This window comes from Psychrobacillus sp. 05T411, from assembly GCF_056396485.1.
Map to the genome: position 1 here is coordinate 57,672 of NZ_JBFTLO010000001.1, position 115,343 is coordinate 173,014.

Annotated in this window: 113 protein-coding genes and 1 pseudogene (2 of these 114 cut by a window edge); 31 read left to right on the top strand and 83 right to left on the bottom strand. The window is 36.5% G+C overall.

All coding sequences use genetic code 11. The features are described 5' to 3' along the window. Positions 1 to 63, top strand: the 3' end of a protein-coding gene (locus AC1DFT_RS00290) for a DUF4097 family beta strand repeat-containing protein (protein WP_477916562.1). Its footprint begins 738 nt before the window's first position; the window shows 63 of its 801 coding nt (coding positions 739–801); its start codon lies beyond the left edge, outside the window; its stop codon occupies positions 61 to 63. 195 nt (positions 64 to 258) lie between these two features. Continuing rightward, positions 259 to 1,071, top strand: a complete 813-nt coding sequence (locus AC1DFT_RS00295) for a YitT family protein (protein ID WP_477916564.1) — start codon at positions 259 to 261, stop codon at positions 1,069 to 1,071. Between the two features lie 153 nt (positions 1,072 to 1,224). On the opposite strand, the gene AC1DFT_RS00300 is transcribed toward AC1DFT_RS00295, so the two are convergent. Continuing rightward, positions 1,225 to 2,688, bottom strand: coding sequence for a SulP family inorganic anion transporter (locus AC1DFT_RS00300; RefSeq protein WP_477916565.1), 1,464 nt, complete (start codon positions 2,686 to 2,688; stop codon positions 1,225 to 1,227). Positions 2,689 to 2,878: 190 nt separating this feature from the next. Between AC1DFT_RS00300 and AC1DFT_RS00305 the strand changes: the two genes are divergently transcribed. The 6 genes from AC1DFT_RS00305 to AC1DFT_RS00330 all read left to right on the top strand — a co-directional run bounded on the left by AC1DFT_RS00305 (position 2,879) and on the right by AC1DFT_RS00330 (position 9,377). Next, positions 2,879 to 4,447, top strand: coding sequence for a spore germination protein (locus AC1DFT_RS00305; protein WP_477916567.1), 1,569 nt, complete (start codon positions 2,879 to 2,881; stop codon positions 4,445 to 4,447). A 21-nt stretch (positions 4,448 to 4,468) separates the two neighbouring features. After that, the gene (locus AC1DFT_RS00310; protein ID WP_477916569.1) at positions 4,469 to 5,656 is read left to right on the top strand and encodes a Ger(x)C family spore germination protein; all 1,188 of its coding nucleotides are present in this window, start codon (positions 4,469 to 4,471) and stop codon (positions 5,654 to 5,656) included. Between the two features lies 1 nt (position 5,657). Next, the gene (locus tag AC1DFT_RS00315; protein WP_477916571.1) at positions 5,658 to 5,888 is read left to right on the top strand and encodes a hypothetical protein; all 231 of its coding nucleotides are present in this window, start codon (positions 5,658 to 5,660) and stop codon (positions 5,886 to 5,888) included. Positions 5,889 to 5,913: 25 nt separating this feature from the next. Beyond that, positions 5,914 to 7,026, top strand: coding sequence for a GerAB/ArcD/ProY family transporter (locus AC1DFT_RS00320; RefSeq protein WP_477916573.1), 1,113 nt, complete (start codon positions 5,914 to 5,916; stop codon positions 7,024 to 7,026). A gap of 209 nt (positions 7,027 to 7,235) precedes the next feature. Further along, positions 7,236 to 8,189, top strand: coding sequence for a tyrosine-type recombinase/integrase (locus tag AC1DFT_RS00325; RefSeq protein WP_477916575.1), 954 nt, complete (start codon positions 7,236 to 7,238; stop codon positions 8,187 to 8,189). Between the two features lie 639 nt (positions 8,190 to 8,828). Next, the gene (locus tag AC1DFT_RS00330) at positions 8,829 to 9,377 is read left to right on the top strand and encodes a GNAT family N-acetyltransferase (RefSeq protein ID WP_477916577.1); all 549 of its coding nucleotides are present in this window, start codon (positions 8,829 to 8,831) and stop codon (positions 9,375 to 9,377) included. Between the two features lie 77 nt (positions 9,378 to 9,454). Here the strand turns inward: AC1DFT_RS00330 and AC1DFT_RS00335 are convergent, their stop codons facing one another. Next, positions 9,455 to 10,273 carry a GNAT family N-acetyltransferase gene (locus AC1DFT_RS00335; RefSeq protein ID WP_477916579.1) on the bottom strand — a complete coding sequence of 273 codons (819 nt, stop codon included), beginning with the start codon at positions 10,271 to 10,273 and terminating at the stop codon, positions 9,455 to 9,457. A 300-nt stretch (positions 10,274 to 10,573) separates the two neighbouring features. Between AC1DFT_RS00335 and AC1DFT_RS00340 the strand changes: the two genes are divergently transcribed. After that, the gene (locus tag AC1DFT_RS00340; protein ID WP_477916947.1) at positions 10,574 to 11,527 is read left to right on the top strand and encodes a nucleoside hydrolase; all 954 of its coding nucleotides are present in this window, start codon (positions 10,574 to 10,576) and stop codon (positions 11,525 to 11,527) included. A 59-nt stretch (positions 11,528 to 11,586) separates the two neighbouring features. On the opposite strand, the gene AC1DFT_RS00345 is transcribed toward AC1DFT_RS00340, so the two are convergent. From AC1DFT_RS00345 to AC1DFT_RS00355, 3 genes are read right to left on the bottom strand one after another with little or no spacing between them, the layout of a single operon-like run. Continuing rightward, the gene (locus AC1DFT_RS00345) at positions 11,587 to 12,711 is read right to left on the bottom strand and encodes a Ger(x)C family spore germination protein (RefSeq protein ID WP_477916581.1); all 1,125 of its coding nucleotides are present in this window, start codon (positions 12,709 to 12,711) and stop codon (positions 11,587 to 11,589) included. After that, positions 12,698 to 13,819 (bottom strand): GerAB/ArcD/ProY family transporter, encoded by a 1,122-nt coding sequence (locus tag AC1DFT_RS00350; RefSeq protein WP_477916582.1) that lies wholly within the window; start codon positions 13,817 to 13,819, stop codon positions 12,698 to 12,700. The genes AC1DFT_RS00345 and AC1DFT_RS00350 overlap by 14 nt, the downstream gene beginning before the upstream one ends. Positions 13,820 to 13,835: 16 nt before the next feature. Then, a complete protein-coding gene (locus AC1DFT_RS00355; protein ID WP_477916583.1) occupies positions 13,836 to 15,386 on the bottom strand; it encodes a spore germination protein in 1,551 nt (516 codons plus the stop codon). Between the two features lie 236 nt (positions 15,387 to 15,622). Here AC1DFT_RS00355 and AC1DFT_RS00360 point away from each other — a divergent pair, with 236 nt between their 5' ends. Next, positions 15,623 to 16,924, top strand: a complete 1,302-nt coding sequence (locus AC1DFT_RS00360) for a CitMHS family transporter (protein ID WP_477916584.1) — start codon at positions 15,623 to 15,625, stop codon at positions 16,922 to 16,924. A 37-nt stretch (positions 16,925 to 16,961) separates the two neighbouring features. On the opposite strand, the gene AC1DFT_RS00365 is transcribed toward AC1DFT_RS00360, so the two are convergent. Together AC1DFT_RS00365 and AC1DFT_RS00370 are read right to left on the bottom strand one after the other, a co-directional pair. Next, positions 16,962 to 17,222, bottom strand: coding sequence for a (4Fe-4S)-binding protein (locus AC1DFT_RS00365; protein ID WP_477916585.1), 261 nt, complete (start codon positions 17,220 to 17,222; stop codon positions 16,962 to 16,964). Positions 17,223 to 17,227: 5 nt separating this feature from the next. Next, a complete protein-coding gene (locus tag AC1DFT_RS00370) occupies positions 17,228 to 18,919 on the bottom strand; it encodes a ribonuclease J (protein WP_477916948.1) in 1,692 nt (563 codons plus the stop codon). Positions 18,920 to 19,143: 224 nt separating this feature from the next. On the opposite strand from AC1DFT_RS00370, the gene AC1DFT_RS00375 reads away from it, so the two are divergent. From AC1DFT_RS00375 to AC1DFT_RS00400, 6 genes are all read left to right on the top strand, one after another. After that, complete coding sequence (locus tag AC1DFT_RS00375; protein ID WP_477916586.1) at positions 19,144 to 20,538, top strand: amino acid permease; 1,395 nt, start codon at positions 19,144 to 19,146, stop codon at positions 20,536 to 20,538. A gap of 208 nt (positions 20,539 to 20,746) precedes the next feature. Beyond that, complete coding sequence (locus AC1DFT_RS00380; protein ID WP_477916588.1) at positions 20,747 to 21,073, top strand: ArsR/SmtB family transcription factor; 327 nt, start codon at positions 20,747 to 20,749, stop codon at positions 21,071 to 21,073. Then, entirely contained in the window at positions 21,070 to 21,480 is a 411-nt protein-coding gene (locus tag AC1DFT_RS00385; RefSeq protein ID WP_477916590.1) for an SRPBCC family protein, read from the top strand. Before AC1DFT_RS00380 ends, AC1DFT_RS00385 begins: the two co-directional genes overlap by 4 nt. Before the next feature lie 134 nt (positions 21,481 to 21,614). After that, complete coding sequence (locus tag AC1DFT_RS00390; RefSeq protein WP_477916592.1) at positions 21,615 to 24,785, top strand: ATP-binding cassette domain-containing protein; 3,171 nt, start codon at positions 21,615 to 21,617, stop codon at positions 24,783 to 24,785. 212 nt (positions 24,786 to 24,997) lie between these two features. After that, positions 24,998 to 25,600 (top strand): LAGLIDADG family homing endonuclease, encoded by a 603-nt coding sequence (locus tag AC1DFT_RS00395; protein WP_477916594.1) that lies wholly within the window; start codon positions 24,998 to 25,000, stop codon positions 25,598 to 25,600. Between the two features lie 180 nt (positions 25,601 to 25,780). Further along, positions 25,781 to 26,158 carry an rRNA methyltransferase gene (locus AC1DFT_RS00400; protein WP_477916596.1) on the top strand — a complete coding sequence of 126 codons (378 nt, stop codon included), beginning with the start codon at positions 25,781 to 25,783 and terminating at the stop codon, positions 26,156 to 26,158. 418 nt (positions 26,159 to 26,576) lie between these two features. On the opposite strand, the gene AC1DFT_RS00405 is transcribed toward AC1DFT_RS00400, so the two are convergent. The 5 genes from AC1DFT_RS00405 to AC1DFT_RS00425 all read right to left on the bottom strand — a co-directional run bounded on the left by AC1DFT_RS00405 (position 26,577) and on the right by AC1DFT_RS00425 (position 31,708). Then, the gene (locus AC1DFT_RS00405; RefSeq protein ID WP_477916597.1) at positions 26,577 to 27,962 is read right to left on the bottom strand and encodes an MFS transporter; all 1,386 of its coding nucleotides are present in this window, start codon (positions 27,960 to 27,962) and stop codon (positions 26,577 to 26,579) included. A gap of 243 nt (positions 27,963 to 28,205) precedes the next feature. Further along, positions 28,206 to 29,192: an acrylyl-CoA reductase family protein gene (locus AC1DFT_RS00410; RefSeq protein ID WP_477916599.1), complete on the bottom strand. Its 987-nt coding sequence runs from the start codon at positions 29,190 to 29,192 to the stop codon at positions 28,206 to 28,208. 1 nt (position 29,193) lies between these two features. After that, a complete protein-coding gene (locus AC1DFT_RS00415) occupies positions 29,194 to 29,649 on the bottom strand; it encodes a PaaI family thioesterase (protein WP_477916601.1) in 456 nt (151 codons plus the stop codon). Between the two features lie 234 nt (positions 29,650 to 29,883). Further along, the gene (locus AC1DFT_RS00420) at positions 29,884 to 31,014 is read right to left on the bottom strand and encodes an NADH:flavin oxidoreductase (protein WP_477916603.1); all 1,131 of its coding nucleotides are present in this window, start codon (positions 31,012 to 31,014) and stop codon (positions 29,884 to 29,886) included. Positions 31,015 to 31,132: 118 nt separating this feature from the next. Continuing rightward, a complete protein-coding gene (locus AC1DFT_RS00425; protein ID WP_477916605.1) occupies positions 31,133 to 31,708 on the bottom strand; it encodes a TetR/AcrR family transcriptional regulator in 576 nt (191 codons plus the stop codon). 493 nt (positions 31,709 to 32,201) lie between these two features. Between AC1DFT_RS00425 and AC1DFT_RS00430 the strand changes: the two genes are divergently transcribed. After that, complete coding sequence (locus tag AC1DFT_RS00430; RefSeq protein WP_477916607.1) at positions 32,202 to 32,429, top strand: hypothetical protein; 228 nt, start codon at positions 32,202 to 32,204, stop codon at positions 32,427 to 32,429. On the opposite strand, the gene AC1DFT_RS00435 is transcribed toward AC1DFT_RS00430, so the two are convergent. The 5 genes from AC1DFT_RS00435 to parE all read right to left on the bottom strand — a co-directional run bounded on the left by AC1DFT_RS00435 (position 32,409) and on the right by parE (position 39,872). Further along, positions 32,409 to 33,515 (bottom strand): copper resistance D family protein, encoded by a 1,107-nt coding sequence (locus tag AC1DFT_RS00435; RefSeq protein ID WP_477916608.1) that lies wholly within the window; start codon positions 33,513 to 33,515, stop codon positions 32,409 to 32,411. The genes AC1DFT_RS00430 and AC1DFT_RS00435 overlap by 21 nt on opposite strands. Next, a complete protein-coding gene (locus AC1DFT_RS00440) occupies positions 33,512 to 34,081 on the bottom strand; it encodes a copper resistance CopC family protein (RefSeq protein WP_477916610.1) in 570 nt (189 codons plus the stop codon). The genes AC1DFT_RS00435 and AC1DFT_RS00440 overlap by 4 nt, the downstream gene beginning before the upstream one ends. A 161-nt stretch (positions 34,082 to 34,242) precedes the next feature. Further along, the gene (locus AC1DFT_RS00445) at positions 34,243 to 35,433 is read right to left on the bottom strand and encodes an MFS transporter (protein WP_477916611.1); all 1,191 of its coding nucleotides are present in this window, start codon (positions 35,431 to 35,433) and stop codon (positions 34,243 to 34,245) included. Positions 35,434 to 35,442: 9 nt separating this feature from the next. Further along, positions 35,443 to 37,875, bottom strand: coding sequence for a DNA topoisomerase IV subunit A (gene parC / locus AC1DFT_RS00450; protein ID WP_477916613.1), 2,433 nt, complete (start codon positions 37,873 to 37,875; stop codon positions 35,443 to 35,445). Then, entirely contained in the window at positions 37,872 to 39,872 is a 2,001-nt protein-coding gene (gene parE, locus AC1DFT_RS00455; RefSeq protein ID WP_477916615.1) for a DNA topoisomerase IV subunit B, read from the bottom strand. The genes parC and parE overlap by 4 nt, the downstream gene beginning before the upstream one ends. Before the next feature lie 441 nt (positions 39,873 to 40,313). Here parE and plsY point away from each other — a divergent pair, with 441 nt between their 5' ends. Together plsY and AC1DFT_RS00465 are read left to right on the top strand one after the other, a co-directional pair. Further along, entirely contained in the window at positions 40,314 to 40,919 is a 606-nt protein-coding gene (gene plsY / locus AC1DFT_RS00460) for a glycerol-3-phosphate 1-O-acyltransferase PlsY (protein WP_477916617.1), read from the top strand. A gap of 19 nt (positions 40,920 to 40,938) precedes the next feature. Then, positions 40,939 to 41,232 carry a HesB/YadR/YfhF family protein gene (locus tag AC1DFT_RS00465; RefSeq protein WP_477916950.1) on the top strand — a complete coding sequence of 98 codons (294 nt, stop codon included), beginning with the start codon at positions 40,939 to 40,941 and terminating at the stop codon, positions 41,230 to 41,232. A gap of 394 nt (positions 41,233 to 41,626) precedes the next feature. Here the strand turns inward: AC1DFT_RS00465 and AC1DFT_RS00470 are convergent, their stop codons facing one another. The 12 genes from AC1DFT_RS00470 to AC1DFT_RS00525 all read right to left on the bottom strand — a co-directional run bounded on the left by AC1DFT_RS00470 (position 41,627) and on the right by AC1DFT_RS00525 (position 54,628). Continuing rightward, positions 41,627 to 41,923, bottom strand: coding sequence for a hypothetical protein (locus AC1DFT_RS00470; RefSeq protein ID WP_477916619.1), 297 nt, complete (start codon positions 41,921 to 41,923; stop codon positions 41,627 to 41,629). Next, positions 41,923 to 42,348: an acyl-CoA thioesterase gene (locus tag AC1DFT_RS00475; protein ID WP_477916621.1), complete on the bottom strand. Its 426-nt coding sequence runs from the start codon at positions 42,346 to 42,348 to the stop codon at positions 41,923 to 41,925. The genes AC1DFT_RS00470 and AC1DFT_RS00475 overlap by 1 nt, the downstream gene beginning before the upstream one ends. A gap of 54 nt (positions 42,349 to 42,402) precedes the next feature. Continuing rightward, a complete protein-coding gene (locus AC1DFT_RS00480) occupies positions 42,403 to 43,884 on the bottom strand; it encodes a class I adenylate-forming enzyme family protein (RefSeq protein WP_477916622.1) in 1,482 nt (493 codons plus the stop codon). Between the two features lie 20 nt (positions 43,885 to 43,904). Then, the gene (gene fabG / locus AC1DFT_RS00485; RefSeq protein WP_477916623.1) at positions 43,905 to 44,645 is read right to left on the bottom strand and encodes a 3-oxoacyl-ACP reductase FabG; all 741 of its coding nucleotides are present in this window, start codon (positions 44,643 to 44,645) and stop codon (positions 43,905 to 43,907) included. Continuing rightward, positions 44,645 to 45,541: an intracellular short-chain-length polyhydroxyalkanoate depolymerase gene (gene phaZ, locus AC1DFT_RS00490; RefSeq protein WP_477916625.1), complete on the bottom strand. Its 897-nt coding sequence runs from the start codon at positions 45,539 to 45,541 to the stop codon at positions 44,645 to 44,647. The genes fabG and phaZ overlap by 1 nt, the downstream gene beginning before the upstream one ends. A gap of 15 nt (positions 45,542 to 45,556) precedes the next feature. Continuing rightward, complete coding sequence (locus tag AC1DFT_RS00495; RefSeq protein WP_477916626.1) at positions 45,557 to 46,564, bottom strand: 3-oxoacyl-ACP synthase; 1,008 nt, start codon at positions 46,562 to 46,564, stop codon at positions 45,557 to 45,559. Next, positions 46,561 to 47,571 (bottom strand): branched-chain amino acid ABC transporter permease, encoded by a 1,011-nt coding sequence (locus AC1DFT_RS00500; RefSeq protein WP_477916628.1) that lies wholly within the window; start codon positions 47,569 to 47,571, stop codon positions 46,561 to 46,563. The genes AC1DFT_RS00495 and AC1DFT_RS00500 overlap by 4 nt, the downstream gene beginning before the upstream one ends. Positions 47,572 to 47,577: 6 nt before the next feature. After that, positions 47,578 to 48,438, bottom strand: coding sequence for a branched-chain amino acid ABC transporter permease (locus tag AC1DFT_RS00505; RefSeq protein WP_477916629.1), 861 nt, complete (start codon positions 48,436 to 48,438; stop codon positions 47,578 to 47,580). An 11-nt stretch (positions 48,439 to 48,449) separates the two neighbouring features. Further along, entirely contained in the window at positions 48,450 to 49,157 is a 708-nt protein-coding gene (locus AC1DFT_RS00510; RefSeq protein WP_477916630.1) for an ABC transporter ATP-binding protein, read from the bottom strand. Continuing rightward, positions 49,141 to 49,908, bottom strand: a complete 768-nt coding sequence (locus AC1DFT_RS00515) for an ABC transporter ATP-binding protein (protein ID WP_477916632.1) — start codon at positions 49,906 to 49,908, stop codon at positions 49,141 to 49,143. The genes AC1DFT_RS00510 and AC1DFT_RS00515 overlap by 17 nt, the downstream gene beginning before the upstream one ends. A 98-nt stretch (positions 49,909 to 50,006) precedes the next feature. Continuing rightward, a complete protein-coding gene (locus AC1DFT_RS00520; protein ID WP_477916952.1) occupies positions 50,007 to 51,239 on the bottom strand; it encodes a substrate-binding domain-containing protein in 1,233 nt (410 codons plus the stop codon). Between the two features lie 179 nt (positions 51,240 to 51,418). Then, positions 51,419 to 54,628 (bottom strand): BTAD domain-containing putative transcriptional regulator, encoded by a 3,210-nt coding sequence (locus tag AC1DFT_RS00525; RefSeq protein WP_477916633.1) that lies wholly within the window; start codon positions 54,626 to 54,628, stop codon positions 51,419 to 51,421. Positions 54,629 to 54,915: 287 nt separating this feature from the next. On the opposite strand from AC1DFT_RS00525, the gene AC1DFT_RS00530 reads away from it, so the two are divergent. After that, a complete protein-coding gene (locus tag AC1DFT_RS00530; protein ID WP_477916634.1) occupies positions 54,916 to 55,464 on the top strand; it encodes a GNAT family N-acetyltransferase in 549 nt (182 codons plus the stop codon). Between the two features lie 31 nt (positions 55,465 to 55,495). Here AC1DFT_RS00530 and AC1DFT_RS00535 read toward each other — a convergent pair whose 3' ends face one another. From AC1DFT_RS00535 to AC1DFT_RS00545, 3 genes are all read right to left on the bottom strand, one after another. Further along, entirely contained in the window at positions 55,496 to 55,912 is a 417-nt protein-coding gene (locus AC1DFT_RS00535; protein WP_477916635.1) for a hypothetical protein, read from the bottom strand. A gap of 100 nt (positions 55,913 to 56,012) precedes the next feature. After that, a complete protein-coding gene (acnA, locus tag AC1DFT_RS00540) occupies positions 56,013 to 58,721 on the bottom strand; it encodes an aconitate hydratase AcnA (protein WP_477916636.1) in 2,709 nt (902 codons plus the stop codon). Positions 58,722 to 58,840: 119 nt separating this feature from the next. After that, complete coding sequence (locus AC1DFT_RS00545) at positions 58,841 to 59,341, bottom strand: DinB family protein (protein WP_477916637.1); 501 nt, start codon at positions 59,339 to 59,341, stop codon at positions 58,841 to 58,843. Positions 59,342 to 59,488: 147 nt separating this feature from the next. Here AC1DFT_RS00545 and yfkAB point away from each other — a divergent pair, with 147 nt between their 5' ends. From yfkAB to AC1DFT_RS00560, 3 genes are all read left to right on the top strand, one after another. After that, complete coding sequence (yfkAB, locus tag AC1DFT_RS00550) at positions 59,489 to 60,580, top strand: radical SAM/CxCxxxxC motif protein YfkAB (protein WP_477916954.1); 1,092 nt, start codon at positions 59,489 to 59,491, stop codon at positions 60,578 to 60,580. Positions 60,581 to 60,888: 308 nt separating this feature from the next. After that, a complete protein-coding gene (locus AC1DFT_RS00555) occupies positions 60,889 to 61,437 on the top strand; it encodes a cysteine hydrolase family protein (RefSeq protein WP_477916639.1) in 549 nt (182 codons plus the stop codon). Positions 61,438 to 61,520: 83 nt separating this feature from the next. Beyond that, on the top strand, positions 61,521 to 61,769 hold the full coding sequence (locus tag AC1DFT_RS00560) for a GlsB/YeaQ/YmgE family stress response membrane protein (RefSeq protein WP_477916640.1): 249 nt from the start codon (positions 61,521 to 61,523) through the stop codon (positions 61,767 to 61,769). Between the two features lie 16 nt (positions 61,770 to 61,785). On the opposite strand, the gene AC1DFT_RS00565 is transcribed toward AC1DFT_RS00560, so the two are convergent. After that, a complete protein-coding gene (locus AC1DFT_RS00565) occupies positions 61,786 to 62,484 on the bottom strand; it encodes a lytic transglycosylase domain-containing protein (protein ID WP_477916641.1) in 699 nt (232 codons plus the stop codon). A gap of 175 nt (positions 62,485 to 62,659) precedes the next feature. Between AC1DFT_RS00565 and mscL the strand changes: the two genes are divergently transcribed. Further along, complete coding sequence (mscL, locus tag AC1DFT_RS00570; protein ID WP_477916643.1) at positions 62,660 to 63,049, top strand: large conductance mechanosensitive channel protein MscL; 390 nt, start codon at positions 62,660 to 62,662, stop codon at positions 63,047 to 63,049. 28 nt (positions 63,050 to 63,077) lie between these two features. On the opposite strand, the gene AC1DFT_RS00575 is transcribed toward mscL, so the two are convergent. The 10 genes from AC1DFT_RS00575 to AC1DFT_RS00620 all read right to left on the bottom strand — a co-directional run bounded on the left by AC1DFT_RS00575 (position 63,078) and on the right by AC1DFT_RS00620 (position 69,917). Further along, positions 63,078 to 63,668, bottom strand: a complete 591-nt coding sequence (locus AC1DFT_RS00575) for an SCO family protein (RefSeq protein ID WP_477916645.1) — start codon at positions 63,666 to 63,668, stop codon at positions 63,078 to 63,080. Between the two features lie 105 nt (positions 63,669 to 63,773). Beyond that, positions 63,774 to 63,896 carry a YvrJ family protein gene (locus AC1DFT_RS00580; RefSeq protein WP_477916646.1) on the bottom strand — a complete coding sequence of 41 codons (123 nt, stop codon included), beginning with the start codon at positions 63,894 to 63,896 and terminating at the stop codon, positions 63,774 to 63,776. 58 nt (positions 63,897 to 63,954) lie between these two features. After that, positions 63,955 to 64,167: a DUF2922 domain-containing protein gene (locus AC1DFT_RS00585; RefSeq protein WP_477916647.1), complete on the bottom strand. Its 213-nt coding sequence runs from the start codon at positions 64,165 to 64,167 to the stop codon at positions 63,955 to 63,957. A 21-nt stretch (positions 64,168 to 64,188) separates the two neighbouring features. Then, on the bottom strand, positions 64,189 to 64,404 hold the full coding sequence (locus AC1DFT_RS00590; protein ID WP_477916648.1) for a DUF1659 domain-containing protein: 216 nt from the start codon (positions 64,402 to 64,404) through the stop codon (positions 64,189 to 64,191). A gap of 502 nt (positions 64,405 to 64,906) precedes the next feature. Then, complete coding sequence (locus tag AC1DFT_RS00595; RefSeq protein WP_477916650.1) at positions 64,907 to 65,596, bottom strand: amino acid ABC transporter permease; 690 nt, start codon at positions 65,594 to 65,596, stop codon at positions 64,907 to 64,909. A 32-nt stretch (positions 65,597 to 65,628) separates the two neighbouring features. Next, positions 65,629 to 66,306 (bottom strand): amino acid ABC transporter permease, encoded by a 678-nt coding sequence (locus AC1DFT_RS00600; RefSeq protein WP_477916652.1) that lies wholly within the window; start codon positions 66,304 to 66,306, stop codon positions 65,629 to 65,631. Between the two features lie 185 nt (positions 66,307 to 66,491). Next, entirely contained in the window at positions 66,492 to 67,325 is an 834-nt protein-coding gene (locus tag AC1DFT_RS00605; protein ID WP_477916653.1) for a transporter substrate-binding domain-containing protein, read from the bottom strand. Positions 67,326 to 67,330: 5 nt separating this feature from the next. Next, on the bottom strand, positions 67,331 to 68,101 hold the full coding sequence (locus tag AC1DFT_RS00610; RefSeq protein WP_477916956.1) for an amino acid ABC transporter ATP-binding protein: 771 nt from the start codon (positions 68,099 to 68,101) through the stop codon (positions 67,331 to 67,333). A gap of 43 nt (positions 68,102 to 68,144) precedes the next feature. Next, positions 68,145 to 69,182 (bottom strand): NAD/NADP octopine/nopaline dehydrogenase family protein, encoded by a 1,038-nt coding sequence (locus AC1DFT_RS00615; RefSeq protein WP_477916655.1) that lies wholly within the window; start codon positions 69,180 to 69,182, stop codon positions 68,145 to 68,147. Between the two features lie 36 nt (positions 69,183 to 69,218). Then, positions 69,219 to 69,917, bottom strand: coding sequence for a GntR family transcriptional regulator (locus AC1DFT_RS00620; protein WP_477916657.1), 699 nt, complete (start codon positions 69,915 to 69,917; stop codon positions 69,219 to 69,221). 997 nt (positions 69,918 to 70,914) lie between these two features. Between AC1DFT_RS00620 and AC1DFT_RS00625 the strand changes: the two genes are divergently transcribed. Next, positions 70,915 to 71,370, top strand: a complete 456-nt coding sequence (locus AC1DFT_RS00625; RefSeq protein ID WP_477916958.1) for a DUF2621 domain-containing protein — start codon at positions 70,915 to 70,917, stop codon at positions 71,368 to 71,370. A gap of 131 nt (positions 71,371 to 71,501) precedes the next feature. On the opposite strand, the gene AC1DFT_RS00630 is transcribed toward AC1DFT_RS00625, so the two are convergent. The 6 genes from AC1DFT_RS00630 to AC1DFT_RS00655 all read right to left on the bottom strand — a co-directional run bounded on the left by AC1DFT_RS00630 (position 71,502) and on the right by AC1DFT_RS00655 (position 78,450). After that, positions 71,502 to 71,963, bottom strand: coding sequence for a CcdC family protein (locus tag AC1DFT_RS00630; protein ID WP_477916960.1), 462 nt, complete (start codon positions 71,961 to 71,963; stop codon positions 71,502 to 71,504). A gap of 66 nt (positions 71,964 to 72,029) precedes the next feature. Beyond that, complete coding sequence (locus AC1DFT_RS00635) at positions 72,030 to 72,392, bottom strand: response regulator (RefSeq protein WP_477916659.1); 363 nt, start codon at positions 72,390 to 72,392, stop codon at positions 72,030 to 72,032. A 226-nt stretch (positions 72,393 to 72,618) separates the two neighbouring features. After that, complete coding sequence (locus AC1DFT_RS00640; protein WP_477916661.1) at positions 72,619 to 73,329, bottom strand: cytochrome c biogenesis CcdA family protein; 711 nt, start codon at positions 73,327 to 73,329, stop codon at positions 72,619 to 72,621. A gap of 222 nt (positions 73,330 to 73,551) precedes the next feature. After that, the gene (locus AC1DFT_RS00645) at positions 73,552 to 75,336 is read right to left on the bottom strand and encodes an ABC transporter ATP-binding protein (protein WP_477916663.1); all 1,785 of its coding nucleotides are present in this window, start codon (positions 75,334 to 75,336) and stop codon (positions 73,552 to 73,554) included. Then, positions 75,336 to 77,090, bottom strand: a complete 1,755-nt coding sequence (locus AC1DFT_RS00650) for an ABC transporter transmembrane domain-containing protein (protein ID WP_477916665.1) — start codon at positions 77,088 to 77,090, stop codon at positions 75,336 to 75,338. Before AC1DFT_RS00650 ends, AC1DFT_RS00645 begins: the two co-directional genes overlap by 1 nt. 283 nt (positions 77,091 to 77,373) lie before the next feature. Next, positions 77,374 to 78,450: a citrate/2-methylcitrate synthase gene (locus AC1DFT_RS00655; RefSeq protein WP_477916667.1), complete on the bottom strand. Its 1,077-nt coding sequence runs from the start codon at positions 78,448 to 78,450 to the stop codon at positions 77,374 to 77,376. A gap of 103 nt (positions 78,451 to 78,553) precedes the next feature. Between AC1DFT_RS00655 and AC1DFT_RS00660 the strand changes: the two genes are divergently transcribed. Beyond that, a complete protein-coding gene (locus AC1DFT_RS00660; protein WP_477916669.1) occupies positions 78,554 to 79,435 on the top strand; it encodes a LysR family transcriptional regulator in 882 nt (293 codons plus the stop codon). A 61-nt stretch (positions 79,436 to 79,496) separates the two neighbouring features. Here the strand turns inward: AC1DFT_RS00660 and AC1DFT_RS00665 are convergent, their stop codons facing one another. The 16 genes from AC1DFT_RS00665 to AC1DFT_RS00740 form a co-directional block, all read right to left on the bottom strand. Further along, positions 79,497 to 80,030, bottom strand: coding sequence for an alpha/beta fold hydrolase (locus AC1DFT_RS00665; protein ID WP_477916671.1), 534 nt, complete (start codon positions 80,028 to 80,030; stop codon positions 79,497 to 79,499). Between the two features lie 730 nt (positions 80,031 to 80,760). Beyond that, positions 80,761 to 81,183 (bottom strand): arsenate reductase (thioredoxin), encoded by a 423-nt coding sequence (arsC, locus tag AC1DFT_RS00670; RefSeq protein ID WP_477916962.1) that lies wholly within the window; start codon positions 81,181 to 81,183, stop codon positions 80,761 to 80,763. 14 nt (positions 81,184 to 81,197) lie between these two features. Further along, positions 81,198 to 82,493, bottom strand: a complete 1,296-nt coding sequence (locus tag AC1DFT_RS00675) for an arsenic transporter (RefSeq protein ID WP_477916673.1) — start codon at positions 82,491 to 82,493, stop codon at positions 81,198 to 81,200. 108 nt (positions 82,494 to 82,601) lie between these two features. Further along, the gene (locus tag AC1DFT_RS00680) at positions 82,602 to 83,048 is read right to left on the bottom strand and encodes a MarR family winged helix-turn-helix transcriptional regulator (RefSeq protein WP_477916674.1); all 447 of its coding nucleotides are present in this window, start codon (positions 83,046 to 83,048) and stop codon (positions 82,602 to 82,604) included. Positions 83,049 to 83,120: 72 nt separating this feature from the next. After that, on the bottom strand, positions 83,121 to 83,486 hold the full coding sequence (locus AC1DFT_RS00685; RefSeq protein ID WP_477916676.1) for a YybH family protein: 366 nt from the start codon (positions 83,484 to 83,486) through the stop codon (positions 83,121 to 83,123). A 25-nt stretch (positions 83,487 to 83,511) separates the two neighbouring features. Next, entirely contained in the window at positions 83,512 to 83,844 is a 333-nt protein-coding gene (locus tag AC1DFT_RS00690; RefSeq protein ID WP_477916678.1) for a GNAT family N-acetyltransferase, read from the bottom strand. 106 nt (positions 83,845 to 83,950) lie between these two features. Then, on the bottom strand, positions 83,951 to 84,445 hold the full coding sequence (locus AC1DFT_RS00695) for a hypothetical protein (RefSeq protein ID WP_477916679.1): 495 nt from the start codon (positions 84,443 to 84,445) through the stop codon (positions 83,951 to 83,953). A gap of 15 nt (positions 84,446 to 84,460) precedes the next feature. Beyond that, positions 84,461 to 84,943 (bottom strand): hypothetical protein, encoded by a 483-nt coding sequence (locus tag AC1DFT_RS00700; RefSeq protein WP_477916681.1) that lies wholly within the window; start codon positions 84,941 to 84,943, stop codon positions 84,461 to 84,463. Continuing rightward, entirely contained in the window at positions 84,940 to 85,146 is a 207-nt protein-coding gene (locus tag AC1DFT_RS00705; protein WP_477916683.1) for a helix-turn-helix transcriptional regulator, read from the bottom strand. The genes AC1DFT_RS00700 and AC1DFT_RS00705 overlap by 4 nt, the downstream gene beginning before the upstream one ends. A gap of 638 nt (positions 85,147 to 85,784) precedes the next feature. Continuing rightward, entirely contained in the window at positions 85,785 to 87,221 is a 1,437-nt protein-coding gene (locus tag AC1DFT_RS00710; protein WP_477916685.1) for a YfcC family protein, read from the bottom strand. Between the two features lie 34 nt (positions 87,222 to 87,255). Then, entirely contained in the window at positions 87,256 to 88,416 is a 1,161-nt protein-coding gene (locus AC1DFT_RS00715; protein WP_477916964.1) for a M20 metallopeptidase family protein, read from the bottom strand. Positions 88,417 to 88,616: 200 nt separating this feature from the next. After that, positions 88,617 to 89,762, bottom strand: coding sequence for an aminotransferase class I/II-fold pyridoxal phosphate-dependent enzyme (locus AC1DFT_RS00720; RefSeq protein ID WP_477916687.1), 1,146 nt, complete (start codon positions 89,760 to 89,762; stop codon positions 88,617 to 88,619). Positions 89,763 to 89,789: 27 nt separating this feature from the next. Then, positions 89,790 to 90,812, bottom strand: coding sequence for an ornithine cyclodeaminase family protein (locus AC1DFT_RS00725; RefSeq protein WP_477916688.1), 1,023 nt, complete (start codon positions 90,810 to 90,812; stop codon positions 89,790 to 89,792). A gap of 313 nt (positions 90,813 to 91,125) precedes the next feature. After that, the gene (locus AC1DFT_RS00730; RefSeq protein ID WP_477916690.1) at positions 91,126 to 91,848 is read right to left on the bottom strand and encodes an amino acid ABC transporter ATP-binding protein; all 723 of its coding nucleotides are present in this window, start codon (positions 91,846 to 91,848) and stop codon (positions 91,126 to 91,128) included. Next, positions 91,835 to 92,503, bottom strand: a complete 669-nt coding sequence (locus AC1DFT_RS00735) for an amino acid ABC transporter permease (RefSeq protein WP_477916692.1) — start codon at positions 92,501 to 92,503, stop codon at positions 91,835 to 91,837. Before AC1DFT_RS00735 ends, AC1DFT_RS00730 begins: the two co-directional genes overlap by 14 nt. 102 nt (positions 92,504 to 92,605) lie before the next feature. Beyond that, complete coding sequence (locus tag AC1DFT_RS00740) at positions 92,606 to 93,433, bottom strand: transporter substrate-binding domain-containing protein (protein ID WP_477916966.1); 828 nt, start codon at positions 93,431 to 93,433, stop codon at positions 92,606 to 92,608. Between the two features lie 458 nt (positions 93,434 to 93,891). On the opposite strand from AC1DFT_RS00740, the gene AC1DFT_RS00745 reads away from it, so the two are divergent. Continuing rightward, positions 93,892 to 95,085, top strand: coding sequence for a PucR family transcriptional regulator (locus tag AC1DFT_RS00745; protein ID WP_477916694.1), 1,194 nt, complete (start codon positions 93,892 to 93,894; stop codon positions 95,083 to 95,085). A 165-nt stretch (positions 95,086 to 95,250) separates the two neighbouring features. Beyond that, positions 95,251 to 95,484 (top strand): annotated as a pseudogene (locus tag AC1DFT_RS00750) (oxalate decarboxylase); the annotation flags it as partial. Positions 95,485 to 95,692: 208 nt separating this feature from the next. Here the strand turns inward: AC1DFT_RS00750 and AC1DFT_RS00755 are convergent. Beyond that, positions 95,693 to 96,748, bottom strand: coding sequence for a DUF1835 domain-containing protein (locus tag AC1DFT_RS00755; protein WP_477916696.1), 1,056 nt, complete (start codon positions 96,746 to 96,748; stop codon positions 95,693 to 95,695). Between the two features lie 496 nt (positions 96,749 to 97,244). Between AC1DFT_RS00755 and AC1DFT_RS00760 the strand changes: the two genes are divergently transcribed. Further along, entirely contained in the window at positions 97,245 to 97,700 is a 456-nt protein-coding gene (locus AC1DFT_RS00760; RefSeq protein ID WP_477916697.1) for a ribosomal maturation YjgA family protein, read from the top strand. Positions 97,701 to 97,865: 165 nt separating this feature from the next. On the opposite strand, the gene AC1DFT_RS00765 is transcribed toward AC1DFT_RS00760, so the two are convergent. From AC1DFT_RS00765 to AC1DFT_RS00785, 5 genes are all read right to left on the bottom strand, one after another. Further along, on the bottom strand, positions 97,866 to 99,170 hold the full coding sequence (locus AC1DFT_RS00765; protein ID WP_477916699.1) for a DUF4179 domain-containing protein: 1,305 nt from the start codon (positions 99,168 to 99,170) through the stop codon (positions 97,866 to 97,868). Then, a complete protein-coding gene (locus AC1DFT_RS00770) occupies positions 99,171 to 99,662 on the bottom strand; it encodes a sigma-70 family RNA polymerase sigma factor (RefSeq protein ID WP_477916701.1) in 492 nt (163 codons plus the stop codon). 330 nt (positions 99,663 to 99,992) lie between these two features. Further along, positions 99,993 to 101,126, bottom strand: coding sequence for an alanine dehydrogenase (ald, locus tag AC1DFT_RS00775; protein ID WP_477916702.1), 1,134 nt, complete (start codon positions 101,124 to 101,126; stop codon positions 99,993 to 99,995). Positions 101,127 to 101,168: 42 nt separating this feature from the next. Beyond that, a complete protein-coding gene (locus AC1DFT_RS00780) occupies positions 101,169 to 102,539 on the bottom strand; it encodes an aminotransferase (protein ID WP_477916703.1) in 1,371 nt (456 codons plus the stop codon). 20 nt (positions 102,540 to 102,559) lie between these two features. Further along, positions 102,560 to 104,023: a CoA-acylating methylmalonate-semialdehyde dehydrogenase gene (locus AC1DFT_RS00785; RefSeq protein ID WP_477916705.1), complete on the bottom strand. Its 1,464-nt coding sequence runs from the start codon at positions 104,021 to 104,023 to the stop codon at positions 102,560 to 102,562. Positions 104,024 to 104,174: 151 nt separating this feature from the next. Here AC1DFT_RS00785 and AC1DFT_RS00790 point away from each other — a divergent pair, with 151 nt between their 5' ends. Beyond that, complete coding sequence (locus AC1DFT_RS00790) at positions 104,175 to 105,830, top strand: PucR family transcriptional regulator (RefSeq protein ID WP_477916706.1); 1,656 nt, start codon at positions 104,175 to 104,177, stop codon at positions 105,828 to 105,830. Positions 105,831 to 106,202: 372 nt separating this feature from the next. Then, entirely contained in the window at positions 106,203 to 107,612 is a 1,410-nt protein-coding gene (locus AC1DFT_RS00795; RefSeq protein ID WP_477916708.1) for an amino acid permease, read from the top strand. Between the two features lie 51 nt (positions 107,613 to 107,663). Here the strand turns inward: AC1DFT_RS00795 and AC1DFT_RS00800 are convergent, their stop codons facing one another. The 12 genes from AC1DFT_RS00800 to AC1DFT_RS00855 all read right to left on the bottom strand — a co-directional run. Further along, entirely contained in the window at positions 107,664 to 108,200 is a 537-nt protein-coding gene (locus AC1DFT_RS00800; protein ID WP_477916710.1) for a DinB family protein, read from the bottom strand. A 67-nt stretch (positions 108,201 to 108,267) separates the two neighbouring features. Then, a complete protein-coding gene (locus tag AC1DFT_RS00805; RefSeq protein WP_477916711.1) occupies positions 108,268 to 108,819 on the bottom strand; it encodes a GNAT family N-acetyltransferase in 552 nt (183 codons plus the stop codon). A 320-nt stretch (positions 108,820 to 109,139) separates the two neighbouring features. Beyond that, complete coding sequence (locus AC1DFT_RS00810) at positions 109,140 to 109,235, bottom strand: putative holin-like toxin (protein ID WP_477916713.1); 96 nt, start codon at positions 109,233 to 109,235, stop codon at positions 109,140 to 109,142. Positions 109,236 to 109,432: 197 nt separating this feature from the next. After that, positions 109,433 to 110,305 carry an aminoglycoside 6-adenylyltransferase gene (locus AC1DFT_RS00815; RefSeq protein ID WP_477916715.1) on the bottom strand — a complete coding sequence of 291 codons (873 nt, stop codon included), beginning with the start codon at positions 110,303 to 110,305 and terminating at the stop codon, positions 109,433 to 109,435. 40 nt (positions 110,306 to 110,345) lie between these two features. Beyond that, positions 110,346 to 111,083 carry a hypothetical protein gene (locus AC1DFT_RS00820; RefSeq protein WP_477916717.1) on the bottom strand — a complete coding sequence of 246 codons (738 nt, stop codon included), beginning with the start codon at positions 111,081 to 111,083 and terminating at the stop codon, positions 110,346 to 110,348. A 56-nt stretch (positions 111,084 to 111,139) separates the two neighbouring features. Further along, a complete protein-coding gene (locus AC1DFT_RS00825; RefSeq protein ID WP_477916719.1) occupies positions 111,140 to 111,937 on the bottom strand; it encodes a class I SAM-dependent methyltransferase in 798 nt (265 codons plus the stop codon). 26 nt (positions 111,938 to 111,963) lie between these two features. Further along, a complete protein-coding gene (locus AC1DFT_RS00830; protein ID WP_477916721.1) occupies positions 111,964 to 112,848 on the bottom strand; it encodes an alpha/beta fold hydrolase in 885 nt (294 codons plus the stop codon). Positions 112,849 to 112,866: 18 nt separating this feature from the next. Beyond that, positions 112,867 to 113,325, bottom strand: coding sequence for a DMP19 family protein (locus AC1DFT_RS00835; protein WP_477916722.1), 459 nt, complete (start codon positions 113,323 to 113,325; stop codon positions 112,867 to 112,869). A gap of 38 nt (positions 113,326 to 113,363) precedes the next feature. Then, positions 113,364 to 113,798: a membrane lipoprotein lipid attachment site-containing protein gene (locus AC1DFT_RS00840; RefSeq protein ID WP_477916724.1), complete on the bottom strand. Its 435-nt coding sequence runs from the start codon at positions 113,796 to 113,798 to the stop codon at positions 113,364 to 113,366. Beyond that, entirely contained in the window at positions 113,795 to 114,805 is a 1,011-nt protein-coding gene (locus tag AC1DFT_RS00845) for a DUF1835 domain-containing protein (protein WP_477916726.1), read from the bottom strand. Before AC1DFT_RS00845 ends, AC1DFT_RS00840 begins: the two co-directional genes overlap by 4 nt. A 222-nt stretch (positions 114,806 to 115,027) precedes the next feature. Further along, the gene (locus AC1DFT_RS00850; protein WP_477916728.1) at positions 115,028 to 115,273 is read right to left on the bottom strand and encodes a hypothetical protein; all 246 of its coding nucleotides are present in this window, start codon (positions 115,271 to 115,273) and stop codon (positions 115,028 to 115,030) included. 10 nt (positions 115,274 to 115,283) lie between these two features. Next, positions 115,284 to 115,343, bottom strand: the 3' portion of a protein-coding gene (locus AC1DFT_RS00855) for a hypothetical protein (RefSeq protein ID WP_477916729.1). 378 nt of this gene lie beyond the right edge of the window; only the last 60 of its 438 coding nucleotides appear in the window; its start codon lies beyond the right edge, outside the window — the gene reads right to left on this strand; it ends in the stop codon at positions 115,284 to 115,286.

The window sequence follows — 115,343 nt, forward strand, 5'->3', positions numbered from 1 at the left end:
GATGGTGTTAACAAAATCAATCTAGAAAGCGATAATGGAAAAATAACAGTAAAAAAAAGATAAGTCTTTTAAAACCGATGGAGGGAATTACTCAATCGGTTTTCTTTTAAATTGACTAGCTAAGCTAATTCTGATAAATTAATTCTTATATGTGTTATAAGAAAAAGCAAATATTAACAAATTAATAATACAAGAATACACTCGTCCTAATTGCGGGACGAGTTTTTTTATGAATTTGTCAGAAAGGATATACATTTTATGAAAAATATAATCATCATTGTAGGATCGTTAATCATTGCTTTTGGCTTCAATTGTTTTTTAGTTCCTCACGGTATACTAAGTAGCGGGATAAGTGGAATTGCCATTTTACTTGGAATTATCACACCTTTTGATACTGGTCTATTAAACTTTGTATTAAACTTACCCTTACTTATACTAGGCTATTTTAAATTAGGAAAAAAGATTACGATCAATACGCTTATTTGCGTTATTTCACTCTCGCTTTTCTTATACTTTATACCAGCGGAATCAATTACTGATAATATACTTCTTTCTTCTATTTTTGGAGGGATTATCAGTGGGCTTGGGGTTGGACTTATTTTGAAATACTCCGGAACTTCTGGTGGGTTAGATATAATAGCCATTATTGTTTCCAGATCAAGCAATATTAGTGTCGGCTTACTTTTAACAGGTATGAATGGAATTATTGTGCTTATTTCTGGGGCTGTCTTTAATTGGGAGATTGCATTATACACATTACTAGCAATTTATTTATCCGGGAAAATGGTCGATACGATTTATACGAATCACGAAAAACTGACGATGCAAATTGTGACGACTCAAGGGGAACTTATACGACAAGATTTAATGCAATCGATTTATCGTGGTATTACGATAACTGATGGGTATGGTGGGTTTACACAAGAAAAAAAACAAATTTTAATGATGGTCGTTACACGATATGAAACGATGCAGATTAAACAAATTGTCCATAAACATGATGAAAGAGCATTTATCAATATATTTGAAACGGTTGAAGTCGTAGGTAGTTTTGCAAGAAACGAAAAATAAAGCTGATGCCCAAATAATAGGGCATCAGCTTTTTCTTGTTACTTAGTAAACTATAAAAACTTTGACGAGTGGATAACTTGCTTTAGCAGCTTCTCCGTCCAGACTCCCGCGCCTTGCCCCTCGGGGCAGAGACAGGCGCTTGCGCTTTTGTTCTTACTGCATCTCAGATCTTATATTTAGTTGATGGTAGATCGTTAATTTTTTTACAAGTTTTTCACTCTTCGAATTCAATCCATATAGCGTGACTTTTTTATTCTGTTCCTGATATTTTGTCACAATTTTATCAATTGCCCCGACAGCCGAATCATCCCAAATATGCGCATTTTCAAAATTAATGACAATATTTTTGTGTGCTACCTGAAAATCAAATGCATGTTCAAAATCTTGAACAGAAGCGAAAAATAATTGCCCTTCGATTTCAAAATGTAAGTCATCCGCTTTCGTACTTTTCGTAACATGGATCTTGGCAATTTTTGCAACAAAGAAAACAGCACTTAAAATCACTCCGGCAATGACCCCCTTGGACAAGTCATTGGTAGCCACAACAATCACTACGGTAACAACCATAACGATTGCATCCGTTCGAGGAGCTTTTCGAATATAAGTAAACGAACTCCAGTCGAAAGTGCCGATACATACCATAATCATAATACCTACAAGTACAGGCATTGGAATTTGCACAACTAAATCACCGAGTACAATGATTAAAAACATTAAAAAGACCCCTGCAACAAAAGTAGAAAGTCTTCCTCTACCGCCTGATTTCACATTAATAACAGATTGTCCAATCATGGCACAGCCTGCCATTCCACCAAAGAATCCATTAATCACATTGGCAATTCCTTGCCCCTTCGCTTCTTTGTTTTTATTACTTCCCGTTCTAGTCATGTCATCCACGATGGAAGCAGTTAATAAGGATTCCAACAAGCCTACGATCGCTAAGGCAATAGAGTACGGGAAAATGATCATTAAAGTATCCAAATTAAAGGGGATATTAGGAAGGAAGAATTCTGGTAATGACCTTGTAATCGTGCCTAAATCTCCAACTACTTTTAAATCTATACCTGCATAAAGTGTCGCTGCTGTTAAGGCCACTATTGCAATAAGTGGGGCGGGGATGGACTTCATAAATCGTGGAAGCATATACACGATAACTAGTGTCACCGCAACAAAAACATAAGTCATGAACGATTCCCCTAAAATATGAGGGACTTGTGCCATGAAAATAAGAATTGCTAAAGCATTAACAAACCCAATCATTACTGCCCTTGGTATAAACTTCATCAATCTCGCTATCTTAAAAACTCCAAACAGTATTTGAATAATACCGGTAAGAATGGTAGCTGCCAATAAATAATCCAGTCCATAATCCTTTACTAGTGGACCCATTAAAAGTGCCATCGCACCAGTCGCCGCGGAAATCATCGCAGGGCGTCCACCAACAAAGGAAATGGTGACGGCAATAACGAAGGAAGCATACAAGCCGACCATTGGATCTACGCCAGCAATAATCGAAAATGCAATTGCTTCTGGTATTAATGCGAGTGCAACGACCATTCCAGCAAGTATATCTGCACGAACATTGGAAAACCATTCTTTTTTTATTCTTTCTACCATTAATTTTACACCTCTTCTATACAATTACACATTTTTTTCGCATCTGTTCAGTTTATCATTTTATTGCATAAAACTAAATCTATTTTATTCAAGTTCTATAAAATTGTAGGTTTGATAATTTGAATAAACAAAACAGGAACTGGTTAAACTTATATAGATCTATCCAAGCTATATTTTGGTGCAGAGGGGGATGACGAGTATTACGAGTAAAGACAGTGCAAGCAATGATACTTCTTCATCAAATGAAAAAAAATCGCTTAAGGTAAATCTTCCAGACAATTTACAGTTCATAAAAGATACGCTTGGTAAAAGTACTGATATTGTCATTCGAGAAATACGCATTGGTCAGGGAGGAACGATCAAAGCAGGTATCATTTATACAGATGGCTTAAGTGATACACCTTCATTACAAAACTTCATATTGGAAACACTAATGTTAGATATCAAAGATACGGAACTTGAAGATAGTCTCACTACTGCCCCTAATCTAATAAATACACTAAAAGACATTGCGATGACAGTGGGAGAAATTAAAGACGTAACAAATTACGATGATTTACTAACATCGCTTTTATCGGGCGACGCTATTTTTTTAGTAGACGGTTATTCCAAGGGATTCATCATTGGAAATAAGCATTGGGCAGAACGCGGCGTAACTGAACCAACTGCCCAGACTGTCGTAAGAGGACCACGAGAAGGCTTCTCCGAAAATTTACGGATAAATACAGCATTAATTCGACGTATTATTAAAGATCCAAATCTATGGATGGAATCTAAGGTGATTGGAAAACGTTCGAAAACGAATGTCGCTATTATGTATATCAAAGATGTGGCTGATGACTCTGTGGTGGAAGAATTACGATCTAGATTAGATCGCATAGATATTGATGGAATATTAGAAAGCACATATATTGAGGAATTGATCCAAGATTCTAAGTACTCCCCTTTTCCAACTGTGGCCAATACAGAGCGTCCTGATAGTGCTGCTGCATCCCTATTGGAAGGCCAGATTATCATTTTAGTAGACGGCACACCTTTCGTACTTATTGTACCAGCACTTTTTACTCAATTCTTTCAATCTACGGAAGATTATTATCAGCGGAATGAAATGGCTAGTTTACTTCGTCTGCTCCGTTTTTTTTCATTTGGAATTTCTTTACTAGCTCCTGGTATATATGTTGCAATCATTACTTTTCATCAGGAAATGCTGCCGGCTCCACTACTCATCAGTCTTGCCGCACAACGCGAAAGTGTTCCATTTCCAGCCTTTATAGAAGTAATGATCATGGAAATTGTATTTGAAATTTTGCGGGAAGCAGGCCTAAGGATGCCCAGAGCTATTGGAGCAGCCATGTCTATAGTAGGTGGTTTTGTTGTTGGAACTGCGGCAGTTGAAGCTGGAATTATTTCAGCAGCAATGGTTATTGTGGTGTCCATTACTGCTATCGCAAGTTTTGTCGCTCCAACTTACGACATAGCAATTGCCGGTAGGATGTTACGTTTTGCTTTTATCGCATTAGCCGCTATGTTTGGTTTTTATGGAATGACAATAGGATTAATCGCATTGATACTCCATTTATGTAGTTTGAGTTCCTTTGGTGTTTCTTATATGGCTCCATTAGCCCCATTTAATGTAGCTGCTCTAAAAGATGTTTTCATACGTGCACCGTTATGGAAAATGATCACTCGACCTAGTTTCTTTTCGAAAAATAAAATTAAGCAACAATACGAAGATCCAAAGTCTGACAAGGATAAATAAGTATAAGGTAGTGGTCAAGCGATGAAAAAAAAAATCCTTCTATTATTAAGCCTTATTTGTTTACTTTCTGGTTGTTGGGATAAACGAGAACTAAATGAATTAGCTATTATGACGGCCATTGGAATTGATAAATCAGACGATGGATATAAAGTTTCTGCACAAATAGTTGTCCCTTCAGAACTATCTTCGAAAGGAGGGCCTGGGCATTCGCAAATAGTCCTTTTTCAAGCGGCTGATAAGACGATAGATGCGGCTTTACGGAAACTTACAAAAGAGACACCAAGGATCATCTACCCAGGTCATCTTCAAGTGCTTATTTTTGGTGAGGATTTAGCGAAAGAGGGAATTGGGAAAGCATTAGACTATATGTCAAGAAACTGGGAAATTCGAGCAGATTACTTTGTTGTTATAGCAAAAGATAATACGGCGGAAAATGTATTAAATATTCAAACACCTTTAGAAAATATACCTTCCAACAATATGTTTAACACATTGCAGAAAGCAGAAAAAAATAATTCCACTACAACTGGGAAAAAATTTACGGATTTAATTGGCGATTTAGAACGCCCAGGAATAGAACCAGTATTAACTGGAATTATTATTACTGGAGATGAGAAAAGCGGATCAAGTAAACAAAACCTAGATTCTATAACTCCTTCGGCACGACTCATGTACGACGGCTTAGCCATTTTCAAAGGAGATAAACTAATAGGTTGGTTAGATCAATATGACTCAAGGGGATACAATGGAATAACTAATAATGTAAAACGAGCAGTTTCTACTATTGCTTGCCCAAAAGAAGGGGAATTAAATTTGGAAATTCAAAATTTTCAATCGAAAGTTAAAAGTAAAACTGTAAATTCATCGCCTGAAATAGAGATAAAAATAGCCGTTCATGCAAATGTTGGTGCGATAGAATGTATCATTGATGTAAAAAAGGAAAATACCTTAAAAGAGCTAGAGAAAATATTTGAAAATCAAATAAAAGAAAATTTACAGCATACAATCAATACGGTTCAGAAAGATTTTAATTCAGATGTTTTCGGGTTCGGAGCCACTATTTATCAACATGATCCGAAAAAATGGAAAAAACTAAAAGATAATTGGGAAGAAGAATTCCCTAACTTACAAGCCAAAATTGATGTGAATGTTAAGATAGGGCATTTAGGTGCAATCGATAATTCCTTCTTACAGCATATGAAGGACTAAAATGATGTTAAAAACGATTGGTATTCTAATTATAGGAGCAGTTATAGTCATTTCAGAAGTACCCTCACTTATAGAAAAAAAGTTAATAAAAGAGTTTGTGCTTTTTTCCATTTTACTTGTTTTTGGTATTGTCGTAAGTATTTTATTAGCACTTGGCATTGCAGTGCCAAATCCATTGGATTTTTTAGGTTATGTGCTAAGCCCTTTTACCAAAATAATAAGCAAACAATAAAGTATAACTAGAAAGGAAGGGAATGATGCAACAAGAACAAATAAGTCCATTTCAATTTTTAGTATTAGTTATTTTTTTCACGATTGGTACAAGCATCTTAATTATTCCATCTGGACTAGCATCTTACGCTAATCAAGATGCTTGGATTGCTTCCATCATTGGAACTGTATTTGGTGTATTGATCATTTGGTTATTCACCTTTATTGGTCTTAGATTTCCCAATCTAACCTATGTTCAGTTGAATGAGAAAGTCTTTGGTAAATGGCTTGGAAAATTTTTTTCCATTTTATTTGTAGTTTTTAATATACTATATACCTCCAGTTTAATTGTTCATTCAGGTTCTTTTTTAAAAACGCAAATGTTGCCAAACACACCAATGGTAGCGATTCATAGCTTAATGGCGATTATTTTAGTAATGGCCATACGTCTTGGGTTGCCTACATTTGCTCGTGCTGCAGAAATCTTCATATTTGTTTTCTTTTTTTTATTTATTATATTAGTTATTTTTATTTTACCCCAAATCGATTTTGCTAATATTGAACCATTTTTTCAAGCAAGTGCAAAATCTTTTTTCCAATCATCGTTAATGCTAACAGTAGTGTCATCTGTTAATTCGTTTGTTCTGTTAATGATATTTCCCGCCTTTGTCACACAAGCTAAAAAAGCGAAAAAAAACTTTTTAATAGGAAATATAATTGGCGGAATTGTGATTATAATTATCACGTTTTTATGTATATTCGTGCTAGGTTCTCATACAACCATTAGACAAGTATATCCAAGTTATGCTTTAGCTAAAGTAATTAATGTGGGGAATTTTGTGAATCGTATAGAGGGGATTATGGCCGCACTTTGGATTTTAACTTTATACTTTAAAATGGTCCTTTACTTTTTTGCTTCCGTTATGGGAATAGCTCAAATATTAAATTTGAAAGATTATCGTTMGTTAATCTATCCATTGGGACTAATTGTCGTCGCATTTTCCGTTATTATTTTTCCGAACATTATTTATCAAGAAAACTTTGATGCCACAACAGGGATAGCTTTCTCTTTAGTTGTTGGGTTATTTATACCTCTTCTGTTATTAATCGTGTATGCTTTTCGTAAAAATCAATTGAAAAAAAGTAGCCAAAGTTCATAAATTTCAAATTCCCAAGGAGAGAGCTTTTAGCATATAACTATTCGTAATCGAAAAGTTAAAACGCTCTCAAGGCTAATTTGAAGCATTGCATTCTGGACGAAAATTCGTGGATACTCACTCTTTTTTAGCGGTAATCATTAAATTTTTCAATAAGGTTCCCAAATACATATTTGGGAATCTTATTTTGTGATAAACTAGGAGGAGAAGAGGTGGAGCAATTGCCGAAAATATTAAAGGATTTTTTAGTATATTTAACAACGATCAAAGGGAAATCTTTAAGAACAAGAAAAGAATATGAATATGATATTGTCTTGTTTCTTCGTTTTTTAAAAGCGATGGAAAATGATATAGATCCTTCTAAAATGGAGGATATAGATTTAAAAGATATAACGATCGACTTTATCCGTGAAATTTCGTTAGAAGACATATATTTGTTTTTGGAATTTTGCCAAGTACAACGGGGCAATAGTGCAGCAACGAGAGCACGAAAAGCCGCTACGATCAAATCTTTCTTCAAATATTTAAAAGGAAAAAGAAAATTAATAGAAGATAATGTAGCAGATGAGTTGGAAACACCTAAAATTGGAAAGAAAAAGCCGATTTATATGAATCAAGAAGATGCAGAAATTTTTATTAGAGGAATTAAAAGAAGTAATCACTACTATCGTAATTATGCGATGGTTATGCTCTTTTTAAACTTAGGGCTTCGTGTATCAGAGTTATGCAGCTTGAATTTAACCTCTATCCAGGACAATGTTTTACATGTAGTAGGTAAGGGGGATAAGGAACGAACAGTTTTCTTAAACAACATATGCATCCAATCTCTCCAGGGTTATATGCAAAAGGAACGTCAATACATACAAAGTGCAAGTACCAATGAAGCCCTGTTTTTATCGCAAAAGGGGACGAGACTAACCCGTCAAACTGTTGCAAAAATTATTAAACAAATAAATGCAGATTCTGGTCTAAACAAAGAAAAACTGACGCCACATAAGCTGAGACATACATCGGCAACAATCATGTATAAAAATGGAGCAGACATTAGAAGTTTGCAGCATATTCTTGGCCATACAAGCGTTTCTACAACACAAATATACACGCATGTGGAAGATAAAGAAATACAGTCGGTAATAGATAACAATCCATTCAACCATTTAGATTAGTATAATTATATTATGTAAACTAATGTCGTTTAATAGTTTTGATGAAATAGTTAAAATAAGGATAGAAATATATGATATTTAATAAAAATAGAACGTATGTATGGTATAATGAAAGAGTGATAGAATAGCTTGTTTATGGGCGGTTAGCATTTCCGATTTTCTATTCTTTTTTGGATAGAGAGAGGAGGTGTTGCATATGTCGACTTTCGAAGCCTTAATGTTCGCTACAGCGTTCGCAGGTTTGATCGTTTCCATTCTTACTTTTTCCAAAGAAAAAAAGTAAACCGCTCCTGAGCCTACAAGCAATAGGATGGTTTACTTCTTCGTTCTAGTTGCTGATCGCCTTTGAAGCGATACTGTTTTATTACAAATTTTAGACTGTTCGATGGTAGCACATCGGCAGTCTTTTTAATTGTATCCATTGTCAACAATTATTATAACATGTTTCTAGATATAATAGGTGAATATTCTTTTATTTGTTAGGTTAGACAGAAAAACTTACTTAAAAATGCTAGAATTGATGTTCTTTTATTTTTATGTTGTAATTAAATAGAATGAGTTTTAAGAAAGCTTATTCTATTTAATTAAATTTAAAATGTATACATAATAATATTATGTTAACTAAATGGAGGGATTTTATTGTTTACATATCAAGTGAACGAAAAAACATACTTAAAAATGCTCGATTTACGGGACTCCGAACTTTTGTTCGATTTAACAATCAGCTCGAAAGACAGCCTAAGAGAATGGCTACCATTCATCGATTACACCAAGTCTGTTGCTGATACACAAAACTTTATCCAGTCGACTATGAAACAATTTAGTGAAAACAATGGAGTACAAGCGGGAATTTGGTATGATGGTCAATTAGCTGGTGTTATTGGTTTTCATCAAATTAACTGGAATAACAAATCTACAAGTATTGGATATTGGCTAGGTAATGAGTATGTCGGGTTAGGGTTAATGACAAAGTCAGTTAAAGCTTTTGTTAATTATGCATTAAACGATTTAAAATTAAACAGAGTGGAAATACGTGCTGCTGTAGAAAATAAGAAAAGCAGAGCAATTCCAGAGAGACTTGGATTCACTGAAGAAGGGTGTATTCGTCAAGCGGAATGGTTATATGATCATTTTGTCGACCATGTAGTTTATGGAATGCTAAGCACTGATTGGGTTGAGAATGTATAAAACAACGTTTTGTCTTTTGTAAGCAACTATACCCTGATGTACAAATTATGTCATTGATATCAGGGTATAGAAATAATTCAAATATAAATATAGTAATCTTGCGCATGAATCCCTTTAAATCCAATTGATTCATAAAGTTTAAGGGCATTTTCATTTTTGGTTTCAACCTCTAGATGAACCGAGTGGCCAGCCTCTGATTGCTCTTTAACTACTTTTTGTAATACCTTTCTACCAATACCTCTCCCTTGATGTGTTGGCAAGATGGAAAAACCATAAATCCAGGCTTCTCCACTTTCTCTTTTCACTCGAATTTTTCCGACTGTTTCTTCATCCACATCAATCATAAACATTGCATTGTCTGTATCTCCGTCTATTCTGCTTTCCATTGCTTCTGCATCTTCCTTAGCTATTCCAAATGCTTCTATATCCAATCGAATACGCAAATCTAAGTCTGCGTCATTGGCAAGTCTTAATGTAAAACCATTTACTTCTTCTAAGTGCTTTTCTTCCCACCGCATTTGATGTTCTGAAAATCCGTAAGTAGCCCCTTGTTTCGTTAAAAATAATTTTGCTTCTTGAGAGCTTGCAGGTGCATTTAGCAAGATTTTCTTATAGCTCATTTGTTTAGCAGTTATCATTCCTTGTTGAAACAATTTCGAAAAATATCCTTTTCGACGTACTTTTGGGTGGACCATGCCACAAACTTCTACTGTTGAACCAAAAGGATATAATCCTAGAAAAGCTACTAGCTTGTCATTATGATAGTGAAAGAAATCTAATGTTTTGGATTGTCTATTTTTTAGTATTTCCCAATTTAATTTTAGTTGAATATGGTCATGGGTTTCGCATTCCTGTTGAAGCTGTTTAATATCTTCTAATTGCTTTTGAGTTAACATATTTTACCCCTTTATTTATGAGTGATGGATTGTGCAAGTCTTTATTATTTTACATTAGCTTAAAGGTAAAGCAAGTATTTTCGGAAAATTTCATTATCCCTATAAAGTTGGGAAAAGCAGTTACATAATCACATATAGTTGGTTTATATAATAATATTATGTTAACTTATATGCGAATAAATAAGATGTAGAATAAAGACAAACTGGAAAAGCATAGGATAATATTATAAACCTACAATAATTTTGAGTAGGATGTCATCTGATAAATAAACTGGAAACTAATCGAAGGGAGGGATTTAGATCGTAAAGAAGATATTATTATTCGGAGATATTGGTATTGACGATACAGTTGCATTAATATATGCAAGCTTAAGCAAAGATGTAGAGATTGTAGGGATAGTAGCGGATTACGGCAATGTATCAAGAGAGGATGYGGTATCCAATATCCGTTATTTGACCAATTTGTTTAACTACCCTACATTAATCCCGATAATCCGTGGAGCGGAGGTTCCCTTAACGGGAGAACAGCCAACCTTTTATCCGGAAATCCATGGAGAACATGGACTAGGACCCATCATTCCAAATGATGATCATGAATTAAAGATTGAAAACTTTTTAGAAATAGTGAAAATAATTGAGACGTATAAAAATGATTTGGTGATCGTCAATATTGGTCGTCTTACTTCTCTTGCAACAATGTTTATACTGTATAAAGAATTGATGAACAATATAGAGGAGTATTATATTATGGGTGGTGCATTTTGGGTTCCAGGAAATGTAACAACTGTGTCTGAAGCGAACTTTCACGGTGATCCTATTGCTGTGAATATCGTATTAACTTATGCAAATAACGTAACAATCATTCCGTTGAACGCGACACAACAAGCGATTGTTACACCCGATATGGTAAACTATATTGACCAATTTGGGAAGACAAAAATCCTTAAGTCATTAATGGAGTACTATACACGCTTTTATCAGGAGCGGGACCCATCTCTTCAAGGAGCACCCGTTCATGATGTCATTACCTTGATGGCTACAATTCATCCCGAAATGTTCCTATTTAGGTCATATCCTATTAGTATAGATCAAAACCTTAAAGGACCAGCTAGAGGTCAAAGCATCGTTGAAAATCTTCAAACCAATGAACGGGAAAAGATAAGAAAGAAAACCCACCGCATTGCCTTTGACCTACATTACGATATGTTCTTTCATGACTTTTTATCCGTTATGACAGGTCAACACAAAAAGTGAAACTTTCATCAGGGGAGTATTATAGTCTATAAACCGGGATAAATAGTAAATATAACATTTTACTCAAAAACCCCATCTCTAAGTATGTCAAACTCAATATTTATATTTACCTTCATATTTTTATACATTTCATGCCATTTTTCTTTAGTCAAATTAGAGTTTCTCACCGAACTTCTATACTTTTCGCCAAAGCCAAAAATGTCCGATTGTACATTTTTGGCATGATCAATAATCCTTAATGTATCTCTTGATAAGTTTTTACTAATAGCATTTTCAAGTCCCTCTACTACTTTTGGATCACCTAGTTTTACATCAGGATATACTTCTAATAATCTTGCTTTCAGTTTAAGCTGCAAATCAAACTCAGGAGTGGTCTCATTAACTAATTTCAATTCTCTTTCAGAGTTAATTGCATCAAATGCTATTGGTATTTCTTTAGTGTTGCCTTTTTTTAAAAAGTCAGGGATATCTTCTTCTTTAAGAATCGTTTCAAATATCCCTGACTTAAAACTGTCTCTTATAAGCTTCACATAAAAGCTATCTTCCACTGGAAGTGAGCTTACCATTTTGCCTCCATTAAATAAGGCTACACCTGTTAATTCGATTAATTCTCCCTCTTTTTTAATAATTGGTATCGTACTATCTTTGCCTTCCATATAAAAATCGTGTGCAATTTCATGTAAAGTAGAAGAAATCATGTATTCATGTTTAATATTTTGTTCCATTAATCTATATATATGTTGACCAATATCATCTATATTTTTATATTTATATTGGAGTAATGGGACAGTTTCTCCTTCTACTACTGCCAAATATAGACTATTACTTACACTGGGATTTTCTAAAAGTGAATCCATGTAAAAGTGAAGATCATCTTTTGCCAACTCTTCGCCGAACAAAACGACTCGCATCTGACCAACCGTAAGTTTTTTGGATAATTTTCGATTGGCTTTCAACCTATTTCCTTTGCTTGTTTCGTTTTCGGTTGTAACCACTTCTACATTGCTTTGAAATTCAGGGTTTACTTCTCTAACAACTGCAGTAGTGGCCATTTTTTCTTCCGTACCGACATCGTATCCGACTAAAGTAACTAACCCTACTCGGTCCAATATATTTGTCTCTGTACAACCGACTAAAATACTGAGCAGGAAAAGAAGAATGAAATAAAGTCTAACTTTTTTCATTGTTTTGCTCCTTCTTTGATGTATATTTCTTTTTTAGCATCGTTACGAACAATAAGAAAATAGGATAAACAAAAATAATATAAAAGGCTATATTTCCATATTGGGTGTTAATCGAATTTATTTGGGTTCTACTTTGAACGAATAATGTGCCTATAAATATAAGAATAGCGAAAATCCAAACGAATTTCGTTCCACTTATTTTAAATACTCTTTGTGCCCCCCGGTAAGCAGCCCATATATAAAGACATAGATTAGGTAAAATAACAAGCATCCAAAAACAGATCGCCACATATTCAAATCTTTCTATAAAAGGAAAACTAATAAAGCTGAACAGAGTTAAGGTCGCCCATATCGTTTTACCCAAGATTCCTTCACTGTAATAAGAAAGAGAGACAAATATAATGATCAGATAAACGAATGTAGTGAATAATAAGCCTAAATGCACATGTTTTTTGATGTTTTTTTTGTCTTTTACAAAAGGATAAATAATTTGAAGTATTTCAAAGCCTATAACCGTAAAGGCCATAGATTTTGTACCTTTTAAAATAGAGACAATATTTGCCTCTAAAATAGGGAAGAGGCTTTCTAGTGAACCATATTTTAAAGGAATGAAAAACAGAGGGATGATCCATAAAGCGAGTACAACACTAAAAAAAGAAACACCAACAATCACTCGAAGGCCACCTGTAAAGGCATACATAGTGATTAATAGTAGTGTAGCAGAAAGAAACCACGTACCTAATCCTGGAAAAAGCCAAGTCTGAATTACTTCGATATAATTTCGCAGGACGGAAAAAAATGCGACGGAACAATACAATATATAAACTGTATTCAAGACATTACCAAACCATTTTCCAAAAACATCTTGATGGATTCCGTAAAGATCATCGGTACCGTAAATTTCCAATGTTTTAATCATACAAAAGGCGATTATATGAGTGGCTATACCTGCCAGAAGAACAGAAATCCATGCATCTTGTTTTGCCAATTGATACACAATACGTTGAAATCCATGAATCCCAACCCCGATTTGAGCACTAGTAACCACATAAAAGAGCAAATAAGCATTAATCATGTCTTTTTGGCTAAGTTGCATAGAATTTTTCATTTATTTCACCTTCAGTTCAACTTTTCTCTGGTTTGACAGGTTGAGGCTCGAATTTATCTGGATCAGCTGGTCTATTAATATCCGCTCTTTTTGCTGTATAGGGGAATGGCATTCTTATAATACTATCTCGCATATCCCCAAATCTAGGAGGATAGAAAGGAGCCATATAGGGTGCCCCCAAGCTAGATTGACGTAATAAATGAATGAGTAGGAAACAAAAGGCGAGCATAATTCCATAAAATCCCCAAAAGCCAGCAAGTATAATGATTGGAAAACGAATAAGACGAATAACATTCCCCATAGCGTAACTTGGTGTCGTAAAAGACGCTAAGGCGCTTAAAGCAACAAAAATAAGCAATATATTGCTAGTAATCCCTGCTTGTACAGCTGCTGTTCCAATTACAATACCCCCAACAATACCAATTGTTTGTCCAATCTTTGTAGGTAATCTTGACCCTGCTTCTCTCAGTAGTTCAATGATGAATTCCAGAATTAAAGCTTCAAGTACAGGTGGGAAAGGGACTAGCGCCCTCGATTCACTTAGTGGAACTAGGAAGGCCTGTGGAATTACTTCATAATGAAATGTCAACGCACCTACATATATAGGTGTCAAAAAAACGGATATAAAAACCGCAGCAAATCTTAATAGGCGAATGAATGTAGCAACTTGCCATCGTAGATTTTGATCTTCTCTACTTTCAAAAAACTCAAGAAATGATTGAGGGCAAATAATTGCCATGGAACTACCGTCAACGATAATTCCCAATTTGCCATTTAATAGACCATCGCAAAACCTATCCGGTCTTTCCGTCAAAAGCATTTGAGGAAAAGGAGAAAGCGTATTGTCATCAATCATTTCAAGAAGAACGGCACTATCTAGTAAAGCATCCACATTCAGATCTTTTATTCTTTGGCGAAGTGTATTTACCATTTCATCAGAAGCTATACCACTCATATATATAAGGGAAAGGGACGTATTGGTGCGCGTCCCGACTTTAATTTCTTCATTACATAGATCAGGACTTATTATATAGCGGCGAACTAATGAAATATTAGTGGAAAGACTTTCATTGAATCCAACTTGTGCACCGATTACTTGTGATTCATTTTCAGGTGCTGATAAACTTCGCGATTCCCGTTTAGGAATATTCGCCACCACTATTTCTACGTATCCTTCGATATAGATAAGGACGCTCCCATTTACTAGCGAAGCTACTGTTTCTTCCAGTTGACTAGATATATCTACCTCTGGTATCGAAAGAGCAGACTTGATAGTTTCCGGCGAGTCATAATATTTATTTTGTAAATCGGTTATAATATGATCATTTAAAGTCTGATCATTTACTACGTTATTTATATAAATAAGGGTAAGATTTGGCGAAATATATTTAACGATTAAATCAGATGGATTATGGGTAGCATCTTTTATAGACTGAATAAAATCATTGTTCGATGGAGTAATTTTATCTGGATCTTCTTTTTCTATATCTTCTTTTCGTGGATCTTCCATAGTTACATCATCTGCTGCAGATGTTTGCTTCTTCTTGAAAGGCAGTTTAAATTTCATTTAGAATATTAGTCTCCTCTCATTTCTTTCTTGATATATAGAGTGGTCGAGTAAGGGTTTATCTATACTTATATCTGTAACTTTCGTTAATATCTAAAAAATAGGAAGCATTCTAAGGTTGTTAGCAATATTCTAAAAAATTCAACTTGACTTAATAGTTTATACTTTATAAAATATATTGCATATACTTAGAAAATTCGTGATTCAATACACGAACTAGAGGGGAATTATTATTCATGTTGGCTTTGTTAGGTTTTTTGATGATTGTTACTTTTTTATTTTTAGTAATCACGAAGCGACTCTCCGTAGTAGTAGCTTTTATAGGAGTAGCTGTGGTGTTTGCATTAATCGGTGGATTTTATGCTGATATGGGGCAGATGATGATGGACGGTATCATCAAAGTGACGCCTACTGCAGTTATGATTGTTTTTGCTATATTGTATTTTGGATTAATGATTGATGTAGGACTATTTGATCCGATGATTAACCGAATTTTAAAGCTAGTAAAAGGAGATCCTTTAAAAGTAGTTTTAGCTACTGCTGTTATTACCATATTAGTAGGCTTAGATGGAGATGGTTCTTCCACGTTCATGGTGTCGGTTACTGCAATGCTTCCTTTATACATACGACTTGGGATGAGTCGATTAGTTTTAGCCTGTGTAGTAGCTTTAGCAGCAGGTGTGATGAATATTATTCCATGGGGTGGACCGCTTGTACGAGCGGCAGCAAGTCTACAAGTAGAAGTGTCTGATCTGTTTATCCCCTTAATTCCAGTTATGATAGCGGGGTTATTATGGACACTATTTTCAGCTTATTTGTTAGGGAAGAAGGAAAGAGCAAGACTTGGGGTAATTGTATTAGAAGAGCCAACACCAACAGTTGCAGAACTAGCAGCTACAACAGTTGATAGAAAAGGCGTATCTAAAATTTATTGGTTTAACCTTTTCCTAACGATTGTTTTAATGGTTTTACTTGTAATGGATGTATTGCCGATTGCTATATTATTTGCTACAGCATTTGCTATTGCATTAGTAGTTAACTTCCCAAATGTACAAAAACAACAAGATCAAATTTTAAGACATGCGAATAATTTCGTCATGATTAGTACCATGGTTTTTGCTGCAGGAATTTTTACAGGCGTTTTCAGCGGCACAGGAATGATGGATGCGATGGCGGCCACTCTAGTTTCTGTTATACCTGCATCTTTAGGAAGTCATATGCCTGTTATAGTAGCACTTACTAGTATCCCAATGGGACTTGTATTTTCACCAGATGCCTATTATTTTGGTATTCTACCAATTTTGAGTGAAACAGCGGCTGGTTTTGGGATTGATCCTGTAGAAATTGGGAGAGCAGCTTTACTAGGACATTCAACTGCTGGGTTTCCCTTATCTCCTTTAGTTCCTGCTACCTTTATCTTAATCGGCTTAGTCGGGGTGAGCTTTGGAGAACATCAAAAATTCCTTTTTAAATGGGCTTTTGGAACTTGTGTTGTTATGACGATTGCAGCTGTATTGACAGGTGCCATTACATTATAGATAGACAAAATGCTACCACTTAAATTGCGGTAGCATTTTACCTTGTAGGAAGGTTAGTGACTTTCTTTTCGATAAACATCAATGCTTCACTGGGACATGTGGCAATCACTCTTTTCACATCTTCTCTAAGTGCTGCATCAGGTAAGATCCAAGGTTTTCTACTCATATTGAAGGTAGAAGGTAAATATTTTAGACAATTGGCTACATGTGTGCATTTTCCCGAGTGAAAATAGACATCGACTTCATGGCCAGTATATTTCTTATATCCTGTTTGTAGTAAAGCTTTTTCATCTTCCAAGGCAGTTACACATCGATCATAATAGGAAGAATCATTGGCTTCCGCTTTGTTCGAGAATATAAATGTTTTTCCACTGATTTTTTTATGTTTTGTTTTAATACGCGTTGATTTCGACTATTTTCTTTCATTTTATTAATAGTAGTTCTAACGATTTCATTCACTTCGTTTATAAGCTCCCCAGATTCTGGACCATATATAAAGCCTCTAGAAATGGTATCTGGACCAGTAATAATCTTTCCTTGTGATTTACTAATGGTCGTAACAATAACTAGCATGCCGTCCTCTGACAGTAATTTACGATCACGTAAGATGATTTCTCCAACATCTCCAATACCGATTCCATCTACGAAGACATTCCCGGCATCTACACTCCGCGTTTGAATGGCCTCCTGGTTCGTAATATCCACGACATCCCCATTGTTCACAATGAAAATATGTTCATTCTCTACTCCTACCGATTCTGCTAATAGCCGGTGCTGATGTAGCATTCGATATTCTCCATGAATAGGGATAAAGTATTTTGGCTTCATCAAAGTAAGCATTAGCTTCAGCTCTTCTTGACAAGCATGTCCCGAAACATGAAGTCCCGTAACACTACCGGAACCATATATAACGCGGGCTCCTAATTGAAATAAATTATCTACTATCTGGGAGATGCTTCGTTCGTTCCCCGGAATAGGACCTGCCGCTAAAATAACCGTGTCTTCAGGTAGAACTTCTACTTGTCTAAAGTTTGAGCTCGATAAACGAGATAGTGCGGCCATCGGTTCTCCTTGACTTCCTGTACATAGAATGACTACTTTTTCTGGGTCCATTGCGTTCACTTCATTTGCTTCGATGATCATCCCTTCAGGCACCTCTAAATAACCACGCTCGATGGAAACAGATACGACATTGACCATACTACGTCCTAGCAGAACTAGCTTTCGATTTGTCTTAATCGCTGCATCTACAATTTGCTGAATACGGTGTACATTAGAAGCAAATGTTGAGATGAAAACTTTCCGTGGTGCATGACGAAATGCTTCTTCAATATGATCTCCTACAAGCCGTTCTGATGGGGTAGAGCCTGGTCTTTCCGCATTAGTACTTTCAGATAGGAGTAGAAGTACACCGTTTTCACCTAGCGCAGCCATTTTGTGAATGTCGGGACCATGTTTATCGACGGGAGTCCAATCGAACTTAAAATCTCCAGTATGGACGATTGTACCTTGTGAAGTATGAAATGCTATTCCTAAACAGTCAGGAATGCTATGACTAGTTTTGAAAAATGTTGTCCTTATTGTCCCAAATGTCAGCTCTGATTCGCTGTCAATCATAAATAGTTTTGTCTGTCTTAGAAGGCCATGTTCTTTTAACTTTAACTCAATTAGCCCTAAGGTTAAATTAGTAGCGTATATTGGGACGTTTAGCTGCTTTAAGAAGTAGGGAATGCCTCCCGTATGATCTTCATGTCCATGTGTGACGATTAGCGCCTTGAGTTTTTCTTGGTTCTCTTGTAAGTACGAAATATCTTGGATGATCAAATCAATACCTAAGAGACTTTCATTTGGAAACTTGGAGCCACAGTCGATCACGATAATATCCTCTTCAGATTCCAACACATACATATTCTTACCAATTTCATTTACGCCTCCAAGGGCAAAAATGGATATTTTTTCATCCGTTGTATTCAATAGACTTTTCCTCCACTTCATATTCATGTTCAAAGTATTTCCTATTCTGCATCTTTTATAAGTATGGCTATAAGGAATTTTTTTGTTAAAAACATAAAATATCCTCAATGTATTTTCTAAAGTGTTAGATTTTAACCATTGTCGAATTAACTATTATTATGCTAGACTTTTATTTATATTTTAATTCCAAACTTTTTAACTATTCAAAAGTTTGAATGAGTTTTAGAGAGAGAGAGGGAAACTATATGCAAGAACAGCAGCTGGCGAGAGGGTTAAAAAACAGACATGTTCAGTTAATCGCTATTGGTGGAGCAATAGGAACCGGATTATTCCTTGGAGCAGGTAGATCTATCCACTTGGCAGGTCCCTCCATATTATTTGCGTATTTGATAACAGGTACCATTTGTTTTTTGATCATGCGTGCATTAGGAGAACTGCTTTTATCCAATCTAAATTATCATTCTTTTGTAGATTTTGTACAAGATTATTTAGGGAATATGGCAGCATTTATCACAGGATGGACCTATTGGTTTTGCTGGATTTCAATCGCGATGGCCGATCTAACTGCAGTCGGCCTTTATACACAATATTGGCTTCCAGAAGTGCCACAGTGGATGCCAGGATTAATTGCACTTGTCATTTTACTAATTATGAACCTTGCAACAGTAAAGCTTTTTGGTGAAATGGAATTCTGGTTCGCACTCATTAAGGTGATTGCGATTTTAGTATTGATTGTTGTCGGTATTTTCATGATTATTAAAGGTATTTCAACCGACGCAGGAACATCTAGTTTCACGAATTTATGGAGCCAAGGCGGCATGTTCCCAAATGGTATTAATGGATTTATTCTGTCCTTTCAAATGGTAGTGTTTGCCTTTGTAGGTATTGAACTAGTTGGACTGACAGCTGGAGAAACGGAAAATCCGGAAAAAGTAATTCCGAAAGCGATTAATAATATCCCTATTCGAATTTTAATATTCTATATTGGGGCGTTGATTGTCATTATGAGTATTTATCCATGGAATGCGATCAATCCAATGGAAAGTCCATTCGTACAAGTCTTTGTAGCGGTAGGTATTGCTGCAGCTGCTGGAATAGTGAACTTTGTTGTGCTCACATCTGCAGCTTCTGCATGTAATAGCGCTATATTCAGTACAAGCCGGATGGTTTATTCACTAGCGAAAGATAAAAATGCACCTGTACCATTTACAAAATTGACTTCTCATCAAGTGCCTTCGAATGCATTGTTCTTTTCGACAATCGTTATTTTAATTGCTGTTTTTTTGAATTATGTAATGCCACAAGGTGTATTCACGCTAATTACTAGTATATCTACTGTCTGTTTTATCTTTATATGGGGAATTACGGTCGTTTGTCATCTAAAATATCGAAAAACTAGACCTGATTTAGCAGAAGTAAACAAGTTTAAGATGCCGCTTTATCCATTTGCCAATTACATGATTCTTGCTTTCCTAGTATTTGTTCTTGTCATTTTAGCGTTTTCAGCGGATACTCGTGTTGCATTATTTGTAACACCTGTTTGGTTTATTCTATTGATTGTCATTTATTCCATTCGTAAAGTAAAGGTCAAACAAAGCTCACTATTAGAAAGCGCTACGATTAAGAACCATCAAGGTTAAGTAGAAATCCTCTGTCTTTTGTTTTGACAGGGGATTTTAATTATTCCTTACTTCAATAAAGGGCAACTTAATGAAATGATAACTAAACTTGACATGTCACCTTTTGGTGTCCTATAATTAATGGGACAACAAAAGGTGTCGTATTAAGCTATTAGGAAGTATAATAGGTGACATAACAGGGAATATTTATGAAAAGGCGGGGGGGATTTTGAACGAAAAAAATCAAGAACGGGATGTATATGACGCTGTTGCTGATCCAACAAGACGAAAAATACTTCAAATGCTGTCAGATGTTGAAGAATTACCTTTGCATGAGATAACGATTCATTTTCAAATGGGACGTACAGCCGTTTCTAAGCATTTAGCTATTCTCAAAGATGCCAATCTTGTAATTGCTCGTAAGGTTGGTAGAGAAACAAGGTATCGGTTAAATGCCACTCCGCTACGGGAAATTCAAGATTGGGTATCATATTACGAAGGATTTTGGAAAGAAAGAATTGTTAAACTAAATCTATTATTGGAGGAAGAAAAATGAAACCAGATGTATCTTTAGACTTTCAATTTACTAAATCAGTGGAGCAAGTGTGGAATGCTTTAATAGATTCCGATAAGCTCGCTAAATGGATATGGGATAATAATTTTAAACCGATTGTTGGCTATAAATTTCAGTTTAAGGCAGAGCCTTCCGAATGGTGGGACGGCATTGTAGATGGGGAAGTACTTGAAGTGGACGAGCCACATAAATTATCTTACACTTGGATTAGTGCTGGAGAAACGACTACCGTTACTTGGACTTTGACTGAAGGAGCAGACGGGACTACTCAACTACATCTCGATCAATCTGGATTTAGTGAAGAAACAAAAGCTCGTCCAGGAGCTATTGAAGGGGCAACATACGGTTGGACGAATATGGCAGATAAGCTTGAAAAACTGTTAGCATAACTGTAAAATTCATTTTTTCATCCATTTAAAATAGAGCGCAATTCCCTAATGAGAATTGCGCTCTTTCATTATGATAAGGCGTATTTTTTACAAACATCACAATACGGAATTTAGGAAATAGAAAGGATGTCACTATGAAAATAAATCAATTAATTGCAAACAATATTAATCACTTAGAAGTGGCATTACCAACGGATAAATCATTAGGAATTGCTGGTTTATCTGGTTCTGGTAAAACGACTTTTTGTCAAACAATTGGGGAAGAGTCTAAAAAGCGTCTCGTTTCTTTATTGCCAAAAGCTGAGTATCAGTATTTATTTCCCGATATTATGGAAACCAATTTCAGTGCAATCAAGATGGAAGAAATGCCTTTAGTGCTTTTCCTCGGAAAATCATCCATTTCTTCCAATCCTCGTTCAACAATCGGCACACATACTGGTGTGTTTACAGACATTCGCGTTTGTCTAGCTGAAAAATTTAATCTTTCTCCGGAAGTATTTTCATTTAATAATGAGTTAGGCTGGTGTCCGGGTTGTAAAGGTCGAGGGACTACGAAAAATGTCGAATGTAAAAAGTGTGAGGGTAGCCGTTATAATACAGAAACACTGCAATACAAAATCGAATTATTGGGTCAAGCCCATAGTATTTCCGATATTAACAACTTAAGTATAGAATCGATTCTTTCCCTAGCAGAAGAACTACATATTAGTGAAGAGAAACAACATATTCTCCAAAACATGATCAATATGAATATTGGTTACCTAACAATAAATCGCATTATGGGAACATTGTCAGGTGGAGAGCTAACACGACTTTACTTGGCAGAATTCATGGCGACAAGTGAAAACACGGTTATTATTATAGATGAAATATCCGTCGGTCTTGATCGCCAAACGTTGCTTAAAATTTTGGAGCAGATTAAACAATTAGGCTATAAAAATCAAATTTGGCTCATTGATCATTCAGACACAGTACTTGACACGTCGGATAAGCAATTGTTCTTTGGACCAGGTAGTGGTAAGTACGGCGGTAAAATTGTAGAAGAATCCCCACGTCCAAAACCAATCAATCGGGATCGAAATCAGGAAATGCCAACAGAATATTATCATTTTCATGATCTTTACAGTCGTAATATACAAATGGCTGAAATTCGAATTCCTAAAAACAGAATTGTCACTTTTACAGGAGAGTCTGGGTGTGGTAAATCCACACTTGTCAATGAGTGCATAGCGAAAGATTTTTTGAAGCGATACCCAAAAGATAAATTAGTAATAGTAGGGCAAAATCGAAACCAATCGATTACCAGTCGTTCAACCGTAGCGACCTTTCTTGATATAAAAAAGAAGCTTACCAAATATAGTGAAGATATTGATGATATTTTCGAGCGCTCGATTGAAGACATTATTGATGAATTGCCAAACGAAGACATTGCTCATAAGCGATTAAGCTTACTGATCAAACTTGGACTAGGTTATTTGACGTTGGAAAGAAAAACTCAATCCTTATCGAATGGCGAATTTCAATGTGTCCATTTAGTTTCTGAGCTATTTGCCAACTCTAAAAATCCACATACGCTTTTTATTTTTGACGAGCCTTCAAAAGGTTTATCACAAAATATATTAAATCAATTCATGGATAGTGTCAGGGTTATTCTAGAAGACGAATCGGTCTCGATGATTATGATTGAACATAATGCTTATATGCTTGAAAATGCTGATTTTATCGTTGATTTTGGGAAAAGACAACTTGGACCTGTAGAACATTTAGATGTTGTTAGTCATGATGATTATTATCGTCTTCAAAATCAAGTAGATATCATTACTCCGACATCTATCTCTTCCACACTCAAGCAGCAAACGGGTATTCATTACTTAGCAGAAAATCATATCAACTATTTTAAAAACGCAGAAAACATTTATAAGGGTGGCATTTTAAAAAGCTTATCCTCCATGGCACGTTTGATTTATGGAGAATACGAATCGCATAAAATTGCACCAGTGGTTGCCATTGATCTGGAAAGACATTTGTATAGCCAATACAGTTTTCTTTATGAAATTGGCGGTTTGATCAACCATATTGTGGCTGCTCACCCAACTAATAAAGATACAAGAAGTTTTGATTTCTTTACGCAGGATAATCATTGCCCATCATGCACAGGACGTTTAGAGATTGAAATATTTGATAAAGAACTTGTTATACAAGACAAAAATGTTCCATTCTGGGATGGTCTTTTGTATCAGGATGTGATGGAAGTATTAAAATATTATCAATATAACAAATTAGAATTTATCTTTGAAGAGATTAAAAATGAGCTCGGTCATGACCTGACAAAAAGCTATAATGACATGTCAGATGAAGAAAAACATACATTTTGGTACGGCTATTTTGAAAAGTCATTTTATGATAAGCAAGGTAAGGCGCGTAGAACATGGGTAGGTTTTAACACCATTCTGGGCATGTATATGGTCGTTTCAAAATCAATAATTAAGGAACAAATGAAAGAGTCCAAAGAAAAAGTTACTTGTCCGATTTGTCTAGGTACTGTATTAAACCATCATAAAAAACTCCAATTTGGCGACACGGATATTCGGGAGATCATTCATCAGCCACTAGATCAAGTGTTGAAAACGGTAGGGATGTTACCGGAACTGGTAAAAATGAAATCGATTGTCGGGGGAGAGATGACTTTAACGGAAGATGTATCTCTGCTACCTAGAGAAACACAAGTTGCACTGAAAATGTTCGAATTGGAAATGGCGAGCTTTGCTGGTTATGAAGTAGTATTACAAAATGTTTTGCCATTTTGGGAAAGAATTAAAGAAAATATCGAATCCATCAGTACAAACAACGAGGTTACCATCTGTGACTTTGACAATATCACGGAGACAAGAGAAAAAATCATTGATCAGTATTTCACTAATGGAAAATACAAAAAACTAACCTATGTTTATGAGGCATTTGGATATAAAAAAATTGTTACCCAAATAAATAAAGTTAAAAAAAGTCATCCATGTCCGTTCTGTAAAGGAAAGAAAGTAATTACGGAGGATAATCTTCATGACGGCGTATATAAATTAACGATACCGTGTGTTAGTTGTAATGAAAGTGGTATCAATGACGAAGGACTTGGGGAAGTTATTGAAGGCATAACAGTTGAAACATGGCACTCTGGGACAGTAAGTGATGTTGTGGATAAAAACTTATATTCTGAAACTGTCGCAGCTATTCCAATTTTCAATCGTATACGCGAGTTAAATAAACGAGATTTGATGGCGGTTTATGAATGCCTTGAGCAAAATAATTAAATTTCAATTATTAAAACATAGATAGATCTCAGCTAGTAATAAAAAACTCATTTGCAATAATAAATAGCAAATGAGTTTTTATGCTATTGTCTAGTAAATAGAATATGAAAAGTGCAAATTAAAGCAGATTTTATCATTTTCTCAGTTGTTTATTGACCAAAAGAACATTTGTTCCTATAATTAGTGTAAAGCTATTCAGGGGGGATAGAATTATGCCTAGAAAACGAGGAATAACCGATGAAATGATTATAGAGATGTATAAAAGCGGTATGACACATGAAGAGATGCAGACGGTAATTGGACTAACTTCAGGTGCAATACTGGATGTAGTACATAAACACAATGTACCTACTAATAGAAAACAATATTCAGGTAGGCCAAGAAAATATAAAGTAAATGAACATTTTTTCAAAGTTTGGTCGCATGATATGGCTTGGGTTTCAGGACTTTTAGTAACGGATGGCCATATAAATAAAGATACCCATACTATAAATTTCTCCCAAAAGGACGAGAGAATATTGCAGGTGATAGCAACCTATTTAGAAGCGGACTACGTGCTAGCACCATATGGAAAAACTAAAAAGACTCCAACATTAATTGTCAATTCGAAGATTATGAAAGAAGATCTTGCTATACTAGGAATCACTCCAAATAAATCATTAACAGATGTACCAGAAGAATATTTATCTTCCTTCGTACAAGGTATGATTGATGGGGATGGCTGGGTACAAGACAGAGGTTATGTAATGAATGTAACTACTGGTAGTGAAAATTTTGCAAAAGATCTTTTAAGTGTTTACAAATCTTGGGGTTAAGAACTGAAAACACAATTGAACATAGCCCAAAAGAAAGAAAAATATATCGTGTGTGGGTTAAAGGAAAAAATGACCTTCCAAAGCTAGCAAAAATCATTTATCAACATGCAACCGATAATTATAATTATCTAAAAAAAGAAAGATTATCCCAAAGGATAAAAGAGAAGGAGACGAATTATTATGTGGAAATTGGTTAATGGAAGATTAATACAAACAATTGATCAAACAAGAAGTGAATATAAAACACGAATTAGTTCAAAAATTATTCAACAACTAAAAAATATGGCAGAATTAAATAACACACATATTGGATATTTACTTGAAAACGGCTTTGAAAATATGATGAAAGTAGATGAAATTATATTTGATAAGAAAAATCGTCCTAAGGATCGTGTAGAGTTCAGAACTACTTGTGATAAGGATGTGATAACCAATCTAAGATTATTTGCAAAGAAAAATAATCTTAATTTAAATGACGTAATAGAGGCTAGTTTGGTTTATATAGATACAAATCACGTAAAAAGTGCAAACTGGAGATATAGAAAGGAAGTAGAATAAAAAAATGATAAATAGTTACTTTCAAATAGGGATGTGGTCATAATATATATTAGTTGGAGCTACGTTTCAATGAATAAGTATACTTGAAACAGTGAGATATTAGAGGAAAATTTGTATATGTACAATAACATCCATACACTTGTATGTACATTATTTTTTTCTTACGATAAAATTTATAATCACTTCGATTCCATGTATCCATCTTGTGTATTCAAAATTATTGTCTTCAATAGAATGTGCCCTCTCAATAATTAATTGAACTTCATGACAAAATCTGAACTTTTAGCAGCTCACCAATTTTTAAATAAAATTGGTGAGCACCTTATTTTTCAGTTCTTTTGGAGCTATTTAATGTGGTCGCACTTCCCTGGGCTTTTCAATTAAATTCTGGATGAATTACTTTATGATTGTATTATTTTCATTCCAATGATGATGAAGTTAACTTTGCTTGCTTTAACCTAGTACTTCGATAATATAAACCGTATATTAAAACAGCAATAACTATGACAAAGGAAAAGCAAATATAAATATTTCTATAAATAATTTCTAAAGATAAACTTTCTTGAAATGCTAATAATAATCCGGAAATTGTAACTCCGAGCCCCCCACCGAAAAATTGTATTAATTGGACGATTCCTATCCCTGAACCGATTTGATCCTTTGGCAGAATCCTTGTTATCTCGTTAGAAATACTCGTTGAAAGTGCTGTAAAGCCGACGCTCGCGAACATATATGTTGCAAGTATGAAATAAGGAGTTAAGGTAGATAAAAATGCAAACAGGATTGTGGCAATTAATAAAGATAATTGCCCAAAAGTAATTAATGGTGCATTGCCAAAGCGGTCAATTAATCTTCCTATAAATTGCCCAACAATCACTGCAATAATGGCTCCTGGAAAGATTATCATTCCTACCTCTACTGGTCCTTTTCCGAATACAGTCGTAAGTATAATTGGCATTAAAAATAGATTTGAAAAGTTTATGAAAAAGGCTGAGCAACCAATAAAAAGTAGTTTTGTATACTGCGTGTTTCTAAGGAGTATTGGCGGAATAAACGGTTCTTCTGTTCTATTAAGATATCTCCACCAAACCCAAAAAAGAACTAACGTTCCTGTCAAGATAACATATGAAAATGTGGATAGAAAAAGTAATAGACCTGTAACACTAAGTCCCGTTAGAATCGCACCATACAAATCGAAATGTCCTTTTTTAATAACTTCTTTCGGTAACAACTGTTGGAAGAAAGGAATAGATAGGATCGAAATGCCACTGACAGCGAAAAGATAATTCCATCCCAAGTATTGAGTAATGACACCTCCAATTACAGGCCCTAATCCAAATGCCAAAGCAGCAGTGGAAGCAATAATTGCCATCGCTCTTCCACGCCTTGAAAGAGGTATATACCGTCCAGCTATGATCATGCCCAACCCCATAACTCCTCCTCCACCGGCAGCCTGAATAATTCGAGCTCCTAATAAGATAATAAAATGATTTGAAAAGAAGCCAATGATGGACGCGATTCCTAACATGCAAATTCCAAAGAGCAGAAGTCTTGAGAGGGGAATAAAGTCAGATAGTCTGCTAAAGGTCAATGATGAAATGGCAAATATGATCGAATAACCGGAAACGAGCCACGACGCTGTTGATAAATTTAAGGATAAGTCCTTAAGTATAGAGGGCAATGCAACATTAAACATTGTCGTATTCATTACCACCAGCAAGATAGTAAAACTCAAAATTAAAATGATCTTATTCTCTTGAAAAGGCATCTTGCTATCATCTTTGGAAGAAGAAATTGAAGTCATTTGATCCCATCCTTATTTTAAAATTATTTGTATAGAGTACAAAATCGCTTTCACGACTTGTAACGTCCCAGATCAAGCTTAATCATTTGGAACGTTTCTCGCTCCTGTCATTGGCAGACTTAATATTGTTGTTTATAAAAAGGCGCTGAGAAAGGTTAAAGCCATTACCTTTTTTAGCGCCTCTTTACATGTGTCTTTTTATCAATACGTCAGTTCATATGATTTTGTTGTGATTGTATCCTTTTATAGTTTAACAAGCGTTCTACCGCGTACTTTTCCTTCTAATATAGATGTTAATACTTCTGGCAACTCTTTTAATGAGATTTCATTTACCATATCTTCATTTAACGTTGTTGGTTTCAAATCATCCCCTAAACGATTCCAAATTTCTAAACGCTTGTTCATTGGATATTCAACCGAATCAATGCCAAGCCAATTAACACCTCTTGAAATTGAAGGGAAAACGGTTGTGGAAACTTCCATTCCACCTGTAAAACCACATGTAGTTACAGATCCTCCATATTTCAATGTACTTAGAATGTATTGAAGCGTTTTACCACCTACAGGATCGACAGCACCAGCCCATTTTTCTTCGCGCATTGGCGCTTCGCCCTTATCTACAATTTCATCACGATGAATGATTTGTTTTGCGCCTAATCCTTTCAAGTATGCTGCTTGATCTGATTTACCCGTACTAGCTACAACATCATACTCTTTTTTAGCTAATATATTTACAGCAATACTGCCCACTCCTCCCGTTGCACCAGCTACTAAGACAGGTCCATGGCTTGGTTCTAATCCATTATCTTCAAGTCTTTGAACTGCTAATGCTGCTGTAAACCCAGCTGTCCCAAGAATCATGGATTCCTTTAAAGATAAACCATTTGGAAGCGGAACAACCCACTCTGCAGGGACACGTGCGATTTCACTAAATCCGCCAAAATGTCCTGTTCCTAATTTATAGCTAGTGACAATTACTTCATCACCCGTTGTAAAGCGTTCATCTTTTGAATCAATAACCGTACCTGCTAAATCGATTCCTGGTACTAAAGGATAAGAAGTTACAAACTTGTTTAGGATAGCTACTATACCGTCTTTATAGTTCACACTAGAATAGGCTACTCGAATGGTTACTTCCCCTTCTGGCAGATCTTCCATACTTAATTGTTTTATTTCTAACTTTGTTTGATCATTTACTTTATCTAATACCAATGCTTGAAAATTATTCATTTTATTTACCATTTCCTCTCTTTTCTCTTCTTTGTTCCGAATTTCCTTTCAAAATCATACACGTACTAGTTGAATGAGCAACAAGACTCCCTTTTTCATCATAGACATGACATTCCAGTAATCCAACTGAGGCACCTTTTTTTATTAATTTACCCTCAGCCAGAAGTTTCGATTTAAAAACGGGTTTAAGGAAATTCAATTTAATTTCCACCGTTGTAAAAAGTTCATCCCCAGCAAGTGTACTTGCAAAAGCTAATCCCATCGCAGCATCAGCTATATCACAAAGTATTCCACCATGTAGCGTGCCCATCGGATTATGCAATCTTTCAGATGCTTCTATTTCGACAACAACTCTACCTTCTTCAGCATCTACCACCTTAAAACCAAGTACTTGTGCAACTGGGGGTTGGGGTATTTCACCCGTCATCATTTTCTTTAAGTTTTCTAAGTGATTCATTATCCACGCCTCCTAAATAATAAATTTTAAKAGTATTTTTCAACGATGCAGGTGAAGATGTCCACCCAAGTTCCATTGTAATATTGGCTAAACTTATCTAAGATTACGCATCAAGAAAAAGCTTTTCATGTTCGGCAAACTGTTCTGGATATTGAAACAAATGTCTCCTTTTGAACAATTCGTTCGGATAGTTAGAATTTATTTTGTCATCCTTGATATTGTGATATCGATAACTTAAACAAGCGTTTGTAAAGCCACTCCAGTAAAGGGCACAAGCTCATCTGTCCGTCCATCGCGTATCTTGGTCACCCAAGCAGGATCAGCTAGTAATGCTCGCCCAACTGCTACTAAATCGAATTCATCTCTTTCAAGCATGTCAATTAACTTACTAATATCAGCGTTATTGGCCCGCTTCCCTTCAAATGAAGCTCTTGAAAACTCACTGTCTAACCCTATAGAACCAACAGTGATGGTAGGCTTGCCTGTCAGCTTTTTGGTCCAACCCGCTAGATTGAGGTTAGAACCTTCAAACTCAGGTTCCCAGAAACGACGGGTCGAGCAATGAAAAATATCGACTCCAGCATTAACTAACGGAGTTAGAAACTGTTCGAGCTGAGCTGGACTTTCCGCTAGTTTCGCTGTATAATCCTCACCCTTCCATTGGGAAAAGCGTAATATAATAGGAAAGTCTGATCCAACTGCCCTACGGCAAGCTTCGATTATTTCTACAGCAAAACGAGTACGTTTGACTAGGTCGCCACCATAATGGTCGGAGCGTTTATTGGTTTTCTCCCAAAAGAATTGGTCAATCAAATATCCGTGTGCACCGTGAAGTTCGATTCCGTCAAAACCCAGATGTTTAGCATCTGCAGCTGCTTGCGCATAAGCATCAATCACTGCAGTGATCTCCAGTTCGTTCATTGGATCAGTTACCTTGTCACCTGATGCGGTAAGACCTGATGGTCCAATCGGCAGCGCATCATGATTCGGTAGATCACCTTTCTTACGCCGCATACCAACATGCCAAAGTTGCGGAATAATTAGCCCACCAGCTTTATGTACAGCATCCACTACCTGCGACCATCCTTTTAGTGAATCTTCGCCATGGAAGTTCGGCCAGTTGGGATCGCTCGCCGCTGCCGGATGGTTAATTAAGGTACCTTCAGTTATGATTAAACCTACACCGTACTCAACCCGACGACGGTAATAAGATGCTACATCTGGCCCAGGTACCCCTTCTGGAGAAAAACCTCGAGTCATCGGAGACATTACGATGCGGTTAGGTAGCGTTAAATTTCCGATTGTAAAAGGTTCGAACAAAGATTGAACAGAAGAAGAATGGAAAATTTCTTCATTATTTTTCACAATATTACCTCCAGTTTGTTAAATTGATTTATCGATATAAATTAATCGTTCGTGTAATGGATACCTAATTTTCAAAAATTATTAGAATGAACGTTCTAGAATTAACAAAAAAAGAAAGCTAGTCTAACACTGAAAGCGTTAGGTCAATAATGCCTTCTAATTCTTTTTTGTTATAATTTGTCTTTATCAATACTCTTATTCCAACAAGATTGTTGTGCAAAAAACGAGAAACTGCATCTGGATCAATTTCCTTTGACAATTCACCATTTTTTTGTCCCTTTAATATAAGATTATTAAACATTTTCTCTGTACCGTTAAACATTTCAGTGGCTCTGCGTGCTATTTCTTTATCCAACAAAGATAATTCAACAGCTGCATTTACTGCCAAACAGCCCTTTGGATAATGTTCAACTGCGTTTAAGGCAAATTCAAATACTTCTCGTAACGCCTGCTTAATCGGTAAAGTGCCGTTTATTATCTTTTTCATTTTATTTGTAATGAGTTCTTCATAGTAAGTTAGAGAACTCAAAAACAAAGAACGTTTGTCACCAAAAGTGTCATAGATGCTTCTGCGATGAATCCCCATATGGTCTACCAATTCTTGCATAGAAGTTTTTTCGTATCCTTGTTCCCAAAAAAGTTCCATCGCTTTTTTCAATACTTCTTTTTCATCGAAAGCTTTATTTCTAGCCATTTTTTTCTCCTTAACAAAATATACCCATGAATTAATGGAATACTAATAAAAAATGTTGCATTACCGCTCTCCAACTTATTAGAACGATCATTCTAAAAAAGTTGAAATAAATTAAATCTAAACTATAAATAAATAATACTCTTTCTAGAATGATTAGTAAAGAATTAAAACTAAATAATAATTTCCAACGTATTCGCTACATATCCAGTTTTTTGCATTTTTATACAATGAAATTTCCATCTATTATTTCCGAATTTTTTCGAATCATTTTGTATTATAGGATTATACACAAACACCCACCTCCAGATTTCTTACAAACCACTTTTTCATCTTTATAAGTTAAATTGTTCACTGTAACATTTCCTAATCCGTGTGGTTATGATGCTTCCCTTTTAGTTGTCAGAAAATTACACCATCAACTTCTACTTGTTTTTTAGTTACATATAATATATTCTATCTTTTGAACCAACAAATTGGATGAGGAGTGATTCATATGGCAAAATCAGCTGCCAAACGAAAAAGAACACATCTACTACGTAATACAGGAAAAGATGTCACGAAATTACGTAATGATATCGATTTTAGTACGCATGTACGAATGACGAAAACCAAAAAGGAAAAACTACAACGACATGAAAACAAATATAAAAAGCATTTCCAACAAGGTCTATATCCCGATGGAAATGCTTTTTATATTTGTTTATACAACTTGCACACTTAATAATAAGGCTAAATATGCAGAAATAACGACCAAAATACTCATAATAAATGAAAATATGGGCGGCATCTTTTTGAAAAAAGATAAAATACTTACCGCAAGGAAGCAAATAGATACAATACCTAATAGTATACCATCTAATTTAGGCAAAAATTGAACGTTTAAGCTAGGTTGAATAGCCCCATCGTAGAATAATGTAAATAATGGTGAAAAGCCTTCAGAACTCAATATATGCGCTAAATTACTCGGCGGTGATTGTTGACTTAATGCACCTGTTGCTACGAAAATAAGCAAAATGATAAAGAATTCCACTTTTGTCCAAGGTCTTGGATCAAAATGTACCTCATTTTGTAGTTTTCGTTTCATCACAATCCCATTAATGAATGCATATCCGATTAAAGGAATAATGAGTAAATGTTTGATTAGCAAACTTTGACCGTAAGAAAGCATCCAGGAATCAGCATATGCACTCCACTCCATCGATAGGTTCATAAGGGAAAGTCCTGTAATGATCACAATTGCAAAACAATACAGGGCCAGAACATGAAACCATTTCAAAAACTTAGCCCAATTGTCCGTATTGCGTGAAAACCAACTAATGGTTAGTAAAATGCCAACCCAAATTGTGACGGATGCAAAATGAGTAAAATGGGTAATAAAACCTTTCACTGGCGAAATAGAGCTAGCATGTCCTGACCAACCCACCCCCGCAATTAAGACAAAAATTATCAGAATGCCAATGACAGAATAAATAGCTGTTGTTTTCTTATCAAAGAAGAAAATGTACAATCCTAAAATAATCGAAAAAATAGCTAAAAATAACCATGACTTCCCTACCTCAAACGTGAAAATAATGGATCTAAGCGTTTGCCATAAACCATAATCTTCATATAAAAAAGTAACTAGATTTAGTAATGGGGCAAATGAAAAAATTGCGATCCCAGCAACTGCAATAAGTTTTACTTTTCGTGATACGACTATTTCAGGTTTTAAATCAGCTGGAAATAACAAAAAAATATAACTTCCCATTAACAAGGCGAAGCACGTATACACAAGTGCTTCGCTAATTGTTGTTAAAAGAAAAATCATTTATTTTTTCTCCGTGTCATAAACCAGATTGCTGCAGCTAGTACAACTATAATTGCAATAATAAGTCCTGTGTTACTGTTTTTCTCTTCCTCTACATCCGACGTTGCAGTTTCTTCAACAGCTGTTTCTTCTTCCGTTACTTCTGGTTCGGTAACCTCTGACTCTTCTGTTGTTTCAGTAACTGTTTCCGTATCTTTAACTGATTCTTCAACTATTGGGGCATTTAATACGAAGTCTACTTCCCCTTCGATTGGATGTCCGTCAATGCCGACAATTTTCCAAATTATTTTATATGGGCCGTTTTCTAAATTACCTGCTACATTTCCTGTCATCACATTTTCCGTTACAGCTATATTAGTGATTTCCATTGATTCGTTTGCAGCGTTCATTAATTTAAAAGAGCTAGTGTCTTCGATTTTAGTTGCATAAGTTAGTGTGATTTCATCCAAGTTTTCCGTCACTGTAGTATCTTGAGCCGGATTTGAACTTTCTAATCCTGTGTGTGCAAAAGCTTGTGTACTGAATAGGAATAAACAAGCAATTGTCATGACAATAATTTTCTTCATGTTGTTCCTCCAAAATGTATATGTATTAGCTTACCGCCTATATACTTATACCATAAAGTTATGAAGAAAGAGTGAAATGGTCTATTTTTGCAAAATTCGATTTACACTATATTAAAAAAGCATCCCACAAAAGGTATTGTACCTGATGGAAATGCTTTTTATTATTGTATTTGGATCGTTACTCCCCGCTTTTTCATCTGAAAAAAGAATAAGCCTGATAGCGTTATACTGATCATCCCAAACACTATAACCATATATGGAAGACCAATAACGTCTAAAAGTGCTCCAGTAGATAATAGCACTACTTGAAACGAAATACGGTCCATCATGTTACGGAAAGAAAAGAACCTTCCGTGGTATTCTTTTGGCACTTGTTTTTGGAAAATCGTCATAGCTGTTGGGAAGAAACAACCAATTGCAAATCCAAAAACCGCAAATACAAACAAGGTAATCGTACGGCTTTCTGCAAAGAATAACAAAAGCTCAGCGAAGCCAATAACAAAAACAAAGAAATATAAAATACTAGCAATATTCCATTTCGAACCTATATATTTTATAAAAATGGAACCTAGCATAAAGGCAACACCTTCTACTGCATAAATAATTCCTTTGATAGAAGAAGAATCTTGTATTTCACTTATATTAATGACAATTAAGTTAAAGGAACCTAAAAACAAAACTGGTATAAAAGTTAACATCAAAGTAGTTAATACAGTAGGATTATCTTTCAGCATTGGAAAAACTTCTTTGAACCCATTCTTCCCTTTTACTAATTTCTGATCTACCTTCTCTATTTCCTCTATTTTCAGCATGCATGTGAATACCAGTAAACCAATATAAGCAACCATCGACATCATATAAAGCGATTGTATTGGCCAATAGACTAGAACTAGTCCTGCAAGTGCTGTTCCGGCTACTCGAGCAATTGTAGCTATATTCATATGCCATCCGTTTAACTGCAATAATTCTTTTTCTTTAACGATTAATGGTAACGTCGCTTGTAATGCGGGAAAATAAAAAGAAGCAGATATTTGTAAACTTATTAGAAATAATACCATCCACCAAATCGACCCAGTTGAGATTGCAACGAACATAAACAAAACGCTAAAAACCCTACCAATACTCGATATGATTAAAACCGTTTTCTTCCTCGATTGATCGATTATTTTTCCTGCAAGAGGACCTGTTAACACACCGGCCAACAGTCCACTTGCTAGGATAAGCGATTTATGAAAGTCAGAAGGTACTTTTTCTTGCATAAATTCGAGATTGCCAATAATTCCACTCCATAAACCTAGTCCTGCAATCATTTCCCCTATTAATACAATCCAAACATTCGCATTTCTCCACATATTGTTTCCTTACTCTTTCTGATCGATCACTTGTTTCCAAACTCGTACAAGTTGACCTTCTTTTTCAGTATCCACGATAAAGGAACCGTTTGAATAGCGGTCAGTTGGTCGCATCGTATTCATCGGAATAGTTTCTTGTACTCCTTTTTCGGTTTCTAAAACAAGTACATCTTCTTTGTTTGTTAACAGTACACTAAATACTCTATGTGGGTTTGATTTTAGTTCTCGAAGCGTAACAACTCCACGTTTTGCACGTGCTCCAGCCTCAATCTCTTTCAATGCCATTTTTTTCACTGAACCACGTTGTGTTATAAGTGTCATCTCTTCATTGCTATTTAGAGGTATAACATTAACGCTTACAACATAATCATCCTCTTTTAAACTAACACCTTTTACCCCGCCGGTTTTAACTCCTGTAATTGGCACTTCATCCAAGGAGAATCGAACAGAATAACTTAAATGTGTCGTAAATAGTATTTCATCGGAAGGCGTTACTAACTGTGCAAGGATCATTTCATCATTTGCCTTTAAGTTAATCGTTTTAATCGGACGAGCATAACGCTGAACGACGTAATCTGATAACAAGGAACGTTTTATTTGTCCGTCTTTTGTTGCAGTAAGGACACACAAATCCAGTTCAAACGAGTCAATACCAATAACATTGATAAGGGATTCATTGGCGTCTAATGGCACAATACTGGAAATATGTTGACCTAGGTCTTTCCAACGAATATCCGGTAATTCATGTACCGGTTGGTAAATATAATTCCCTTTAGATGTAAATAGCAATAAATGATGCTGCGTATTAATCGGTGCCTGGTACAGCAAATAATCTGATTCCTTAATAGCAAAATCTTGCCCATTCGAAGCGGTAAAAGATCTTACACTTGTACGTTTAATATAGCCATCTTTTGTAACGGTAACAATTACCTCTTCACTTGGAATAAGGACATCGAGTGTTACTTTAATTTCTTCAATTTCCTCTTCAATGGTCGATTTACGTGGTTCTGCAAACTGTTTTCGTACTACTAACAATTCTTTTTTTATCACTTTCATCAGAACCGATTCTTTTGCAAGAATATTTTCCAATTCCTTTACTAGCGCATTGAGTGATTCCTCTTCTTTTTGTAATTCCGTAATATCGGTGTTTGTCAGTCGATATAATTGTAAAGAAACAATTGCTTCTGCTTGTGCTTCTGAGAATGCAAATGCTGCAATTAAATTATTTTTGGCATCTCGTTTATCTTTGGATGCACGAATAGTTCGAATGACCTCATCTAAAATGGATAAAGCTTTCATGAGACCCGCTACAATATGTAAACGTTCCTTCGCTTTTGCCAAATCGAATGCCGTACGACGAGTAACGACTTCTTTTTGATGGTCAATATAGGAATCTAATAATAATGGTAATGTCATCATAGTCGGTCTGCGATTATGAATAGCGATCATATTGAAATTATACGTCACTTGTAAGTCTGTATTTTTAAATAAATATTGTAAAATGCCATATGCATCTACTTCTTTTTTCATCTCTATGACGATTCGTAAACCAGTCCGATCCGACTCATCTCGAACATCAGCAATCCCATCTAAACGCTTATCGTGGCGCTGTTCATCAATTTTTTTTACCAAATTTGCCTTATTCACTTCAAAAGGAATTTCCGTAATAACAATTTGTTCCTTGCCGCCTTTAATCGTTTCAATTTCCGTTCTAGATCGTACGACAATTTTACCTTTTCCTGTTTCATATGCTTTTTTAATGCCATCTACACCTTGAATAATACCACCAGTTGGGAAATCAGGACCTTTGATAACCGTCATTAGCTCGTCAATTGTTGCTGCAGGGTTTTCCATTCGCATTAATACAGCATCAAGTGCTTCATGCAGTGCATGCGGTGGGATATCTGTAGCATAACCGGCAGAAATTCCTGTGGACCCGTTAACAAGTAAATTAGGAAAGCCAGCGGGTAATACGACTGGTTCTGAATCCGAATCATCAAAGTTTGGTATAAATTCTACCGTGTTTTTATTGATATCACGTAATAACTCTTGAGAAATAGCAGAAAGGCGGGCTTCCGTGTAACGCATTGCTGCCGGTGGATCCCCATCAACCGAACCATTGTTTCCTTGCATTTCTACAAGCATATGGCGGAGTTTCCAATCTTGACTCATACGAACCATTGCTTCATAAACAGAACTATCTCCATGTGGATGATAGTTACCGATTACATTTCCGACTGTTTTAGCAGATTTGCGGAAAGGCTTGTCATTCGTATTGCCTTCATGCAACATGGCAAATAATATGCGACGCTGAACGGGTTTTAACCCGTCTCTAGCATCTGGAAGAGCACGGTCTTGAATGATGTACTTACTATAACGCCCAAACCGGTCGCCGATCACTTCTTCTAGTGGTAAATCTTGATAACGTTCGGGTTGTGTCATACTAATTCATCCTCCGTGTGTATTCTTTCATTTTCTAAAATATTGGAATCGTCTTCTAAACTAAAGTTGACGTTCGCCTCAATCCATTTCCGACGAGGCTCTACTTTATCGCCCATTAAAGTTGTTACATGTCTTTCCGCTCTTGCACCGTCTTCGATTGTAACTCGAATCAGTGTGCGTGTTTCTGGATTCATCGTTGTATCCCATAATTGGTCTGCATTCATCTCTCCAAGCCCTTTATATCGTTGAAGCAAGTAGCCTTTTCCAATTTTTTTCGATGCAGCATCCAATTCTTTTTCTGTCCATGCATATTCGAACACTTCTTTTTTTCCAAGCCCTTTAAACACTTTATAAAGCGGTGGTAGAGCAATGTAAATTTTTCCATGCTCGATCAATGGTTTCATATAGCGATAGAAAAACGTTAATAAAAGCACTTGAATATGTGCTCCATCCGTATCCGCATCTGTCATAATAACAATTTTATCGTAAGCGATATCTGCTATTTGGAAATCCGCACCGACTCCTCCACCAATTGCATGAATGATAGTGGCGATTTCCTCATTTTTCATAATATCTGCTAGTTTCGCTTTTTCCGTATTAATAACTTTTCCTCGTAAGGGCAAGATTGCCTGGAATGTGCGATCTCGTCCTTGCTTTGCAGAACCGCCAGCAGAATCCCCTTCGACTAGGTATAGCTCATTTTTTGCTGCATTTCGTGATTGGGCAGGAGTTAACTTACCTGATAGTAAAGTGTCCGAACGCTTACGCTTTTTCCCATTTCTCGCATCTTCTCTTGCTTTACGAGCAGCCTCTCTTGCCTGCTGTGCTCGAATTGCTTTTCGTACTAAAGAAGCAGTAAGCTCGGCATTTTCTTCCAAAATATATTGCAGTTTTTCGGAAATAACAGCATCTACAGCACTTCTTGCTTCGCTTGTTCCTAATTTTCCTTTTGTTTGGCCTTCGAATTGTAGTATATTTTCTGGAATTCGAACCGAAACAATCGCAGAAATACCTTCTCGAATATCCGAACCATCTAAGTTTTTGTCTTTTTCTTTTAGTAAACTCGTTTTCCGTGCATATTCATTAAATACTCTTGTCAAAGCAGCTTTTGCACCAGTTTCATGTGTACCGCCATCTCTTGTTCGAACGTTATTAACAAAAGATAAAATCGTTTCTGAATACCCATCATTAAATTGGAATGCAAACTCCACTTCTATTTCATCCTGTTCTCCTTCCATATAAAAAACAGGGTGAAGAACATCTTTTTCTTCATTCAAATAAGAAACGAAAGCTTCAATGCCCGTTTCATAATAAAAAATATCATGAGCACCTGTACGTTCGTCTAGTAGCTCAATTTTAAGCCCTTTCAACAGAAATGCTGATTCTCTTAGTCTTTCGCATAAGGTTTCGTAATTATATTTCACTATGGAGAAGATTGTATCGTCAGGTAAAAAGTGTACAGATGTACCCGTTTCTTTTGTAGGTCCAACTTCTTTTAACGACTGGACTATTTTACCTCCGTTTTCAAAGCGTTGAATAAATTTTTTGCCATCCCGATGAATAATCACTTCGACGTAAGATGAAAGAGCATTGACAACGGAGGCACCAACACCGTGAAGTCCACCACTTGTTTTGTAACCGCCTTGCCCAAATTTTCCACCCGCATGTAGTACGGTGAAAATTACTTCTGCCGTAGGAATTCCCGTTTTATGCATTCCTGTTGGCATACCACGACCAAAGTCACGTACTGTAACACTTTGGTCTTCATGTATTGTTACTTTAATATGATTTCCAAATCCAGCCAGACTTTCATCGACTGAGTTATCAACTATTTCGTATACTAAATGATGTAATCCTCTTGCATCGGTCGAGCCTATATACATCCCAGGACGTTTACGAACGGCTTCTAAACCTTCTAATACCTGAATATCATCATCACTATAGCTCGTTAATATTTCATCTTTACTCAAATACGTTCCCTCCAAAAAACAAAACATCTGTTCTTTATTCTCTATTAAGCGTACAAACAGATTATCATTATGTCAATACTTCCAAAAGAAAATTGCAAGGCAAAAAAAGCCATTGCAAGCTAAACAGGCAACTAAAATGCCAGAGTTTAATTGTAGGTAATAATCCATTAGATTGCAATCTGCCATTGTGTAGGATTCTCTATCCTAGTCCAATATTCCTTCTTTAACGTTTGGTTCATCTGCTATCTTGAGGATTTCGAAATTTCCATGTGATTAAATCATTTTGGGTGACATCCTGTACTTAGTATAACTCTATTTCGTAATTTTGTTCGTAAAATGTTATTGAATTAAATCAAGATCTGCCATTTTTCATGAACTTACTCTTCTTTACATTGAACAAAACGAAGCGCTCATGGTAAACTAAATTAGTTCAATATAATATTAGTTTCATAACTAAAGGAGCATGCTATGATAATCATTATTTTACTCTTACTCGCCTATATAATTGGGTCTATCCCTTCCGGCTTATGGATTGGAAAGTTATTTTATAATACAGATATTCGTGAGCATGGCAGTGGAAACTTAGGTGGAACGAATACGTTTCGCACGCTTGGTAAAAAAGCGGGATTAATTGTTACCATCATGGATATTCTAAAAGGAACAGCAGCAACACTTCTAGGCTATTTAGCCGTGTTTGAAGCGGCTAATGTTCACCCACTAATTCTTGGAATAATCGCTGTAATTGGGCATATGTTTCCGGTTTTTGCGAGATTCAAAGGTGGAAAAGCAGTCGCTACATCTGGCGGTATTTTACTTGCTTACAACTGGCCACTTTTTGTTCTGTTAATTTTAGGATTTTTTATTATATTAAAGATAACAAAGATGGTTTCGCTAACTTCCATGATTTTAGCTATTATTGCACTTATTTATTCGATTGTTTATTATTTCATAGCGGAAAAAGATTGGCCACTAATTGCGATGCTCCTCTTAATCGCCGTGTTTATCTTTTATCGTCATCGCACAAACATTCAGCGTATTAAAAATGGAACGGAACCTAAGGTTAAGTGGATATAAGGAAGGTTTGGTGATTGATATGAAAATCTTTATCTCGCAAGACGCATTTACCTGGTTTCAAGAGGAAATGGAAGTAGGTACTGGAGACACCATTCGTTTTTACGCACGTTATGGAGGATCTAGTCCAATACAGCAAGGCTTTTCACTTGGGATGACACAGGATACACCATTTGAACCTGTTGTCACAGTGAAAGTGGAGGAAGTTCTATTTTTCATAGAAGAAGTAGATGAATGGTATTTTGATGGGCATGATTTGTATGTAGATGTAGATCACCAGTTAGATGAATTAGCCTATACGTATAAAAAAGCGTGATTTGATATCACGCTTTTTTGTTACTTAGGAAACGATATGAATTTAGACATATCAAGCGATACTCGCAACATTGAAGAGCGTATGCGCAATGTTCGCCTACAAATGCGCAACACTATGGTCCATTTGCTCAACGTTTATAAATAATGCGTCAAAGTTCTAGTCGTCTCACTCCAAGTAGACTTGCTATTTTAAGAATTGATTGCTTTCACAGGCAATATGGTTGCTCTCGTGCGGATCTGGTTGCTTTCACGATGATTTAGTTGCTTTCCTAATAGAGTTGGTTGCTTTCAATGCCCGAATAGTTGCCCTTAGCCATTTATTGGATTCATAGCGTTTGCTTGTGACGCAGTATCCCTATTATGTGCGTCATTCCCTTTATCGATGTAGTATCTTCTTATTTAAACCTCATCAATTGGTCTAGCAGTCCTTCATTTTGCATGATTTCGTACTCATGTTTTCCAAATAAATCGAAATGAGGATATGCTTCTTTATGGTCAATCCATTCTTCTTTTAAACCGTATGTTTTGCCCCACTCGATTAGCTTTGTTAAATTGCTACAACCGACTTTCGTTACGGTTTTACATCCTGGAAAACGATCATCTAACCAATAATGAGTCAGAAAGGCAATCTGTTCATTTTCAACCGCTGTTTTCCAATGACGCAACTCATCCCTCGTAATACCAAATGCCATTAATCCATCACCTTTGCAATTTCCAAATATTTCGCATCCCATTCAGGATGAACTTTTTTTAGGGAAACTGGGCGGAAATTATCTTTATTCACGACAACATGTTCCGATGTTGCAGTAGAAGCAATCGTACCGTCTTCATGGACAATTTCATAGCCATATGTAGTGCGAAGCTTTCCGTGGCTTTCTATCCAAGTTCTCACAACTACTGTTTCTCCGTATTTCACAGATGATTTATAGTGTATATTCACATTTGTAACTGGAGATAAATAACCATCTTTTTCGAGTCCAGCATAGGAGAAGCCTAAATCTTTAATAAGTTGTGTTCGACCAATCTCTAGCCATATTACATAATTCGCATGGTAGACTACTCCCATTTGATCTGTTTCTGCATAGCGTACTTCAATTTCTTTCTCACTTATAAACATATACATGTCACCTCATAACTAATTATACAAAAAGGTAACATAAAAAGCTGTAAATCAATACTTTACAGCTAATTCTTGTAATCGTTTTTTATCAATTTTACCAACATCTGTGCGAGGAAGTTCGTCTAGAATATAGATTTTTTTGGGAACTTTATAACCACCAAGCACACGCTTGCAACTATGCAATAAATCCATTTCGAATGATGCATAAACAGCAGTACATGTCACAAATGCAGTGACACATTCTCCCCATTTTTCATCTGTCACTCCAATAACCGCAGCTTCTTTAACGTTTGGATGTAAGACTAGGCACTGCTCCACCTCTTGCGGATACACATTTTCTCCGCCAGAAATAATCATTTCCTTTTTTCTACCAACTATATAGTAAAAACCATCTTCATCGACCTTTGCTAAATCGCCTGTTTTCAACCAACCATCTACAAATGCACAATTTGTTTCTTCTTCATTATTCCAATACTTGGTAAACACATGCTTCCCTGCAATATATAGCTCTCCTACTTCATTGGGTTGACAAAGGTCTCCATTTTCATTCATTATTTTCACTTCATTAAACAGCATACATTTCCCGACAGATCCTCTTTTTTCCCGTGCATCCAGTGGATCAATAAAAAAGTTGTTAGGTCCGGCTTCAGTTAGTCCATATCCTTCTTTAAAAAGAATGCCCTTGTCTTCAAAACGTTGATAAATAGTATGAGGACAAGGCGCACCTCCTGATAAAAACACTTTGACGGTCGGAAAAGTTGCCGTTTGAATGTATGCAGTATCGAGCATTGCTTGGTACATAGTCGGAACAAACAAAGACAGCGTTGTTTTATACGCATTTAACGCTTTAAGTGCTTCCTCTGCGTCGAAACGAGCCCCAACAACTACTGTGCCACCTGACATTAAAATCGGTATACATAGGGCATTTAACCCACCAGTATGGAACATAGGCATATAATTCAGCGTACAGTCTGAATCGCTTAGGCCCCAGCTTGTAATGGTATTTATCGCATTCCAATTGACTGCATTAAAAGAAAGCTCTACCCCTTTTGGCTTTCCTGTCGTTCCTCCCGTATAAATAATAATCCAACTATCTGATGGGCTCCAATTATTTTTAGATGGATAGTAAAAAGCAACTTTTTCTAATACAGAGGTTAGTAATAGACACTCCATCTGTACAAATGTATTACTAATCGTTTGATGCTCTTCATCATGAATAATGAGCACTGGTTTACAATCTTCTAAAATATACGCTAATTCTACTTTACTTAATCGAAAATTGAGCGGTACATAGAGTAGACCTGCTATGCCACATGCGAAAAGAATCGCAAATAAGTCGATTCGATTTTGTGAGAGTACAACGATTCGATCGCCTTTTTGATAATTTTTTTCTTGGAAAAAGTAAACCCATTTGGATATATGTTCGGTTAACGTTTGATAGCTCCATTGTGCATGCGTACTACTATCAATGAGGGCGATTTTTGTTGGAGAAAGTAGCGCACGTTTATATATCCAAGCTTGCTCTGTATACACTTTGCACCGCTCCTTCTTTGTTACATCATAATTCCGCCATCTACTTGTAATACAGTCCCATGTACATAACTTGATTCATCTGAAGCTAAAAATAAATACGCATTGGCAATATCTTCTGGTTCACCAAGACGGCGAAGCGCAACTCCCGATTTCATTTGTTCGATAATTTTTTCTGGCATTTTTGCCACCATTGCTGTTGAAGTGAAGCCTGGGGAAACCGCATTGACATTAATACCTTTTCGACCAAGCTCTTTTGCCCAAGTTTTGGTCATGCCAATGACAGCCGCTTTGGATGCAGCATAATTCGTTTGCCCAAAGTTCCCATAAACACCGCTGACGGATGAGGTGTTTATAATCTTACCGTAGCCTTGCTCTATGAAATGAGGTACGACTGCTTGCGTACAGTGAAACACCCCTGTTAAGTTAACGTCTAAAACACGGGAGAAATCTTCGACTGTCATTTTAGTCAGCATTGCATCTCTAGTAATCCCGGCATTATTAACTAAAATATGAATCTCCTTATAATGTTCTATTGCTTGTTTTACAAGGGAATCTACGCTTTCCCGTTTAGCAACATCCACTTGAATGAATTTAACGTCGTGACCTTTTTCTTTTAATGCACTCTCTTGATCTTTCCCGGCATTTGCATCATAGTCTGCTAATACTACTTTTGCCCCTTCCTCTGCAAAACGAAGTGCTGCTGCTAAACCAATTCCATTAGCTGCACCGGTAATAATAGCGACCTTATTTTGTAATCTCATCATTCATTCTCCTTTGAAATGAAATTTTCGATTCGGCTTGTTAACTGCTCCAAATCGTCTATTAATGGAGAATGGCCACAATTAATGAGTGGGACATACGTGGCATTCTCTCCTAAGTCGGCGACAATTTCTTGCGTCATGTCCTCTGTTACAACGTAATCACGGTCTCCTCGCAATATAAGTACAGGAATCGTAATATCTTTTGCTTGATTGGTACCTTTAGATACTTCGTTATCAATGGCACTTATATTGAATGTATTTAGAGCATGATACACATCTGCTAAATTTCTTTGCGTGAGCATATCATCCACATAGGCGTCATAATCTTTCTCCATAGGTTGGTTATGCGTATAAATTACGGCATTCCAGACGGCCTTTAATCCTGCTTTATTTTTCATATCATATAAACCTTGCATTGGAATAGTTCTTGCTGGATCATTTTCTACTTCTTCGATAGATTGAAATCTATTTGCTACATTAGGTGAACCATCTATATTGGTAGCGTAGAATGGATACCCTCTAGTAGATGCGGATGCAAGAAGTACTAATTTCTCACAATACCCAGGATAATCCGCGACGAATTGCATAGAAATGGCACCACCCGTAGACCAGCCGATTAAGTGGAAATGCTTCAATTCTAATGCATCAACCAATCCCTTTAAGTCATCTGAAAAGTCTTTGATCCCTTGCACTCGAGTATGAAAGGTAGATTCTCCAAACCCGCGTAAATCGATTGCATACACTTTATACTTTGCATCTAATTGGTCGATTAGGACATCCCAATGTTTGGAAGAAGTCATATTCCCATGGACCAACATAATGACTTCTTCCCCGCCTGGTCGTTCTCGGTAGGCAATCGATTCTCCGTTATCTAACTGTACTTTTTGTAAAATCATCTTCTTACACTCCTTTTATTTTCCCCATTTCACTGCCACAGCTCCCCATGCATATCCTATCCCAGCACTAACTAATACGGCTAAATCTCCATCTTTTAGCTTCCCTTCTTTTTGTGCTAGCTCCAATGAAATAATTTGATCCATTTGCCCAATATGTCCATAATCATGTAAATAAGTAGTTTGCTCATTGGTTAAACCAAGTTCTTGTAATACAAAGTCATGTGCCGATTTTTTCATATGAAGGATAGCTAAATAATCAATGTCTTGTTCAGAGTAACCACTTTTCATTAATGCATGACGGATCACCTTTAAAAAGTTCTGCATCGATTTCTGCTCTAGTCTAGCCTTCATCCCTTCTGGGTCCAATACATCTAAACGATATAAGCCTTTTTGCAAATGTTCCTTCGTTAAAGGCTCTTTCGTTCCACCAACGGGTACAACGACATCCTCTGAAAAAGACCCATCCGTCATCATATCCGTCTCTAAAATAATATTTTCTGCATGATCTTTTTTCAAAATCATGGCAGCCCCGCCTGCAGCTAAGTTAAACATAAAGCGAGTTCGCTCATTTGTGTAATCGATAAAGTCACTATTCCGATAACCACCGGCAAGTAGTACAGTATTAATCGTAGGATCTGCCTGCATTAAACTTTTCGCAACCTTCATCGCCATAATCGTCGTTCCACAACGAAGTGCTACATCAAATCCCCAAGCATGATAAGCACCTAGTTCTTCTTGCATTTTAATAGCAGCCGTCCATAAAGGGTACTCCTTATGCTCTTCCCCTATATAAATGACTAGATCGATTGTTTTAGGGTCAATATTTCCTTTTTCGAGCGCCATTTCTGCCGCCCGTATGCCCATTCTTACCGTATGATCATCTGGACCAGGAATTGCTTTTTGGGTGATTCCCATTTTGTTTTTCACAACATGTACTGGTAAATTAGCAAGTGTAGCAATTTCTTCTCCCGTCATTCTGTTATCTGGTATATATACACCAGTACTTACGATTCCTATATTCATTTTGTAAGCTCCTTTCCACTAGGAGCAGCAACGTCCACTTTGGGTGTTTTGTTTTTCTGTTTCCAAAATGCGTAGCGAATCGTTCCGACAATACCTTTTGGGAAAAAGATAACGGCTAAAATATAAATGATTCCGAAGAAAATGATCCATCTTTCAAAAATAGGATATTCTTTTGCAAGGCCCGATAAGTAATGCTGAGCAAGCTCTATCACACCAGCACCGATAATTGGTCCTATTAATGTTCCCACACCTCCAATAATCGTCATGAGGAGCGCATCGAGCGTAATATCCATCGTCAAAACACTTGTATTCACAAATCGTAATGAAATCGCATAGAGAGATCCCGCTAAACTTGCTACTACACCTGCTACGACAGAAGCGATTACTTTATAATGCAATGTCTGAAAACCGAGCGATTTTGTTCTTTGTTCATTTTCCCTTACAGCAATTAATACCCTACCTAGTGGAGAATGCACGAATCTGCGAAGGAAGAAATAAACGAGTACTAAGCAAGCGAGAACTAGTAAATAAAACATCATACGGTCTTTAAAAAACTCGGGTGCGCGAAAGGTGAAACCATCATTTCCATGTGTCAGTGTTCGCCATTTTTCGGCAAGTACTAAAAACAAACCAGATACAGCCATCGTTAACATCGCAAAGAAATGACTTTTTAATCGGAGTGTGAGCAGTCCTACTAAAAAGCTAACTACACCCGCAATAACCATACCTACTGCTATCGATAAAAAGAACACGCCTAATGTAGGTTCCATACGGTTGAGCATGATTGCCGTAGCATAGGCACCCATTCCAAAAAACATGGCATGACCAAAAGATACAATTCCTGTATACCCTAATAGAAGATCATAACTCATTGCTAATATAGAAAATATGAATATTTGCGTCAGTAAAATCGTCCAAGTCCGTGAGTCGGATACAAAGGGAAAGACGGCAAATGCAGCGACTAGGACAAGTAAGATGACATTATTAACTTGAAATTTATTTTTCATCCTCTATCATCCTTTCGCCGTAAACAAACCTTGCGGACGGAATATTAATACAATCGCCATTAGCATCATATTAACCGCAAGTGATAAAGCAGGAACATAGTAAGCCATGAAGCTACCAGCCAGCCCTACAAGTATGGCTGCAAGAAGGGAGCCTGGAAAACTCCCCATGCCACCAATAACAACTACGATGAAGGCTAATATGGCAAATTCCATACCCATTTCCGCATACACTACACCAGAATAGGGTGCCATAAGTGCCCCACCTAATGCCGCAAGCGCTGCTCCTACCATAAATACATATAAAAATACTTGTTTAATATTAATACCAAGCGCTTGCACCATTTCTTTGTTCATGACGCCAGCGCGAACGATTAAGCCGATCTTTGTTCGCTTTAAGATGAACTGGAAGACTCCAAATACAATGAGCCCCACAATAATGATAAATAGGCGATACTTAATAATAATGACGTCCCCGATTTCCCAACTTCCAGACAATAACGGAGGTGTTTTTGCTGCAATTTGATTGGGGCCAAAAACGACTTTCAACATTTCCGACAATACAATCATAAAACCAAGCGTAATAAGAATTTGTTGAATATGATTTCCGTACACTGGTTTAATAATAATTTTTTCTGTTATAAATCCGAGCACAGCGCCTGTTAAAATAGCACCAATGATGGCTATCGTAAAACTATTCGTTAATCCGTAAAACCAAACACCGGAAAAAGCTCCCCAAGCGAATAATCCACCATGTGCAAAATTTAATACATCCATTAATCCAAATATTAAGGTAAGACCGGCTGCTAAAAGAAAGATCAGCATGCCCGTTGCAAGTCCATTTATCAATAAATTGATGATTAACTCCATCGTATAACCCCCTATCCGATTCCTAAATATTGGCGTTTCAGCTGTTCATTTTGTATCAATTCACTCATTTCGCCGGATTGAACGGTTTCTCCATCGTCAATTAAGGTATATGTATCACCGATTCTACTAGCCATTATGAAGTTTTGTTCTACTAAAATAATGGTTGTTTGTTTTTTCATTTCCACTATTGCTTCCATCACTTTTTCAATAACAACTGGTGCCAACCCTTTGGAGGGTTCATCGATTAATAGCAATTTGCTATCGTTTATAAAAGCCCGTGCCATCGACAGCATCTGCTTTTGCCCACCTGACAAATGCCCTCCGTCTTTTTTCCAATACTTCTTTAAATCGGGGAAAAGCTCGAGTACGTATTCTTGCCTTGCGAGTGCTGCATCATCTTCTTTCCTCATGGCAACTTTTAAGTTTTCTTCTACGGTGAGTGCTCCAAAGATTCCTTGATCTTCTGGAACATACCCAATCCCGCTTGAAGCAATTTGGTGTGTTGCTTGTTTCGTAATTGCTCTATCTTGAAAATGAATTGTTCCGGCAGTAGCKGGAGTGAGTCCCATAATCGTTTTAAGCGTAGTCGTTTTACCTGCACCATTCCTGCCGAGTAGCACACTAACTTCGCCTTCATTTGCTTCAAATGAAACCCCTTGTAAAATGTGGTACTGACCAATATGTGTTTGAACGTTTTCTACTTTAAGCAAGATGCTCATCATATAATCCTCCTAGGTAAGCATTTTGAACCGTTTCATTTTCCATAATTTCTGTTGGGGTTCCGTCCGCTAGTAATCTACCATTAAAAAGCACCATAATAGAGTCGGATAGATCCATGATCATATCCATCTTATGTTCAATCAGCAATATCGTTTTGTCTCCGGCCTGTTTTATTTGTTTAATGACATCTAAAATAGCTGGCACTTCCTCTAGGGACATTCCTGCTGTTGGTTCATCCAATAGTAATACTTCCGTATCGAGTGCTAGTAGCATCGCGATTTCTAGCTTCCGTTTTTCTCCGTGAGATAATTGATTGGCAAAAGCGTCCGCTTTGCTTGCAAGTAAAACCATTTCTAGTAAACGCTCCGCTTGAATATGCAAGTCTTTATAGGCAGTAAACGTGCGGAAAATTTGATAGCGAATTTGTGCTTTTGACTGTACTGCTAGTCGGACATTTTCGATTACGGTGAGATTAGGGAATACATTGGTAATTTGAAAGGAACGTCCAAGTCCTTTTCTCGTCCGTATGACAGAAGAGTGTTTGGCCATTGACTCTCCTCTAAAGAAGACATCTCCTTCTGTCGGCTTTAACTCGCCACTTATTAAATTGAAAAAGGTTGTTTTACCTGCCCCATTTGGTCCGATAATCGATTTAAAATGCTTTTCTGGCATGACAAAATCCACATGATCTACTGCTGTCTGTCCACCGAATTTAATTGTTAGATTTTCCGTTCTTAGTATTGGTTCCATTTCATACGTACCCCCTTCTTCTATCGCTCTCCATAGGATGGAAATTTTCTATCCTATGGAGAGTGACAGACCTAATGATTAGGCTATCACTTCTCTATTTATTTATTATTTAAAATCGGTGGCTCTGTTTCTTCCGGTGACAACTCTCTTATAAGTACTGGTACTGGGTAGTCTACCCCTTCTTGTTTTTCCAGTTTAATCGAGTATAGTGATTGTAGTGCTTGATGATCTTCTGGACGGAAAGTCATCGTTCCTTTTGGCGTTTCAAAGGACATTCCTTCCATAATATCGATTAGCGCTGTGCCATCTGCATTCCCTTCCGATTTTGTTAATGCTTCAACAATGGCGATAGCTGCAGTCATTCCACCTGGCGTGAATAAATCTGGCACTTCACCATTAAAGCGTTTTTTATGTTCTTCTACTAACCAATCATTTATCGGATTATCAGGTAGTGTATGATAGTAAACTGAGAATCCTTCCATCCCAACTAATGGTTCCATAATAGATAGTGCTGGAATATCAGGAGCTCCAGTTGAAATTTTAATTCCTTTTTCCTGCAGTTTTAAGTCAGCAATTTGGTTCCAAGGGGAATTTGCACCTGCCCATACGACAAATAAGTAATCCGGATCTGCTTGGATGATTTTTTGTAAATTAGAAGTGAAATCAGTTGCAGCTGGATCCGCATATTCTTCTACAACAATTTCTGCCCCTAACTTTTCAGCCGCTTCTTTAAATGCAGATACTCCATCCCATCCGAAAGAATAATCGGGTGCAAACGTTGCGATTTTAACTCCTTCTCCTGCAATTGCAGCTGCTCCAGCTACTGCATCTTGAGAAGAGTTACGTCCTGTGCGGAATAGGTATGGGTTAAACTCTGAACCTGTAATACTATCTGCAACAGCTGGTTCGATAATCATAATTTTCTCGTATTCTTCTGCTAGTGGAAGAACTGCTAATGTATCACCTGAACTAGAAGACCCTACCAGAAAGTCAACCTCATCTTCTTCTAATAACTTCGTAGCTTTTTGTACTGCTACTTCTGGCTTCGTTTCGGTATCTTCGAAAATAACTTCAATTTTTTTACCTGCGACTTCCATCGTTCCATCTGTAGCATATTCAAGTCCCAATTCAAATCCATTTTTTGTTTGCTTTCCGTAAGATTCCAGTGCTCCCGTTAAAGATGCAAGTACTCCTACTTTGATCGTCCCGGCTTCTTCTGTTACTTCACTTGATACAGGAGTAGTCGTTGCTTCTTCTTTTTCAGTTTCCCCGGCAGTATTCGTTTCGTCACTACAAGCACTACTAAAAATTAAGACGAATACAAACAGCATTAGTAATCCCAATTTCTTCGGCATATAAATCCCCCTTTTACAAATTTGTAAGCGTTCTCATGCTTCTGTTTTATCATACAAAAAGGGAGTTACAAAAAAGTTACAAAAAAACGTTTGCTAAAAAAGCAAACGTTTTTTGCCGCGACCTTTCGCAGGAGCATAATTAATTCGAGAATTGTTCATCCATAACTCGTTATCATTTCATACATTTGAATCGTTGTATTCATCGGGTTAATATTTAGTTCAGTTTTAAGTACAGTTACACAACGTTCATACCATTTAACAGCTAGACTTCTATTTTGCATTTGATAACAGGCGAACATTAATAAACGGTATGCTTCTTCCCATGTAGGGTCTATTTTGATTAATTTTTCAGCCCAATAAATGGTTTGCTCAAATTCTTTCAAACGGGTACTTGTTTGCGCTAATCGTTCTAATACATGTATATATTGTTGTTGGGCTTTTTCTCGCTCATGGGAAATCCATTCTAGTGTCGGCTTATCTTCTACCAATTCTCCTCTATACAATTTAACCGCCTTCAATAGTAACTCTTTACATATAAACGGATTCTTTTCATCTACCCCTTGATCGGTAAGTTTTTGAAAAGTTTCTAAGTCACTCTTTATAACTGCAACTGGATTTAAGCGATACATCGATTGTTTACGATCGATAAAATAGGATTCTTCTCTTGCTTTTCTATCTGGCTCAATTACTTTCAATAATGAATTTAGCGTCACTTTAAAATCTCGATCCATCGTTTTTTCATCACTCTTGCTCCATAATGCTTGCATTAGTTCTTCTTTAGGTACAAAACGACCTTTTTGTAAATATAAATAGGTGAGCAATTCTTTGGATTTATCTCTTTGCCATTTTCGATCACTTAACTCTTCATTCCCCTTAAAAAGCGAAAATGGTCCTAAAAGTTGAAGACTTAATTGATATCCAGGGTAAATGATTGTGGGTTGGATAGATAGTCTTTTTGCAATCGTTTGTAACGGATCGTTGTTTAGTTGTAGTTTGCAAAGTTTCTGGAAAAGTGGATAATTTATTTGTATGTCTGCTGGACCAAACACTGTTTTGCTTTGAAGAAAAAAGAAAAAATTATTTCGTACACATAATGCCGCAAATATTTGAGCGTGCTGTCCCCATAAATCTTGCTGTCCTAACTGGTCATATATACGTATCAACCAGTAATGAGCAATCATTTCACCATATACATCCCCACTATTGGCAAAAAGGGCATTTGCTTCCTTTCCAACTTGAATCGCTCGTTCAAACTGTTGGTGTTCAAAATAAATGATCGTCAAACAAAGTAAAATATATGCAGACAGCCAATAATCTTTTCCCTTGTCCGTTTCACGCAATCCTTTTTCCCCATACGAAATCGCTTCTAGAAATTGTCCTTGTCGCGATTTGACGAGCGCAAGCCCCATATAAGGCTCCGCTTTTGCCCGTGCAACATTTAACTCATCCATTCTTTGAATCGCTTTCCTATAATAATTTTCCGGCGTCTCCAAGTCAAAGGAACTTGCTAAAAACTCTGCATGTCCTTTTCGAATCCAACCTACCGCTTCGACAAAGCCTGACTGTTCCCGAATACCAGTCTCGATTCCTTTATTTGCCGAACGCATAGCTGCGTCTAACTGACCGGTGAGCGAATAGATAAAGGAAAGAAGAACATCCGTCTCTCTGTGCGAATCCGGTAAACTTACCTCATCTGCCGTACGATGTTCCAAAAGATACTGTGCTTGGTTCAATAAACCTGTGCGAAGCAAGATACGAGCGTCTAGATTACCTTCCTTTAATAAGTTGGCGTCTAACTGCTCATTCTTTACCCATTCATTCGCTTCATTTGCTTTCCCAAGATTCACTAAATTTTCGGCTAGTAACCTTTTTAAAAATAAACGTTCGGTGCTTTGGATTTCCTTACTTTTATCTGCCCATTTCACTGCTTCTTCCAAATAAACTTTTGCAAATGCTGGCTGAATCGTATCTAAATAAATATGTGCTAACCCTGCATTTGCCCGACTGATAAACAAGATATCTTGTTTATCCATTGCGATTTCCAAACAAGCTTCATAGGCAACTCTCGCTTTTTCGTAAAAAGCCCTGTATCGATGGCATTCTCCTTCGTAAAAAAACAATTCGTAAAAATGATTTCTCGTTTCAATCGATACATGATCTTGGAGTAAATCTAATAACCAATCGAATTGCCCAGCTTTTACCATGTAGTTTGCGAAGGAGATGAGCATTTCCCCTAAAAATATTTCATCGTTTGATTTGACGGCATGATGCAGTGCTTGCACAACATTATTTTGTTCTTTAAACAAATTGGCCGCCTTCTTATGGGTCTTATAAAAAGTCTGTCGTGATTTTTGTGACCATTTTGTTTCTAAAAATTGTTGAAATAAGGCGTGAAAACGAAAGGTATTTGGCTCAGCTAATGGTTGGATAAATGCATGACTATTTGCCAGTCTTTCTAAATTTTTTGCTTCCTGCTCCCCGTAAAAATCACTTATCTCTTGCTTCGTAAACATAGGGAATATACTAAAGTTTAAAAGAGATTGTTGATCTGATTCCGGCATGAACAAAAACACTTCTTCTGACAAATAGGTAAACAAATCTTTTAGTAGTGGATCCCCTAGTTTGGTTATTTGCTTTTTGTTCTCCACTAACTGCATTGCAATTAAATGAATCGCAATCGCCCATCCCTCTGTAAGTCTTAAAATTTCCGCAGCTTCTTCCATAGAAATTGTTTTATCAAAATAATCTTCAAAAAATACTTGAATTTCCTCTTCTGTAAATATGAAATCTACTTCCGTTATTTCAACCAATTGCCCTTTTAACTTTAGTTTTAACAGTATAGACCATTTAGGACGTATGCGAGAAGCAACAACTAAATGGATTTTAGGGGGAAGAAACTCTATGATTTTCTCTACTATATAATTGATCGAAAAAACATGATCCACGAGATGATAGTCGTCTAATACAATGGAAAACGTTTCATCTATTCGAGAAAGCTCATTACTAAATAGGGAGTACCAATGTATCAATTCTGTTTCTTTTGGGTACATGGAAAGCAATTCTCTTTCCATTAAACTTTCCCCAAAAGTAGGTATTACTTTTTGAATGCTTTGGATTAAATGGCGCAGGAACGGAAGGATATCATCATCTTCTTCTGTAACCGTGTACCAAGAAAATAATTCTTTTGAATCAGCATAATACTGTGCCAGTGCTGAACTTTTGCCAAAACCTGCTCCACTATGTAAAAGCGTTAATTTTTGGTGGTCCTTTGTTTTTAGTTTTTTGATAAGTGAAGACCTTCTCATATAAAAAGAAGAGGCTAGAGGTGGGGTTAGTTTAGACATTATAATCGTTGGTTGTTCCATCTTTAACGCTCCCATCAAATAACATAATCTACTAAACTTATCCTATCACACTAATAGTCATAATTGCACAACAATTCTAACTTGGGTAAAAGATGGAATTATGATAGAATACTATAACTTGATTCAGCAAATAATAACTGCTGATTAGAGGAACTCTGGCTAAGATCGCCGGTTCCTAGGACAACGCCAGAATGACTAACATCCTGTTTGATTAAGTCTCTGGCGGATGTTATATATTTTAAAAGCAATTACGCCGAGGTGTAATTGATTAGTTAGGGGGAAACGTATTGGAATTTCCAGTTTTAGAAACACCGCGATTAAAACTAATCGAAATTAAAGAAGAACATACTGATAAGATTTTTCAAATTTTTTCAAATGAAGAAGTAATAAAATATTACGGCATGGAGCCTCTTCAACAGAAAGAACAAGCTAGTAACATGATTAAATCCTTCTCCAAGAACTTTCAAGCAAGGCAATCTATGAGATGGGGTATTTTCCTCAAAGAATCCGAAGAATTAGTTGGTACACTAGGATTAAATAATTTAGTGATTACACAAAAAAGGACAGAAATAGGATATGAATTGCTACCTGAATATTGGAGAAAAGGATACGCTCGCGAAGCTGTGGAGCAGATCATTCACTATTGCTTCGAAGAATTAAACTTATTCCGTATTGCAGCTGTGACTTTTACAGAAAATGAATCCTCTTACAAGCTATTATTAAAACTGGGCTTCCAGCAAGATGGATTGTTAAGAGGATATATTTATCAGAATGACAAATCAAATGATACATTTGTGTTCTCATTAATAAAACCAGAGTGGAAACAAGCATTTTAAAACATCCTCTTGATGTTTTAAAATGCTTATCCTACCAATTTGTACTCTTATCATTGCTCACCTGTATTTTGAACGCTTCTGTATCTAAATTATTCTTTGTAATATAATCATTAAAAATTGTCGTTATTTCTTGCTGCCTTAAGTTATTAGCTTCTTTATTGGCTAATACGAACTTAACCAAAATCTTATCCTTAGCATCTATTCCTCCAAGAATCCGGTGCTCATAGCCTTTTTCTTTTAATCTCTCTCCAACTTGATCATACAACCCCCCTTTTTCCATGAGGGTAAGCTGTAAAATTTGGGTTTCCATCGTGCCTTGTTGGAAAAATGGGGAGCAAACTTCAAGTATTGCTTTTGGCGTACTAGTAAATAGGAAGACAGTTATAGTTATAAGAAATAAAAACGTACCAAACAGTAGCCCTATTTTTCTTTTCTTCGTTTTATTCACTCCTATGTTGTTTATATACATCATATGACGTATACGAATCAGCTATTCTACGTCAAAAAAGCCTAATCCACTTGGAATTAGGCTTTTTCATATAAGCTTATTAAGCTTCTAATACTTTGTTACGTAGTACCATTTGAAGGATACCACCGTGACGGTAGTAATCTACTTCTACTTCTGAGTCAAAGCGAGCAAGTACGTTGAAGACTTTTTCAGTACCGTCTTCTGCTTTAGCAGTAACTTGTAGAATGTCGCGAGGTTTAACACCTTCTGCTACATTGATACTAATCTCTTCTTTACCTGTTAAGCCAAGCGTTTCAGCATTTTCACCTGGTAAGAAATTAAGTGGTAGAACCCCCATCATTACTAGGTTTGAACGGTGAATACGTTCAAAGCTTTCCGTAATAACAGCTTTAATGCCTAAAAGGTTCGTTCCTTTAGCAGCCCAGTCACGAGATGATCCCATTCCGTAATCTTTTCCACCAAGAACTACTAATCCAGTACCCTCTTCTTGATACTTCATCGCAGCATCATAGATTGGCATAATTTCACCAGTTGGCCAGTAAGTAGTATATCCACCTTCTGTACCTGGAGCAATTTGGTTACGAATACGGATGTTCGCGAATGTCCCGCGCATCATTACTTCGTGGTTACCACGACGAGAACCGTAAGAGTTGAAATCACGGATTTCTACACCGTTTTCGCGCAAGTATTTCCCTGCAGGTGTATCTTTACCAATGGCACCTGCTGGTGAAATATGGTCAGTAGTAATAGAATCTCCAAATTTCGCAACAACACGAAGTCCAGCAAGTGTTTGAATGTCACTAGGCTCCTTCGCTAATCCTTGGAAGAATGGTGGGTTTTGAATATACGTTGATGTGTTATCAAATGTATATAAAGATTCTGTTGACGTTTCAATTGCATTCCATGCTTCGTTTTCGTCAAATACACGTGCATATTCTTTTTGGAATAATTCACGAGTAACTACTTTATTTAGCACTGTATTTACTTCATCAGTTGAAGGCCAGATGTCTGCAAAGAATACGTCATTGCCATCTTTGTCTTTTCCTAATGAATCTTTTTGTAGATCGATATCTACAGTCCCAGCAAGTGCATAAGCAACAACTAATGGTGGTGAAGCCAAGTAGTTAGCTTTTACAAGTGGGTGTACACGTCCTTCAAAGTTACGGTTACCAGAAAGTACAGAAGTTACGAAAAGATCTTCGTCAACGATTGCTTTTTCAATTTCAGGAAGTAATGGACCAGAGTTACCGATACATGTAGTACATCCGTAACCAACTGTATTGAAGCCGATTTTATCAAGATATTCGTTTAATCCTGAATCTTCTAAATAACCAGTAACAACTTTTGAACCTGGTGCTAAAGATGTTTTTACGTAAGCAGGAACAGTTAGTCCTTTTTCTACTGCTTTTTTCGCAACTAAACCAGCTGCTAGCATTACGTATGGGTTAGATGTATTTGTACAAGAAGTGATCGCAGCGATTGCTACAGCACCTGTTGGAATTGTTACATCTCCATCAGCAAATTTAGCAGTTGCCGTTTTGTCGAATTCTTTTTCTGGTAAACCGAAACCTTGTGTACCTTGTGGAGCAACAACTGCTTCGTGGTAACGAGCTTTCATATCAGATAGTGGAATCAAATCTTGTGGACGTTTTGGTCCAGAAAGGTTTGCTTCGATATCTGCTAAGTTGATTTCAATTACATCAGTATAAACTGGTTCTAATGTTGGATCAAAGAACATATCATTTGCTTTTAAGTAAGCTTCTACTACAGCAATATGCTCTTCGTCACGACCAGTTAGTCGTAAATAGTTAAGTGATTCTTCATCGATTGCGAAGTAACCACAAGTAGCGCCATATTCAGGAGCCATATTGGCAATTGTTGCACGGTCAGCAAGTGGTAATTTCGATACTCCAGGACCGAAGAACTCGACAAATTTACCAACTACACCACGCATGCGCAATACTTGCGTAACTTTAAGCGCTAAGTCAGTAGCAGTTGTACCGTTAGGAAGATCTCCTACTAATTTAACTCCGATTACTTCTGGAATCGGGAAGTATGAAGGCTGTCCAAGCATTCCTGCTTCCGCTTCAATACCACCTACACCCCATCCTAATACGCCAAGTCCGTTAATCATAGTAGTATGAGAGTCAGTACCTACTACTGAGTCAGGGAAAGTTTCTAATGTACCATCTGCATCTTCATTTACATGCACGATTGGCGCTAAATATTCTAAGTTAACTTGGTGAACAATACCTGTTGCTGGTGGAACAGCACGGAAATTGTTGTAAGATGTTTGTGCCCATTTAAGGAAATTGTAACGCTCAGCATTACGTTCAAACTCAAGATCCATATTTGCTTTTAATGCAGTTGATGTGCCGTATTTGTCAACTTGTACAGAGTGGTCAATTACAAGATCAACTGGAATAGCAGGGTTAATCTTGTCTGGGTTACCGCCCATTTCTTTCATCGCGGACCGTAATGACGCCAAATCAACTACTACTGGAACTCCAGTAAAGTCTTGTAGGACAACGCGAGAAGGTTTGAATGGTACTTCCGCTTCCGTATCTGCGTCTTTACCCCATTTTGCTAATTGGTTTACATGATCATCTTTGATTACATAGCCGTCATATTGACGTAAAACAGATTCTAATAGTACTTTGATTGAATAAGGAAGGCGTGATACATTTGCGATACCCGCTTCTTCTAAAGCTGCTAAACGGTAATAGTTATATTCTTTACCATTTACAGAAAAAGAAGTACGGCTGTTGTGTAAATTACTTTTTGCCATTGCTTTTCCTCCTAATGTCTATTGAAAAGACTCTATTCTAATGACTTCTCTCCAATTTCAATCATACTCGAATAAAGTCGATAAGTAAATTACATTAAAATTATAATAAGTGATAATTATTACTTATGACCTTTTAATTTCTTGATTGTTTTTTCTAATTGTATAAGATGTCTTTTCTCATGCAGACCTACAAAAGGAAACCATTGAATAAGTGGGACTTTCCCAAAAATCGGATGTTTTAATGATTTAGACCTTAAATCATGCAGATTACTAGTTGTATAGACAGCAAGCAACTCCATTCTAGCTTTATGAAGCACTGCTTTCATCTTTTCTTTTGTTTCATAAACAGAGGTTGGGATTGTATGGCTCGGCGCTTTTACTTTTATAAATCGCAATGTCGAAAGTTGTATTGGTTTTTTCTTCGCAGTCGAGCTTTTTGGATTAACTAATTCAGCTTTAATTCCCTTTGTGATTGTTTGTTCCATTTTCGCCAAATGTTCGATGATTTCTTTAGGCGACCAACTAATCGCATCTGGTTTTTGGTTGAATTGTTGGTCTGTTAATGTATCCACTTGTTGAAAAAGTGCAGCCCTAATTTCATTATTTTTTTCTATAAACATCTTATTCCTCCACTCATATCTGGTTAAATAGTTTATACCCTATAGCTCGTATCCGCAATCTTTCTTGCGAGTAATATTTTCATTTCCTCTAGAATATGAGACAATATTATATTGGAAAGGAAGATTTACTTGATTACTAAAAACATAATGACAACAACTAATGATCCATGGGAAGCTTATCGTGATATCGAAACACATGGAAAGCTTACATTATCCAATATTGAATTCACTACAACCAATCTTTGTAATATGCGCTGTGCACATTGTGCAGTTGGCTATACATTGCAAACGAAAGAGGACGATGCACTACCTATTGATCTAATCATTACCAGGCTAGAGGATATTCCTCATCTTAAAACGATTAGTATTACAGGTGGAGAACCCATGCTTTCAAAGAAATCTGTGATGAATTATGTACTTCCACTTTTAAAGTACGCTAAAAGCCGCGGAGTGCGGACACAAATGAACTCCAATCTGACCTTAGATCCAGAAAGATACTTACTTATCGCACCGTTTCTAGATGTACTACATATATCACATAATTGGGGAACAATTGATGAATTTGTCGAAACCGGCTTTGCCATGATGGATAGGAAACCCACGTATGAACAACGTGCGAAATTGTTCCAGCGCATGATCGACAATAGTCGAATGCTGTCGGAAGCAGGTGTCATGGTTTCAGCGGAAACGATGCTCAACAAAAAAACACTTCCGTATTTAGAACATATTCATAAACAAGTAGTGGAAGAAATGAAGTGCGCTAGGCATGAAATTCACCCTATGTACCCATCTGATTTTGCTAGCGCACTCACAACGCTTACATTAGAGGAAACCCATGATGCGATTGAACAATTACTCGATTTTCGTGATGAAGACACATGGATGCTGTTCGGCACTTTGCCGTTTTATCCTTGCAGTCAAAATGATAGAAGCATAGAACTTTTAAATAGATTAAAGAATGCCAAAAATGTTTCAGTGCGAAATGATCCGGACGGTAGATCACGTTTAAATGTCAATATTTTTTCAGGAGAAGTAATTGTAACTGATTTTGGAGATGCTCCGAAGCTAGGTAATATTCAAACGGATACACTTCCAGCTGTTTTTGATAGATGGCTAGCTTCCCCACTCTCTAAATCACTGAATTGTCATTGTCCGGCAGTAAAATGCTTAGGTCCTAACATACTAGTGAAAAATATGTATTATAAAGAAACCGTGTTTGAAAGCGGAACAGTTAAGTAAAAAAGAAACGACCGAATGAGTATGAACCATTCGGTCGTTTTGTTTTTATGGCTACTTTTCTAGTGAATAGAAAATATGTCTATCGCTAGGTTTAAGATGAATACAGTATGGAGAATCACGAACCATACCCCTTGTTTATTTAACTTTTTTGTTACTTGAACGTCCATTTTCTCCACTCCCTTTTTTTATTATTATACTCGCTTTTTCGTCAGATTACAAAACATTTTGAATATTAAATTTACTATTTTATATGGATTTTTATTTTTAATCATTCATACTTATAGTAATTAGATAAGGGGTGTTTAATAGTGAAAAAAGCATTACTAGTAGTTGACTATACGGTAGATTTTGTTGCAGATGATGGGGCGCTTACTTGTGGTAAGCCAGGACAATTAATAGAAGAAGCCATTGTTTCCATTACCCAGGATTTTTTGAATAACAAGGACTTAGTCATCTTTCCGGTCGATTTGCACGAAGCAAACGATCCATTCCATCCGGAAACGAAACTATTTCCTCCTCATAATATCCGCAATACACCAGGTCGTGCATTATATGGAGACCTAAAAAAGCTATATGAAACAAACCCCGATAAGATTATCTGGATGGATAAAACGCGTTATAGTTCTTTTGCCGGAACGAATTTGCATCAATTATTACGAGAGCGTCAGATTGAAGAAGTACATATCCTTGGTGTATGTACAGATATATGTGTTTTACATACGGCTGTGGATGCATATAATTTAGGCTTTTCGATTGTTATTCATGAGGCGGCGGTTGCAAGCTTCAATCCACAAGGGCATACATGGGCTTTAGAACATTTCACGAACTCGCTAGGTGCTAAAGTAATAGCAAAATAATGTCTACATGTTTAGTTTTTCTCCTTTATGGCTATATAAAGAATGTAAAGCAATACAACATTCCTTTAAGGAGATGAATGAAAATGGGATTTATTTTATATTTAATAATCGGTGGTATTATTGGATGGTTAGCAGGATTAATATTAGGTAAGGACATTCCTGGTGGTATTATCGGTAATATTATAGCAGGTATTATTGGTGCATGGGTTGGCGGACTAATATTCTCTGACTTTGGACCAGTTATTTGGGACATGGCTATTATTCCAGCTTTAATCGGTGCGATTATTTTAGTATTCATTTTAAGTTTGATACTCAAATCTATGCGTAAATAAGTAAAAGGATGGACTGCTATTCGCGTCCATCCTTTTTTTTAGTTTGTAAAGCGGATGCAGATTGGAGCGCTTGCAACTGATTTTCGTATAAATGATAAAAATATAAGACATCTTCTACGTACTTATCACTTCGGTTGTAATTAAAAATGGCCTTTTCTAGCTCACCATCTGCCGCTCCACTTGCTGCTAAATAATTTGCTGCACTGAAAATGGCATCTTCAATGTCATAAGGGTCAGCTATTCCATCCTTATTTGCATCGACACCATAGCCACCATAGGCCGCTATTATTTCTGGATTTACTTTGTCTTCTTCGGGGATATCACCTTGTCCTAGTCCACTACAACTCGGATGGGACCAACCTACGAAAGTACATGGCATGAACTGCATATGACCTTCTGCTCCAACAGGAGATAGGAGGGGATCCATTGTTGAAAATATAGTTTCCATACGATGATGAGCTGCAAGCAGCGTCCATGGTACACCATAAATCGCTTCAGCCTCTTGATAAATGGTAATATATTCTTCCGGGATATCTAATTTATTTTGAGTAAAGGATTTTAGATGAATAGATTCAGCCCATTCAAGTACTACTGGTATCCTTTGTAATTCTTTCCATCCAATAATCAACAGTACATACACTGTAATCGTAATGGGAAGGAGTAATATAAGTATCCAAGCTTTAGTTTTATAGGATGTATCCTTCTTTTTTTTCATATAGCATTATTCCCCTATTTCGCGAAATACTTTTTGTGTCATCGTCTATCATACCCATTTTTCACTAAAAAGAAAACATTCACATGTCTCTATATAAGAATAGTCGAAAAATGTCGAAAGTTACTATACATTTATTGTATTTTTTTGTAGTATGGAATTATGGAGGTGATAATATATGTGGAAAGACTTTAAAGAGTTTGCCTTTAAAGGAAATGTACTAGATTTAGCAGTAGCGGTTGTTATTGGTGCTGCCTTTGGGAAGATTGTTTCTTCATTAGTAGAAAACATTATTACTCCGTTAGTTGGACTTCTATTAAATGGTGTTAAATTCACTTCGTTGTCATTTAAGTATAAGGAAACAGAAATTTTTTACGGTAATTTTATCCAATCCGTTTTTGATTTCCTAATTATATCTTTCTCTATTTTCTTATTTATTCGTCTGTTATCTAAATTTAAACGGAAAAATGATGTTGTGGAAGTGGTCAAAGAAGCTCCTCCTGTTGATGCAAAAGAAGTATTATTGGAAGAAATTAGAGACTTACTAAAAAAACAAAATAACGCATAAAAAAAAGAACCCGCTTTGGGTTCTTTTTTTATTTTCCATCTGCGATTAATGCTTCTACATCCATCACAATCTCTTCTTTCGGCACGTCTTGATAACCATTATAGTTTTTCACAACGACACCGTCTTGGTCGACTAAAAAGAAGGATATGCCGTGCATCACTTCGTTGTTATTTGGATTTTTTATAGCAGCCGTTTTAAAATTATCCGCTGCAAATTTTTTAATATCTTCTTGTGAGTAGCCAGTTAAAAGGTTCCATTTGCTTTCATCTGCAACTTCAAAGTTTCCGATATATTCTTGTAATACTTTTGGTGTATCGAAAGTAGGATCTGCAGTAAATGAAACAATCTTATAGTCTTCTATTCCTTCATCTTCAAGTGTTTTTTGAATATCACTCATATTAAAAGTCATTAATGGACATTCCGTTGTACAATTCGTATAGATGAAACTTGCTAGCCAAACATTTCCTTTTAAATCATCTAGTGAAACAGCTTCTCCGCGTTGGTTTTCGTATTTGAAATCTTCTACTTTCCAATTCGTTTGTGCTTCAAAATTTCCTCCACTTCCGCAACCTGCAAGTATAAGCAAAGTGATAGAAAGCATTGCTAATAATCTTTTCATGGAATGAGACCTCTCTTTTCTATTATAGCCTTATCTTAACGAAACAACTTGGTTCATTCAACTACATTGGCTTCTATTAATTCAACAGTTTTGTGACTAGAGAAGTTATTTTAAGGATAATAGTGCATTTTTAATTTCCTCGAGTTTGCTTTCCACTCGATGCATCAAGTAAAATGACACAAAGATTGGAAAACCAACATCTTGAATAATTGCAAGCCATTGTTCCATTTATATGCATCTCCCTTCTAATAAAGACTCTCCGTAGGGCGGAGAGTCTTTTTTTAGATTAAATAATAGTTGTTACATTACGTTCGATTACTTTTGCGTTTGTAGCTAGTGCAAGTGGTGACCCTCCCACATGAAAAACATTACTGCTGATGATGGCATCCATACCTGTTTGAATTTCTTCGGTAGTCAAGGAGTCCTTTGGTTCATCGACTGATAACATAATAGATCTCCCGTTAGCTGCTTCAAATTGTAATTGTAACGCTTTAGCCATGCTAATTCCTCCTTTAGTTTATTAGTTTAAGTTCATCGTTTCGATCTTTTCTGCACCGATAAAGGGACTGTTTGTAAAGCTTTTCAAAGTATTTGCTACTATTTCTAATTGATCTGCTGTTGCTGCACCGTGGATATTACGATACGTTTTCGATTTAGTCTTCATCTTTCCATCCTCTGTCAACCCTGCTTCGAAAATCAGTTTAAATACCGCTTGTTTATGTTCTAAGTTCGCCATGTGTATCACCTCCTTTCAACTAGTAGATAGAAACTTCTTTAACAAAAGGATACATTCCTAGTGAAATTTTTTTGAGAACATCTTATTTTTAAGTCGGTCTGCATACTCACGCAAATTAATTACAATAATCCAGTAGTACCAAGGTTTAGGGTTAAATTATGTACATTATCATCTTGCAAAATAATGTATTAAAAATGCATACTATTGGGGCGATTTAGGGGCTAGATCAGGACTAATATCAAATATAAATGGCGCTTATGTACAGGAATGTGTAAGTAAATTAGGGCAAAAAAAAAGCATCACAATCGAGGTGCTTTTTAATTAATATGGATGATATTAATAACAAACGTTTTTCTTGTTACTCCATCATGCCGCCCGTAAGGTGAATTTGTAAGAAATCAATCAATATTAAGAGTACCAGCTACTTAAAGAGGCATACAAAAACGCCCATGCGGCTGCAAGGACGGATGTGTATGTATGGGGCTTGTGTGAAGGCATGAGCTCATTTGATTCGCACATCATTCTCATAGCGGTCGGCGAACTTGGTGATTAAAATACCGATTCCCCAGTAAATGAGTGCCACCATCATGAACGCCTCGACAAAGCGAAAGTTCTGGGCTGCCATGATTTTGGCTTGTGCAAAGATATCAATCACGGTGATTAAAAACCCGAGTGAAGTGGCTTTGATGGCCACTGTAAAAGAGTTTGCGAAATCAGGGATGGCATGGACAAAAGCTTGCGGGGCAACAATTCTCGTAAATGTTTGAGAAAAACTATAGCCCAAGGATTGCGCCGCCTCAATTTGCCCCGGATCTACCGCTAAAAATGAGCCTCGTATGATCTCAGATTGAAAGGCAGACAACGTAAGGCTAACTGTGACAATTAAAATAACCAGAGGCGACATATTGTTCATATTATAATCGATACCTAAAAGCGTAACGATGAACTGTCCAATGGCAGGGAGTGCATAATACATCAAGTATAAAAACACCACCATAGGTGTCCCTCTTAAAAACAGTTTAAATAATTTTGTAAGTTGAACCAGCACAGGGATTTTATATTGTTGTATCAGAGCCAACACCACTCCTAGAAGGGTGGATAATACAAGTATAGTAATCGCTATGAGTAAGGTTTCAGGAAGTACACCCAATATCCCTAAAAACATTTCGTATGAAGCCTCTAAAYCAAACATGTTAATCCCCCCTGCTTATAGTGGTTAAACCTTTATCGTATGGCCACTCTCTTCTCCAGTTTTCTAACCAATCCGTCCGTTGTGAAGCACATAGCCGAAAACATTAAGGCAATGATAAAGTAAATTAGGATTTGATTAGTACCGTAAGATCGTGCGATAGACAATTCTGCGGTTCCCATAATATCCACGATTCCAATGGCAAAGATCAGCGACGTATCATGAATCAAGTAAACCAAGGCATTGCCGTATCCCGGGAGAGCAACAGGGAACATTTGAGGCAGAATAATTCGGAAAAACTTTTGCATTGGTGTGTACCCCAAGCTATCTGCAGCTTCATGTTGACTTTTTTCAACAGCAAGATAAGCGGGGCGAAACACTTCAGAAATATAACCAGAATGATAAAATCCCATGGAAATAATAGCAGCATGGATCGGGCTTATATCATATATGCCTAAACCGATGAGAGGTAACACTTTTGGAATTCCAAAGTACGCTATAAATAGTAAAATCAGTCCAGGAACACTTCGCGCAAAAGATACATACAAATCGGCTAATTGACTAATGACGGGAATTCTCTTCAGTCGCACAAACGTTAATAGCACAGCAAAGAGTAACCCAAGCGCAGCCGACAAGATGATGATGATAATATTGATCGGAAGCGTTTTAAGAAACTCCATTAGTAATCCTTGCATACCCGTTTCCATCGTCATTTCTCCCTTCTTTAATGAATATCTCTTCTGTACATGACGGTGTCATGGCTTTGTTTTTCGTCTTAGTCTACATCCATATTCTCAAGGGATTCAACCAAACGAGAGAGTATGGATGTGCTCTAGTCGATCCGGAGATATTCACTATGTCCTTATCTGACTCGAACAAAGACGTTCATGTAAAAGCCTCAATCGTATTGAAACACATCTTCTGCGTAGAATTCAGTAGACAACTTAGAAAGCACGCCTGCTTCTGCTAATTCCTTTAGACCTTCATCGACGGCTTGTTTCAGTTCCTCATTTTCCTCTGATTTGTGAATCATAAAGAACGTCGGAATAATTTTGACTGGGTCCAATCCCACGACAGGTAGATTTTGATCTTCAATGATTTCGATTTGTCCGTAACTCGATGGATAGAACAACGCATCATATTTTCCAGTCGCCACTTCTTTTAGTCGATCTGCGATTGGAATTCCCACATCAGCCAAATTATACTCTAGCTTAAATTCAGGATTTTCTTCTTCCCAATCCTTAACGGTTTTATATGTGGCACCCGCTGGGGATAGAGGAGAAATTTTCTTCCCTACCAAATCTTGAATGCTCTTAATTCCACTATCTTCTGCCACGTAAATCTTGATCAGGGCACGACCACTTGATTCTGAAGGAATGATATATTGCTCTGCACGTTCCTCCGTGAACCCTAGACCACCTGCCAACATGTCGTACTTTCCAGTAGCTAGTCCTGTTTCACCTGCTGAATCTTCCACACCGAACAATTCAAATTCATAGTCTTCAAGCACTTTATCCAGTTCTTTTATAAGCTCAGGCTCATAACCCGTCACTTCGCCGTTCTCATCGACCCAGCTTAATGGTTTTGATGTGTGGCCAGTCGCCACTTTGATTGTTCTTACGCCTGAATCCCCAGTACTCTCAGCTTGTGACTCGTTGTCAGTGGAACTGCATGCAGTAAGGAGAGATAAACCCAGTACAGAAGCTGCTATTAAAATTGACTTTTTCTTCATTCTCATCAACCACCCTTAATGTTTAATTTTTGTTGGTCTTGCTCTGCATAGATCTTTTTCAAAAACTGCCTAGTTCTCACATTCACTGATTTCTCGAAGATTTGTTCAGGCGTTCCCACTTCCACAATGTGACCATTTTCCATAAAGACCACTTTGTCGGAAATCCGCTTGGCGAAGTCCATTTCATGGGTGACAAGAAGCGTTGTCATGCCGGACTTCGCTACATCTTCTATTACTTTCAATACCTCCTCTACTAATTCAGGATCAAGAGCTGAAGTAGGTTCATCAAACAAAATCAACTCGGGTTCAAGCGCCAAGCCACGTGCAATGCCGACCCTTTGTAATTGTCCTCCCGATAAGCGAGAGGGATATTCATTTATTTTATCTATAAGACCTACCTTTTCTAATTGTTTCAAACTCATGGCATACGCTTCGTTTTTGGACTTTTTCTGAACGGCTATTTGAGCATCCATTACATTTTGGATGACCGTCTTATGTTTGAAAATGTTGAACATTTGGAACACCATGGCGGTTTTCCTGCGAAGCTTTAGGGTGTCTTGCTTGGATAAACTTTGATAATTGAGATGCAGATCCCCGATTTGAATTTCACCCTGTTGGGGTTTTTCTAAGTAATTGATGCATTTTAATAAGGTGGTTTTCCCTGTTCCACTCGGACCAATAAACGATACAACCTCGCCTTTTCCGACCGATAGGTTAATACCTTTCAACACTTCCTTTTGGTTGTATGAAACATGCAAGTTTTTAACGTGTAAGATAATCTCTACCTCCCCAAGTGCTTTATTTCAAATCCTATATGTGCTATACCATGGACATCCGCCGTAGATTCTCCTCGGTCAACCCCTGAAAGCGAATCCCTACTTGCCTATAGTCGCTGTTCATAAGTAAAGATGCCGTGCTGATGATGGAGTCGGTATACGGTGTTTCCACCCCTAAGATTTTCCCTAATTCTGAAATCGGAACAAGTCCAAAAGGAATGTCTTCTGTCAGATACCTATAATCGAGTGTCGTAGGACCTAATCCAATAGGGAACAAGCCAGGCAAAGCTTCATATAAAGTGGGATAATCGGAATCATAAAATTCATTTAAGATACTCAAAATACTTTGAAGATCGACATCTAGACGACTTGCTATTTCCAGTCGTTCTTTATCCATCTTTTCTACGTAGTTACAGGAATAGGGGGATGCTCCGTCAGGATAGAACTGAAATCTCTCAGATGCGTCAATCCTTGCCGCGTTAAACAGGGTGATCGGAGGATGAATCACCACATTGGAATTATTTAAGGAAGTCTCAAATACACTTTCTCCCGGAATCAATTGCGGAAACCTTTCCATAAACGATGGAGCAATCTGGTTTTCTTTACGCAACGTACTAATTAGTACCTTGTTTTTAATTTTAGTGATTGCAACAGAACCTGCTTGATCGGCCAAACTGACAAAAGGCATGGCACTCGTTTCGGCCACTGTAATGTTCTTTTCTGTAATCAAATCAGTACCCAGAATTCGTTCACATTCTAGTGCACCCCAGTAGCCTGGAAAAAAGATGATGGTTTGATTGGGTTGCAAGAACGGTTTAATTTGATTGACAATCGTCCTATGCCCTATAGCCGTCGTCGATACAATGATAAACTGGGCCTCTGCAATCACCTGATCTATGGTGGTCGATGCCTCTAAATCGACTTGCCCCGAATAGATCCCTTTCACTTCCAACCCTTGTGTAGAAATTCTTTCAGCTTTCTGTGCATCACGGGTATACAATTTCACGTTTTCTCCGTTCAATTTCAGATATCCTGCAATGGCCTGCCCTGTATTTCCACCGCCCATTACTGCATATGTCATGAACTCTTCCTCCTCTCATATGGTTCGCAATCTGTTTCAATCTGTACCTTTCTCTTGTTGGAATTGGGTATGTTCGTATTTTTCGACCGTCTTGATGGCTTGATTCAACGAACCTAAAATATGTTTCTTCATTTCTTCTACTGCGTTGATCTTGTCTTTTTGGATGATGTAATGAAGAATCATCTTATGTTCTTTTACGGATTGTTTTGTATCGCCAATACTTTTGTGTGCCAATCGCCTGTACCGGTTGATCATGCTGTTGAGCTGATACAAGAACTTAACCGCAATCTTGTTGCCACTCACCGTGTAAATGTATTCGTGGAATTGCTTACCAAATCGATCGATTGTCTCATAATCTTCCAGGCTTATCGCCATTTTGAGTAATTTAATAAGATGGGTTAAGTGGTCAATGTCCTTTTGCGTGATATTATCAATGGTATCTTCAACGACAATCCCTTCCAAGTTACTACGGATAACAAATATTTCTTTCACTTCTTGGATCGAAATCGGCGCCACATTCATTCGCCCATTTAAACTACGATTGACCAATCCTTCCAGTTCCAAGATCTGAAGAGCTTCTCTAAGAGGGGTTCGACTGATCTGTAGCTCTTTGGCTAACTCTTCCTCCGCAATTGGTTGACCCGGTTCCAGTTCACCCTTAATGATCATTTCTCTCAACGCTTTATGTGCAATGTCTTTCGTAGAGACTCTACTGACTTTTGCTCTTTCATTCAACTGGTTCACCGCCTTAATATAATTGTATACAATTATAAAGTTATTTTAGCACACATTTTTTAAAAAATAAATAGAATATTTAGTTTTTTCTGTTTATTTTTTTGTGTACTTGTGCGCACTTATGGAATAATTTCTCGACATTAGTAGCTACTACGTCATTCCTAGCGTTTTTCCATTTGGTGCCTATCACCCGAACAATTAATCTTTACATCCATATTCACTCTGCATAAAGAAAGACCTCGCTGTAGCAAGGTGCGGTGAATAAATATACATATTTTAAATAACAAAAAAAATATAAATTTATACTTACTTATTCCCGTACATACGCCATGCCTAGCTATGAAAGGGAATGTTAAAGCTGAAGTTGGAGAAGTCGAATAAGGATACGGAGCTGTAGTGAAACAACAAGAATATATATCAATCTATAGTTTTTCCTAGTACTAACATAAACAGGACCAAGTATAGGAGAAGTTTATGGACTTCAGTGGAAAAACATCGATTTTAAAAACAAAACATTAACCGTTGAGTGAAACCGCGGATACACGAGGGTGGTACACCTAAAACTAAAACCAGTTATCAAACAGTATTGAGTTCAATGACGATCGATTTGTGATTATAGGTGAAAATGGTTATCCTGAGTATTTTAACCATGCTAACTATGTAATTAAAAGAATAATTTTAAAAATGGACTATCGACTATAACATTGCATGGGTTTCGACATACTCATGCCACTCAATCTTTAAACAGAGGGTTAAATGTAAAAGTTATTGCCGAATGCTTGGGGAATACGGTAGAAATGATTTATACTATTTAGGGCCATGTGTTTAATGAGTTGGAAGAAAAAGCAGTGGACGTGTTTGCAGAAAGCTTAGCAATTGGGGATACAAGTGGGACTAGTACAACATGAATCCCCCTTAATACCCTGATAAAGCTAGTTTTAGTGAAAATTTTTCGCAAACATCTTATACTATTAGTAAGAAGATTGAGGTGAATAGATTGTTAAATGGTTGGTTTTTATGGTTTATACTTTTTTGGGTTGTTGTACTCATAACATTAATGGCAATTGGCGGCTTCTTCATGTTCCGAAAGTTTTTAAAAGCTTTACCGAAAGATGACGGAAAGTCCGTATTAGATTGGGAAGAATATTATGTCAACAACACCATACATTTATGGAATGAAGACCAGAAAATGCTGTTAAATGAGTTAGTCAGTCCGGTGCCAGAACTATTTAGACCAGTTGCCAAGCAAAAAATCGCAGGTAAAATTGGACAGCTAGCATTAGAAGAAAAAGCGACCGCTATTACACGAGAACTATTAGTGCGAGGTTATATTATCGCTACTCCTAAACGAGATCATAAATTCTTACGTAAAAAACTGGCAGAGCTGAAGATTGATGTTTCCCCATATGAACAGTTTTTCGAGCTATCAGCTGATATGCCTCGAGGTAAATGAAAAAAGCGAGCACCCCCTTTTTAAGGAGTGCTCGCTTTCTTTTTATAATTGATCTAAATCCAGATCCTGCGCACTTTTCTATCCCATTCACATTTGCCAGACAGTGCAGAGACAGGTTTTTGCGCTTTTTTTTATAAGCTTACTTCTTTTTGTACTTTCCTAAATTGCATATACATCGCAACTCTCCAAGGAACGATCATACCGAATGCTAATATCCAGAACATTCCACTTAGTGCCCCAACATCGATTGTTGAGCTAAGCACTAATTTTCCAATGATACGCACGATTAACAATCCAAACAAGATAAAGATAAATGCTTTCGACTGCTTCAAGTAAATATCGCCATCTCTTCGTTCAAATTTGGAAGTCCAAATAAGTACGATGGAGAACAAAATACCAACGATTATAGCTTCTAAAAACTCTAGACCTGTTACACGAAAAAACGGAAAGATAAACATAAGTGCTCCAGTAGACATAAAAAGTGGAGGCAATAATATTTTTTTTACACTTGCCGGTCGTTTAGCGGATTTTGCCCTTATAGTCGTAACAACAATCCCCATACCAATTGCTAACACCGTAGAAACAATTATCATGAGATTCGGTGATATTTTTTCAAATATTGTATTCATTATATCCATCAATTCCAATACATTTATTCTCTAGTCTGCTGTCACATTCTGTAGCACTTGCACCATTTGTTCTGGATTGAATGGCTTAGTGATGAAATCTTTTGCGCCGGACTCTAATGCATCTACTATTAGTTTTTGTTGTCCAAGTGCTGTAACCATCACTATTTTTGCATCTGGATACTCAGAGATAATTGCTTTAACTGCTTCTATCCCTGTCATTCCTGGCATCGTAATATCCATTGTTACTACATCTGGTACTAACTTTCTATACATTTCAACTGCTTCTTGCCCATTTGCTGCTTCACCAATTATATCAAATTGATGTTCCGCAAGCATTCTTTTAATCGTGGTACGCATGAAGATTGCATCATCCACTACTAATACTGTCGTCATATTCATGCCCCCTTAACTATGAAATCCAATCAAATACACCTCGGCGTATTTGCTTCCGCTACACTTTGTTCAGCTCCGCAGGAAAAACATTGCTCCTGCGCAAGCTTTTAGCAGAAAACAGTGCGCCCAGATTTTTATCGAGCTCGCTCGATAAATTCCTCTAAAAATCTGTGGCATCCGCCGGAGGCTTTAACTTTATTCAGCAATTATTGTCTGCTGAATAAAGTTAAAATCCTGTAAAATTACCAAAAAACGGGCTTAAAATTCGGATAATATACTCTAAACCGTCAAAAAACAATAAAATCCCAAGGGCAATCATAATGTAACCGCCTACTTTTACGATGAGATTACTGTTTTTACGAATCCAGTTAAGTCTCGTAACAAAGAATGATAGTACGAAAAATGGAATCGCAAATCCTAACACATATGCAAGCATATACCAGATTCCAAGGTCTGGGTTTGACCCTGCCATTACAATTACCGCCGCTAAAATTGGTCCCGTACATGGAGTCCAGCCAGCAGCGAACGCCATCCCTATTAATGTAGTTCCTAAAAAGCCAGAAGGACGATTTTTAAAATGAACACGTTTTTCTTTCATTAGAAATGCTGGATTGAATATACCAACAATGATTAATCCGAAGATAACAATGAAAATTGCACCTACTTGACGTAGTAGATCTCCATATTGGATAAAGAATGTTCCTACTAAAGATGTTGCAAATCCAATTGCTATAAATATGATGGAAAATCCTAATAAGAAAAATAAAGTATGTAGCATTCCCCTTCTTTGCATTAACTTTTTGTCTGTTTTGATTTCTTCCAATGACATTCCCGTTATATAAGATAAAAATGCAGGGTACAAAGGCAATGTACAAGGCGAGATAAAGCTTAAAAACCCTGCTCCAAATGCCAAAAATAAATTTATATCGGTACTCACGGCTGTCTTCCTTTCCGATTTACTGTCCCTATCGTACCAAATATATCGTACTTTGACTCTACAATTGCTTGTGACAGCTTTTTGACTTTTTAAGTTTAGCAAATGATCAACCTTTGTGAAAGACTTGAACATTAAAATATCGCTTATTATTGTTATATACTTTCTAAAAGACAATAAACCAGCAAGATGCTTAACCTTTGCTGGTTTATTTGCCTATAATAATCAGGCGATATCATCTACAACATTGTTCTGTAATAGATACATTTTATGATACAAACCTTTTTGGTTCAGTAGCTCTTGGTGAGTGCCACGCTCCACTATTTCTCCGTGATGTAAGACAAGTATAAGTTCTGCGTCGGCAATCGTACTCAAACGATGGGCAATTGCAATCGTTGTACGACCTTTCCGCATCTTTTCTAAACTGCTTTGGATCGCTACTTCAGTTTCCGTATCGATATTTGCAGTAGCTTCATCTAAAACTAAAATTTTTGGATTCGTTGCGATCGTCCGAGCAAAAGCTACTAACTGTCTTTGACCACTTGAAAATGTGGATCCTCTCTCGGTAACTTTTTGGTGGTACGTATTTGGAAGCTTTTCGATAAATGTATTTGCTTGCACAAATTCTGCAGCGGCCTTAACTTCCTTAGCAGTCATTTCTTTATCATGTAATCGAATATTATTTTCGATATCCCCATAGAACAAAAATGGATCTTGCAGTACAAGCCCTACTTTCTCTCTGATTTCTTCCGTCTGAAAGTCTTTCACAGAATGTCCATCAATTTTAATATCCCCTTGTTCAAACTCATAAAAACGCATCAACAAGTTGATAATGGAACTTTTCCCACTTCCAGTATGACCTACTAAAGCTACGGTTTGACCGGGTTCGGCAGTAAATGAAATATTTTTTAGGACATCTGTTTTACCATCATAGGAAAAAGTAACATTTTGAAATTCGATTTTTCCTTGCTCAATTTTAGCACTCTCGATATTCTTTTGGGAAGGTGCTAAGTCACTTTCATCTAATAATTTAAATACACGGGAAGCCGCAACAATTGCTTGTTGGAATATCGATAGACGTTGCATTACTTGATTAATAGGCTCAAAGAATCGGTCAATGTAAGTGACAAACGCGTAAATCACACCGACCTCTACTACATTATTCATAGAAATTATTCCAAAATAACTAAGGACCATAATAATCGCTAGTGCGTACACTAAATCTATTGCTGGACGAAGTAGCAAACTATCCAGTTTAATATTACGTTTGCCTGCATTCCAGTGCTTATCGTTAATATCATTGAACTCATCTTGTAGTCTATCTTCTTGTCGGAATGCTTGAATCATCGTCATTCCTTGCAACGATTCTGCAAGCTTTGCGTTTAACTGACTAAGTCGTTCGCGCAAATCTTGATACACGATCGAACTATGTTTACGATACGTCGTAATGATGAAAAATAAAATAGGCAATAAAACAATGGTCACAAGCGCTAGTTTTACATTCAAGATAAACATAGCAATATACACACCAATTACTAAAAATCCGCTTTGTACAAATGCTACTAATACACTAACGAACATATCTTTAATCGCTTCTGTGTCATTTGTTACTCGTGATACGATACTTCCTGCAGGTGTTTTATCGAAGTAACGCATACCTAACTTATGGACTTTCGAAAACACATCAATTCGCATTTGTTGAATAATTTTCAAGGCGATTTCCTGGAACCTAAGTAACTGGAAGTAACTGACGATGACATTGCCAACTTGTATAAATACGTAGCCAAGTGCTAGCCCAACAATGGGACCTGTCGGGAAATTTCTTGGAGTTAAATAATCATCCATAAACACCTTAATCAAATAAGGGCCTAAAATATCCCCTAATACCGTCAAAATAAGCAAAAATAATGCTAACGTAATAACTTTTGTATGTGGCTTTAAATAGGTGAGCAATCGTTTGAAAACTTTCCACTGATCTTTCCCACTTAACTGTAGTTGTTTTTCATCCATTATGCTTCACCCCCCTGTTCCACTAATGATTCTAGTTGTTGTAATTGATACATTTCGTAATACATTCCCTTTAACTCCATCAATTGTTCATGGGACCCTTTTTCTATAATTGTTCCTTCACTCATGACAATAATTTGGTGCGCATGCTGAATCGCACTCAGTCGATGAGAAGTAATTATCGTCGTTTTGTCCTGTCGTTTGGCTTTTAAAGCTTCTAATATAGCCTCTTCTGTCCGTGCGTCTACTGCGGATAGTGAATCATCGAGGATTAAAAGCTCCGGCTCCATCATCAGTGCACGTGCAATCGAAATACGTTGCTTTTGACCACCTGATAAACTCACGCCACGTTCTCCAACAACTGTGCTGTATCCATCCGTAAACTGCAATATATCTTCGTGAATATAGGCCAGTTTCGCTGCTTCATACACTTCGTCCATTGAAGCACCTGCATTTGCAAACGCAATATTTCCAGCGACCGTTGTAGAGAAAAGGAAATGATCTTGAGGCACATAACCAATAGCCTCTCGTAAACTCCGCTTTTTATAGGTATCTATTGGATGATTTCCATAGATGATTTGCCCCCTATACCCTTCAAACTCTCGCATTAATAGTTTTAGTATTGCTGTTTTTCCAGCGCCAGTTTTACCAACAACCCCTAATGTTTCTCCGCGCTTAATCGTGAAATGAACATCATGTATTGCAGCTCTTTCGTCAGCTGGAAACTTAAATTCATCTATATGAAATTGGATATCTCCTACTGGTTTTTCTTCCAATGCATCTTCTTTATCATCAATTTCAATCTCTTCATCCAATAAATTCATAATACGATCATAAGAAGCACGACCACGCTCTACAATATTAAATAACCAGCCAAAAGCAAGCATCGGCCAAACGAGTAGCCCTAAATAGGAAGTAAAGGCAAACAAATCTCCTATGGTCATTTCATCTGCTAAAATAAAACGGGTTCCAAACACAATGGATAAGAAGAAACATATGCCAACAATGAGTGAAATCGTTGGATCAAACAATGCATCTACTTTGGCCACACGAATATTTTTATCTACTACATCTTCTGATAATTGCACGAAATCTTCGGTATCCTCTTTTTCTTGCCCGAATGTTTTAATGACTTTTACGCCAGAAATACTTTCTTGTGCTTTATCGTTCAAGCTAGAAAATGCTTCCTGAGCATAACGAAATCGTTTGTGTAACAATGTTCCGTAATAGCTTGTTAATATGGCCATTAAGGGAAGTGGAATAAGCGCGATTAACGTCAACTTCCAATTAATCGTAATAGCCATTGCCGCAATAACAAAACCACCTGTAGTGATGGAATCGACAAGTGTCAATACGCCAGCTCCTGCAGTCTGCTGAACAGCGGACAAATCATTTGTTGCATGCGCCATCAAATCTCCTACACGTTTTTTCTGATAAAACGAAGGCGCCATTTTCGTAAAATGACGAAACAATCTTTCTCTTAATTGTCGCGCTAAAAAAATGGCGGAACCGAAAATCATAATACGCCAGTAGTACCGTAAAATGTACATCCCAATTGCTGCTATTGCTAAAATTGCCAGCCATTTCGTTAATGTGGAAACCGTCAAAGAACCAGCGCTAATTTCATCTACAACATACCCGATAATTTTAGGAGGGATCAGCTGCAAAAAAGCGACGAACATAAGCATCAAAATGCCTAGTAAATATTGCTTCTTCCTTTCTTTAAAAAACCACCCTAAATCCAAAAATACTTTCACTTGATTTCCCCCATATTCCTATATTAAGACTTATATAGTTTAGCAAATGTTCATACATTTCGGAAGACGAAAAGCAGAAAATATTTCGGAAGTTGAAACTTATTCTGTTAAAAGTGATGATATTTACAAATAAATGGTTAAGGGCAATCATTGGAAGTGAAAGAGCAACTAATTAAGCAGCGAAAGCAACTAATTTCCGCTTAAAAGCAACTAAAATGGCAACGAGAGCAACCAAACGAAAAAAACACACGAAGAAAAGGAAAATTTTCTTCGTGTGTTTCATTTATATATTTATCTCTTCTTTTAATTCACCTACATAAACAGATTCAGGGCGGAAAATAGTGTTGTCATTAATCTGCTCCATTGCATGGGCAGTCCAACCAACCATTCTAGCCACACTAAACGTTGGAGTGAACAGCTCTGATGGCATATTAATAGAGCGCATAATGGCTGCAGCATAATATTCGACATTCGTGTACAATTTACGTCCTGGCTTGTGATCAGCAAGTAAATCAATAATTTCCTTTTCTGCAATCGTTGCTAAGTCCAACCAGTCATCTTTTCCTTGTAGCTGTAAACATTTTTCACGCAAAAGAATCGAACGAGGATCTTCTGTTTTGTATACGCGGTGTCCGAATCCCATTATTTTTTCTCCATTATTGATTTTATTCTCTACAATTGTTCGAATGGAGGCAGGATCTTTAAACTCATTTAGTAAATCTATTACTCCCGACGGGGCACCACCATGAAGTGGGCCTTTCATCGTTCCAAGTGCGGAAGTAATTGCTGCTGTTAAATCAGACTCTGTGGAAATTGTTACGCGAGCAGCGAAGGTAGAAGCATTCAATCCATGCTCCATCGTCAACTTTAAATATGTCTCCAGCGCTTCCACTTGTACTTCACTCGGTACCTCCGCGTTTAGCATCCATAAATAGTTGGCTGTGTGCGATAAATTCGGATTTGCCTCAACTATTGGAAGGTCCTGCTGATTTCGGTAATGCCTTGCCACAATAATTGGAAGAGCTGTTGTCAGGATTACAGCTTGTTCTTCTATTGTTCTTTCTTTAAATGCTTGATGAGCATAGGCAGAAATTGCAGTTCTCATGGCGTCCATTAATGTTACTTCTTTTGGAAGTGAATCGATAATGTTTTTAATATGATTGGGAAGTTCTCTATCCTTAGAAAGGTTGACACTTGTCCGTTTTCCAGTCCAAAGTAAGTTTGCTAGCTCTTCAAACGAAAGGTTCGGTACCAATTCATTCACTTTAACCCCTCGATACCTTAGCTCCCCTATGTTTCCTTCTACAGATGCGATGTTTGTATGCACCGCTACAATATCTTTTAATCCTCTTTGATACATATTTAACCATCTCCTTTCATCTAGTATATGAGTAGTACTTGATAATGAAAATTAACTATATATAATTAAGTTAATTAATATTATTAATCAAGCAGGTGAAACGATGGAGTATCAATGGCTGAAAACATTTTGCATTGCAGCGGAAACGCTTAATTTTCGAAAAGCATCTGAAAAGTTAATGTTGTCTCAACCGAGTGTTACCGTTCATATTCGGTTACTAGAGGAGCATTTAGGTACTCCTCTTTTTGAGAGGCGAAATAATCGAGTGTCTTTAACAGATACGGGAAAGTTCTTTTTACCTGAAGCGGGGCAAATAGTTAATAGCATGGAAAATAGTGTAGGCAAAGTACAAGCATTTGCCCAAGGATATCGCCGTCACTGGAGTATCGCCATTTCCCCACTTATGGCAGAAACGATTTTACCGAATGTTTTACGGTCTTTTATGAAGCTTCATCCCGATGTGGAAATAAGTATTCGTATAGAGGAATCGCGTCATATTGAGGAACTAGTGGAGCAGGGAGAAGTAAATATCGGCGTTTCAGCACTGGAAGGGCAGCGAAGAAATATACAGTCCATTGCGATTTATGAGGATCCTATTTTATTTATTATGCCTTTTGATGAATATGATGAAGAAAGCGGTCCACCAATTGATGTAAAAGACGTTTTGCAGGAAAAATATCTCTTTACTCATCACCATCCGGTCTTTTGGGACGATCTTTTATTGCAATTGAATAAACAAATCGTCAGCCTTCGTACGATGAAAGTAACACAAGCGCATATAACAAAAAGATTCATCCGAGACGGACTAGGTGTTTCTTTTTTGCCACATTCTATTGTTAAAAGAGAGCTAATAGAAGGGAAAATGATGCAACCACATTTTGACCTGTTTGAACTACCCTCCGTGTTTACTTACATTATTGTAAAAAACAAAGGCGATTTGGAAAAAGAATTCATCGACCTGATTTCGACGTATTATTTTAGATAGGCGTAAAAGGGCAGTACGATAAATCGTTCGTGCTTCCCTTCATAGTATGTATATTTGGATCTTATATGAATGTTTTCCCCTCATTTGGTATATTTCCTTCATCTATCCATGCATCGATCATTCGATTAAAGAAAGTAGGATTTGCTAAAGGAACCCCGTGACCGATATTGGAAAGTATTATTCCTGTACAATTTGGATTACTTTTTACAATATCCATTGCCGACTTTTTCATCACCGCTTTTTCCTTTTCCCCAACTGTAACAAGTATTTTTCCTCTTGCTTTTTGAAAGTTTTCAGGCAGTTTAAAGGACATGTTTTCTTCTAAAATTCGAATGAGGGTTTCTACTTTCATTTGACTACTTTCCTTCTTCGTGAAAGTAAATTTTTGTGAAAGAAAAAATACAATGGACGCAACTAAAAGTGTAGCAATTAAATAAAGGGGCCAACTATTTCCAAATTCCACTTCTTCATGCATGCTAGTTCCAATCGACGTTATTTCTGGTGTATAAAATAGCGTAAGTATTATACCTGACCCTATTTGTAAAACAGAAAATAATAGGACAAAACTAATAATGAACAACAAATATTTTTTCATATTCTCACCTCTATGTTACTGTTTATGATTTATTCAGAAAAAGGTTTCAAGCTATCTGACAAAAAATTTCTTCTGTATAAGTGTATTTCTAACTAGAGGGTGGTTGCTTCCAACTTCGATCGACGGTTGCTGATTTAATCACCTGTAACACATATTTCCAATGTTAGGAATGGATGCTCCGTTTAGCATTTCAGATGATTGATTGCTTTTATTTACTCTAAAACTTAAATGATGTTATAATCGTAGTAGAAACAGGATACAATAAAAAGAACGCTTGGTGCGACAACACCAAACGTTCCTTTGATAAAATAGTATCGCTTCAAAGGCGATCAGCAGTTAAGACGAGTAAACTACCCTATTGCCGGCAAGCTCAGGGGTGGTTTACTTTTTTTCTTTGGAAAAAGTAAGTATGGAAACGATCAAACCAGCGAACGCTAGTGCGAACATCAAAGTTTCGAAAGTTGTCATATAGCAACACCTCCTTTCCCATTCTTGAATAAATCCAAAAATAGTAATTGGAAATGCCGACCACCCATGAACACGCTATTTTATCACTCTTCTATTATACCACACATATGTTCTGATTTAGCTGTACAAGCTATGATTCATTTCAACTATTTATCGCGACGTTTTCTGGTTTGTTCGTACTAATAAATCTGTATGTTACTGGAAGAATAAATGCTTCCCACTTTCCTATTAATGCATTCAATTCTTACCGGAAATGAATAAATCAATCTCTTTCCATATTGGCAAATTGTACGATTTTTTCTCCAATTTCATCTCGGACACGCTGAAAGAAAGCCCATTTTTCTTCTTCTGTTCCTTCTGCTTTCGCCGGATCATCAAATCCMCAATGTTCTTTTTTCACATGCGGCGGAGTCACTGGGCATTTATCGGCAGCATCTCCGCATAAGGTGACGACCAAATCTGCATTGTTTAATATATCAGGATCAATAATATCGGAAGTTTGACTTGAAATATCCATTCCAGCTTCCTTCATTGCTTTAACTGCTTTAGGATTTAATCCGTGTGCCTCGATTCCAGCACTATATACAGTCCATTCTTCTCTTAAATATTTCTTTGCCCAGCCTTCTGCCATTTGGCTTCTGCAAGAATTTCCCGTACAAAGAAAGTATATTGTTTTTTTCGTTATCATTTCATTCTCCTTTAGAAAATTAATAATGTTACATACAATCCAAATAAGGTAATAAATAAAATTGGAATCGTTAATACAATTCCAGTTTTAAAATAAGTACCCCATGAAATCTTGATGTCTTTTTGCGATAAAACATGTAGCCATACTAATGTTGCAAGCGAACCAATTGGAGTGATTTTCGGTCCTAAATCCGATCCAATCACATTTGCATAAATTAGTGCTTCACGAATAGTACCAGAAGTATTTGTTTCTGCTATTGCTAATGCATCAATCATGACGGTTGGTAAATTGTTCATAACCGAAGATAAAAACGCCGCGATAAAGCCCATCCCTATCGTAGCAACAAACAATCCTTGATCCGCAATAAATTGAATAACGCTTGCTAAAGAACCAGTCAACCAGGCATTCCCTAACCCATAAACAACCACATACATACCTATGGAGAAAAATACGATACTCCATGGAGCCCCGTTCACAACAGCTTTTGTATTCACTGCATGACTTCTTTGCGCCATAAATAAAAATAGCAAAGCAATCACCCCTGCAATAATGGATATAGGTATTTCAATAAATTCACTTATAAAATATCCAACAAGTAATATAGCTAAAACACCCCAGGATAGGTGAAACATTCTAACATCTTTTAAGGCTTCTGAAGGAGTACGCAATTTGGATAAATCATATGTTTTCGGAATACTTTTTCTAAAATAGATATATAAGACCGTTATTGTTGCAAATAACGAAAACAAGTTTGGAATAAACATTCGATAAGCATATTCCGCAAATCCAATGCCAAAGAAATCTACCGATACAATATTCACCAAATTACTCACGACAAAGGGTAATGATGTCGTATCTGCTATAAACCCACTCGCCATAATAAACGGAAAAATCATCTGCTCTTTAAAATTCAAATGTCGAACCATGGCAAGTACTATAGGTGTTAGTATAAGTGCCGCACCATCATTGGCAAAAAATGCCGCCACAATTGCACCTAATATACTGACATACACAAACATTTTCACTCCACTACCCTTTGCAGCTCTCACCATATGAAGAGCCGCCCACTCAAACAACCCAATTTCATCTAAAATCAATGAAATAATAATAATTGCAACAAAAGTTAATGTTGCATTCCACGTAATTCCAATCACTTCTTGCACATCTTGAAATCCTACTACCCCTACCAATAAAGCAATTAAAGCCCCACCACATGCTGACCATCCAATGGATAAGTTCTTAGGCTGCCAAATAACTAGAGTTAGTGTCAGAAGAAAAATCAAAGATGCCAAAATCGCATCCGTCATGTTAAAGCCCCCAAACCATTTATTGTTACATTTATATTACAGGTACCTGGCACCCGTAATAAATATGTAATATTTTTATTTTACTTGTATAATGCAACTATATTAGATTTAGCAGAAAGAAGAGCTACAAACATTTGATTTCGACATGGCTTTATTTAGTAACTCTAACGAACGAATAACTGTTTCACGTTCGAATTCATTCATATGTGAGAACACTTCATCCAAATACGCATTCATCGATTGATCGATTGATGTAGCAACGAATTTTCCTTGTATGGTTAAACTTAAAATATAGATCCTTTTATCTTGTACAGAAGCTGTTTTTTTTACTAATTCCATCTTCACTAATTTCTGAATTTGTCGGCTAAAAGTTGTAATATCCATCGCTAATGCGTCTGCTACTTGTTGCATAGAAGGTGCATGTTGCCTGTCAATTTCATAAAGTATGTGACTTTGAACAGTTGAAATATCCACGCTTCCAATGGAACAACAATTTTTATTCAATAATCCAAATCGTCGTGTTAGCACTTGGAATAATTCACGTTTATTTTCCATGACTTTCACCTCTATTTTATTTATAAAACAATTACTTGTAAAATGCAACCTTTTATTATTTTCACCTGTTTTCTACAGGCTACTTAAATGCTCGTGAATTAATTTCCATTTTCCATCATTTGCTTTTAAGAATATATTGGTTGCCCTTCCACTACCTGAAACAAATTCACCATGGTAATATCCCTGGTATCGATACGTATAAATGCATGTTGCAGATCCTTCCTCTACTGTAATCCACTTCACATCTTCAGCTAAATAGACCTCCTCTTTTATAAGATTCCATGCGTTTTCAAAATAATTTTGAATTTCCGTACTAGTAGTACAAGTTGCATTCGAAAACCAGTAAATTGCATGTTCGTGAAGAACTCTTTTAACATTATTAAAATCATGCGTATTTGTTGCACTTATATATTGATCCAATGCTTTTTCATAGCCCATGGTAATCCCCCTAGTATACATATAATCATGTTACGTTCTTTGATCTTTTGCATTCGCACCAAAAGCGTTCGACTCCCGGGTATTTTTCGCCAAGGTTTGTAATGATAAAACCAATTCTTTTGTAAAAACTCACCGCATCTTGATCCGTTTCTGCAGAAATCAATGAGAGAGAATGTTTTTCAATAATAAACTCAATCATCCTCTTCCCGATTCCACGACTTCTCACATCAGGACATACGGCAATCTGTTTTATCATACAGTTATTTTCTGCTGTTAGTTGCACACCAATGCAGCCAATGAATTGCTCATCTTGCTTGTAACCGTATAATTTTCTATTTTCATCTGCTTGATAAAGCATATATTCTGCGTCAATTTTACTTGCACAAGTTGCAAATGCTAATAAATCTCTGATAGGTTTGGCAGGATTTCCATGTTTATTTCTTCCACGTCATTTACCTCCTTTTTCACCGCGAATAAAGTACTTTATACGTAATGAGATACGTAATAAATCCGATTATCGGTAAAGTTGCAATAGCGAATATGGCATAAGTTAAAGGGGCATTTATGGCATATGGAATCAAGGAGAAACTAATTAACAAAGGGAAAATAAAAACAAACATGACAGAAAACGCGGCTTTTGCCGATTTACCTGTAATTTCAAATTCTCTTTCATCGTCATGAGTCATTTCAGGAATGACGACTTCTTTCATTTTAATTCTTCCATTATTCCTTTTTTTGGATTGATACTGCGTGTACGAAGAATTTATTATTCCCATCAATACTACAAGAAGGCCATACCACCCAGCGTTTAATCTATTATCGATATAATAATCGAAGCTGATCTCATTATTTAAAAACATATCCGAAAGCTGGTTATTTTTCAAATTAACAAATGCCAATATTGCAAATGAAATAATTAGAAGTATTCGTAAAATAACTGTTATAGTCAAATTCTTCATAATATCCTCCCTCCCTTATCGAGCATGAAAGTATTTAAACGTCACTAAATAAATAATCAAACCGAAAACAGGTATCGAAGCGGTTGTAAATATCGGATACCAAGGATAATCGAGAAAATAATTTGGTACAAACATATAAGATCCAAGCAGCAGAAAAGTATAAAATAGAATAAAAACAAAGGCATAACGAACTGCTTTTCCAGTAATCTCCACTGTTCGTTCGTCAGAGACGTCATACTCGGGGAGAATGTATTCTTTCATCTGGGTATGTTTCTTCTTCTTCACTACAATATAGTCAATAATATTAACTATGGGTAAAATAATACCAACTATAAGAAAAAAAGTACCTCTCCATGTTGATATATATACGGAAAATCCATCGATGTAGCCTCTTCCCATCATTTCAAAGTACATATCAATTCTTACATAGTCATAAACCATTAGAGCAAATGATACATAAAGCAAACACCTCAAAATAACTGTCATATACATCCTCATTTCGCGTCCTCCTCCTTGTAAAAAATTTGTTCAATCGGTTCTCCAAACACTTCTGCTATATTCATTGCGAGCAGTAATGACGGGGTATAGCTGCCTTTTTCCAACGAAACAATTGTCTGTCTCGTTACGCCGGTTTTTTCAGCAAGGTCACCTTGCGTCAAGTTGAATCTAGCTCTTAATTCCTTTACTCGATTTTTTAGCAAGTTGCTCCCTCCAAACGTTCTACAATTATTGTATAGTTTGCTTGTCTTTTTGTATAGTTTATTTTACTTTTTGGATACTTTGCTATACCTTTTAAACAAAATAAAAGGACTGTATTCAGCGGTAATGCTGTTACGTCCTTTGAATTTTTCTGTTCTGTTTAGTAGTCAATAGAATTAGCGATACGTACTAAGTATTCAGTAGTAATCTTGTTCGAAATATTTTTATCAATACTCAGCATATATTACCTATAATCTTTTTCAAAAACAAGCAAATTATAACCTGAAATCGTCATATATATTACCTTCTGTCCATATTAACGTATACCATTTTAGCACTACCTATTCATTTATTGTAATTTTATATTTAGTGGGTCGAACACCAATCTTATATTGATTTTGCACCAATCTATAATGTATAAATGTCACTTCAAATAAATCATTGCTGCTTCCTTATAAATAAACGTTTTCTTTATAATCTACTTCATATAGACAGTTGAAAGCAAAATTACCAGCAACAAACATTTCTGTGCTACTAAGTTAGCTCATCCTCTTGACAATATTCGTTTTTTCGAATATATCTGTAACCATATAACCAACTGCTACTCCCTAACAAAAGCAACAATTTTATAGATTTCAGATTAAAACGGACCGTATTGTATAAATTGTGCGATCAACAGTGTAGCAATAGCACAGATGAGTTGAATAACAAGGAATGGGAATAACCATTTTAACCATTTACCATAAGCAATACCTGTAATCGAGAGTGCAGCCATTAAATAACTGGAAGTTGGGAAAACTAGGTTTGTTATACCGTCTCCAAATTGATATGCAAGTACAGTAGTTTGTCTAGTTACTCCTACTAAATCTGAAAGCGGTACCATAATCGGCATCGTCAAAGCTGCTTTCCCGCTACCTGAAGGAACAAAGAAATCTAAGACCATCTGAATAATGAACATCCCCAATGGGGTAAACATTGTTGGTATTTGAGAGACTATATTTCCTGCATGGAATAGAATTGTATCCATTATTTGACCTTCACTAAGAACAACTAATATAGCTCTAGCGATTCCTATTATTAAAGCAGCTTCCAGCAGCTCTTTTGCTCCAACCACAAAATTTTCTGCTATTGAACTTGGTGCTAATTTACCAGCTAATCCAACTAAAATACAAAATAAGAAAAATAATCCTGCTAAATCTTGAATAAACCAGTTGTATTTCAATACGCCAAAAATAAGAACGATAAAATTTAATACGAAGAAGAATAAAACGAATTTATGTCTATAATCTAACTTAAAGTCAATATTATCCTTGTTTTTTTTACCTTGTGGTTTATATTTACCAAAATCCCCGAGTTCTGGATTCTTCTTAACTTTCATTGCATAACGATAAAGAAAAATGACAGCTAACGTATAAAGTACTATCAATAATATTAACCGTAGCCCTAGACCAGAGAATATCGGCAATTCAGCAATTTCTTGAGCAACACCTACTGTAAAAGGATTCATAACGGCTGCTGTAAAACCGACCGAAGAACCAACTAATATAATAGCTAACCCTGTCATCGTATCGAATCCCAGAGCAATAACTAGGGGAATTAAAATTGGAATATACACTAAATTTGACTCGGCTGCTCCTGTTAAAGCTGCAATAATTGCAAAGAAAAGTGTTAAAATAGGAATTGTTAATTTTTCATGATTACCTAATTTCTTAGATAAGAATGTTATTAAGGCATCAATGGCACCAGTAGCCCTCAAAATACCAAAGTATCCACCCATTAATAGTACAAAAAATATTACCCCTCCAGCTTCAACCATCCCATTTGGAATACTCGTTACAAGACCAAAAAGTCCAACAGGTGTCGAATCTATATATTGAAAGGTACCTTCTTGAACAACTGTTCTTCCGTTAATTTCTACTCTTTCAAAGGTTCCTGCAGGTATTAAGTATGTTAAAATTGCTGAAACCACTACAATGACAAATAATAGTACAAAAGTATTTACACCTTTCTTTTTTTCACTCCCTTCTTTAGGTGGAGTTTTCTTGTTGACCGTTTCAGTCTTAATGTTTACTGTCATATTTTACCTCTTTTTTTATATTTTTAAGAATTAATCAAACTAAATTATAAGTATTCCCGGTACAAAGTAATTTCATCGTTGTAGCAACAAACATCTCTACACCTTTTCCTAATGTATCTTCATCAATATTAAAATTAGGATGATGATGCGGATAATTTGTAGCTTTTTCTTCATTTCCTATTCCAATAAAGAAAAAGCATCCAGGCGCAACTTTTTGATAGGCAGAAAAGTCCTCTCCAGCTAACACAGGTTTAATTCTAACGATTGCTTCATCTCCATATAATCGCCTTGCGATTTCTTCCGTTACTTTAGTTAAAGAGTCGTCATTTATTACTGAATCAAATCCAAAACTATACTTAAATTCATAAGTTGCCCCATGAGCCGCCGTGATTCCTTCAATTACTTTTTCTATTTTCCCTGGCATCGTATCTCTTAATATAGGGTTTATCGTTCGAACATTTCCATTTATTTCAGCCTTTCCTGGAATAACGTGCCACTTACTCCCCCCTGAAAATTGAGTAATTGTAACTACTACATTTTCAAATGGGTCTGTTCCTCTTGAAACAATATGCTGTAAATTGGTCACTACTTGTGCTCCAATAGTAATACTATCAATCGTCTCGTGTGGCATTGCGGCATGGCCCCCTTTTCCGTTTATTGTAATGAAAAATGAATCCGGCGATCCCATCATTGGTCCATAGCATATCCCAATCTTACCGGTTTCTAATGGTGACCAAAGGTGTATCCCGAAAATAGAATCTACCCCTTTCATTACTCCTGCTTCAATCATTTCTTTGGCACCACCAGGCGTCATTTCCTCAGCATGTTGGAAAATAAAACGAATTTCTCCATTTATCTGATCCTTGAGACTCGCTATTATCTTTGCTGCTCCTAACAACATCGCCGTATGTCCATCATGTCCACATGCATGCATAACGCCAGGATTTTGCGAAGAATATATTAATTCTGTAGTTTCTTGTATAGGTAGTGCATCTATATCTGCGCGAAAGGCTATAATTTTTCCAGGATTTTTACCAGTCAATGTTGCCATTACACTTGTTGCTGTAGGTCGTGTTACTTCTAAATTACCAAAAGTCAAAAGTGTTTCATAAATAAATCGTGAGGTTTTTACTTCCATATAAGACAACTCGGGATTCTGATGTAAATACCTTCTCCACTTGATTAAATCATCCATAAATTTATTATTAATTACGTCCTTAATTGAATTTATCAACTAAACTAGCCCCCTAAAAAGTACAATATCTAAATATCTGAGTAAATGTGGTGACGGCAAAGTTTATTTAAATTAATAGTTGCATTTTAAAACACTACTAATTACAAACTAACCGTCTCCACTGCAAATCTATTAAACAAATTCTTAAGTAACTATTTAACTTATGCGGTTGTCACGTTCTTTTCAACTTGAAGATTTGCCAAATATTCTCCTAATACTTCTAGTCCATCTTCTAACGTCTTTGGATCACCAAAAGCATAACCAATTCGGAATGAATGTGGGATTTCGAAACAGTCACCATGACAGAGCGCTACACCTGCCTTTTCAAGAATATCCTTACATAATTCATCACTTGGTATATCAAAATCATATTTAATAAAAGCAGTCGTACCGAATTGTTCATAATTGCATGATAAATTAGGTTGGGTTTGGATCCACTTTTCAACAATCGCTTTGCTTTCTCCCACAATTTTTCTACTTCTTTCTAAAACCTTTTCAAAATGTTCGAAAGCGATTGCTGTGATTAATTCATCAAATACACCATTGCAAATTGTGTCATAAGAACGTCTATTTTCAAGTCGTTCGAAGGTTTCTTTATCTCTTGTAACAATCCATCCTACTCGAGTACCAGCCATAGAAAACACCTTTGAAGTACTACTTGTCGCGATTCCTTTTTGGTATATATCGACAATCGATGTCATATAGCTTTCTTTTAAACCTCGGTAAATTTCATCGCAAAGCACATAAGCATCCACACTCTCAGCGATTTTACATATTTTTCCCAGCGTTTCTTTTTCAATAAAAGCACCAGTAGGATTGTTTGGATTTGATAAAGTAATCATTTTTGTGTTCTGATCGATTAAACTTCTTAGTTCATTCAAATCTGGCAAGTAACCATTTTCTTCTTTCAAAACTAAATATCTTACTTCAGCACCTAAAGATTCTGGAATGGAATAATGTTGCTGATAATTTGGTACTAATGCAATAACATTGTCAGTTGGCTCTACTAATTCAGTAATGACTAAATTATTAGCGCCCGTTCCCCCATGTACCGTTAAAATCATGTCTTTTGTAACATCTTCATATAATTTACTTAATGCAATTAATAGTCTTTCAAATCCGAAAAAGTGACCATAATGAAGACTCATTTTTGGTAGCTCTTTTAAAAATTCATTTAAATCCTCTCCAATAAATTCAAATAACTCTTCTACCGTAAACGCTTTCACACAACTTGAACCTAAATTATATTTCGCATCTTCTACGATTGGGTTTAACCATTTTTCTAGTTTAAAGTCTTTAATAATCATGTTAACTATCCCCTTTATATTTATTTTTTAGATTTCAATAAAAGTTCCTAGACCTTTTTCCTTTGCTGAATCAATCGCTACTTTAGCAGTAATTAGATCCAACAAAGCAATTCCGGTAGTATCATAAATCGTAATTTCTTCGTCAGAAGTTCTTCCAGTTACTTCTCCTACAATTACACTTCCAATTTCACCAGCAATATCAGATTCAGTAACAATCCCCTTTCTGATTGGAATCTCTAATTCACCCACTTTCATGCACTGAGGTATATCATCTACAAAAATGCGTGCACTTTTAAAAAGCTCAGGGTCAATTTCTTGTTTGCCTTCCATATCTGCACCAACACAACTAAAATGCGTACCTTTTTTCACCCATTCCTTCTGGATAATCGGACTTTTTGAACGAGTTATTGTAATAATTACATCACTATCCCCTACTGTTCGCTCCAGGTTTTTAACAGCTTCAAATTGAATTGTTTCTGAGACATCTATTCCAAATTCCTTCTTTAATTGACCGACAATGGATCCTACAAATTGAACTTCCTTTTCCTTATTTCTTGGGCTTGCGATTTTTATTTTATTGATTTGCGGCATCAGTAGAATAGTTGCCGCAATCTGATATAAGGCCTGGTTACCTGTACCTAAAATTAACAAGTTTTGCGAATCTTCTCTCGCTAACATTTTTGCTCCAATTGCTCCCGCTGCTCCAGTTCTCATACATGTAATATAAGAAGCATCCATCACGCCTAATGGAACTCCAGTGTTTGAATCAAATACCATCATCATTCCGTTAAAAGTTGGAAGGCTTTTTTCCATATTATGAGGAAATGAATTCAACATTTTTAACCCATGCAGTTGGATTCCCATCACATAGCCAGATTTTATGTCCATAACTCCTCCCTCAGGGATAAAATCATATGCTACATGTGGCCAAACTTCTGTTTTACCTTGGGATTTCAACCGATATACAGCTTCTACTCCTTTGATGACTTGGTCCATTTCTAAAATTTGCTTTATTTGATCACGGCTAAGTATACAAATTTCTATCGCCATCACACCCTTCCTGTTTTAAGTTTTTGAATTTTCACATTTTTATTATAATTAAACCAATAATAGTGGTTCAATTTTTTTCTTTGTTTAAACTTCCAGTAATAGTTAATATTTTTTGTGTTTTTTTATAAAATAAAATTTCAGAAATTATGGTGCTCGGAAAATAAAAAGGATTAAATCAATAGTTATTTTCTACAACAAAAAAACTATCTAATTTAGAAAAGAAACAAGTCTCCTCACATTAGACAGCTTAAACAGACATATTATGATCATCCATTTTGTCAAAAAGTAGTGGTAAACAATCTGTGATATCCTTTTACAAAACCTTTGCTAAAAAGCTCTGAGTTCTTACTTCTTTCGGGCTTCCAAAAACTTCTGCAGGTGTTCCTTCCTCAACAAGATAACCGTCATCCATAAATAATACACGATCACCTACCTCACGTGCGAAGCCCATTTCATGGGTAACAATCACCATTGTCATTCCTTCATGAGCAAGATCACTCATAACATTCAGAACCTCACCTACCATTTCTGGGTCAAGGGCAGATGTAGGTTCATCAAATAACATAACTTTCGGTTTCATTGCTAGAGCACGAGCAATGGCAACTCGTTGCTGCTGACCTCCTGAAAGTTGGTCAGGAAAATTTTGTTCTTTATCTTGTAGCCCAACCTTTTTTAGTAGTTCACGGGCAATTTGTTCACTCTCTGCTCTACTTTTCTTTAAGACTTTCATCGGTCCAATTGTAATATTCTCCATAATCGTTAAATGCTTAAATAAATTGAATTGTTGAAAACACATTCCTACGTGTCGTCTTAATTCATGAATATTGGTCTCTGGATTCGTTAATTCCATTCCAACGATTTCAATTTTTCCATTAGTTGTTTTCTCAAGACCATTAAGACAACGCAAGAATGTACTTTTACCGCTCCCAGATGGTCCAATCAAAACAACAACCTCTTGATGACTAATTTGGGTACTGATTCCTTTTAAAACTTCAATTTCACCATATGATTTACTTAAGTTCTCAACGGTTATCAAGTTGAATCCTCCTTTCTAGATAGCCAGCGAATTGTGAAACAGAGAAAATCAGAATAAAATATATTAATCCAATCACAAGCCAAATCGTAAATGGTTCAAATGTAGTTGCTATAACAATTTGGCCTCTATAAACTAAGTCAATAATTCCAATTGGAGCAAGTAAAGATGTATCCTTAATAGTTTGTGCGGATTGATTGACGAGCGGCGGAATCATTCGTTTAAAAGCCTGGGGTAATACGATATAGCGCATTGTTAAAAGTTCAGTCATCCCAATACTTGCCGCTGCCTCCTTCTGTCCACGATCTACGCCAAGAATTCCAGCACGAATAATCTCAGAAATATAAGCACCCTCATGTAAAGCCAGTGTGATGGTTGCGGCGATAATAGGATATGATCTTTGCCCAAACCACTCGTTTAACGGCAATATTCCTGTTAAACCAAAAACTATAAAAAATAACTGCACTAATAATGGCGTCGATCGGAAAACTTCAATATAAACTGATGCAATCCCACTTAAAACCGACGACTTGGAAAGTTTCATCAAAGCAGCTATTAAACCGAAAATAATCGCAAGTATGATTGCAACAATAGAGTAATAAACCGTAAACTTAAGACCTTCCAAAATTTGTGGGAGATTTTCTAAAATTACTAGCATGTTGATTAGCCCCTTATTAATAGGAGATTAATAGAAAGCCGTTATTTACTAGCTTCCTTTAATCTCCCAAATCTTTTCCATCATTAAAAGTAATTTAATACCTTATTGAACTGAAATGGCAACATCCTCAGGTTTTAAAACACCCTCTACAAAACCATTCATTTCCCCATTTAAATATTCATCAAATAATTTTTCATATTCGCCATTCTCCTGAATTTTTGCCAAACCATCATTAATTTTTTTCAGTATTTCTTCCTGATCTTTATTAACCGTTATACCATAGAACTCTCCTGCTAAAATGTCCCCGACAATTTTTGCCTCTGACTTTTGTTCAGTAATATAATTAATGTTTGATGGATTGTCATATAAAATAGCATCAACACCTGCATTTTCAAGCGAGCTGTAAGCTGTACTAATATCAGCGTATTGTTTAATATTTTGATCCTTAATACCATTAGAGATCATATAGTTGTAGGAGGAAGTACCTTTTTGGATACCGATTAATTTATCCTTTAAATCTTCAAAGTTAGTGATGCCAGATTCAGGTTTCGCTAAGATAGAAAGCCCTGATTCATAATAAGCATTTGAAAAATTGATGCTTTCCATTCTTTTGTCAGTTATAGAAATTGCTCCTACTACCACGTCGAGTTGCCCAGCTTTCAACGCTGGAATCAGACCATCATACTGCATTATCGACATTTCCACTTCAAAGCCTTCCACTTCTCCTATCTTCTTGATTAAGGCTACATCAAAGCCGACAAGCTCACCATTTTTTTCCGATACAAATGGTGGATAGGTAGGGCTTGTACCAACATTAACTACTAACTTTGCTGGATTGGCAGAAACATTCTTTACTGATTTCCCGCCCTGCGAACCGCATGCGACTAAAATAAAAACGCTTACAATTAATAAAAGCATAAATGAGCACATTTTTTTCAAACTAATTCCCCCTTTTTATGTGATATTAAAAACTTAACAAGTAGTACCATACAACTAAAAGGTTTGAAGTCTCAGATAATTAACAAAAAATCACTTGAAGCTAAAGCAAATATACACCCCCAATCGCATCTAGCATCTTTCATTCACTGAAAGATATTTGTATTTTACATTAGACCCATATAATTTAAAAAACTAACTATTGTATATAATTACAATAGTTAGTTATTTTGATTGTGTTTTTTTATAAACATTCGTGATAAACTTAAGCCGAAGAAACTCATATAAAGTAATTAAATAAGTCAGGATATTTGTGTACTAGGGTTTATCTTTAGAAAATACTAAAAGTGAAGCCTATTTATTTTTGCATTTTCATTCAGAAAAATTTAAGATAATTGTATTTTTTCACATCGATAATTTAGAATTAAATAGAATACAAGGGGGGAATAATCATGAATGTTACACTAAAAGACTTGATAAATTTAGAAGTTTTCAATGGAGTGAAGTTAATTGCAGGAGAAAATGGTCTTTCTAGGAAAATTACATCTTGTGGAATTTTAGACTACGAGCTTGATCGCAGTTTAAAGGATCGATATTTTCATAGTAATTTTCAGGAGCATCAATTTGCTTTAACAACTTTTTTATATGCAAAGGATGAAGAATTCCTCATTAATGATGCGATTAAGTACTTGGTAAATAAAAAAGCAAGCGGTTTAGCCATTAAAAATGTATACCGATTACCGATTCATGATTCTGCCCTCAGGTATGCTGAATCAATGGATTTTCCTATATTTCTTATTGAGCCAGGTATTTTTTTTGAAAATATAATAATATCGATAACAGATTCTATCAAAATGCTTGGAAATACCTATTTTGGGCAACAAGAAATCGATACTCTACTTTATAAATCACTCGATCGAAGCAATATAAAACAACAAGCTTTACAAATCAATCCATCTCTAAAGAATAATTTTTTCGTCATGTATTTTTATTTTAAACAAAATCTTGACGCTCAACATTTTTTAAGGATTCAAACTTACTTTAAGAATAGTAAATTTAATCAAACTTCTATTTCTTTTTTGCGCTTTAATAATGGTTTCGTACTGTTGTACTCGAAGGATTTTATTCATTTGAATGATAAAGCCGCTTTATTAAAGGAAATCATTCACACTCTATTAGATCCCGATATAAAGATATCCATAGGAGTTAGCGACTTTCATTATAGGTTAGAAGAAATAAAACAAGCCATACATGAAGCTTTCTATGCGGCGCTTCTACATATAAATTTCAATTCCGATTTTTTATTGTATAAAAATATTGGAACCTTTAAGGCAATCTTTCCTTTTGCAAAGTCCGACTCCATGCAAAGCTTTAGTCAAAGCTGTTTAAATCCCTTGAGAGATTTCGATGCAGAGAATACTTTATTTCTTTTTGATACGTTAAAACAATTTATAATGTGCAATGGAAATTTACGTGAATTATCGATTAAATTATCACTTCATGAAAATACCCTTCGTTATCGGTTAGACAAGATTGCACATTTAACAGGCTTGAATTTCAAAAAACCTGAAGACTATGAACAACTTTCGTTAGCTATAAAAATTCATATAAGCAGCTCTTTATTAGATAAATTTGGAATTATATAGAAATTTTTAAAAACTACTCGTGTTATTTCAAAGTTTGTTTGAATCGGAGAACTCTTTCGGGCTACTGTAAAAAAATGCTTGTTTAATATATACAGTCATTTACTCTTAATCCGTATCATATATCAGATTAATCAAAAATTTGATGCGATTAGAGTAGTTCATGAATTGGATAATCCTGAACAAGATCGAGATATATACAATATTATTCCACAGCCGATCCGAAATGACGGAGCAGAAGGGTATAATACGGGACCGCGAAATATAATGCAAGATTTTGAAAATCCTGATTTGTTAATTCCACCTAAAACAGATGCTGGTTTGCTCCCTATCATGAAATTCTCGTTCTCAGACACAGCGATGAAATTAAACTTTGGAGGATGGTCATTAGAAATCACCGTCTTGTTGAAGTTGAACCGAGGGCGATGAGAGAACTGCATTGACATCCGAATAATGATGAATGGCAGTCTTACTTTTCAAGACAGGAGGTATGACGGTATTTACCGGGAATGCCGCACCTCGTACATTTGACTATAGAGCTAGTGATGTCGGATATAAAATACTACGGGGAGCAATTTGACCAACGAAATAGCCCTTTCGGTACGTTTATTTAATTTGAATCGCCACGCTTTCTTATACTATAATTCCACAACGATTTTGGTATTCCCTTTAACTCAAGGAATCCATTATATATTAAATGCCTAATCCTATATTCCAAAAAGAAAATACTGACAAACTCATCCATCTGTGTGAATAATTCCTCTATTACTCGCCCAACTTTGATAAAGTCTTTGTTACCTTGCTGTTGGTGTAGCTTTTCAATTATATGTAAGATTTCCTCATCAAAATGATATTCAGGTACGCCTCTTATTTCCCCATTGCTCCAAATGCGCAGGAATGCTTTTGTCTGCGCTAATGCTTCCCACTCCATTTGCAATTGAATTCGTTCCTTGTCGGATAATGGATTGTCGGTTTTATTTACTTCAAACAGCAGTTTTATATCCTGGGATTCGATCTGGCTTGTATTGAAGATTGGCAGTTGGTCATCTTTAGTAGCTATATGCTTTTCATAGAGATCGGTGGAGTTAATTAGAAATAGCTCATTTGTTTTATCCTTTAGTAAGTAGATGAGAAATCGCATGCATATTTGTTCATTTGCATTGTTTCCATACCAGATATAGATTGGAACCTCATTTGGTATATCTTCCAGTTCACGTAATGTATTTGAAAATTTTATTGGATATTCTATTTCCTGTTCGAAGTTAATATTTTCGATTAACCAATCTTTTCGATAGGTTTGACCTGTTTTTTCAGCCAATTTACCCAACGGTCCAATGGAAAGGAAATCTGGGAAGCCTATTACAATCTTTGGCCTCTCTAGCCCACTTCTTAAGGAACCTGCTGCCGATTCCGAGGAAACGATATGTATCGCGCCATCTGTGCGTAACCGACGATTTTTTTGAATCTGTTGATTGACTAATTCTACCAACATGTTCATGTCATCCTGATTCGCAAAGAATGTTCTACCCTGGGTAGAATAACTTTCTCGATGATCAAACATATCAAATTCATCTTCTTGTTCTAATTCGAATGTTCCCCATCCTTCCGTTCTACTTAAATCCAAAACAGTTATGTAATTTTGCGTTTTTATTTCATAAACAAACACTACATTTGGTCCCATCAAGAAATAGATAAATGGATGGTTGACTTTAGTTTTAATGACTACTACCTCCTCAGGTCGTTAGTTTGTTTCAGCTAATATTAACCAATAAATAATTTGAGCCAAACAAAGACTAATAATATTTGTGAGAGCTATTATAAAATACGAACGTTTATTTATATCCATTTTTCACTCCGTTTACTCATTTATCGATGAACTTCGCTATTAGTATTAAAAACGTATTTCTTTAATAATACCTTTTATCACTTATTCAACGTAAATACTGTAAAATCCTTCTTCAATAGGAAAATTTGGATATGAGCATCCACTATTTTAGGTTAACATAATTTAGATTGTGTCAGATGATTTCCATTTTGGTATAAGAATTGTGCAAGTTTTTTAGCTTCTCCTCATCGTTCGAATTACTTTTCAATCAACTCCTTGCTTCCACAATACAATACTTGTATATTGAGGATAAACGAATTTAAATACAGTCTAGAGAGTGATCCCATTGACTACAAAAAACGAAGATAGCATGTTACGTTACCTGAACATAAGGATAGCTTATTTGATTGCAGTTATTACCACCATTTTCTTAGGACTAGCCTCCAGGAAATACGGCCATGTACTTCCATCATTTGTTGCKGAAAACGCTGGAGATGTGGCTTGGGCTATAATGGTCTATTTCGGATTTCGTTTCCTTTTCGTACGTCAAAGCTTATACTTAGTGATTTGGATTAGTTTCTTTTTTAGCTTTAGCATTGAATTCAGTCAGCTATATCAAGGGGATTGGATAAAGCAGATTCGTGATACTTCGCTCGGAGCATTAGTACTTGGCAAAGGATTCCTCACAGTAGATTTATTTCGATATGCGGCAGGAATTATGTTGGCAACTTTCTTCGATAAAGTGGTGCTTTTATTCATCCAGCGAAATTCTATCCAGAAATCACCAGCATGATATGCTAACGGAATATTTTGTTGCAATACCTACTTTCCACGCGAACATTTTAACTAGTACTGACCTCTCCTAGAACATAATAAACCCTGCCGTTAAGAGGACTTACTAGCTCATAACGGTAGGGTTTATTGTATGTTTTCTTTCAATATTTATAGAGGTAAAACCCTATTCAGTAAGGGGTATATCAATTTTTACCTTTCCGTCCAAATACAGTGGATAGCTATTAATATGGAAGCGAATTGGATTCACTACCTTTTCAAAATCAAATGTAGAGACTTCTGTGACATAAGGGTAATCTCTGCTCATATGCGCTTCTACTAGATTACTACTTAAATCATTGCCTTCTTGATCCACCATTTCAGAAAATAGTAGCCAACCTCCAGATGGATAAGTGACTTCCACTGTATTGTCCGATGGTACTTGAACAGTAATATCCAGTTCACTTGGCACATACAGCACTTTCTTTTGCTCAAAATCTATCTCGATATAGTCCGAGCCTTTTGGAAGTGCTTGAATCTTCTCGATCTCTAATGTTAATTTTTCCGGTTGTCGGAAGTAATTACTTTGTAAAAATAAGCTCACGTCACCGTCATCCAAATTGCTGACTCCCCCCGAGTCATTTCTTAGTTGACCCCACTCTTCGCCATTCTCATCAATCAACCGCATTGATGTAAATTTTAGTAATTGCATCGTGTTTTGTTCGTCAGCAGCTAGACGAATTTCTGCACGTAAGGGCGAAATTTTCAACTGTTTAATGTCAATTTTTTGACCATCTACGACAACGGATTGATTCACCCCATATACTTTTGGTTGTTCAATAGGCTTGGTGAGTGTGAATGGCACGGCGAACTTAGTATTTGCTGCATCACTCAAGTGCAAATTAAATTCAAATGTCCTATTGTCATACGATAAATCATTGGCGGATACAATTTCAACTTTGTCTTCCTGTTCAGTCCTCTTACCCGTTTTAGAGGAAACATAGGGATTTGTGACCCCAAATGGGATGCCTTGTTGAGACACATCTAAAGAAGTTATACTCAATTCAGAAAGATCAAAGGGGGATTCAAGCTTATAGAATATAGTCATACCCGAATGGTCAGCCACGACCCCCTGTAAAGTCAAGGTATAATCCCCCTTCGTTACCTCAATTCCAAGTTCCTCATAGTAATTATTTTCAACAATATCACCGATTCCTTTATCAAAAGAAATCATGTGCACGATAGAATCAAACCCAGGGATTTTGGCCATCGTTTGTGCAAATACAGGAGATACACGAATGGATGCTACAAACAGTACCAACATAATAGCCGCTACACTGGCAACTGAATACAGAAGGCGTTTTCTCTTCTTTGTTAACCGATGCTGTTGCACAGCTTTTATACGTGCTTGATGTAAGGCTTCTTTTGGGATTTCAATTGTTTCTAATTCCTCGATGAGCTTCTGCCAGTCCTGCTCGTTCAAGTTAGTCATTTACAGTTCCTCCTTCTCAATTAGTACACGTAATCTTTTTAAGGTCGTGTGTAGCCTTGATTTCACAGTACCTTCGGGAATTTGCTTCAGCTGTGCAATGTCCGCATTCTTCATATCTTGGAAATATTTTAAGTAAATCAGTTCCTGTTGTTCTATTGGCAAACTTGCGATGATATCAGCCATTTCGAATGGTTGATGATCCGTCGAAGCGACTTCCAGATCTTGATTAAAGACAAATTTCTCTTGCTTCTTTTTCACATCTAAACAAATATTAATGATAATTCGAACAAGCCATGTTGCTATGTATGCGGGTTCTTTGACGCTATGAATCTTTTTTAAAGCACGATACGTCAGCTCTTGTAGCGCTTCAATAGCATCATGCTCATTTTTCAAGTAAGCATAAGCTGTCCGATAAAGCATATCTTCATGTTGCGTTAATAACTCCACTAACGCCTGCTCATCACCAGCAATTGCACGTTGTTCCAAATCCATACTCCCACCCCCTCCTTATTTATTAGACAGTTTGAAATGGTAAATCGTTCATTTTATTATGGTTAATAAAAAAAGAGTTCCATTTCGAAAGTGGATATTCTATCCAAACACCTGATCAAATTGTAACGCTTATTTAATTATTGGAGTAGATAAACTATTTCATTTGACTTTGAAGTCAATTTCATAATCAGAAATTTAGTTACTAATCGGATCTATTAAAAAGAAGGGCAGCTCCCCTAAATTTTAATTAGGAGAAGCTGCCCTTTGTTTGTAATATTAACCTCTATTAAACTAATCGCTCATTACTGAATTTTACTTCGTTCATTCACTCTATTTAAGCACATATTCCTGCTCTAGCAGTTCCTGAACTGGCTTATATGCATATCCTAAGTCTTCCGCAACTGCCTTATAGGTAACATGACCATCTAAAACGTTGACCCCTTTTGAGAGTGGCTCATTATCAAGGCATGCTTGGATATACCCTTTGTTGGCAATTTGTAAAGCGTAAGGAACGGTCATATTCGTTAAAGCCATCGTTGATGTGTAAGGAACTGCTCCTGGCATATTAGCAACCGCATAATGAACAACGCCATGCTTTTCATATGTTGGGTTATCATGCGTTGTAATTCGGTCCGAAGTTTCAAAAATGCCGCCTTGGTCAATCGCAATATCAACTAGTACGGAACCTGGACTCATCGATTTAATCATCTCTTCTGAAACGAGTTTTGGAGCTCGTGCACCTGGTATAAGAACAGCCCCAACAACAAGGTCGGATTCTTTGACAGATGCAGCTATATTAAATGGGTTAGACGCAAGTGTTTGAATATCAGTTCCAAAAAGATCTTCCAACTGACGCAGTCTATTCACACTTAAATCGATAACTGTCACTTGTGCCCCCATACCGATTGCAACACGTGCGGCATTCGTTCCTGCAATCCCTCCTCCTATGATAGTGACTTTCCCTCGTGATACACCTGGAACGCCACCTAGTAGAACCCCTTTTCCACCGTGGATTTGTTCCAAGTATTGCGCACCAATTTGCGTAGCCATTCGACCAGCTACTTCACTCATTGGCGATAATAGTGGCAATGTATTATTCGGCAATTGCACAGTTTCATAGGCAATTGCAACGACTTTATTGTCTATTAAAGCTTTCGTCAAAGCAGGCTCAGCTGCCAAATGTAAATAGGTGAAAAGGATTAACCCTTCTCGGAAGTAACCGTATTCCTCTTCTAACGGTTCTTTTACTTTCATGACCATATCGGCTAGCCATGCCTCTTTTGCTGTCTTTACAACTACGGCTCCTTCACGGCTATAGTCCTCATCAGTAAAACCTGATTTCAAACCAGCCCCTGTTTCGATGAATACTTCATGCCCAGCAGTTTTCAATGTTACAACTCCACTAGGTGTCATAGCTACTCGATTTTCATTATTTTTTATCTCTTTTGGAACGCCGATTTTCATGTATATTCCTCCTTTATCTGTGTGTGGTTTCCTTGCTAGTGCTTAGCCTTTGTATGTCTCGTTTTCTTTGAATACTTTCTTTAAAACTGCAACGATAAATTCGAAATCTTCATCTGTACTAGAAAGCGGCGGGCTAAGAGCTAAAATATTATTAAAGCCGGCAACGGTATCGCCATTTCGTCCAATAATGAGTCCGTTTGCCTTACACTCGCTAATAATCTTTGCAACACGTGCATTAGTCGCTGGCTCTTTTGTTTCCTTGTCTTCTACAAGTTCGATCCCTAGCAGAAAACCTAGACCGCGGATATCCCCAACAAATGGATGATCTTTTAGACTTGCTAGTTCTTTTAGGAGACGCTCCCCAAGTTCGGCAGATCGTTCAAATAGATTTTCTCTCTCCATAATTTCTAAGTTCTTTAATGCAACCGCACAAGCAGCTGGATTTCCACCAAACGTATTCACATGACGGAAGTGGCTGTTTTCTTCTCCTGTATCGAATTTTTCGTAAATATCTTTTCGAATCGCAGTTACAGATAGCGGCAAGTAAGCACTTGTCAATCCCTTTGCCATCGTAATAATATCCGGTTTCAAATTGAAATGCTGATGGCCAAACGCTTTCCCTGTACGTCCGAAACCACAAATCACTTCGTCTACAATAAGCAACACGCCGTGACGATTACAAATCTCTTGGACTTTTTCCAAATAAACAGGATGTGGAATAAGAATACCACCACCTGTAATAAGTGGTTCCATAATAATTCCGGCAATCGTCTCTTTTTGCTCCCAAATAATTTTCTCTTCAAACTCTTGGGCACGTTGAATACTATATTCTTCAATTGATTGCCCAGCTGGTCTACGGTAATTATCCGGTGGTGCTACGTGTAAGAATCCAGGCGCAAGTGGCTCATATTTATATTTTCTTAATGCTTGACCTGTCGCTGCTAGTGCCCCCATTGAACTTCCATGATAGGCACGATAGCGCGAAATAAATTTATAACGGGAAGGTTCCCCATTTTGCTGGTGGTATTGACGTGCCAGCTTAAAAGCTACTTCGTTCGCATCAGATCCACTATTGGAGTAAAAAATCTTATAGTCATCACCAAGCATTGTATTAAGTTTTTCTGCCAATTCAATCGCTGGTCCGTGGCTTTGAGTCATAGGTACATATGCTAGTTTCTTCATTTGCTCGTATGCTGCTTGCGCAAGTTCCTCACGCCCATAGCCAACATTTACTGCCCAGAGACCTGACATCCCGTCTAGATAACGGTTGCCATCATGATCTGTAATCCATGCTCCTTCTCCACTCTCTACAACCATCGGAGGATTCTTTTCGTTGTAGGCAGAAATGTGATGCCATACATTTTCACGATCTTTTTGCACTAATGACTTAGCTGTCTCTTTTGTTGTTGTCAATTTCTCCACTCCCTTTTTTATCAATGACGTGCCGTTAACATTTTCTTACGCGTATAAAACTCGACTCCATCACGGCCATTGGCATGTAAATCACCGTAGAATGATTTTTTGTAACCTGAGAACGGAAAGAATGCCATTGGTGCAGGTACTCCTAGGTTCACACCAAGCATTCCAGCATCAATATCTTCTCGGAACTGACGAATTGCTTTTGCACTATCCGTGAATAGGCAAGCTCCATTGGCAAACTCTGATTTGTTGGCAAACTCGATTGCTTCTTCCAATGTATCCACCCTTACGATAGACAATACTGGAGCAAAGATCTCTTCTTTCCAAATCTTCATTTCCTGCGTCACATGATCGAAAATGGTTGGTCCAACAAAATAACCGCCTTCCGAAGTTGACTTGTCACTTCGACCGTCGCGTAACAGTTTTGCACCTTCTTCAACACCCGATTCGATATAGCTTAACGTTTTGTCTTTATGTGAATCTCTAATGACCGGACCAAGGAATACCCCTTCTTCTAGGCCATTACCGATTGCCAGTTTATTCGACTCATCCACTAATCTTTCTACTAACTTATCCGCTACGTCACCAACTGCAACGACAACTGCACAAGCCATACATCTTTCCCCAGCTGATCCAAATGCAGCATTTATAATATTTGTCACTGTTAAGTCCATATCAGCATCTGGCATAACAATCGTATGGTTTTTTGCACCGGCTAATGCCTGAACGCGTTTCCCATTTGAGGTTCCCGTTTTATACACATATTCTGCTACTGGTTGAGAACCAACAAACGACACTGCCGGAATATCCGGATGGCTAAGAATGCCGTTCACGATATCATGTGCTCCATGTACGATATTGAAGACACCTTCTGGCAGCCCCGCTTCATGTAGTAATTCTGCTAGACGGTTTGCCAAAAGAGGAGTGCGTTCGGACGGTTTTAGAATAAACGCATTTCCACTCGCAATCGCTAGTGGGAACATCCAACAAGGCACCATCATTGGGAAGTTAAAAGGTGTAATTCCTCCGACTACTCCGATTGGATATCGGTACATGCCGGACTCGACATTCGTTGCAATATCAGGAAGCTGTGTTCCCATCATGAGTGTCGGTGCACCTGCCGCAAACTCTACACATTCAATCCCGCGTAGTACTTCCCCATAAGCTTCGTTGTAATTTTTTCCGTTTTCAATAGTAATAAGCTTGGCCAGCTCATCCCAGTTTTCAGTTAATAATTGTTGATATTTGAATAGAATTCGAGAACGTTGTGGAACAGCTGTTTTTCTCCATTTGGCAAAAGCTTTTTTTGCTGCCTTTACTGCATTTTCCAAATCTTCCTGCGTAGAAATCGGAACTTCTGCAATAATTTCTCCGGTTGCTGGATTTGGCACTTCTTCATATTTATCTGTCGTTGATTTTACCCATTGTCCATTGATGAAATTTGTGAGTGTTTTCTTTTCTACTACTGTTGTCGTCATATTTTATTCCTCCTGTTCTATTTCTCTTGCTAGTTGATGCTATTTTCGTTAGACTTCATAATATACTTTACAAATTATTTTGACTATTGTCACTTTACACTATGTAAAATCATAAGCTCTTTATTTTTACGTTATGGGGAGGCATCTTTAGATGAATGAATTGAAATTGACCGTTAGAAATGTGCTTTCTCGGGATTCGTTCAAATGTGCGAAAGTTGTTGCGGGAGAGGCTGGATTAGAACGACAAGTGAAATGGTCACATGTGTTAGAAGTTAATGACTTTGAATCATTAATAAACGGAGGTGAAATGATTCTTACTACAGGAGGAGGTCTACTATCAGATCTTCCTACGCAATTAGAATATGTGATGAAGTTGATAGAAAAAGATGTCGCATGTATTTGTATAGAGTTGGGAATTTACTTCAAGGAAATTCCGTCAGAACTCATTGAACTCGCAAACAAGCACTCTTTTCCAATTATCACATTTGAGAATACCGTGAAATTTGTGGATATCACGCAGGACCTTCATACATTTATCATCAATCAACACCATCAAATGCTATCACAGCTCGATACGCTGTCTAGGAAATTCAATGCTTCTTCGCTTACACCAAATGGTATTTTAAAAATCTTATTGGAGATACACCAGTTTTTCCGGCAGAGCATTATATTCATTTCCGATGATGAAAAATCATATTATTACCCGTCTGAAACGAAGGAATTAGAAAAAAACATCCGAAATCATCTTGAAAATTCCTCTTCGTTCCATTCGGAGCAGAAACTTTTTACACTTGCTGAACAAACTTTCGCTCTTATGCCAGTCGAAGGACTAGGACAAACCTGGGGGTATCTGTGCCTACAAGTGAAGCAGCCGGTGCCAGATGATTTTACTTTTCTTATATTGGACCGTGCTGCGCTTGCAATAGCCCAGATTTTGTTACGAAACCGCACGATTGAAGAACGTAAACAGCATAATGAGGATGAGGTTGTCCGAAATCTTTTGAATGGTCGAGATGTCGATCCAGACTATCTACAAACTTATTTGCCGGCTACTAGTCGCAATATGTACTATAGAGTTTTCATCATTCGCACGGAGTTTCCTGAGTCTAGCTTTGATGAAGAAGATTGGGAAGAAATTAAACTGCAACGTTCGATGATGATCCGATCACTCTTTAAACGTCATGGTTTTTTCCCTGCTGTTTCTTCCAGTAAAAACGAAATAGCCATTATCGCTTCTTTTATCGCCGCAGATCACCTTAAACTGGAGAAGGATCGATTTTCCCAAATTATCCAGAGTATTATGGCAACAAAAGTGAATCATTTCTTAGATTGGAAGGAATGTTCATTCGGCATTAGTATGGTATACAAGGGAATTTCAGATATAACACGCGGCTATGAAGAGGCAAATGAAGTACTCCAACTACTCCAAGCGTCTATTTTAGATTCACACTTTTATGAAGACCTTGGCATATACCAAATTCTGCTACCATTAAAAAAGAGCGGATGTCTTGAAAATTATGTGCATCATTATTTGGGACCACTTATCGATTATGACGAGAAAATGCAAAGCGACCTATTAGAAACACTTTCTGTCTACCTAGAGTATATGGGTTCCAAAAAAGAGGCTGCAGAACGTCTTTTCATCGTTAGGCAGACCTTATATCACCGTATCGAAAAGCTAGAACAGCTTCTTGGAGAAGACTTTATGGAACCAAGGAATCGCTTGGCCCTTGAAACTGCCATTAAAGCTTATAATTTATTAAATGAGAAAGTGCTCAAAACAAAGAAAGTGGCCATTTCTCCATAAAGCAAGAGCAAGGAAGCATTTCTTTTTCTATAAAGTAAAACGTCAATCAGTGGGCTACACATCCCCACTGATTGTTTATTGGTACCTTCGAATCATCTTGCATTTGAAACACTTTAGCCATGCATCTTTTTAACACTCCGTATAATTCAAATCCATTTTAGTTTACAACTTGTCTATAAAAACTAATTTTCTATTGTGTATACTCTAACTAGTAACTTGTAAGAATATTCTCACTAAAATTAATGAAAGCGTTTTTATAAAAGAGAGGAGGAAATAGTTGTACACACTTAAATTTCTGGTCAGGTCACCCTAGATTGACAAAAAGAGTAGATATTTTTTTAGGAATCACGACTTTTACAAGGGGGAATGTAAATGACTAGTCAACAAGGTCAGTTAAAGTCAGACTTAAAGATCCGACATATTAGTATGATTTCCATTGCTGGTGTCATAGGTGCAGGTTTATTTATCGGTAGTGGTGCAGTAATTAATGCTTCAGGACCAGGAGCCATTCTTTCCTACGCATTTGCCGGGGCAATTGTCGTATTAGTAATGAGAATGCTTGGTGAAATGGCTGCTGCCCATCCAACAAGCGGCTCTTTTTCGACTTACGCAAGCGATGCAATTGGACCGTGGGCAGGATTTACAATCGGTTGGTTGTATTGGTTTTTCTGGGTTGTCGTTATTGCGATTGAAGCAATTGCAGGAGCGGCTATTATGCAATATTGGATACCAGATTTTCCACTTTGGCTAATGGCACTCATCTTAACAGTCCTGCTAACACTGACAAACCTGTTTTCGGTTAAGTCCTTTGGGGAGTTTGAATATTGGTTTTCACTTATTAAGGTAATCAGCATTGGCTTGTTTCTTGTACTTGGTCTTTGTGTCATTTTCGGTTGGTATCCTGGCGTAGGGGCACCTGGTACTGCTAATCTATTAGGAGCAGGTGGATTTGTACCTACTGGATTTGGTTCTGTTCTACTAGGAATTACGGTTGTTATCTTTTCATTTATGGGGACTGAAATCGTTGCAATTGCGGCTGGTGAGTCAGACCATCCTGGAAAAGCTGTACGGATTGCTACCAATAGTGTTATTTGGCGAATTCTTATCTTCTACATTGGGTCCATTGCTATTGTCGTTACATTATTACCGTGGAACTCCGCCAACATTCTTGTCAGTCCATTCGTTGCGGTACTCGATTACATCGGTATACCTGCAGCGGCACAGCTTATGAACTTTGTTGTGCTGACCGCAGTTCTATCTTGTCTAAATTCTGCTTTATATGCAAATTCTCGTATGTTGTTCGGCATGGCAAAGAAAGGCGATGCGCCAAAAGCATTTATGAAACTTAGCAAGAAAGGTGTTCCTGTACGTGCAATACTATTTAGTACATTATTTTCATATATTGCGGTAATTTTTAGCTATACTTCTCCTGACAAAATATTTTTATTTTTAATTAATTCATCTGGGGCTGTAGCATTATTAGTCTACCTTGTCATCGCGGTCTCTCATTTAAGGATGCGAAGAAAGTTAGAAAAGGAAAACCCGGAAGCACTTCAACTAAAAATGTGGCTATTCCCTTACTTGACGTATGCAACGATATTCGTTATCTCAGGAATCTATGTCGCAATGCTTATCATTGAATCATTACGAGTACAAGCTCTACTCACCTTGCTAATCGCTAGCTTGACTATCATTTCTTATTTCATTTTTGTTCGTAAAAAAGATAGAGTTGGAGAATTAGAGGAAAGTATTTTACAAGTTTCTCCTAAAACTACTCGCTAGCCTTAATAGAAAAGACGGTACCGCTTCATTTAGCGATACCGTCTTTGTTATTTAGCTTTTTGGATACGCCTCATTACCAAAATATCTGTCTCTTATGATATTACAATGATGAAGCTCGTGACCCGCAATAATTGCTATTAGGGCACGGACAGTTATTTCCGTATTATTGGCAGTTCCTCGACGTAGCAAATCTTCTGTCGCCAAGCCTTTAATCAGGTGAATGGTTGATTGGCGAACAATATTCAAATTTTGAAGAAGGTCTTTTATTGACTGTTTATCAAATGTTGCATGTCGGGTGTATTCTTTCTCATCATATCCAGGAAGCGAAACAGTATCCCCTCGCGCGATGGCTAGAAGTCTGTATGCCATTACTCGCTCTGTATCTGCCATATGACCAATCACTTCTTTTATACTCCACTTCCCAGAGGAGTAACGAAAATGAGCTTGATCATCCGAAATGTCGAGTAGTAAGCCAATCGTCTTTTCCATTTGCTTCGCTAAAGTTTGTATGATATCTCCATCAGGTACTAATTTCACATAACTCGAATAATACGGAGCGTACTCGTCTTCCGCAAGCATATTGTGCATGTAGATTCCCCTTTATAGTTAATACTTTTACATATTCGGTGATCCCTCTATTTATTCGTTTTATCAATTAAATCATAGGTTGAAGATCTTCTTTTAAAATGGAGTACATATATAAATCTTCAAATTTACCGTTTGCAAATTCATAATGTCTTAACAATCCTTCTCTTTGAAACCCTTGTTTCTCTACTAGTTTTTGAGATGGAACATTAGTTAGTTCAATTAATGCCTCTATTCTTTCTAGCTGGAAATGCTCAAAACCATATTTAACGACTGCTTCTAACACTTCGCTAGCTATCCCTTTGCCCCAGTGAACTTGACTCAATTCATAACCAATTTCTGCACGGTAATGTTTAGGTTGTCTATTAAGAAACCCACAACTTCCTATTACCTTACCCGAATCTTTTAGGGTGATGCCCCATCTAATTCCTGTTCCTTCTTCGTAGATAGATTGATACCATTTAATTTCATCCCATACGTCTTCCACTGTTTCAAATGGTTCTAAACCCATTGGCTTTACCACATCGTTATCGGACAAATATGTATACATATCATAAGCATCCTCTATTGTTACTTCTCTTAAGATTAATMTGCTTGTTTCTATTATAGGAAATTTTTTCATCTGACCTATCCCCTTTTTCTGCTAATTGAGTATATTATACACGATAATCAATGAAGAACTTCACCGAGAAAGTGACACTTTGTTTTTAGTCAGCAAAACTCGATTGAATGAAACCGAAACAAGAAATAAGCTCTACTAACAGGTAGTACTTATTGAAAAAGTTTTCTTTCGAGGTTATACTTGAGATAGAAAATGATTATATTAAAAAAGACTGACTAGTGCTTCAACACTAACCAGTCTTTGTAATAAAATGAATCGCTTCAAAGGCGATCAGCACATTACGTAGTAAACCGTCTTATGCTTGCAGGCTTAGGGGCGGTTTACTTTTTTCTTGAAAAAGTATATGACAACGCTAGAATAGCAACAATCAGCGTAGAAAAACCGACTATCAAGCTAAACGTTTCGAAGATCGTCATAGAGCATCATCTCCTTTCCCTTCAGTTATGAACGGAAGAAATGGAAAAAGATATGCTAACCACCCTTGAAACCCCTATTCTATTACTCTTCTATTATACCATACATACGTTCTCATAACGTTTATTTATATTGAAATTTACAAGCTTTCGACTGTCTTTTATCCAATTTTTTGGGGAGTATCGTTTTGTAGAAAATATTAATAAATTTCGCGTGCATCTGAGCTCAAGCGTTCTGCATTCTCTAAATATGCAGTCACCTTTTTGTCTTCTTCATACGGGTAATTAAAACCTAAACTACTAGCGACAAACATTGCTGTACTACGAAACAGATTACACATTGCAAACAAGGCTTTCCATACTTCTTTATAACTTCCATTTGGATATGTGGCAAGCAACTCTTGCCAATTATTTTCTGAAAGATACTTCTCCAAATACTTACCGCTTTTACCTATGCTAACGGAGTAATTCGTTTCAATACCTACCTTCCACTCAAGCATTTTAGTTAGCATCGGTCTGACAATAGTATGGAGATGTTCCATTGCATAAAGAATTTCTCTTCTCCATAATCCTTTTGCAACATAAGTCGATACCCACCAAAATTCATTGCAACAATCTGCAAAAAGTTCAGCAGTTGGCCGTTTTACCCAATAATCCTCATCAGTGGGAAGAGGAACTTTCGGGAGAGAATGATCTTTATCCAGTAAAATAATCGTTAGCTTGTCCTCTTTACAATATGTATCTTTTTCTTCTATTGGTATTAATGTTAAATCGATTCGATTTCCGTCTATAAATAACATTAAATAAGAAAATCTTTCGCCCAACTCAGGAGGAAACATGGACATATTTTCTGGCGTTTGCATAATAATTCGCTCGCCAAAAATATCTATCCAAGTTGGATCATTAATAAAAGAATCGATTTCTGTTACAAGATAAACAATATCAAAATCTTGAAAAATATCTTTCGAAGCATTCGGATTGGTTCTTGATCCGTTCATTCCGACAGCGCGAATTCGTTTGTCTTGTGTTGCTACTTTTAATACCAAGTCCATGATTTGCTGTTCTGTCCGCATTTATTCGCCTCCTGTATTAATCTCAGAATCCAATCATTTCCTAATTTAAATGAAAAAACTCAGTCAAAGGTACTTTCCGTCCTTCTTTATGCCATTTTTGGTACGCATCAAAAACCAGTTCAATATTATTTTTAGCACGAACTTCCACTAAAAATTTCACTGCAAGATAACTACGCCAATAATCATACATAATACTAGATAAGGTACCTTCATAAGAACTACTCCCGAATTCGTCTAAAGGGCGTATCCCATATTTGTCTTTAAATACTTCCACTAGTTCCATCTCTATGTTTGTTATTTCTTCAAACTCTTTCTTGTTTAACAGAAACTTTCTTGGCAGATACTCACACATTCCCTCTTCAAACCATATACTGTCTCCACGATCATCTTCAAATTCATCGATAAATAAATCTGAATGATGCGTTAATTCATGCCCCAATATGGTCAATAAATGATTTTCCGAATAGTTTTCATAAAACTTCTGAATATGTGGTAGAGGCTTTCCATCTAGTTGTTTTATAAAGAGCTTTCTCCAAGCAGGCAAATCTGGAGACATATAGATGATGTCTTTATTTGTATAGGCTGGTATTGGTATAGTAGATAAAACGGTAGTAGCTAGCTCCTCGGTTGTCCACACTATTGCTTTTGGCATCTCAGACAATGCGAAATTCTCTTCCAAAATATGTTGATACTCCTTTAATTTTTTGCCAAATCTCTCAATAACATCTTGATATTTTGCATACTCTTCTATTTTTTCAAACGCATATATTTGTTTCATACATAAAAATCCTTTCATCTACTTCTGAAATTTGTTTGCGACAGGTATTGCAAGATTTATTTTCTTTTCACAGCTAGTTTAACGGATACATTAAGTTGTTCTTTATAAACCCCAGTATCATCAAGCGCTAATAATTTTTCTTTTATGTGTTCTTCAAATGACCAAACGTTTTCGCCTAGAAATCGTTTAGTACCATAAGAAGTAGAGTATATATTTCCGATTATAGCGTCCACTGTCCATATTTGTTCGTAAGTTGGCATCTCGTGGATTTCTAAGTCAAAATTGGAATTCGAGATAATAGTTTGATGGCTAATGGTTGGATGAGCATATGTCGTGTTTCCTGCTCTTCTTTCATTTCCATACCAACGCTTGACTACCTCGTCCACTTTCTTTTGCCATGGCAATAGCTCCTTATTTGAAGAATATGTATCAATAATCGCTATCCCGCCATCACAGGCGACCATGTCGTCCAAAGTATCGAGAACCTTTGCTCTATCCATCCAATGAAAAGCCTTTGCAATTGTCACCAATTGAAAAGTTTCATCCGAGTTTTCTTTATATGTATCAATATCGCCAGTAAACCATTTCACATTTTCCGCTCTAATTACCTTACTTAGACGTATTGCTTCGTCAATCATTTCGGGCTCCCTATCAATTCCAACTATCCCTTCAAACCAATCAGAGAATCTGTGCGCTAATTGTCCAGTGCCGCAGCTTAAATCGAGCATTTTTCCACTACCGTCCAAAGAAAACTTTTCAATTAAAAACCTAATTAATGAAGCTGGATACATAGGTCTATAACGTGAATAATAATGAGCCGTTCCCTTGAATAAATCTTCTCCATAAGCTGTCATTGTTAATGTTTCCTTTCTTACTTGTATTAAGCTTTTAAAAAGCCTAATACGCTACTTACAAACTTTTCTGTTTCCTCTAATTCAGGAAAATGGGCACTATTATTAAATAAAATCCATTCACTGTTAGAAAGGTTTCTAGTTATTAAATTGGATATTGGAATTCCTGTACTTCTATCATATATACCAGTGATGATTAATGTTTTATGATGAATACGGTTAAGCCGTTCATAAAGTGGAGGAGTTACGGGAGTTTTCTTCAAAACCGCAAGCATAAGCCCTGTATTATGTAAGTTACTTTCTATTACTAACTGTCGATACTTTGTCGCAACATCCGGATCCACAAAGAGTAAACGATCAATCGTTTTCTGATCAACATTTTCCCATACTTGTTTGTATTTATGTTCAATCGAGGTATCCCCCTGGAGTATTTCTTCTATCCTATTTACTAAAGTCATATCTGCAATCGACAGAAAACCAGCTATTTGTATCATATATTGCGTCTTTAGATTGATTAAACTAGGGCCAGATAAAACTATTTTGTTTATAAGATTTGGAAAATTTGAAGCGAACTCAAGTGCTAACTCTCCTCCAAATGAGTAACCAAGTAAGTCTATTTTTTCACACCCCGTCCACTGAATAACTTTCCAAAAATCGTCCACCAATTCATTCATACTATAAGCATTATCGTCCATCGGTTTGCTGCTTCTACCGCATCCACGCTGCTCATAATATACTACTGTTCTAGCTTGAGCTAGATAAGGGCCAATAGTTCTTTCGAAAGTATAAAGATTTCCTCCTGGACCACCGTGAATAACAACTAAAGGAATAGTATTATTTTCTTTTCCTGTTACCTTTATCCAATGTGTTACTCCATTTATGTCTACTTGATATTCGCCGTTTTCTCTATTCATAATTGCTCCTTCTGCAAATTAATCTTCAACCACTTCAATTAAATCAGTATGAATCTTAACAAAGTAAGTTTCTAACAATTCTCCTAGCTTTCCATTAAGTTTGTTATATTCCTTATCCGCTTTATTAATAACACGATAAAATTCATTTTCTTCAATCTCGCCATTTTCTAAAGCCACGAACTTTTTCCACATTTCTTCCCCATAATTTTTTTCAATTAGTGCATAATCATGTGCACCAATCTTCTCTAGAATATCTATTAGTTCTTGTAAGTAATTAGTTATTCCTACTTTTTCTATATGTTGCGAAAACCATGTAAATAAGATTTCATGACCCCCACTTTCAAGCTCAGAATAATATTGAAAAACAATAAATGTTTCGTTTAATACTTTATTTTCTGTTGGATATTCATTGTCGCCAATTAATGTAATCATTGCATTCCATATATCTTTCGTACTTAATAAATTTTTTCTTTTCATTTTAGCCCTCACTGAATTCCCTCCAAATCCCTACTCTATCACTTGCTTTTATTCTCTAGCAAAATCGTTTCTTCCAAGTGATCCCATTTTACTTTAACTAGAATAGTTTCATCCTCATTTACTTTTGCCGCTCCCTCAGAACTTCCGCTATTAGTGAATACTTTTGTTGTCAAAGGTTCAGTAAACTCCTCGGTTCTTTTACTACTTCTACCAAATGCTTCATATGAATATTCAAGGTTTTGTAAGGAAGATAATTCTTCTAAAGAACCTTTATATTTTAAGACAAAATCATCGGTGTCTTCGATGGAATAAGTAATTACCCCATCTTTTTTTCCCCATTTTTCCGTTCCATTATAAGAATATACCGCTTCCCAATGGTCACTTTCTCCCATAAATTTATAATTGTTATGCGTCGTTTCTGAACAACCTGTTAAAAGTATGATAGCTAGGAATCCAATGATGATTTTTTTCAACATAATGCTCCCTTCAATTTCACACTGTAAAACCGCATTGCTTTTGGAACGCCTTCTATTTCAAAAATCCCTTCTAATATTAACTGGCGCACTCGATATTCGAAAAAAGCATCGCCCACGTATTGATCCGAGTTTCCAAGTACTTCTCCAATTAGTCGGGCTGATTTCATGAAATCAGGTTTTGTTTGTTCATTATGCAAATAACGAGCCTTTTCAATAATAAATGCATCAAAGTAACTTTCTGGCACACTTTTAATCTGATCATCCTCCCAAATACGTAGTGCATCAGTTGTTTCGGCAAGTTGTATCCATTCTTCGGCAAGTTTGTTACGAAGCCAGTCTGTTAATGGCTGGTCAATTTTGTGCGTTTTGTAAATCTTTTTTAATTCATCCTTTCCTACTTCTCCCGAATGAGATGGAATCATACTTGGCCATAGATGTTGAAATGCTGTGTTGATATTAAGGAGGCGAATGTCATTTTTCTTTTCTTTTAGGATTTGCAAGACAAGTCGTACACCGGTTTGTTCATGGGCATTGTTTGCTAGCCAGATGTAAATTGGTATATGCTCGGGTATGTTACTTATTTCTGTTAATGTTCGTTGAAAATCTTCTATATAAGTATGTGTACGCTGTTCGTCCATATTTATATGTAAGAACAGCCATTTTTTTCGTTGTTTGATTCCCTCTTCAGTGTGTAGCTGGTTTACGGGACCGATAGAAAATAGGTCCGAAAATCGGATCACTTTTTCATTCTTTGGTAGTGCCATCTTTAAGCCACCTGCAGCAGAATCCCCAAACACGATATGTATTGTATGATAAGGCTCTAGTTTTTCTTTGGAGGAATACTGTAGCAATTCCTGATACTCTTTTTTTATGTTTTCAGTAAATTCACTTTCTGAATAGCTTTTTTTCTCTAGCAATAGAATTTGTAAAAAATGTTGGAATAACAATGATTTTGCTTCTTGCTCCGATAATTGCTTCACGATTTTTTTTATTTCCTCTATCATTCATATATCACTCCTTTTGTTTAATTAAGAAATGTAAATTTGAATTGCTTTCCACACGTAAATCAATGAAGTAAGGGGAAGCAATATACCAAAGATAAGATTACTTCGAAAGATTGCCTTCCACATGCGCATTCCATTTCGTATAAACATAACGATTAAAGTCGTTGATATACCTATCATTGGAAATAGTAAACATAAGAAATCTTTTTGTCTCTCAATCTGCTATTCAATCGCTTCCACTTTCCATTCATATTCTTTCGACAATGATATTGTTTGAATACTTTTTTCTGCTCCAATTGAATTGAATGATTTAATCGTTATTTCATTTTCGGTTGCTGAAACAAGTTCATAACCATTTGGCGAAAAAGAAACGCTGTAGACGAGATAATATGATAAAAAGACGAAAGTGAGCATAACGAAAAAATATGGTATAAATGCTTTTATTTTTTGAGTAAAAGTTTTCTTCACACGAACACCCCTATATTTTTTCATTTGAGAATTTGTTACTCCCTATTCTCAAACTCCCACTATCTATATT

What these genes read in the sequence shown, in the direction of transcription:
- AC1DFT_RS00295 (WP_477916564.1), top strand. Translation starts at nt 259, where the DNA reads ATGAAAAATATAATCATCATTGTAGGATCGTTAATCATTGCTTTTGGC.
- AC1DFT_RS00300 (WP_477916565.1), bottom strand. Translation starts at nt 2,688, where the DNA reads ATGGTAGAAAGAATAAAAAAAGAATGGTTTTCCAATGTTCGTGCAGAT.
- AC1DFT_RS00305 (WP_477916567.1), top strand. Translation starts at nt 2,879, where the DNA reads ATGACGAGTATTACGAGTAAAGACAGTGCAAGCAATGATACTTCTTCA.
- AC1DFT_RS00310 (WP_477916569.1), top strand. Translation starts at nt 4,469, where the DNA reads ATGAAAAAAAAAATCCTTCTATTATTAAGCCTTATTTGTTTACTTTCT.
- AC1DFT_RS00315 (WP_477916571.1), top strand. Translation starts at nt 5,658, where the DNA reads ATGATGTTAAAAACGATTGGTATTCTAATTATAGGAGCAGTTATAGTC.
- AC1DFT_RS00335 (WP_477916579.1), bottom strand. Translation starts at nt 10,273, where the DNA reads ATGTTAACTCAAAAGCAATTAGAAGATATTAAACAGCTTCAACAGGAA.
- AC1DFT_RS00345 (WP_477916581.1), bottom strand. Translation starts at nt 12,711, where the DNA reads ATGAAAAAAGTTAGACTTTATTTCATTCTTCTTTTCCTGCTCAGTATT.
- AC1DFT_RS00350 (WP_477916582.1), bottom strand. Translation starts at nt 13,819, where the DNA reads ATGAAAAATTCTATGCAACTTAGCCAAAAAGACATGATTAATGCTTAT.
- AC1DFT_RS00355 (WP_477916583.1), bottom strand. Translation starts at nt 15,386, where the DNA reads ATGAAATTTAAACTGCCTTTCAAGAAGAAGCAAACATCTGCAGCAGAT.
- AC1DFT_RS00360 (WP_477916584.1), top strand. Translation starts at nt 15,623, where the DNA reads ATGTTGGCTTTGTTAGGTTTTTTGATGATTGTTACTTTTTTATTTTTA.
- AC1DFT_RS00370 (WP_477916948.1), bottom strand. Translation starts at nt 18,919, where the DNA reads ATGAAGTGGAGGAAAAGTCTATTGAATACAACGGATGAAAAAATATCC.
- AC1DFT_RS00375 (WP_477916586.1), top strand. Translation starts at nt 19,144, where the DNA reads ATGCAAGAACAGCAGCTGGCGAGAGGGTTAAAAAACAGACATGTTCAG.
- AC1DFT_RS00385 (WP_477916590.1), top strand. Translation starts at nt 21,070, where the DNA reads ATGAAACCAGATGTATCTTTAGACTTTCAATTTACTAAATCAGTGGAG.
- AC1DFT_RS00390 (WP_477916592.1), top strand. Translation starts at nt 21,615, where the DNA reads ATGAAAATAAATCAATTAATTGCAAACAATATTAATCACTTAGAAGTG.
- AC1DFT_RS00395 (WP_477916594.1), top strand. Translation starts at nt 24,998, where the DNA reads ATGCCTAGAAAACGAGGAATAACCGATGAAATGATTATAGAGATGTAT.
- AC1DFT_RS00400 (WP_477916596.1), top strand. Translation starts at nt 25,781, where the DNA reads ATGTGGAAATTGGTTAATGGAAGATTAATACAAACAATTGATCAAACA.
- AC1DFT_RS00405 (WP_477916597.1), bottom strand. Translation starts at nt 27,962, where the DNA reads ATGACTTCAATTTCTTCTTCCAAAGATGATAGCAAGATGCCTTTTCAA.
- AC1DFT_RS00410 (WP_477916599.1), bottom strand. Translation starts at nt 29,192, where the DNA reads ATGAATAATTTTCAAGCATTGGTATTAGATAAAGTAAATGATCAAACA.
- AC1DFT_RS00415 (WP_477916601.1), bottom strand. Translation starts at nt 29,649, where the DNA reads ATGAATCACTTAGAAAACTTAAAGAAAATGATGACGGGTGAAATACCC.
- AC1DFT_RS00425 (WP_477916605.1), bottom strand. Translation starts at nt 31,708, where the DNA reads ATGGCTAGAAATAAAGCTTTCGATGAAAAAGAAGTATTGAAAAAAGCG.
- AC1DFT_RS00430 (WP_477916607.1), top strand. Translation starts at nt 32,202, where the DNA reads ATGGCAAAATCAGCTGCCAAACGAAAAAGAACACATCTACTACGTAAT.
- AC1DFT_RS00435 (WP_477916608.1), bottom strand. Translation starts at nt 33,515, where the DNA reads ATGATTTTTCTTTTAACAACAATTAGCGAAGCACTTGTGTATACGTGC.
- AC1DFT_RS00440 (WP_477916610.1), bottom strand. Translation starts at nt 34,081, where the DNA reads ATGAAGAAAATTATTGTCATGACAATTGCTTGTTTATTCCTATTCAGT.
- AC1DFT_RS00445 (WP_477916611.1), bottom strand. Translation starts at nt 35,433, where the DNA reads ATGTGGAGAAATGCGAATGTTTGGATTGTATTAATAGGGGAAATGATT.
- parC (WP_477916613.1), bottom strand. Translation starts at nt 37,875, where the DNA reads ATGACACAACCCGAACGTTATCAAGATTTACCACTAGAAGAAGTGATC.
- parE (WP_477916615.1), bottom strand. Translation starts at nt 39,872, where the DNA reads ATGTTTTGTTTTTTGGAGGGAACGTATTTGAGTAAAGATGAAATATTA.
- plsY (WP_477916617.1), top strand. Translation starts at nt 40,314, where the DNA reads ATGATAATCATTATTTTACTCTTACTCGCCTATATAATTGGGTCTATC.
- AC1DFT_RS00465 (WP_477916950.1), top strand. Translation starts at nt 40,939, where the DNA reads ATGAAAATCTTTATCTCGCAAGACGCATTTACCTGGTTTCAAGAGGAA.
- AC1DFT_RS00470 (WP_477916619.1), bottom strand. Translation starts at nt 41,923, where the DNA reads ATGGCATTTGGTATTACGAGGGATGAGTTGCGTCATTGGAAAACAGCG.
- AC1DFT_RS00475 (WP_477916621.1), bottom strand. Translation starts at nt 42,348, where the DNA reads ATGTTTATAAGTGAGAAAGAAATTGAAGTACGCTATGCAGAAACAGAT.
- fabG (WP_477916623.1), bottom strand. Translation starts at nt 44,645, where the DNA reads ATGAGATTACAAAATAAGGTCGCTATTATTACCGGTGCAGCTAATGGA.
- phaZ (WP_477916625.1), bottom strand. Translation starts at nt 45,541, where the DNA reads ATGATTTTACAAAAAGTACAGTTAGATAACGGAGAATCGATTGCCTAC.
- AC1DFT_RS00495 (WP_477916626.1), bottom strand. Translation starts at nt 46,564, where the DNA reads ATGAATATAGGAATCGTAAGTACTGGTGTATATATACCAGATAACAGA.
- AC1DFT_RS00500 (WP_477916628.1), bottom strand. Translation starts at nt 47,571, where the DNA reads ATGAAAAATAAATTTCAAGTTAATAATGTCATCTTACTTGTCCTAGTC.
- AC1DFT_RS00505 (WP_477916629.1), bottom strand. Translation starts at nt 48,438, where the DNA reads ATGGAGTTAATCATCAATTTATTGATAAATGGACTTGCAACGGGCATG.
- AC1DFT_RS00515 (WP_477916632.1), bottom strand. Translation starts at nt 49,908, where the DNA reads ATGGAACCAATACTAAGAACGGAAAATCTAACAATTAAATTCGGTGGA.
- AC1DFT_RS00520 (WP_477916952.1), bottom strand. Translation starts at nt 51,239, where the DNA reads ATGCTGTTTGTATTCGTCTTAATTTTTAGTAGTGCTTGTAGTGACGAA.
- AC1DFT_RS00525 (WP_477916633.1), bottom strand. Translation starts at nt 54,628, where the DNA reads ATGGAACAACCAACGATTATAATGTCTAAACTAACCCCACCTCTAGCC.
- acnA (WP_477916636.1), bottom strand. Translation starts at nt 58,721, where the DNA reads ATGGCAAAAAGTAATTTACACAACAGCCGTACTTCTTTTTCTGTAAAT.
- AC1DFT_RS00545 (WP_477916637.1), bottom strand. Translation starts at nt 59,341, where the DNA reads ATGTTTATAGAAAAAAATAATGAAATTAGGGCTGCACTTTTTCAACAA.
- yfkAB (WP_477916954.1), top strand. Translation starts at nt 59,489, where the DNA reads ATGACAACAACTAATGATCCATGGGAAGCTTATCGTGATATCGAAACA.
- AC1DFT_RS00560 (WP_477916640.1), top strand. Translation starts at nt 61,521, where the DNA reads ATGGGATTTATTTTATATTTAATAATCGGTGGTATTATTGGATGGTTA.
- AC1DFT_RS00565 (WP_477916641.1), bottom strand. Translation starts at nt 62,484, where the DNA reads ATGAAAAAAAAGAAGGATACATCCTATAAAACTAAAGCTTGGATACTT.
- mscL (WP_477916643.1), top strand. Translation starts at nt 62,660, where the DNA reads ATGTGGAAAGACTTTAAAGAGTTTGCCTTTAAAGGAAATGTACTAGAT.
- AC1DFT_RS00575 (WP_477916645.1), bottom strand. Translation starts at nt 63,668, where the DNA reads ATGAAAAGATTATTAGCAATGCTTTCTATCACTTTGCTTATACTTGCA.
- AC1DFT_RS00580 (WP_477916646.1), bottom strand. Translation starts at nt 63,896, where the DNA reads ATGGAACAATGGCTTGCAATTATTCAAGATGTTGGTTTTCCAATCTTT.
- AC1DFT_RS00585 (WP_477916647.1), bottom strand. Translation starts at nt 64,167, where the DNA reads ATGGCTAAAGCGTTACAATTACAATTTGAAGCAGCTAACGGGAGATCT.
- AC1DFT_RS00590 (WP_477916648.1), bottom strand. Translation starts at nt 64,404, where the DNA reads ATGGCGAACTTAGAACATAAACAAGCGGTATTTAAACTGATTTTCGAA.
- AC1DFT_RS00600 (WP_477916652.1), bottom strand. Translation starts at nt 66,306, where the DNA reads ATGACGATGGAAACGGGTATGCAAGGATTACTAATGGAGTTTCTTAAA.
- AC1DFT_RS00605 (WP_477916653.1), bottom strand. Translation starts at nt 67,325, where the DNA reads ATGAAGAAAAAGTCAATTTTAATAGCAGCTTCTGTACTGGGTTTATCT.
- AC1DFT_RS00615 (WP_477916655.1), bottom strand. Translation starts at nt 69,182, where the DNA reads ATGACATATGCAGTAATGGGCGGTGGAAATACAGGGCAGGCCATTGCA.
- AC1DFT_RS00630 (WP_477916960.1), bottom strand. Translation starts at nt 71,963, where the DNA reads ATGATAATTGTTTCTACGGTGTTAGCAATTGGTATGGGGATTGTTGTT.
- AC1DFT_RS00635 (WP_477916659.1), bottom strand. Translation starts at nt 72,392, where the DNA reads ATGACGACAGTATTAGTAGTGGATGATGCAATCTTCATGCGTACCACG.
- AC1DFT_RS00645 (WP_477916663.1), bottom strand. Translation starts at nt 75,336, where the DNA reads ATGGATGAAAAACAACTACAGTTAAGTGGGAAAGATCAGTGGAAAGTT.
- AC1DFT_RS00655 (WP_477916667.1), bottom strand. Translation starts at nt 78,450, where the DNA reads ATGTATCAAAGAGGATTAAAAGATATTGTAGCGGTGCATACAAACATC.
- AC1DFT_RS00660 (WP_477916669.1), top strand. Translation starts at nt 78,554, where the DNA reads ATGGAGTATCAATGGCTGAAAACATTTTGCATTGCAGCGGAAACGCTT.
- AC1DFT_RS00665 (WP_477916671.1), bottom strand. Translation starts at nt 80,030, where the DNA reads ATGAAAAAATATTTGTTGTTCATTATTAGTTTTGTCCTATTATTTTCT.
- AC1DFT_RS00675 (WP_477916673.1), bottom strand. Translation starts at nt 82,493, where the DNA reads ATGACGGATGCGATTTTGGCATCTTTGATTTTTCTTCTGACACTAACT.
- AC1DFT_RS00680 (WP_477916674.1), bottom strand. Translation starts at nt 83,048, where the DNA reads ATGGAAAATAAACGTGAATTATTCCAAGTGCTAACACGACGATTTGGA.
- AC1DFT_RS00685 (WP_477916676.1), bottom strand. Translation starts at nt 83,486, where the DNA reads ATGGGCTATGAAAAAGCATTGGATCAATATATAAGTGCAACAAATACG.
- AC1DFT_RS00690 (WP_477916678.1), bottom strand. Translation starts at nt 83,844, where the DNA reads ATGCTTTATCAAGCAGATGAAAATAGAAAATTATACGGTTACAAGCAA.
- AC1DFT_RS00695 (WP_477916679.1), bottom strand. Translation starts at nt 84,445, where the DNA reads ATGAAGAATTTGACTATAACAGTTATTTTACGAATACTTCTAATTATT.
- AC1DFT_RS00700 (WP_477916681.1), bottom strand. Translation starts at nt 84,943, where the DNA reads ATGAGGATGTATATGACAGTTATTTTGAGGTGTTTGCTTTATGTATCA.
- AC1DFT_RS00710 (WP_477916685.1), bottom strand. Translation starts at nt 87,221, where the DNA reads ATGACAGTAAACATTAAGACTGAAACGGTCAACAAGAAAACTCCACCT.
- AC1DFT_RS00715 (WP_477916964.1), bottom strand. Translation starts at nt 88,416, where the DNA reads ATGGATGATTTAATCAAGTGGAGAAGGTATTTACATCAGAATCCCGAG.
- AC1DFT_RS00720 (WP_477916687.1), bottom strand. Translation starts at nt 89,762, where the DNA reads ATGATTATTAAAGACTTTAAACTAGAAAAATGGTTAAACCCAATCGTA.
- AC1DFT_RS00725 (WP_477916688.1), bottom strand. Translation starts at nt 90,812, where the DNA reads ATGGCGATAGAAATTTGTATACTTAGCCGTGATCAAATAAAGCAAATT.
- AC1DFT_RS00735 (WP_477916692.1), bottom strand. Translation starts at nt 92,503, where the DNA reads ATGCTAGTAATTTTAGAAAATCTCCCACAAATTTTGGAAGGTCTTAAG.
- AC1DFT_RS00740 (WP_477916966.1), bottom strand. Translation starts at nt 93,433, where the DNA reads ATGTGCTCATTTATGCTTTTATTAATTGTAAGCGTTTTTATTTTAGTC.
- AC1DFT_RS00745 (WP_477916694.1), top strand. Translation starts at nt 93,892, where the DNA reads ATGAATGTTACACTAAAAGACTTGATAAATTTAGAAGTTTTCAATGGA.
- AC1DFT_RS00765 (WP_477916699.1), bottom strand. Translation starts at nt 99,170, where the DNA reads ATGACTAACTTGAACGAGCAGGACTGGCAGAAGCTCATCGAGGAATTA.
- AC1DFT_RS00770 (WP_477916701.1), bottom strand. Translation starts at nt 99,662, where the DNA reads ATGGATTTGGAACAACGTGCAATTGCTGGTGATGAGCAGGCGTTAGTG.
- ald (WP_477916702.1), bottom strand. Translation starts at nt 101,126, where the DNA reads ATGAAAATCGGCGTTCCAAAAGAGATAAAAAATAATGAAAATCGAGTA.
- AC1DFT_RS00785 (WP_477916705.1), bottom strand. Translation starts at nt 104,023, where the DNA reads ATGACGACAACAGTAGTAGAAAAGAAAACACTCACAAATTTCATCAAT.
- AC1DFT_RS00790 (WP_477916706.1), top strand. Translation starts at nt 104,175, where the DNA reads ATGAATGAATTGAAATTGACCGTTAGAAATGTGCTTTCTCGGGATTCG.
- AC1DFT_RS00795 (WP_477916708.1), top strand. Translation starts at nt 106,203, where the DNA reads ATGACTAGTCAACAAGGTCAGTTAAAGTCAGACTTAAAGATCCGACAT.
- AC1DFT_RS00800 (WP_477916710.1), bottom strand. Translation starts at nt 108,200, where the DNA reads ATGCACAATATGCTTGCGGAAGACGAGTACGCTCCGTATTATTCGAGT.
- AC1DFT_RS00810 (WP_477916713.1), bottom strand. Translation starts at nt 109,235, where the DNA reads ATGACGATCTTCGAAACGTTTAGCTTGATAGTCGGTTTTTCTACGCTG.
- AC1DFT_RS00815 (WP_477916715.1), bottom strand. Translation starts at nt 110,305, where the DNA reads ATGCGGACAGAACAGCAAATCATGGACTTGGTATTAAAAGTAGCAACA.
- AC1DFT_RS00820 (WP_477916717.1), bottom strand. Translation starts at nt 111,083, where the DNA reads ATGAAACAAATATATGCGTTTGAAAAAATAGAAGAGTATGCAAAATAT.
- AC1DFT_RS00825 (WP_477916719.1), bottom strand. Translation starts at nt 111,937, where the DNA reads ATGACAGCTTATGGAGAAGATTTATTCAAGGGAACGGCTCATTATTAT.
- AC1DFT_RS00830 (WP_477916721.1), bottom strand. Translation starts at nt 112,848, where the DNA reads ATGAATAGAGAAAACGGCGAATATCAAGTAGACATAAATGGAGTAACA.
- AC1DFT_RS00835 (WP_477916722.1), bottom strand. Translation starts at nt 113,325, where the DNA reads ATGAAAAGAAAAAATTTATTAAGTACGAAAGATATATGGAATGCAATG.
- AC1DFT_RS00845 (WP_477916726.1), bottom strand. Translation starts at nt 114,805, where the DNA reads ATGATAGAGGAAATAAAAAAAATCGTGAAGCAATTATCGGAGCAAGAA.